Here is a 112094-nt window from a genome sequence, read left to right on the forward strand (position 1 = left end):
AAACGCCCGGTTACATTTCGAACCCGGAAGCTAAGCCTTACAGCGCCGATGGTACTGCAGGGGGGACCCTGTGGGAGAGTAGGACGCCGCCGAACAATCTTTGGAAGGACCCCTGGTCCCAGCGTTCAGCTGGGACCAGGGGTCCTTTCGTTTTTACAATGCTTGCGGTACCGAAGACAGGAGTCACCATGTCCACCAACTCTCCCGACGACCGACCGGAGCGCGACCAGCGGCGACGGGACAGTGGTGACCGCGGTGACCGTGGCGGTTACCGCGGCAACCGCGCTGGTCAGGGTGACCGTGGCGGTTTCCGCCGTGACGACCGCCGTGACGACCGGCGTGACGATCGTCGTGATGGCCGGCGGGATGACAATCGCGGTGGCGGTTACGGTCGTCGGGACGACCGGCGTGACGGTGACCGCGGCCCGCGGCCGGCCTTCCAGCGTGACGATCGTGACCGTGATCGTGGCCCGCGTCGCGACGACCGTGACCGTGACCGCGGCGGCTTCCGCCGTGACGATCGCGGCGACCGGGGCGAGCGCCCGTCCTTCCGCCGTGACGATCGCGGAGATCGAGGCGACCGGGGTGAGCGTCCTTCCTTCCGGCGTGACGACCGGGGCGAGCGGCGTGACAGCGACCGCGGTGGGTTCCGCCGTGATGACAACCGTGGCGGTTTCCGCCGCGACGACCGGCGCGACGACCGGCGCGACGACCGTCGTGATGGCCGGCGGGATGACAATCGCGGTGGCGGTTACGGTCGTCGGGACGACCGGCGTGACGGTGACCGTGGTCCCCGGCCGGCCTTCCAGCGTGACGATCGTGACCGTGATCGTGGCCCGCGTCGCGACGACCGTGACCGTGACCGCGGCGGCTTCCGCCGTGACGATCGCGGCGACCGAGGCGAGCGCCCCTCCTTCCGCCGTGACGATCGCGGCGACCGGGGCGAGCGCCCCTCCTTCCGCCGTGACGACCGGGGCGAGCGTCCTTCCTTCCGGCGTGACGACCGGGGCGAGCGGCGTGACAGCGACCGGGGCGGGTTCCGCCGCGATGACAACCGCGGTGGTGGCTACGGTCGTCGGGACGACCGGCGAGACGGTGACCGTGGTGGTTCCCGCCCCGCGTATCAGCGTGACGACCGCGGTGGACGTGGTGGCCCCCGCCGTGACGACCGCGGTGGGCGCCCCGGGGGCTTCCGCGGGCGGGACGACCGGCAGGGCGGAGGCCGTTTCCGCGATGACCGCGACCGGGACCGCGGCGACCGGGAGCCGATCAAGCGGCTGCCGATCCCCGAGGACGTCACCGGCGAGGAGATCGACAAGGACGTTCGGCAGGAGCTGCAGAGTCTGCCCAAGACGCTCGCTGAGGATGTCGCCAAGAACCTGGTGATGGTCGCCCGGCTCATCGACGAGGACCCCGAGGGCGCGTACGGCTACTCCAAGGTCGCCCTGCGGCTCGCCTCGCGCGTGGCCGCCGTACGGGAGGCGGCCGGGTTCGCCGCGTACGCGAACCAGAAGTACGCCGAGGCGCTCGCCGAGTTCCGGGCCGCGCGGCGGATGACCGGCAGCGCGGAGCTGTGGCCGCTGATGGCGGACTGCGAGCGTGGCCTTGGGCGGCCCGAGAAGGCGCTGGACATGGCCGGGGCGCCCGAGGTGCACAAGCTCGACAAGGCCGGGCAGGTCGAGATGCGGCTGGTCGCGGCCGGCGCCCGGCGTGACCTGGGGCAGCTGGACGCGGCGATCGTGACGCTGCAGAGCCCCGAGCTGGCCTCCAACTCCGTTCAGCCGTGGACCGCGCGGCTGCGTTACGCCTACGCCGACGCGCTGCTCGCCGCCGGTCGTGAGGGTGAGGCGCGGGAGTGGTTCGCCAAGGCCGTCGAGGCCGACCGGGACGGCAGCACGGACGCTTCGGACCGGCTCGCCGAGATGGACGGGGTCGAGTTCGTCGACGCCTTCGACGAGAGCGACGGTACCAATGGTGACGACGTTGACCTCGAAGACGTCGACATCGAGGACAAGGACGACGAGGACGACAAGGACTGACGCAGTCGGTCTGTGACGACGAGGGGCGGGGCCATACGGCTCCGCCCCTCTTTTGTGTCTTCTGTGTCGGCCCGGTCAGAGGTCCAGTGCCCGCAGCACCAGACCCGACGCCGGCTTCGGGCCGAAGGACGTCGACTTGCGGGGCATGGTCACGCCCTGGCGGGCCAGGTCGCGGACGACCTCCTCGCGGACCGGGTGCATCAGGACCGCCGTACCGCCGTCGCGTTCCGCCTTCGCGACCGTGGCGGCCGTGTCGTGGATGTAGGCGATGTGGGCGGGGGAGTCCTCGGGGATGTGCCAGACGTGGTCGAGGAGGGTGGCGTGCAGGACGGTGGCGTCCAGGGTGCGCCAGGCCGCCGGGCGGCCGACCGGGATCGTGCGGGCCAGGAGGGCCGGGTCGGGGCGGTCCAGCAGGTGGAAGGCGCCGTCTCCCGCCAGCAGGAAGGCGTTGCCCGCGCTGGCCGCGTCGGCGAGGGCCTCCAGGGCTTGTGACAGGGGGACGTCGAGACGTCGTACCCGGAACAGGCCTTCCACGGCCTCCAGCGCGTCCGCGACCGGCAGGCCGTGCAGGAGGCGGTGGATGGCGCGGACGCGGAGGGGGTAGCGGGCGGTGTCGACCAGGAGGACGAGGCCGTAGTCCCAGGGACTGGGGGAGGGGTGCTCGGTGCGGAGCCGGCGGTAGGTCGCCCAGCGGTGGTGGCCGTCGGCGATCAGGGCCTGGTGCCCAGCCAGTTCGGTCTGTATGCGGGTCAGGTCGGAGGGGTCGGTGACCGACCAGAGGCGGTGACTGTAGCCGTCCTCCGTGGTGGTGGAGAGCAGGGGTGGGCGACCGGCGACGCGTTCCACGATCTCGCTGGTGGCGGCCGACGAGCCGTTGCCGCGGTAGGTCAGCAGCAGGGGCTCGAGGTTCGCGGAGGTGGCGCGCATCAGGGCCGCACGGTCGGCGACCACATGCGGCATGACGTCCTCATGGGGCAGGACCACACCGTCCGACGGGTCGGAGACGCGCAGGGCGCCGATGATGCCGCGTTGCAGCATGCCGTCGTCGTGGCGCTGTTCGTAGACGTACAGGCCCGGTTCGGGGTCGGTGGTCAGGACGCCCTCGTCGAGCCAGCGGCGCAGGGTGTCCGAGGCCTGTTCGTTGCGGGCGTGCGGGGTCGGGGCCTGCGGGAGGATCAGGCGGACGATGTTGTGCGGGTCGGAATCCTGCAGGTGGTGCAGGCCGTCGGGGCGTACGACGACGTCGTAGGGCGGGGATGTCACGGCGGCCAGGCTGCCGACCCGGTCGGGGTCGTACCGCAGTCCTCGGAACGGGGTGAGTTCCAGGCCTCGGCGCGCCGTTGCTTCCGGGTGACCTGCAGTGTTCATCCCGGCATCGTACGTGTGTCAGTGGCGTGCGGGATGATCGGGGGAAAGCCGTCGAACGAGGAGCGATGCGGAATGAGCCAGAGCGTCAGGACGAGGCCCGAGGGCAGTGGGCAGGCCCTGAGCAAGGCGTACGACACCGCGCTGCTCGACCTCGACGGGGTGGTGTACGCCGGGGGCCACGCCATCGCGCACGCGGTCGAGTCGCTGGCCGCGGCCCGCGAGGGCGGGATGCATCTCGCGTACGTCACCAACAACGCGCTGCGTACCCCGGACACCGTGGCCGGGCACCTGACCGAGCTGGGGATCCCGACGGGCGCCGACGACGTCATCACGTCGGCCCAGGCGGTCGCGCGGCTGATCAGCGAGCAGGTGCCGGAGGGGAGCCGGGTCCTGGTGATCGGCGGTGAGGGGCTGCGGGTCGCGTTGCGGGAGCGGGGGCTTCAGCCCGTGGAGTCGGCGGAGGACGAGCCGGTGGCGGTCGTGCAGGGGTACGGCGGGCCCGAGTTGCCGTGGGGGCGGTTCGCCGAGGCCTGTTACGCCATCGCGCGCGGGGTGCCCTGGTACGCCTCCAACACCGACCTGACGATTCCGAGCGCCCGCGGGATCGCGCCCGGCAACGGCGCGGCCGTGGAGGTCGTGCGGATAGCGACCGGCGCCGAACCCCAGGTCGCGGGCAAACCGTTGCCCCCGATGCACCGCGAGACCATCCTCCGTACCGGCGCCGAGCGGCCGTTGGTGGTCGGGGACCGGCTGGACACGGACATCGAGGGGGCGTTCAACGGCGAGGTCGACTCGCTGCTCGTCCTCACCGGCGTCACGGACGGCGCCCAACTGCTCGCCGCGCCCCCGCAGCACCGGCCGACGTACGTCGACGCCGACCTGCGCGGGCTCCTCACGGGACAGCCGGAGGTCGGCGAGGCGGGAGAGGGCTTCCGGTGCGGCGGCTGGACCGCGACGGCGGGTGCCGAGCGGCTGGAACTGGACGGTGACGGAGAGCCGTTGGACGGGCTGCGGGCGCTCTGTGCCGCCGCCTGGACGGTGGCCGGTGAGGGTGTGTGCGAGCTGGAGACGGGGAAGGCGCTGGCACGGCTGGGGTTCTGAACACCGGGGATCGAGTTTTCAGCGCCGGGTTCCAGTTCTCAGCACCGGGGATCGAGCGCCGATGCGAGGGTAGGCTAACCTAACCTCGTGTTGGTCGACAGTCCTCCCGAACAGTGCGCGGAGACCGCCCCCGCGCCCCCGACCCGCCGGGCGGTACGTGCCTTTGGGCTGCTCGTGTCCGTCGCCGTCCTGGTGCTCGTCGCGCTGGCGAGCATCGCGATCGGTGCGAAGGGGCTCTCCCCGGAACAGGTCTGGCACGGGCTGTTCCAGGACACGGGCACCTACGGCGACGTCGTGGTCGACGAGCGGCTGTCGCGGACGGTCCTCGGGCTGCTCGCCGGCGCCGCGCTCGGCCTCTCCGGCGCGGTGCTCCAGGCGCTCACCCGCAATCCGCTGGCCGATCCGGGGCTGCTCGGCATCAACGCGGGCGCCTCGGCCGCGGTCGTCACGGCGATCACGTACTTCGGGGTCACCAGCCTGAGCGGCTACGTCTGGTTCGCCTTCGTCGGCGCGGCCGCGGTCGGCGCGCTGGTGTGGTTCCTCGGCGGCAGCCGGGGTGCTACCCCGGTGCGGCTCGCCCTCGCCGGTACCGCCATCAGCGCGGCCCTGTACGGCTATCTGCAGGCCGTGATGATCACCGACGACGCCGCGCTCGGCAAGATGCGCTTCTGGACGGTGGGTTCGCTGTCCTCGGCGACCGACTCGACGATCCTCCAGGTGCTGCCGTTCCTCGCGGCCGGCACACTCCTCGCCCTTGGGCTCGCCCGGCCGCTCAACGCCGTGGCCATGGGCGACGACACTGCCAAGGCCCTCGGCGCCAACCTCAACCGCACCCGGGCGCTGTCCATGCTCGCCGCGACCGTGCTGTGCGGCGCGGCGACCGCCGCCTGCGGGCCGATCGCGTTCGTGGGGCTGATGGTCCCGCACGTCGTACGGTCCTTCACCGGTCCCGACCTGCGCTGGATCCTGCCGTACGCCACCATCCTGTCCCCCGTCCTGCTGCTCGGCGCCGACGTGATCGGCCGGATCGTCGCCCGCCCCTCCGAGCTGCAGGTCGGTGTCGTCACCGCGCTCATCGGCGGGCCGGTCTTCATCTTTCTGGTGCGACGGCGGAGGACGGCGCAGCTGTGAAGACCACCCGAGTCCTGCGGACCCCCGGCGGCCTCTCGCTGCGCCTGGACATGCGTGCCGTCACCGTCGTCGTCCTGCTGCTGCTCGCCGCGCTCGCCGCGAGCGTCGTGCTCATCGGCACCGGCGACTTCCCGATCCCGGCCGGCGACGTGGTGAGGACGCTGCTCGGCGACGGCAACGCGGGCCAGGAGTTCATCGCCAGGGAGCTGCGACTGCCCCGGGTCCTGGTCGGTCTGCTGGTCGGTGCCTCCCTCGGGCTCGGCGGGGCGCTGTTCCAGGCCGTCACCCGCAATCCGCTGGGCAGCCCGGACGTCCTCGGCCTCGGGCAGGGGGCGACCGCCGGGGCCCTCACCATGATCGTGCTGTTCTCCGGGAGCGCGGCCCAGGTCACGCTGGGCGCGCTCGTGGGCGGCCTGGTGACCGGGCTGGCCATCTATCTGCTCGCCTGGAAGCGGGGCGTGCATGGGTACCGGCTGGTCCTGGTGGGCATCGGCGTCTCCGCGGTCGTCACGGCGGTCAACGGCTATCTGCTCACCGTCTCCGACCTGGTCGACGCGGCCCGCGCGGTCGTGTGGATGACCGGTTCGCTCAACGGCCGGGACTGGGACCAGGTCTGGCCGCTGCTCGCGCTGTGCGCGGTGCTCGTGCCGCTCGTCCTCGCCAACGCCCGCGGGCTGCGGATGATGGAGATGGGCGACGACGTCTCGAACGCCCTCGGCGTGCGCGTCGAGCGCGTGCGGGCGCTGCTGATGGTGGCGGCCGTCCTGCTCGTCGCCACGGCCACCGCCGCGGCCGGCCCCGTCAGCTTCGTCGCCCTCACCGCCCCGCAGCTCGCCCGCCGGCTGACCCGCTCGCCCGGCCCCAACCTGCTGCCGTCCCTGTGCATGGGCGCCGCCCTCCTGGTCACCGCCGACTGGGCCTCCCAGCGTCTCTTCGGCGCCGACCAGCTGCCCGTGGGCGTGGTCACCGGTGTCCTCGGCGGCGTCTACCTGCTGTGGCTGCTGGTCACCGAGCGCAAGGCGGGCCGGATATGAGCGGCTCGGCGAACCCGTACACCCCAAGGAGCACCGTGAACCGCCTGTCCGCCGAGAACGTCACCCTGGCCTACGACCAGCGGGTCATCGCCGAGCAGCTCTCGGTGGAGATCCCCGACAACTCCTTCACGGTGATCGTCGGCCCGAACGCCTGCGGAAAGTCCACGCTGCTGCGGGCGCTGTCGCGGATGCTCAGGCCCAGTCAGGGCCGGGTGCTCCTCGACGGGCAGGTCATCCAGTCGATGCCGGCGAAGAAGGTCGCCCGCACGCTGGGTCTGCTGCCGCAGTCGTCGATCGCGCCCGACGGGATCACTGTCGCCGACCTGGTCGGCCGCGGCCGCTACCCGCACCAGGGCCTCCTGCGCCAGTGGTCCGCCGAGGACGAGCGGGTCGTCCAGGAGTCCATGGCGCGGACCGGGGTCGCCGAGCTCGCCGAGCGGTACGTGGACGAGCTGTCCGGCGGGCAGCGGCAGCGGGTGTGGATCGCCATGGCGCTCGCCCAGCAGACCCCGCTGCTGCTGCTCGACGAGCCGACGACCTACCTCGACATCCAGCACCAGATCGACGTGCTCGACCTGTGCGCCGAGCTGCACGAGGAGCACGGGCGGACGCTGGTCGCCGTGCTGCACGACCTCAACCACGCCGCCCGCTACGCCACGCATCTGATCGCGCTGCGCGAGGGGACGGTCGTCGCCGAGGGCGCGCCGAAGGACATCGTCACGGCCGAGTTGGTGGAGAAGGTCTTCGGGCTGCGCTGCCAGGTGATCGACGACCCGGAAACGGGCACCCCGCTGGTGGTCCCGGCGGCGCGCACGGCCCGCGCGCGCGTGGTGGCTGCAGAAGCTTCCTGAGGCAGCGGCTACAGGAGCTTCCTGAGCTGGAACAGGTCGCGCAGGCCCGCCTCCAGCTTCACCCGGCCCGAGCCCCACGCCTTGGCGAAGTTCAGCTCGCCGTTGACCAGGGCCACCAGGTCGTCGCCCTTCATGGTGAGTCTGATCTGGGCGCTCTCCGTCGGAGAGCCCTGGATCGTGTCCTGGACGACGATCCGGCCGCCGGTCATCCGGCCGACGAAGGTGATGTCGAGGTCGGTGATCCGGCAGCTCACCGAGCGGTCCAGGGCCGCCGCTGTGCGGACGTCCCCCTCGGCGTGCTGCATGTTGTCCGAGAGCTTCTCGAGTGCGGCGCGGCACTCCTCGATCGTGGCCATCGGGATCGACGGTACCCCAGGGCTTCGGGGTAGCGTCTGGGCATGAGCGACACACTGCCGGAGGGCGACGGCCCGCAGGAACCGCCCGAGCCGGTGGACGAGCCCGCGTACGACCCCGCCGCCCCCGCCCCGCTGAACGTGCCCCGCACCCCGACCGGCAACGCCGAGGTCGACGCCCAGCTGGAGCGGCTCGGTGACGCCGACCACCTCGCCACGGACGGACATCTCGAGGTGTACGAGGATGTACACCGGGGGCTGCGCGACGCGCTGACCGCGCTCGACGCCCGACCGGGACCTCCGGCGCCCTCACCGTCGTACGGCACGAGGGGGCCTTCACCCTCGTATGGCAACAGGAGCTGAACCGAACGTGGCAGGAGTTGCACGTCGCCGTCTGGACGCGGAGTTGGTGCGCCGCAAGCTCGCGCGCTCGCGTGACCACGCCGGGCAGCTGATCGCGGCCGGGCGGGTCACCGTCGGCAAGACCGTCGCGACCAAGCCGGCCACCCAGGTGGAGACCGCCGCGGCGATCGTCGTCGCGGCCGACGACAACGACCCCGACTACGTCTCGCGCGGCGGGCACAAGCTCGCGGGCGCCCTACAGGCGTTCGTGCCGCGGGGGCTCGTCGTCGAGGGGCGGCGGGCGCTGGACGCCGGCGCCTCCACCGGCGGTTTCACGGATGTGCTGCTGCGCTCGGGGGCCGCGCACGTAGTTGCCGTCGACGTCGGCTACGGACAACTCGCGTGGACTCTGCAGAGCGATGAACGCGTCACCGTCAAGGACCGTACGAACGTACGCGAGTTGACGCTCGAAGCGATCGATGGGGAGCCTGTGGATCTTGTCGTGGGGGATCTGTCCTTCATCCCGCTCGGCCTGGTACTGCCCGCCCTGGTGCGGTGTGTGAAGCCGGATGCCGATCTGGTGATGATGGTCAAGCCGCAGTTCGAGGTGGGGAAGGAACGGCTGGGTAGCGGGGGAGTGGTACGGAGTCCGCAGTTGCGGGCGGAGGCGGTACGGGGTGTGGCCCACAAGGCGTGGGAACTCGGACTCGGGGTGAAGGGTGTCACCGCCAGTCCGCTGCCCGGACCCTCCGGGAACGTCGAGTACTTTCTGTGGCTGCGGGCCGGAGCACCCGAACTGGACCCGGCCGATGTCGATCGTGCAGTTGCGGAGGGGCCGCGTTGACACAGAACCGAGCTCGAACGGTTTTCCTGCTCGCCCACACCGGACGGCCGGCGGCCATCCGCAGCGCCGAGCTGGTCGTGAAGGGGCTGCTGCGCGAGGGGATCGGGGTACGCGTCCTGGAGTACGAGGCCGCCGACCTGCCGCTGCCGGAGGAGGTGGAGCTGGTCAAGGAGGCCACCGCCCAGTGCCTCGAGGGGTGCGAGCTGCTGATCGTGCTCGGCGGTGACGGGACGCTGCTGCGGGGTGCGGAGTTCGCTCGCGCGTCCGGGGTGCCGATGCTGGGCGTCAACCTCGGGAGCGTGGGGTTCCTCGCGGAGGCCGAGCGGGATGATCTCGACAAGGTCGTCGACCGGGTGGTGTCGAAGTCGTACGAGGTCGAGGAGCGGATGACCGTCGACGTCGTCGTTCACCGCAACGGGGACATCGTCCACACCGACTGGGCGCTCAACGAGGCGGCCGTGCAGAAGGCCGGGGCCGAGAAGCTGCTCGAGGTCGTCCTCGAGATCGACGGGCGGCCGGTCACGGGGTTCGGCTGCGACGGCATCGTGCTGTCCACGCCCACCGGGTCGACCGCCTACGCGTTCTCGGCGGGCGGGCCCGTGGTGTGGCCCGAGGTCGAGGCGCTGCTGATGGTGCCGATCTCCGCGCACGCGCTGTTCGCGAAGCCGCTGGTGACCTCGCCGAACTCCGTGCTCGCCGTCGAGCTGCTGCCCCACATTCCGCCGGGTGTGCTGTGGTGCGACGGGCGGCGGACGTTCGAGCTGCCACCGGGGGCGCGGGTGGAGGTGCGGCGGGGTGCGGTGCCGGTGCGGCTGGCCCGACTGCATCACGCGTCCTTCACCGACCGGCTGGTGGCGAAGTTCGCGCTGCCGGTCTCCGGATGGCGGGGAGCGCCGCACTGACCCCCCGGGACATCCACTCGCCCGAGTGACAGGGTGCCTCGCGTATCTCCGTCCCTACCTCGTAAGGTCGTAGCCGTGCTGGAAGAGATGCGGATACGGTCGCTCGGCGTCATCGACGACGCGGTCGTCGAGCTGTCGCCCGGGTTCACCGCCGTCACCGGTGAGACGGGTGCGGGCAAGACCATGGTCGTCACCAGTCTCGGGCTGTTGCTCGGCGGCCGGGCGGACGCGGCGTTGGTGCGGATCGGGGCCGAGAAGGCCGTCGTCGAGGGCCGGATCACCGTGCCCGCGGATGCCTCCGCCGTGGTGCGGGCCGAGGAGGCCGGGGCCGAGCTCGACGACGGGGCCCTGTTGATCAGCCGTACCGTTTCCGCCGAGGGGCGGTCGCGGGCGCATGTGGGCGGGCGGAGCGTGCCGGTGGGGCTGCTCGCCGACCTCGCCGACGACCTGGTGGCCGTGCACGGACAGACCGACCAGCAGGGACTGCTGAAGCTGTCCCGGCAGCGGCAGGCGCTCGACCGGTACGCCGGTGAGGCCGTGGCCGGGCCGCTGGCCAAGTACGGCGAGGCCTATCGCCGGCTGCGGGCCGTCTCCGTCGAACTGGAGGAGATCGTCACGCGCGCGCGTGAGCGGGCCCAGGAGGCCGACATGCTGCGCTACGGCCTCGAGGAGATCGCCGGCGTAGAGCCGCGGGCCGGGGAGGACGTCGAGCTGGCCGAGGAGGCGGAGCGGCTCGGGCACGCGGAGGCGCTGTCGTCCGCCGCCACGGCCGCGCATGCCGCCCTCGCCGGGAATCCCGAGGACCCCGAGGGTATCGACGCCGCCACGCTCGTCGCGGGGGCACAGCGGGCACTGGACGCCGTGCGGTCGCACGACCCCGCGCTGTCCGCGCTCGCCGACCGCATCGGGGAGATCGGGATCCTCCTGGGCGACGTGGCCGGGGAGTTGGCGGGCTACGCCGACGACCTGGACGCGGATCCCCTGCGGCTGGCGGCGGTTGAGGAACGGCGGGCCGCGCTCACCGGGTTGACCCGGAAGTACGGCGAGGACGTCAACGCCGTGCTGGCGTGGGCCGAGCGGAGCGCGGCACGGCTGACCGAGCTGGACGGTGACGACGAGCGGATCGACGAGCTCACCGCGGAGCGGGACGCGCTGCGTTCCGAACTGGGCGGGCTGGCACAGGCGTTGACGGACGCGCGGGCGGAGGCCGCCGAGCGGTTCGCCGCGGCCGTGACCGCGGAGCTGGCCTCGCTCGCCATGCCGCACGCGCGCGTGTCGTTCGAGATCCGGCAGACCGAGGACCCCGAGGGCGTGGAGGTCGGCGGGCGCGCGGTCGCCTACGGGCCGTCCGGTGCCGACGAGGTGGAGCTGCTGCTCGCCCCGCATCCGGGGGCGCCGCCGCGGCCCATCGCCAAGGGGGCGTCCGGTGGTGAGCTCTCGCGCGTGATGCTCGCCGTCGAGGTCGTCTTCGCGGGGACGGATCCGGTGCCGACGTACCTCTTCGACGAGGTCGACGCCGGTGTCGGCGGCAAGGCGGCCGTCGAGATCGGGCGGCGACTGGCCAGGCTCGCCAAGACCGCCCAGGTCGTCGTCGTGACCCATCTCCCGCAGGTCGCCGCCTTCGCCGACCGGCAGTTGCTGGTCGAGAAGACCAACGACGGGTCCGTGACCCGTTCCGGCGTGAAGGTGCTGGAGGGCGAGGAGCGGGTCCGGGAGCTGTCCCGGATGCTCGCCGGGCAGGAGAACTCGGAGACGGCCCGGGCCCATGCGGAGGAACTGCTGGCCACGGCTCGCGCGGACGTGTAGGAGCCGGTGGGGGTGAGTCTCATCACGCGGTCCGTGGGCGGCCGTTGGGGCTGGCGGGCGGTCGCTGAGGCCGGTGGTACGCCAGGGGCGGCTGTGCCGTCCGCGCGCACCAACCCTCCACCGGTCCGTCGCGGAACGCCCCCTTCTCACTCGTGTGAGTGACCCGGCCCCGGTCTCCGGGCGTTGCCCGGCGCCTCCGCGGTGCCGGAACACCCGTACGTGCTGGCATCCTTGAGTTGGTACGTGGAGGAAACAGCGCGGTACACCCCCACCGCCCGGTCCTTCTGTACCTTCTTCGTGACCGCCCGACGCCGAACCAGGAGCCCCGGCCACGTGAGCCCCGTCAGCAGCCCTACGCCGCACGGTCAGTCGTCGCTGCGCACCGTGCAGGTGCTGGGCGGCGGCAACGCCGGCAGCAGCGCGCATGTGCGCTCGCTGGCCTCCGGGCTCGTTGCGAGGGGCGTGCGGGTGACGGTGTGCGCCCCCGTCGAGGCCGATCACCTCTACGACTTCACGGGCACCGGCGCCGAACACGTGCACGTACCCCGCAGCAGCGACCCGGGGTCCGTGGCCGTGCTGCGGGAGGCCTGCAGGAACGCCGACCTGGTGCACGCCCATGGACTGCACGCCTCCTTCCGCGCCGCCCTCGCGCTCAGCGGACGCCGCACCCCGCTGGTCGTCACCTGGCACAACCACGCGCGGGCCGAGGGGGCCCGGGCACATCTGCTGCGTCTGCTGGAGCGGCGGGTGGTGAAGGCGGCCACCGTGGTGCTCGGTACGACCTCGGACCTCGTGGACCGCGCCCGCCGGACCGGAGCGCGCGACGCACGGCTCGCGGCCGTGGCGCTGCCCGGCCGCCGCGGCACCGCCGAGCACGACGACCCGGAGCGGCTCGGCTCCAAGATCCGGGCCGAACTCGGCGCCACCGGGCGCCCCTTGCTGATGGCCGTCGGTTCGCTCGACCGGCACCGCGGTTACGAGACCCTCCTGGACGCCACCCGCGCCTGGTGCCGCCTCGACCCCGTGCCGCTCGTCGTCATCGCCGGCGAAGGCCCGCTGCGGGGCATGCTGCAGCGCCGTATCGAGGACGAGGAACTGCCCGTACGGCTCCTCGGGCGGCGCGACGACGCGAGCGAACTGCTCACCGCCGCCGATGTGGCGCTGCTGCCCAGCAGTTGGGAGTCCCGCTCCGTGCTCGCGCAGGAAGCCCTGCATGCGCGTGTGCCGCTCGTCGCGACCCGCGTCGGGGGCGTCCCCGAACTCGTCGGCGACGCCGCGGAACTCGTCCCGTACGGCGACGCGAAGGCCCTCGCCGACGCCGTCACCCGGCTCCTCACCGACCCCGTCCGACGCGAACTCCTGAAGGACAGGGGCACCCGGCAGGCCGCCACCTGGCCGACCGAGGACGAGACGGTCGCCCAGGTACTGAGCGTCTACGACGAGTTGACGCAGCCCCGGCCCCTCATTTAGGGATCTAGGACACGTGCCGGCGCGCTCTGAGCGCCAGGCTCAACGCCAGTACGGTCTGCGGGTCTTCGAGGTCCGTGCCGAGCAACTCGCCGATGCGGGCGAGGCGGTTGTAGAGCGTCTGCCGGTTGAGGTGGAGTTCGCGGGCCGTTTCCGCCTTGCGGCCCGCGTGCGCCAGGTACGTCTCCAGGGTGGGCAGCAGGGGCGGCCGGGAGCGGTCGTCGTGCTCGCGCAGGGGGCCGATCGCGCGGTCGACGAAGGCCGCGAGGTCGGGGTGGCCCCGCAGCCGCCACAGCAGGAGGTCGATGTCGAGGCGGCGGGCGTCGTACCAGGGGCGGTCCGTCAGGCCCTGCGCCGCCGTCGCCGTCTCCGCCGCGTGCCGCAGCCCCGCCGACGCCGCCGCCCAGCCGCCCGCGACGCCCACGACCACGACCGGCGGCTGCGCCCCCGGCCGCTGCATGCCGGCCCGCTCCACCCCGGCCCGCAGCGCCGCCGCCACGCGGTCCGCGACCGCCGGCCGCTCCGACTCCGACCGCAGGCCCAGCAGGACGAGGACACGGCCCTCCACGGGCCGTACGCCCAGCAGCACCGGCACCCCCACCGAGGCCAGTTCCTCGGAGACGGCACGCGCCAGCACCGCCCAGCCGCCCCCGGGCGACAGGGCGTCCCCGAGCCGCATGACGACCGGCAGCAGCGGACTGGTGCCGGGCTTGAAGCCCAGCACGCGCGCCTGCGCGGGCGCGTCCTCGGCGGTGATCCGGCCCTCGGCGAGGTCGGTGAGGAAGTCGCCGCGCCCGCGTGCCGCCAGTTCCTCCTCCTGCCGGGCCTGCATCAGCACCACGGCGAGGATGCCCGCGGCCCGCTCGGCCGCCATCCGGTGGACCGGCCCCAGCGGGGCCCGTACGGGCAGCAGCACCAGCCGTGCCCGCACCGAACCGGTCCCCGGGCCGCCCCCGGGCACGTCCACCAGCACGGAGCCGGACGGCGGAGCGTCCTTGTGCTGGCCGCGCAGCCCCTCCCACACCTGGAGCGGGTCCGCGCCCTGGGGGCCCTCCCCGGCGGCGTACAGGAGCTGGCCGTCGGGTGTCTCCAGGAAGACCGGGTTGCCGCCGAAGCCGGCCAGGATGCCCAGCACCTGGGGCACCCCGCCGCCGCCGAGCAGGGCCTCCGTACAGCGGCGGTGCACCTCCTCGGCCCGCTGGAGCAGCGCGTAGTGGCCGTTGACGATCTCGGTGTGGATCTCCTCGGTGACCGTCACGAAGGGCACCTCGCGGTGCAGCTGGACCAGCGGCAGACCGGCCGCGCGTGCCGTGTCGACGAGGGCCGCGGGCAGCCGGGTGAAGCGCGGGCCCAGCTCGACGACGAGGGCGGCGATACCGCGTTCGGCCAGGGTGCGGACGAACACGCGCTGGTCGGCCGGGCGGGTGCCGAGCCCGTAGCCGGTGGTCAGCAGCAGCTCGCCGCCCTTGAGCAGCGAGGCGATGTTGGGCACCTCGCCCGCATGCACCCAGCGCACGGTGCGCTGCAGCCGGTCCGCGCCCGCGAGCACCTCGGGCAGCCCGCTGCGCAGCCCGGGCAGCTCCAGCGCCCGCTGAACGGTGATGCCGGCGCCCTGGGTGGCGAGTCTGCTGTCCGTGCCGCTGTCCATAGCCGGACGCTACCTGCGCGGATGCCGCCGGGACAGCTCAGGGCGGACGCAAGCCGCCCCCGGGCGGCGCGGGGCCGCTGTGGATATGCCGCTCCGCCGCGCGGGTGCGACCGGCCAGGACGGCACCGCGGAGGGCAATGTCCTCCGCGGCTTCTCCGGCAGCGCCCCGAAGGGGCGCGGGGCTGCGGTGGACTGTGCGGCTCCGCCGTGCGGGCGCGACCGGCCACGACGGTGCCGCGGACGATCCACGGCACAGCGCGGCACTTCCAGCGGAGCGCTCAGCCGCCGTACGCGCCCGACGCCGTCAGGCGCAGGGCCGTGTCGATGAGGGGGACGTGGCTGAAGGCCTGGGGGAAGTTGCCCACCTGGCGCTTGAGACGCGGGTCCCACTCCTCGGCGAGCAGCCCGAGGTCGTTGCGGAGCGAGAGCAGCTTCTCGAAGAGCTTCCTGGCCTCGTCCACGCGGCCGATCATCGCGAGGTCGTCGGCCATCCAGAACGAGCAGGCCAGGAAGGCCCCCTCGTCGCCGGGCAGGCCGTCGACGCCCTCGCTGTCGCCCTCGGTCGGGTAGCGCAGGATGAAGCCGTCCGGCGTCGACAGCTCGCGCTGGATGGCCTCGATGGTGCCGATGACGCGCTTGTCGTCGGGCGGCAGGAAACCCATCTGCGGGATCAGCAGCAGCGAGGCGTCGAGCTCCTTGGAGCCGTACGACTGCGTGAAGGTGTTGCGCTCCTTGTCGTAACCCTTTTCGCACACGTCCCGGTGGATCTCGTCGCGCAGCTCCTTCCAACGCTCCAGCGGGCCGTCCGCGTCGCCGGACTCGATGAGCTTGATGGTGCGGTCTACGGCGACCCAGGCCATGACCTTGGAGTGCACGAAGTGCCGGCGCGGGCCGCGCACCTCCCAGATGCCCTCGTCCGGCTCGTCCCAGTGCTGCTCCAGGTAGCGGATCAGCTTCAGCTGGAGGAGGGAGGCGTAGTCGCTGCGGGCCAGGCCCGTCATGTGGCCGAGGTGCAGGGCCTCCGTGACCTCGCCGTACACGTCGAGCTGGAGCTGGTGGGCGGCGCCGTTGCCGACGCGCACCGGCGCCGAGTTCTCGTAGCCGGGCAGCCAGTCCAGCTCGGCCTCGCCCAGCTCGCGCTCGCCCGCGATGCCGTACATGATCTGCAGGTTCTCGGGGTCGCCGGCGACCGCGCGCAGCAGCCACTCGCGCCAGGCGCGGGCCTCCTCGCGGTAACCGGTGCGCAGCAGCGAGGACAGCGTGATGGCCGCGTCACGCAGCCAGGTGTAGCGGTAGTCCCAGTTGCGGACGCCGCCGATGTCCTCGGGGAGGGAGGTCGTCGGCGCGGCGACGATGCCGCCGGTCGGGGCGTACGTCAGCGCCTTCAGCGTGATCAGCGAGCGGATCACCGCCTCGCGGTAGGGGCCGTGGTACGTACAGTGCTCGACCCACTCCCGCCAGAAGTCCTCCGTGGCCTCCAGGGAGGCCTCCGGCTCCGGCAGCGGCGGGGGCTCCTTGTGCGAGGGCTGCCAGGAGATGGTGAAGGCGATCCGGTCACCGGGGGCGACCGTGAAGTCCGAGTACGTGGTCAGCGACTTGCCGTAGGTCTCGCACTCGGTGTCGTACCAGACCGAGTCGGGGCCGGCGACGGCGACCGTACGGCCGTCGTGCTTGTGCACCCAGGGCACGACACGGCCGTACGAGAAACGCATGCGCAGGGCCGAGCGCATGGGGACGCGGCCCGAGACGCCCTCGACGATCCGGATCAGCTGCGGGGCGCCGTCACGCGGGGGCATGAAATCGGTCACTCGGACCGTGCCGCGCGGGGTGTCCCACTCGGATTCCAGGATCAGCGAGTCGCCGCGGTAGCCGCGCCGGGCCGCCCGCGGGGGCTGGGCGTCGGAGGCGTGGGCGGGGCCCAGCCGCCAGAAACCGTGCTCCTCGGTGCCCAGCAGACCGGCGAAGATGGCATGCGAGTCGAAGCGCGGCAGGCACAGCCAGTCCACCGTGCCGTCCCGGCAGACCAGGGCAGCGGTCTGCATGTCTCCGATGAGTGCGTAGTCTTCGATGCGCCCGGCCACGTGCAACTCCAGTCGAACGGCCACGTCACCCCCAGCAGGGGGCTGTCGCTATTGCGGTCAAGGGGTCGTTGTAATGCGTCGTTGAGCGGTGAAGCAAAGCAGTCGTGCCTGCCGTGTGGCAAAACGACAATTGATGCTCAACGAACTGACGAGCTCTCGTTGTTCCGGTCATCACGTGCGGGGGTGGTGACGTGTATCCGGCCGGGCTCGGCAGCGAGTGTCCGAGCAGGATACGACGCACGTAGATGATCTGTGTGCCGCTCCCGGCAACCGGGATCGGCCGAACGGGTGAGCAACCGTCGGGAAACAGCGGAAGACGTGCACGTCCGTGGCGGTCCGTGTGCGGAGCGTGCCCGGAAGCCGCCGGCTGCCGTCGCTGATACCCTGGTAGCCCGTGGACCGGTGGGCGAGAAAACCCCGGAACCGCAACCCAGACCGCGACCACGGGAGCCCCCTCTTGGCCATGCCGCCGCATGTTTTTCGAAACAGCACAGCCACGACGACCAAGCACATCTTCGTCACCGGGGGTGTCGCCTCCTCCCTGGGCAAGGGCCTGACGGCCTCCAGCCTCGGCATGCTGCTCAAGGCGCGCGGCCTCAGGGTCGTGATGCAGAAGCTCGACCCGTATCTGAACGTGGACCCGGGCACGATGAACCCCTTCCAGCACGGTGAGGTCTTCGTCACGAACGACGGGGCGGAGACCGACCTGGACATCGGACACTACGAGCGCTTCCTCGACCGTGACTTGGACGGCTCCGCCAATGTCACTACGGGACAGGTCTACTCGACGGTGATCGCCAAGGAGCGGCGCGGCGAGTACCTCGGCGACACCGTGCAGGTCATCCCGCACATCACCAACGAGATCAAGCACCGGATCCGCCGGATGGCGACCGACGAGGTCGACGTCGTCATCACGGAGGTCGGCGGCACGGTCGGCGACATCGAGTCGCTGCCGTTCCTGGAGACGGTGCGCCAGGTGCGGCACGAGGTCGGCCGTGACAACGTCTTCGTCGTCCACATCTCCCTCCTGCCCTACATCGGCCCGTCGGGAGAGCTGAAGACGAAGCCGACCCAGCACTCGGTTGCGGCCCTGCGCAACATCGGTATCCAGCCGGACGCCATCGTGCTGCGCTGCGACCGCGAGGTGCCGACCGCGATCAAGCGCAAGATCTCCCTGATGTGCGACGTCGACGAGGCCGCCGTGGTGGCCTGTCCCGACGCCCGCTCGATCTACGACATCCCGAAGACCGTGCACGGCGAGGGCCTGGACGCCTATGTCGTCCGCAAGCTGGACCTGCCCTTCCGCGACGTGGACTGGACGACCTGGGACGACCTGCTCGACCGCGTCCACAACCCCGACCACGAGATCACCCTCGCCCTGGTCGGCAAGTACATCGACCTGCCCGACGCCTACCTTTCGGTCACCGAGGCCCTGCGCGCCGGCGGCTTCGCCAACAAGGCCCGCGTGAAGATCAAGTGGGTCACCTCCGACGACTGCAAGACCCCGGCCGGCGCCAAGGCGCAGCTGGCTGACGTCGACGGCATCTGCATCCCCGGCGGCTTCGGCGACCGCGGTGTGCTCGGCAAGGTCGGCGCGATCAGGTACGCCCGCGAGAACAAGATCCCGCTGCTCGGCCTCTGTCTGGGCCTGCAGTGCATCGTGATCGAGGCCGCGCGCAACCTGGCCGACATCGGCGACGCCAACTCCACCGAGTTCGACCCGGCCACCGCCCACCCGGTCATCTCCACCATGGCCGAGCAGCTGGACATCGTCGCCGGCGAGGGGGACATGGGCGGAACGATGCGCCTGGGTATGTACCCGGCCAAGCTGGCCGAGGGCTCCATCGTGCGCGAGGTGTACGACGGCAAGGAGTACGTCGAGGAGCGGCACCGCCACCGCTACGAGGTCAACAACGCCTACCGCGCGGAGCTGGAGAAGAAGGCGGGCATCCTGTTCTCCGGCACGTCGCCGGACGGCAAGCTCGTGGAGTACGTGGAGTACCCCCGCGAGGTGCACCCTTACCTGGTCGCCACCCAGGCGCACCCCGAACTGCGCTCGCGTCCGACCAGGCCGCACCCGCTGTTCGCGGGCCTGGTGAAGGCCGCCGTCGAGCGGAAGAACTCCGACTGACACAACAGTTGTACGGTGGCCGGGGCGCGCGCATTCAAAAGGTGAGCGCCCCGGCTGCTCTTTTTTTGCACGTGGGGAAGGACAGGGCATGACGATCAAGGACACTCCCGAGGAGTGGGAGATCCGGGCGACGAGGACCCCCTTCGTGGGCAACAAGACCTCCGTCCGCACGGACGACGTGGTCATGCCCGACGGAACGGTCGTCCACCGCGACTACCAGGTCCACCCGGGCTCGGTCGGCGTCCTCGCCCTGGACGACGAGGGACGTGTCCTGGTGATCCGCCAGTACCGCCACCCCGTACGCCAGAAGCTCTGGGAGATCCCGGCCGGCCTGCTCGACGTGCCCGGTGAGAACCCGCTGCACGCGGCCCAGCGCGAGCTGTACGAGGAGGCGCACGTCAAGGCGGAGGACTGGCGGGTGCTGGCCGACGTCTACACCACCCCGGGCGGCTCCGACGAGGCCGTGCGGATCTTCCTGGCCCGGGATCTGTCCGAGGCCGAGGGCGAGCGCTTCGCGGTCGAGCACGAGGAGATCGACCTGGAGTACGACCGTGTGCCGCTCGACGAGCTGGCCCGGGGCGTCCTCGCGGGTGAACTGCACAACAACTGCCTCGTGGTGGGCGTCCTTTCGCTCATCGCGGCGCAGAACGGCGACGGGCTCGACGCGCTGCGTCCGGCCGAGGCGCCGTGGCCCGCGCGTCCGTTCGAGTCCTGAACACTTCCGGGCGTGTCGGTGTGACCATCGGCTGATCCGATCGAGGGACCTGTCCGCCGCGCTCCACCAGGAACGTTGCAGAGCGTGAACTAGGCTCTGACCCATGCCCGGACCGGGGACCCGGCGGGCTTGCGTGCGGTGGGACGGGAGTGTGGCCCGTGACGGATCAGGCGGTGGACACGGAAGGCGGCGCACGGCTGTCGGAAAGTCAGTTCCTGGGCCGTACAAGGGAGTTGAAGGAACTGCGCGCCGACATCGAGCGCGCCGGCCTGGACACCCTGTCCGGGAGGAAACCCCCACGCGCGCGTGTCCTGCTCATCGCCGGAAAGCCCGGCTCCGGACGCACCGCGCTCGCCGAGGAACTCGTACGACAGGTCGCGGACCGTTACGACGACGGAGTGCTGCGCGCCCGGCTGAGCGAGCCCGACGGCACCCCCGTCCCCGTCGAGCGCGCCGCCCGTGAGCTGCTGGCCGCCCTGGACCTGCCCACCCCCGCCGGAGCCGCCGCCGACGACCTGACCGAGGCCCTGCGCACCGCCCTCGCCGACCGGCGGGTCCTGCTGCTGCTCGACGACGCGGCCGACGCTGAGCAGGTCGACGCCCTCCTCCCGGACACCCCCGACTGCCTGGTCGTCGCCGTGTCCGGCGGCCCCCTCACCGGCATCTCCGACGTCCGCCCCTGCACCCTGGGCGGCCTCGACACCAAGTCCGGCCTGGAGCTGCTCACCCGCTACACCGGTTCGGTCCGCATCACCGTCGACCCCCGTGCCGCCGAGGGCCTGGTCGAGGAGTGCCAGGGGCAGCCCGCCGTGCTGACGCTGGCCGGCGGCTGGCTCGCCGCGCGCCCCAAGGCGGCCGTCGCCGACCTGGCCAAGCAGCTGCACAGCGAGGACGGCGAGGGCACCCCGCTCAGCCGGGTCTTCCGGCTCGTCCACGGTTCACTGCCCCCGGCCTCCGCCCGGATACTGCGACTGCTCTCGCTGGCCCCGGCCGGCCTCGTCGACCCGCACACCGCCGCCGCGCTGGCCGGCTGCTCCATCGACAGCGCGCGGGCCGCCCTGGACGACTTCGTCGCCCTCGGCCTGCTGCACACCGTGGACTCGCCGCTGCCCCAGTACGAGGTGCCCGGCTGTCTGCACCCCCTGCTCAGAAGGCTGGCCGCGACCCAGGACCGCCCAGGCGAGCTCCAGCTGGCCCGCGCCCGGATGTTGGAGCGGACGGTGCGCCTGCTGCAGGCCTGCCGGACCATCACCGAGACCGACGACCCCGAGGCCCGCGAGAAGCTCCAGGCGATGCCCCGCTCGCTGCGTTTCCCGAGCCCCCGGGCCGCCGAGGAGTGGCTGCGCATCCGGCGGCCCGCGCTGCTGGCCTCCGCCCGGGCCGCGGTGGCCGACGGGGAGCTGGACACCCTCGCAAGGCGCCTGATGTCCCAGCTGGTCAGGGCGATGGTGGCGCACTTCGGCACCCAGGCCGCCGCGTCCGACCTGTACGGCATCCACGCGCTGGTCCTCGACGTCGCCGAGCGCCGGAAGCTGCCCCGCGAGAAGGCCGCCGCGCTGCTGAACCTGGGCGATCTGGACGGCCAGACCGGCCGTACGGCGCAGGCTCTGGTGCGGTATCGGGCCGCGCTGGACGCCGGACGCGAGGCGAACGACCCGTACGCGACCGGGCGCGCGATGGAATCCGTAGGCGGTGCGCATCTGGAGCTCGAGGACTACGACCGGGCCGCCGACTGGTTCGGCCGGGCCCTGGCCCAGCGGCTGGCCCGGGACGAGCGCGCCGAGGCGGCCCGGCTGTACGGCCGTATCGCCGCCGCCCACAGCTACGCGGGCCGCTACGGCGAGGCGCAGCGCAACTGGCGGGCCGCTGCCGCCGGGTACCGCAAGAACGGCGATGTGGCGGCCCACGCCCGGGCGTTGAGCGAGCTCGCCCGCGTCCAGGAGTACGCGGGGCGGCCCGAGGAGTCGCTGCGCACCTGCCACGAGGCGCTGGAGTGGGCGCGCCGGGCCGAGGACCAGCGGCTGCAGGCCGCGCTGCAGCTGCGGCTCGCCGACACGCTGGAGCACCTCGGCGATCCGGCGGTCGCCGCGCTGCACCGGGGACGGGCCGAGCGCCTCCTCGGTGACGAGCCGGAACGGGCCGATGACACGAAACAAGCCGCTGATGCCTGCGAAATCCGTAGTACATCCGCTGAAGATTGATGTAATGAAAGGCTAGACAGCGGGAACACCTTCATTAAACTGGCTCTGCCGCACCTTCTCCTGCGGTGTCTCCCGGTGTGTTCCGTCATGCCTGGGTACGTGTTGTATTGCCCCACATCCACTGAGCCAAGGACCGTGATCCACGTGAAGGTCGGCATCCCCCGCGAGGTCAAGAACAACGAGTTCCGGGTGGCCATCACCCCCGCCGGGGTGCACGAGCTCGTGCGCCACGGGCACCAGGTCGTCATCGAGCGGGGCGCCGGCCTCGGCTCGTCGATCCCGGACGAGGAGTACACCGCCGAGGGTGCCCAGATCCTGGACACCGCCGACGAGGTCTGGGCCGCCGCCGACCTGCTGCTGAAGGTCAAGGAGCCGATCGCCGAGGAGTACCACCGCCTCCGCAAGGACCAGACGCTCTTCACCTACCTGCACCTGGCCGCCTCCAAGGAGTGCACCGACGCGCTCATCGAGTCCGGCACCACGGCGATCGCCTACGAGACCGTCGAGCTGCCCAGCCGCGCCCTGCCGCTGCTGGCGCCCATGTCCGAGGTCGCGGGCCGGCTGGCCCCGCAGGTCGGCGCCTACCACCTGATGCGCTCGGTCGGCGGCCGCGGTGTGCTGCCCGGCGGCGTCCCCGGCACCCAGCCCGCGCGTGCCGTCGTCATCGGCGGCGGTGTCTCCGGCTGGAACGCCACCCAGATCGCCGTCGGCATGGGCTTCCACGTCACGCTGCTCGACCGCGACATCAACAAGCTCCGTGAGGCCGACAAGGTCTTCGGCACCAAGGTCCGGGCGATCATGTCCAACGCCTTCGAGCTGGAGAAGGCCGTCCTGGACGCCGACCTCGTCATCGGCGCCGTGCTCATCCCGGGCGCCAAGGCCCCGAAGCTGGTCACCAACGAGCTGGTCGCCCGGATGAAGCCCGGAAGTGTCCTTGTCGACATCGCGATCGACCAGGGCGGCTGCTTCGAGGACTCCCGTCCCACCACCCACGCCGAGCCGACCTTCACGGTCCACGACTCGGTCTTCTACTGCGTCGCCAACATGCCCGGCGCGGTGCCCAACACCTCCACCTACGCGCTCACCAACGCCACGCTGCCCTACATCGTCGAACTCGCCGACCACGGCTGGGTGGAGGCGCTGCGCCGCGACCCCGCGCTGGCCAAGGGGCTCAACACCCATGACGGCAAGGTCGTTTACCGCGAGGTGGCTCAGGCGCACGGACTGGAGCACGTGGAGCTGGAGACGCTGCTCGGCTGAGCCCGATCGAGCCGAAAACGTAAGTCACCTTTTCGTAAAGGCGATACGTCAACAAGGCGCGTCAACCGTGCGCACCAGGCCGGACCTTGCCCCACAAGGTCCGGCCGGATGTGTGTATGGTCACTTTGCGCCGCTCGGTCAACTCGCCTCGAACGTAACCCTTCGACCGATTCGCACACCGGCGAAACCTGCCGTGCGACGGCCGTACGCCCTTGACAGCGGGATGTTTCATTGCCGACACATCGGGCCGGGTCCGGCGGATTGTGTTGCTGCGGACGCCCGACACGCCATAGAGTCGCCAACCGTCGGCATGGTGCCACGCTGACCTTGTCTAGAAGTTTCCTGGTCACCAAGGAGGTAAGACGACTTGTGAATGAGTCGACATTTTCTCCCGGGGGTGGTCAACCAGGAATGCCTACGCGGGGCCCCGGTCCCGCGGGGCTCGAGGCTGTCGGCTCCGTCGCTGTCCGAACCTTCGCAGCCCAACAGAGCCAGACCGGCCCCCGCATGGTTCTGTCAGCACCCCAGAGCATGGATGGCCATCACGTGAACGCCATGGCCGGCGACGGAAGTGGCGCGCCCCACAACCACTTCGCCGACTACGACGAACTGCCCGAAGGGCACTTCTACGACCCCGACGCGGAGTACGAGCCGGATCCCGAGTACGCGGCCACGCTCGCGCCCGACGCTGCCCGTCAGCGCCGTGAGCGCATCGGCCCGACCGGGCGCCCGCTGCCGTACTTCCCGATCCCGGGCCCGCTCACCAGTCACGGCCCCGCGACGATCATCGCGATGTGCAACCAGAAGGGCGGCGTCGGCAAGACCACGTCGACCATCAACCTGGGTGCCGCGCTCGCGGAGTACGGCCGGCGTGTGCTGCTCGTGGACTTCGACCCGCAGGGCGCGCTGTCGGTGGGCCTCGGTGTCAACCCGATGGAGCTCGACCTCACCGTCTACAACCTGCTCATGGAGCGGGGCATGGCGGCCGACGAGGTGCTCCTGAAGACGGCGGTCCCCAACATGGACCTGCTGCCCAGCAACATCGACCTGTCGGCGGCGGAGGTCCAGCTGGTCTCCGAGGTCGCGCGCGAGTCCACGCTGCAGCGCGCCCTGAAGCCGCTCATGGCCGACTACGACTACATCGTGATCGACTGTCAGCCCTCGCTGGGTCTGCTCACCGTGAACGCGCTGACGGCCGCGCACAAGGTGATAGTGCCCCTCGAGTGCGAGTTCTTCGCGCTGCGCGGTGTCGCGCTGCTCACCGAGACCATCGAGAAGGTCCAGGAGCGGCTCAACCCGGAGCTGGAGCTCGACGGGATCCTCGCCACGATGTACGACTCGCGCACGGTCCACAGCCGCGAGGTGCTGGCCCGCGTGGTCGAGGCCTTCGACGACCACGTCTACCACACGGTCATCGGCCGCACGGTCCGCTTCCCGGAGACCACGGTCGCGGGCGAGCCGATCACCACCTACGCCTCCAACTCCGTCGGCGCCGCCGCCTACCGCCAGCTCGCCAGGGAGGTGCTCGCCCGGTGTCACGCCGAGTGAGTCTGCCGGGGGCCGACGAACTCTTCCGTACGACAGGGGGAATGGCGCTTCAGCCGTCCACTCCGCGGCGGGGGGCCAACGGCGAAGCCCGTGTGCCCGCGCCCGCCGGGGAGAGCGACCCGGCCGCGGCCGGGCCCGAGGACGCGCCGCAGTCGGTGCCCGCGCAGGGCGGCGACGGCGAGGGCGCGGAGCATGTGGCGGCGGAGCCCGAGCCGTCCGACGAGGGCGAGTCCCGGGACCGGCCGGCCCGCCGTCAGACGGCGCAGGAAGGTTCTGCCCCGGCCGGCGGGGGCGCCCAGCCGCGCAAGCGCGGGCGGGCGGCCAACCGGCGCCCGAGCGGGCGGGAACGGCACGACGAGAAGATCACCGTGTACGTGTCCGCCGAGGAGCTGATGGATCTGGAGCACGCGCGTCTGGTGCTCCGGGGCGAGCACGGGCTGGCCGTCGACCGCGGGCGCATCGTGCGCGAGGCGGTCGCCGTGGTCCTGGCCGACCTGGAGTCCCGCGGGGACGCGAGCATCCTCGTACGCCGACTGCGCGGGCGGTAGACGGTAGCCTGCGGGGGCCATGACCTCGAACGACGTTTCCAGCCCCGGCCCCGGCGCCGGCCGCAGGCGTGCCCTGGGGCGGGGACCGGGCGCGGACGCTCCGCGGGTCGAGCCGACGCCCCCGCCGCCGGAGGACCAGGCGGCGGCGGAGCCGACGACCCCGAAAGCCGCGACCGAGGCCGACGAGGAACGCCCCGAGGAGCGATCCACATCCACGGTGCCGGGGTCCGGGCCGGTCGAGCCGGAGGTACGTGAGCGGGGGGCCGTCAAGGCGGAGGCCGTCGGCGCTGCAGCAGCCGCATGTGGGGCCGTCGATCCCGCGGCAGCCGTATGTGAAGCCGTCCAGCCCGGGGTGGCGGGAGCAGAGGTGCTCGGGCCTCGGGTGGCTGGGGCGGAAGTGCTCGGGCCCGGGGCGGCTGGGGCAGAGGTCGTGGAGGCGGAGGCGGTCGGGCATCTCCTGGGCGACGGAGCCGGGGAGCTCGGGCGGGCGGCCGGCGCTGATGAAGTGCTCGCCGAGCCGGTGGACGAGCCGGCCGAGACAGGGGACGCCCCGCAAGCGGCGGAACCGCTTGCCGAGACCGCAGCCTCTGAACCCATTGCCGACCCGGACAAAGCCGACGACGGTGTCTTCAAGGTTCGGCTCTCCAACTTCGAGGGTCCCTTCGATCTGCTCCTGCAGCTGATCTCCAAGCACAAGCTGGACGTCACCGAGGTCGCGCTGTCCAAGGTGACCGACGAGTTCATGGCGCACATCCGCGCCATGGGGCCGGACTGGGACCTCGATCAGACGACCGAGTTTTTGGTCGTCGCGGCCACGTTGCTCGACCTCAAGGCCGCCCGGCTGCTGCCGTCCGCGGAGGTCGAGGACGAGGCCGATCTCGCTCTCCTCGAAGCACGCGACCTGCTCTTCGCCCGGCTGCTGCAGTACCGCGCGTACAAACAGATCGCCGACATCTTCAGCCGGCGGCTGGAGGACGAGGCCCGCCGCTACCCCCGCACCGTCGGACTGGAGCCGCACCACGCCGAACTGCTGCCCGAGGTCGTCATCAGCATCGGCCCGGAGGGGTTCGCCCGGCTCGCGGTCAAGGCCATGCAGCCGAAGCCCAAGCCGCAGGTGTACGTCGACCACATCCACGCCCCGCTGGTCAGCGTCCAGGAGCAGGCCCGCATCGTGATCGACCGGCTCCGGGAACTCGGCGAGGCCAGCTTCCGCTCCCTCGTCGAGGACACCGACGACACCCTCACCGTCGTAGCCAGGTTCCTGGCGCTTCTGGAGCTGTACCGGGAGAAGGCCGTAGCGCTCGACCAGGAGACCGCCCTCGGGGAGCTGATCGTGCGGTGGACCGGCGGCGAGGGTGAGACCCGGCCGATGGTGACCGACGAGTTCGACCGACCGCCTGAGCCGCCCAAGGAGGACAAGCCGTGAGCGAGGAGACGACCGAGCTGCCGGCCGGCCTGCGCGCCGTCGCCGATCTCGAGCTCAAGCCCGCCCTGGAGGCCGTCCTGATGGTCGTGGACGAGCCCGCCACCGAGGAGCACCTCGCGAAGATCCTGGAGCGCCCGAAGCGCCAGATCGGCGACGCGCTGCGGGCGCTGGCCGACGACTACACCGTCCAGGGCCGCGGCTTCGAGCTGCGCTTCGTCGCGGGAGGCTGGCGCTTCTACAGCCGCGCCGAGTACGCCCCGGCCGTGGAACGCCTGGTCCTGGAGGGCCAGACGGCCCGGCTCACCCAGGCCGCCCTGGAGACGCTCGCGGTCGTCGCCTACCGCCAGCCGGTCAGCCGCAGCCGCGTCTCGGCCGTCCGCGGGGTCAACTGCGACGGGGTCATGCGCACCCTGCTGCAACGGGGTCTGGTCGAGGAGGCGGGCGCGGAACCCGAAACAGGTGCGATCCTGTACAGGACGACGAACTACTTCCTGGAGCGGATGGGCCTGCGCGGTCTGGACGAGCTCCCGGAGCTCGCGCCCTTCCTCCCGGAGGCGGAGGCGATCGAGGCCGAGACCCAGGAGGGCGTTCCCTCGTTCGACCCGGACGCACCCGATGACGGTCCGGGCGCCCACGACGAACACACGACGACGACGGAACTTTGATGCGAAGCAGCGGCAGCGGCAAGAGCGGCGGGCGCGGTAACCACCGCGGAGCCGGCAACAACAGGGACCAGAAGCAGGGTCAGGGCCAGAGCCAGGGCCGCCCCCGCAAGCCCCGCCCCGAGGAGCGCCGCTACGACGTGGGCCCCGGCGCCACCCAGGACGGCCCCAAGTCCGGGCGCGGCGGCGCGGCCCGCGGCGGCGCCAAGGGCGGCCCCAAGCAGGGACAGCAGCGCGGCGGCCGCACGGCTCCCGCCCGCTCCCGTGAGTACGACGCACGGACCGAGGAGCGCAACCGGGACCGGTACGCGGGCAAGAAGGACATCAAGCTGCCCAAGACCTTCCCGGGCGCCGAGCAGGAGGGCGAGCGGCTGCAGAAGGTCCTCGCGCGCGCGGGCTACGGCTCCCGGCGCGCCTGCGAGGAGCTGATCGAGCAGGCCCGGGTCGAGGTCAACGGCGAGATCGTGCTGGAGCAGGGCAAGCGGGTCGACCCGGAGAAGGACGAGGTCAAGGTCGACGGCCTGACGGTCGCCACGCAGTCGTACCAGTTCTTCTCGCTCAACAAGCCCGCCGGTGTCGTCTCGACGATGGAGGACCCGGAGGGGCGCCAGTGCCTCGGGGACTACGTCACCAACCGCGAGACCCGGCTCTTCCACGTGGGGCGGCTCGACACGGAGACCGAGGGCGTCATCCTGCTCACCAACCACGGCGAGCTGGCGCACCGGCTGACCCACCCCAAGTACGGCGTGAAGAAGACCTACCTCGCCGCCATCGTCGGCCCGATCCCGCGCGACCTGGGCAAGAAGCTCAAGGACGGCATCCAGCTCGAGGACGGCTACGCGCGCGCGGACCACTTCCGGGTCGTCGAGCAGACCGGCAAGAACTACCTGGTCGAGGTGACCCTGCACGAGGGGCGCAAGCACATCGTGCGCCGCATGCTCGCGGAGGCCGGTTTCCCGGTCGAGAAGCTGGTGCGCACCTCCTTCGGCCCGATCACCCTGGGCGACCAGAAGTCGGGCTGGCTGCGGCGGCTGTCCAACACCGAGGTCGGCATGCTGATGAAGGAAGTCGACCTCTAGCCGATGCCTTTTCGCCCTCTCGCCGGTCTGTACTGCGTGACCGGCGAGAGGAGTGTGCAGGAATGCCTGCTACGACGACGGACCGCGACGAGTTCGTCCGGCTGACGGACCCGTACCGGCGGGAGCTGCTCGCGCACTGCTACCGGATGCTCGGCTCGGTCGACGAGGCCGAGGACCTGGTGCAGGAGACGTATCTGCGGGCCTGGCGGTCCTACGACGGCTACGAGGGCCGGGCGAGCCTGCGGACCTGGCTGCACCGGATCGCCACCAACACGTGTCTGACGGCCCTGGAGGGCCGTGCGAGGCGTCCGCTGCCCTCCGGGCTCGGAGGACCGTCACAGGCGCCCGAGGAGCCGCTGAGGGGCGCTGCGACGGACGTGCCGTGGCTGCAGCCGCTGCCGGACGCCCTCGTCGACCCGGCGACCGTGGTGGCCGCCCGGGGCAGCCTGCGGCTCGCCCTGGTCGCCGCGCTCCAGCATCTGCCCGCCCGGCAGCGGGCGGTGCTCATCCTGCGGGACGTGCTGGCCTGGCGGGCGCCCGAGGTGGCCGCGCTGCTCGGGACGTCGACCGCGGCCGTCAAGAGCACCCTCCAGCGCGCGCGTGCCCGGCTCGACGAGGTGGCCCCCGAGGAGGACCTCGTCGTCGAACCCGGGGGCGCGGCGGACCGCGAGGTGCTCGACCGCTACATGGCCGCCTTCGAGCACGCCGACCTGGACGCGCTGGTCGACCTCCTGCAGGACGGCGTGGAGCTCGAGATGCCGCCCAACCTGGAGTGGTTCCGCGGCCGCAAGGACGTGCTGCGGTTCCTGCAGGCGCGCGTGCACGAGGAGGGCGGACTGCGGATGCTGCCCACGCGCGCGAACGGGCAGCCGGCCCTCGTCATGTACGCGCGCGGGGTGGACGGCGTGCTGCGCGCGCACTCGGTGCAGGTGCTCACCGTGGTGGACGGGACGGTGGCCCGGGTCACGGCCTTCCTCGACGTGGAGCAGGTCGTCCGCTTCGGGTTCCCGCGGGTGCTGTCGTGAACGCCGGGGAGCTGCTGGAGCGTTCGCTCGCCTACGCGCTGGGGTGCGTCGCCGGCGTGGGGGCCGGGCCGCTGGAGCGGGGGACGCCGTGCGCCGAGTGGGACCTGGGGGAGCTGCTCAGGCATCTCGACGACTCGCTCGACGCCCTGCACGAGGGGCTGACGGGCGGGCGGATCGGGCTGACGCCGGGGACCGCCGACCCGGCCTGCGCGTTCCGCACGCGCGCGTGTGCCGTGCTCGGCGCCTGGGCCGCCGGGCCCGGGGAGCGGGTGGTGGTGGGCGAACTGCCGCTGGACGTGCGGGTGATGGCCGCCGTGGGGGCCGTGGAGATCGCCGTGCACGGATGGGACGTGGCGCAGGCCTGCGGGCGCCGGCGGCCCATACCGGCCGCGCTCGCCGCCGAACTGCTGCTCGTCGCGCGGTGCGTGGTCGCGGCGGAGGACCGGGGCGTGCGGTTCGGCGCGCCGGTCGCCGTGCCGCTGGGCGCGGGGCCCGACAGGCGGCTGCTGGCCTTCCTGGGCCGGCGCGATTCCTTTGCGGGGTGAGGGTGGTCTGCCTTCCGTGAGCGACCTCATGAGCTCATGGAAGGAACCCCCGTCATGACCGACACACTGAGTGTCTCCGTGCACGAACCACCCGTGGCGACCGGCCCGTCCCGTCGCGGCTGGACCGTCCTGCTGGCCGGACTCGGCGCGCTGCTGTGCTCCCTGGACGTCGTGGTCGTCGCGACCGCGCTGCCCGCGCTGCGGGCCGATTTCGGGGCGAGCCTGTCGGACCTGGAGTGGACGATCAACGCCTACAACCTGGTCTTCGCCTGCCTCACCCTGACCGGCGCCGCGCTCGGCGACCGCTTCGGACGCCGGCGGATGTACGTCGTCGGGCTCGCCGTCTTCACCCTCGCCTCCGCCACCGCCGCCCTGTCGAACGGGCCGGATCAGCTCATCGGCGCCCGGATCGTGCAGGGCGCCGGGGCGGCCGTCCTGCTTCCGCTCACCCTGACCCTGATCAGTGAGGCGTTCCCGGCCGAGAAGCGGGGGGTCGCCATCGGGGTGTGGGGCGGGGTGACCGGACTCGGGGTGGCCGCCGGGCCGGTGCTGGGCGGGGCCGTCACCGAGGGGCTGTCCTGGCAGTGGATCTTCTGGCTGAACGTGCCGATCGGCCTGGCGATGCTGCCCTTCGCCGCCACCAAGCTCCGGGAGAGTCACGGCACCCGGCCCCAACTCGACCTGGTGGGGCTGGTGCTGGCGGCCGTCGGGCTGACCGGGCTGGCCTGGGCGCCGGTCCGGGCACCGCAGGCCGGGTGGGGGAGCGCCGAGGTGCTGGGCGCGCTGGCCGCGGGAGTCGTGTTCGTCGCGGCCTTCCTCCTGTGGGAGCGCAAGGGTGCCCGTTACCCGATGCTGCCGCTCGCGCACTTCCGCAACCGCGACTTCGCCACCGCCAACGCGGCCGCCTTCCTGGTCTTCGGCTCGCTCCTGGGCGCCCTCTTCATGATCACGCAGCTCTTCCAGACCGGACTCGGCTACTCCCCGCTCCAGGCGGGCGTGCACATCCTCGTCTGGAACGCCATGCCGCTGCTTGTCGCCCCGGTCGCGGGCGCCCTCGCGGACCGCTTCGGCACCCGGCCCTTCATGCTGATCGGACTGCTGCTGCAGGGAACCGGCCTCGCCCTGCTCGCCTGGCAGGTCGAACCCGGTGTCAGTTACGGACAGTTGGTGCTGCCGCTGATCATCGCCGGCATCGGGATCTCCATGGTCTTCCCGAGCGTCGCCAACGCCGTGACCTCCTCCGTCCCGCTCGGCGAGGCGGGCGTCGCGGCCGGCGTCAACAACGCCCTGCGGGAACTGGGCGGAGTCTTCGGCGTCGCCGTCGCCGCCCTGGTCTTCACCCGGTACGGCGGTTACGACTCCCCGGCGTCCTTCCTGGACGGCTGCGCGCCTGCCCTGTGGGTGTCGGCGGGGGCCGCGGGAGCGGGCGCGCTGGTGGCGGCGTTCGCGCCGTCCCGCACGCGCGCGTGAGCCCAGTCCGTGCCGTCGAGCAGCCCGCGCATGCGCTCGGCGGCACGGACCGCGGCCGCGCCGCAGCAGTTGTTGAACAGCACGTGCAGTCGGCCGACCCGCTCGGCGAGCCCGCGCAAGCGGGGCAGCCACTCGGCGAGTTCGGCCTCCCCGTAGTCGTACCGGAAGCGGTCCTCCTTGCTCCCCGAGCCCCAGGCGGGACTGCGACCGTGGAAGCGGACGACGGACAGGTCCGGTGACGTGACCGGTGTGACGGGCGGGATGGACGAGGGAAGCGTCTGCGTCATGTCGACGGCCACGGCGGCCATGCCGTACCGCGCCAGCAGGGCGCGCGTCGCGTCCGCCCACTCCTCGCGCCACCAGCCGGGATGCCGGAACTCCACGGAGAGGGGCCATCCCGCGGTCCGTTCGGCGCATTCCCTCAGGAACCGCCCGGCCCGCCGTCCGGGCCGGAACCACGGCGGGAACTGGAACAGCACAGCGCCGAGCCGTCCCGCCGCCCGCAGCGGCTCGACGCCCTCGGTGAACCGCGCCCACACCGCGTCGAGCACCTTCGGGTCCCGGGGATCGGCGGGCAGCCCGTCCGGCATCACGGACCCGCGGGTCGGGTGACCGGTCAGCAGCGAGAACGCCTTCACGTCGAAGACGAAGCCCTCGGGCGTGCGGTCCGTCCACAGCTCGGAGTTGCGGGCGCTGGGCAGGGCGTAGTACGCCGAGTCGACCTCGACCACCGGGAACCGGTCCGCGTAGTACCGCAATCGCCCCTCGGCGTCCCGGCTTCCCGCCGGATACCAGCCGCTGCCGACCAGCGCGCGGTCCGTCCACGAACACGTGCCCACCAGGATCTCGCCCATGCGGGGCCGGTTACCCGCGCGGGGGTTGTGGAAGCACGCCTCTGTGGTTTATGGTCGTAATGACTATTAAGATGCTCGTCAAGAGGGTGGTGAACATGGCGTTCGACAGGGCGAGTTACGACAAGTACGCCTACGAGCCCTTCGCCGTCACCGTCGACCTCGCCGTCCTCACCATCCGGGACGGCGCGCTGCAGGTGCTGCTGGTCGAGCGCGGGCAGGAGCCGTACGCCGGCCACTGGGCGCTGCCCGGCGGCTTCGTCGAGCCGGACGAGTCGGCGGAGGCGGCCGCGGGACGTGAACTCGCCGAGGAGACGGGCCTGTCCGACGTCACCGGACTCCATCTGGAGCAGCTGCGCACCTACAGCGAGCCCGACCGGGATCCCCGGATGCGGGTCGTGTCCGTCGCCTTCACCGCGCTGCTGCCCGACGCGCCCGAACCGCACGCCGGGAGCGACGCGGCCCGGGCGAGCTGGCTGCCGTACCACGCGGGCCGGCCGCTCGCCTTCGACCACGACCGGATCCTGGCCGACGCCCATGAACGCGTCGGTGCCAAGCTCGAGTACAGCTGCCTCGCCACCGCCTTCTGCCCGCCCGAGTTCACCCTCGGCGAGCTGCAGCAGGTCTACGAGACGGTCTGGGGCACGCCCCTCGACCGGCCCAACTTCCGCCGCAAGGTGCTCGCCACACCCGGGTTCGTCGAACCGGTGCCGGGCGGCGCCCGACTGACCGGAGGGCGCGGCAAACCCGCCGCCCTCTACCGCGCGGGTCAGGCCACCGCTCTGCACCCGCCCCTCCTCCGACCGTCTCGGGAAGGACGCCCCGCATGACCGCAACCATCGTCGACAAGCGCGCCGCCACCGGCGCGTTGATCGGGCTCGCCCTCGGGGACGCGCTCGGCTTCCCGACCGAGTTCAACGACGTGCCCTCGATCCTCGCCAAGTGCGGACCATGGCGGGAGATGCGGCTGCTCGCGCCGGCGACCGTCTCCGACGACACGCAGATGACGCTTGCCGTCGCGCACGGGATGCGGACGGCGATGGACCGCGGGGTGCTCGCGCCCAAGCGGCTGGAGCGGCCGCTGCGCGAGGAGTTCGTGAACTGGTACCAGTCGCCGGACAACAACCGGGCGCCGGGGAACACCTGTCTGCGGGCGTGCAACCTGCTCAAGGACGAGAACCGGCCGTGGCAGGACGCCAGCCAGATCGGCTCCAAGGGGTGCGGCGCCAACATGCGCGTGGCGCCCGTCGGTCTCGCACCGGGGCTGAGCGACGAACAGCGGGCCGGCGCGGCCCAGTTGCAGGCCGGGCTCACCCACGGCCATCCCACGGCGCTCGCCGCGTCCGACCTGACGGCGAGGGCGGTACGACTGCTCGCGCAGGGCACCGAACCGGCGGCCCTGGTCGGGCTGCTGCGGACGTACGCACGCGACAACCGCAGCCGCTACCACCACACCTGGCTCGGCGACCTGTGGACCCGGGCCGACGACTCCACGGCCGAGGAGTTCATCGCCCGCGGCTGGGACGAGTGCCTGGGGGTACTGGACCGTCTCGACGAGGCCGTGCGCACCGCCGCCCCCGAGACCGACCCGTGCCTGGCCACCGGCGCGGGCTGGATCGTCGAAGAGGCGCTGGCGACCGGCCTGTTGTGCTTCCTTCTCTTCCCCGACGAACCGGTCACCGCCATCCGCCGCGCCGCCTGCACCTCCGGCGACTCGGACTCCATCGCCTGTCTGACGGGCGCGTTCGCGGGCGCGTACCTGGGCGCGGACGCCTGGCCGACCGACTGGGCGGACCGCATCGAGTACCGGGGCGACCTGATGACACTCGGCGCCCTCTGGGACGCTTGACCCGTGACCGACACCCTGCCCCTGGACCTGACCCCGGTGATCGCCGAACAGCCCGACCCGGTCCTCTTCGCGACCGTCTCCGGCGCGCACCTCTACGGCTTCCCGTCCCGTGACTCGGACGTCGACCTGCGGGGTGTGCACCTGCTGCCGACCGCCGACCTCGTCGGGCTGCGTGAGCCGGAGGAGACGCGGTCACGGATGTGGGACCGGGACGGCGTCGAGATGGACCTCGTCACCCACGACGTGCGCAAGTTCGTGCGGCTGATGCTGCGCCGCAACGGCTATGTGCTGGAGCAACTGCTCTCCCCCCTGGTCGTCCACACCACGGACGCGCACCGGGAGCTGACCGCACTCGCGCCCGGTGTGCTCACCGCGCATCACGCCCACCACTACCGCGGATTCGCCACCACCCAGTGGCGGCTCTTCGAGAAGACCGGCGAGCTCAAGCCGCTGCTCTACACCTACCGGGTGCTGCTCACGGGCATTCATCTGATGCGCTCCGGCGAAGTGCAGGCACATCTGCCCACGCTGCTCGGGGAGGTGACCGAGGCGCCGGCGTACCTGCCGGAGCTCATCGCCGCCAAGGTGGAGCGGGAGCACGGGGACGCCGATGTCGACCACGCGCGCGTGGAGGCCGACGTCGAGCGGTTGCACGGGGTGCTCGACCGGGCGCAGGAGGCGTCAGAGCTGCCCGACGCCCCGCGGGTGTACGACGCCCTGCACGACTTCGTCGTACGGGTCCGGCTGGAGGGCTGAGGCGCGGCGGACGCGGAGGAGGAAGTCCTCCACACGGCGCTGGTCCGGGTTTTCGGGCAGGGGGGTGTGCGCAGACGCCTCGTCCGCCTCCGTCGCCAGGCGGTTCATCCACGACTCGACCTCGGGCCAGGCGAGGTCGCCGCGTTTCACGGCGAGCAGGGGCTCGCGCTGGTCGCCCACGTCGATGGTGAGGGTGCCCGTGCGGAGCAGGTCGCGGGAGCTGATCAGCAGGCGCAGCAGGTGCATCGCGTGCTTCCAGCGCGGGGCGCCGTGGACGCGGACGTCCGCCTCCAGCTTCCTGCGCTGGCCGAGCGCGTAGCGGGTGAAGGTCTCGTGGGCCCGGCGGGAGAGGAACGCCTCGCGCAGGGAGAGGAGTTCGCGGCCCACGGGGTCAACGTGCTCCACCAGGGGGGAGTGCAGGCACTCCAGGATGTTGGGGTTCGCGCGCAGGGCGAGTTCGCAGAAGCGTTCCAGTTCCCAGCTGAACTGTTCGTCCGCCGGGCCCTCGACATGCGTCGGCGGCTTCTCGAAACCCCAGAACAGGGGAGTGGGGGCGACATAGACGCCCCGGCGGTCGGTGTCGCTGCCCTCCGTCGCCAGACCGAAGGCGCGCGACCCCATGACGCAGGAGTAGATCGTGTGGTCGCGCACCAGGGCCTCGGGCTGCATGTCCGCGAGCGTACGCGGCGCCTCACGCCAGGTGGATCGAATTTCCCTCCACCTTGATCTGCTCCGGCGGCAGCGGCTTCGGCGCCGGTCCGCCAGCAACCGTACCGTCGGCGATGTGGTACTTGCTGCCGTGGCACGGGCAGTCGATGGTGCCGTCGGCGACCGTGCTCACGGTGCAGCCCTGATGCGTGCAGATCGCCGAGAAGGCCTTGAACTCGCCCTTCGCCGGCTGGGTGACGACGACCTTCTCGTCCTTGAAGATCTTGCCCCCGCCGACCGGGATCTCGGAGGTCTGCGCGAGCTCCTGCCCGGCCGAGGCCTTCACGGACGAGGAGCCCGAACCGCCCCCGCTGTCGCCGTACTTGCTGCAGCCCGCGGCCAGCGGCACCGCACCTGTGGCGAGGAGAACCGTGCGCCGTGTCGAGCGGTGGGTCATGTCGTCACTCCGAACGTACGGAAGAACCAGAGGGCGGACGTCAGCCAGATGAGGGTGAGAACGGTGAAGACCAGCCCGCCGACGAACGGCAGCAGCCAGCCCGGCAGCCGCTCCGAGCGGAGCAGCAGCATCTTGGCACTGAAGGCACCGAAGAAGAAGCAACCCAGGACGGAGTGCCACATGACGCGTGTGCTGTACGTCTGGTAGCCCAGCGCGTACAGACAGTGCACCGCCACCGGGACCGCCACCAGGAACGCGATACGACCCGACCAGCGGTGCAGCGTCGGCGCCCAGCCCGGTCCCCGGAGCTTGCCGTAGACCATGAACGCGGACACCAGTTGGACGAGCGCGAAGAAGAAGGCGGTCGTCGCCAGCCACGACTTCACCGCCCCCGTGCTGCTGAACCCGGCGAGGTTGAAGGCGGTGCCGGCCGGGTGGTGGGCCTTTCCGTAGACGCCGAGGCCGACGGCCACCGCGGCGGCGACCAGGGCCGGGACCAGATACCGGGCCGGGCTCGGCGCCCGATGGGCCGGCCCGGGGGGCGGAAAGCTCTGCGTGGCGGCGTTCGGATCGACGGTCATGGTCGGCTCCCCGGGCAGAAGGATCAAGGAGTTACGGGACGTGCCGTGAGCTGCTCTCCGTCGACCGTCACCGCGCCCGTGGCCGGGTCGATGGCGGGCGCGGTCGTGCGCTTGCCGTCACGGGTGAGCAGACCGACCTGGCGGCCGTTCGGCAGGACGATCCAGCCGCCGACGATCCGGGCGCCGCGCACCTGGCTGTTGGCCCGGTACAGCCCGGACGGCTTCTTGGCCTTGGCCAGGGTGAAGGTGTAGTGGCCGCCACCGAGGTCGGCGGTACCGCTCAGCCGCGCGCCTCCCTTCAGCGTGCCGTTCAACCGCGCGCCGTTCTCGCCGGTCAGCGCCATGCTGCCGTCACCGCGCACATCGCCCTTCAGCCAGGACTCGATGTTGTGGCCGTCGCAGAAGTACGCGATCGCCTTGCCGCCGCGCAGCGAGACGGCGACGGCGGAGGAGTCGTCGTCCGTGCGGCCGGTGTAGACGCCGGTGGCCGCCGCCGTGTGCGTCGGGGTCGGGCTGGGACTCGGCGGTGCGCTGGTCCTCGTGGGCGCGGGAGACGCGGCCGGCGACTCCTCTTTGTACGTCGACGAGGCGCTCTTGGTGCCGGTGGTCGAGTTGAGCGTGAGCATGAACAGACCGAACAGCAGTCCCGCGAGCAAGGTCAGCAGCGGTCCTGGACGCTTCATGAAGGCCTCCCCCGAGGCGAGTTTCCTGTCATGAGAGCGGACCGGCGGCCACGGCGTAAAGAGGCGCACGGGGTGTTCCGCCGCCAAGTATCGGAATAGAGACATTCGGGTGACATTGTCGGAGATCGTCGGGGCCGTCTCAGCGGGCGGGCGCCGACGGCCGCCGCCGCGCGGGCTGACTAGGCTGGACGGTCGTAGAGCCGATACGTGAGCGAGGAGCAGCGCCGTGGCGGTACGAGCGGTCCGGGGAGCCGTCCAACTGGAACGGGACGAGGCCGGACACATGGACGAGCAGGTCGGAGCCCTGCTCACCGCCGTCCTGGAGCGGAACGGCCTGAGTGCCGACGACCTGATCAGCATCTGGTTCACGGCCACGCCCGACCTGCACAGCGACTTCCCGGCGGCCGCCGCCCGCAAGCTCGGCATCGTCGACGTCCCCCTGATCTGCGCGCAGGAACTCGACATCGCGGGCGCCATGCCCCGGGTCGTGCGGATACTCGCGCACATCGAGACCGACCGGTCCCGCGCCGAGATCAACCACGTCTACCTCGGCGCCGCGACCGCCCTGCGCAAGGACATCGCCCAGTGAGAACCGCACTCGTCATCGGCACCGGCCTCATCGGTACGTCCGCGGCCCTCGCCCTGTCCCAGCGGGGCGTCGTCGTCCACCTCACCGACCACGACCCGGAGCAGGCCCGCACCGCGGCCGCCCTGGGCGCCGGCACGGACGAGGTCCCCGAGGGGCCCGTCGACCTCGCGATCGTCGCCGCCCCGCCGGCCCATGTCGCCGCCGTGCTCGCCGACGCCATGCGCCGGGGCCTGGCCCGCGGCTACATCGACGTCGCCAGCGTCAAGGGCGGCCCGCGCCGCGAGCTGGAGGCGCTGGGCCTCGACCTGTCGGCGTACATCGGCACGCACCCCATGTCCGGCCGGGAGAAGTCCGGCCCGCTGGCCGCCACCGGCGACCTCTTCGAGGGCCGCCCCTGGGTCCTGACGCCGACCCGGGACACCGACACCGAGGTGCTGAACCTCGCACTCGAGCTGGTCTCGCACTGCCGTGCCGTGCCGGTGGTGATGGACGCCGACGCCCACGACCGGGCCGTCGCGCTCGTCTCCCACATGCCCCACCTGGTCTCCAGCATGGTCGCCGCGCGCCTGGAGAACGCCGAGGAGGCGGCGGTACGGCTGTGCGGGCAGGGCATCCGGGACGTGACCCGGATCGCCGCCTCCGACCCCCGGATGTGGATCGACATCCTCTCCGCGAACCCCGGGCCGGTCGCCGACCTGCTCTCGGACGTCGCCGCCGACCTGGAGGAGACCGTCGAGGCGCTGCGCTCCCTGCAGTCCTCGGACGACGCCAAGCGGCGTGAGGGCACGGCCGGCATCGAGGACGTGCTGCGGCGCGGCAACGCGGGGCAGGTCCGCGTCCCCGGCAAGCACGGCTCCGCGCCGCGGGTCTACGAGGCCGTGACCGTCCTGATCAGCGACGAGCCGGGCCAGCTGGCCCGTATCTTCGCCGACGCCGGCCGGGCCGGGGTCAACATCGAAGACGTGCGCATCGAGCACGCGACCGGGCAGCAGGCGGGTCTGATCCAGCTGATGGTGGAGCCGCAGGCGGCGCCGGTGCTCAGTGCCGCGCTGCGGGAGCGGGGCTGGTCCATCCGGCAGTGATCCTCCCGATCATCCGCCTGTAAGAGGGGACCCGGGAGGCCGGTAACCTTGTGCGGGGCGCGCTCGCGCCCGTACACCACCACCGCACCGCACCAGGAAGGTGTCCCCTCGTGGAAAACGGCGCCGCCAAGCCCGTGATCGTCGCCATCGACGGTCCGTCCGGCACGGGCAAGTCGAGCACGTCGAAGGCCGTCGCCGCGCAGCTCGGCCTGAGCTACCTGGACACCGGTGCCCAGTACCGGGCGATCACCTGGTGGATGGTGACCAACGGGATCGACCTCGAGGACCCCTCCGCGATCGCCGCCGCGGCCGGCAAGCCCGAGATCGTCTCCGGTACGGACCCGGCGAACCCGACGATCAGCGTCGACGGCACCGATGTGGCCGGGCCGATCCGCACCCAGGAGGTCACCGCCAAGGTCAGCGCGGTCAGCGCGGTGCCCGAGGTGCGCGCCCGGATCACCGAGCTGCAGCGTTCGCTGGCCGCCTCCGCCGAGACCGGCATAGTGGTCGAGGGCCGCGACATCGGTACGACCGTGCTGCCCGACGCCGATCTGAAGATCTTCCTCACCGCCTCCGCGGAGGCCCGCGCGGCCCGTCGCAGCGGTGAGCTGAAGGGCGCCGACGTCAACGCCACCCGCGAGGCGCTGATCAAGCGGGACGCGGCTGACTCCTCCCGCAAGACCTCGCCGCTCGCCAAGGCGGACGACGCGGTCGAGGTGGACACCACCGAGCTCACCCTCGCGCAGGTCATCGAGTGCGTCGTCACCCTCGTCGAGGAGAAGCGGGCCGGGAAGTGACCGCTGCTCCCGTTGCCTCCGAGCGGGGCGCCGACATCGGACGCCGGATCGGCGTCGGCCTGATGTACGGGCTGTGGAAGCCGCGGGTGCTCGGTGCCTGGAAGGTGCCCGCGAGCGGCCCGGCGATCCTCGCCGTGAACCACTCCCACAACATCGACGGCCCCATGGTCATGGGAGTCGCGCCCAGGCCGACGCACTTCCTGATCAAGAAGGAGGCGTTCGTCGGCCCGCTCGACCCGTTCCTGACGGCCATCGGCCAGCTGAAGGTGGACCGCTCGGTCGCCGACCGCGGGGCCATCACGCGCGCGCTCGACGTCCTGGCGGCCGGCGGAGTCCTGGGCATCTTCCCGGAGGGCACCCGCGGCGAGGGCGACTTCGCCTCCCTGCGCGCGGGGCTCGCCTACTTCGCCGTCCGCAGCGGCGCCCCGATCGTCCCGGTCGCCGTCCTGGGAAGTTCCGAGAAGCCCGGACGGTTGATAAAGGGGCTGCCTCCGCTGCGCAGCCGCGTCGACGTCGTCTTCGGCGACCCCTTCGAGGCGGGCGACGGCACCGGACGGCGCACCCGAGCGGCCCTGGACGCGGCGACCGAGCGCATCCAGAAACAGCTCGGCACCCACCTGGAAAACGCAAGGCGCCTGACCGGGCGCTAGGCGACACTGAGTAGTGGATCAAACCGGATGACACCGGGCGGTCCACCGATCACCACGATGAACGAGGTACGGACTTCATGAACGACGACATCCACTCCGAGGGCTCTTTCGAGGAGCACGACCACGGAGAGCTTGGCGATGCCGAGTACGCGGAGTTCATGGAGCTCGCCGTGGAAGAGGGCTTCGACCTCGAGGACGTCGAGGGGGCCATCGAGGCCGCGGGGCACGGGCCGCTGCCGGTGCTGGCGGTCGTCGGGCGGCCGAACGTCGGCAAGTCGACCCTCGTCAACCGCATCATCGGCCGCCGTGAGGCGGTCGTCGAGGACAAGCCCGGTGTCACCCGCGACCGGGTGACCTACGAGGCCGAGTGGGCGGGCCGCCGCTTCAAGGTCGTCGACACCGGCGGCTGGGAGCAGGACGTCCTCGGCATCGACGCCTCCGTGGCCGCCCAGGCCGAGTACGCGATCGAGGCCGCCGACGCGGTGGTGTTCGTCGTCGACGCCAAGGTCGGCGCGACCGACACCGACGAGGCGGTCGTACGACTGCTGCGCAAGGCCGGCAAGCCGGTCGTGCTGGCGGCCAACAAGGTCGACGGCCCGAGCGGCGAGGCGGACGCCGCCTACCTCTGGTCCCTCGGCCTCGGCGAGCCGCACCCGGTCTCCGCGCTGCACGGCCGCGGCACCGGCGACATGCTCGACGCCGTCCTGGAGGCCCTCCCGGACGCACCCGCGCAGACCTTCGGCGGTCCCGGTATCGGCGGCCCCCGCCGGATCGCCCTCATCGGCCGCCCGAACGTCGGCAAGTCCTCCCTGCTGAACAAGGTGGCGGGCGAGGAGCGCGTTGTCGTCAACGAAATCGCGGGCACCACCCGCGACCCGGTCGACGAGCTGATCGAACTCGGCGGTGTCACCTGGAAGTTCGTCGACACGGCCGGTATCCGCAAGCGTGTCCACCTCCAGCAGGGCGCCGACTACTACGCCTCGCTGCGCACCGCGGCCGCCGTCGAGAAGGCCGAGGTGGCGGTCATCCTGATCGACGCCTCCGAGTCCATCTCGGTGCAGGACCAGCGGATCGTCACCATGGCGGTCGAGGCGGGCCGCGCCATGGTCATCGCCTACAACAAGTGGGACACCCTCGACGAGGAGCGCCGCTACTACCTGGAGCGGGAGATCGAGACCGAGTTCGGTCAGGTGGCGTGGGCGCCCCGGGTCAATGTCTCGGCGCGCACCGGGCGGCACATGGAGAAGCTGGTCCCCGCGATCGAGACCGCCCTCGCCGGCTGGGAGACCCGTATCCCCACCGGCCGCCTGAACGCCTTCCTCGGCGAGCTGGTCGCCGCCCACCCGCACCCGATCCGGGGCGGCAAGCAGCCGCGCATCCTCTTCGGCACCCAGGCCGGCACCAAGCCGCCGCGGTTCGTCTTCTTCGCGTCCGGCTTCATCGAGGCGGGCTACCGGCGCTTCATCGAGCGCCGGCTGCGGGAGGAGTTCGGCTTCGAGGGGACGCCGATCCATATCTCCGTGCGGGTGCGCGAGAAGCGCGGCAAGAAGAAGTAGGCGCGAGCGACACGCGAACGACAAGGAGGGCGGCCCCCGTTGGGACCGCCCTCCTTCTCATCTCCGCTCAGCCGCCTCTGCGCGAACCCGGCGGCAGGGCCGCCGGTACGTGCTGCATCGCCGAGGCCTGCGGCCCGATGTGCCCGACCCGCTGCCACTGCGACTGCTGACGCGCGACGGACGCCCCCGCGCTGTAGGCGCCGTAGGAGCTGCTGAACGACCCCGGGCGGTGCCCGCCGTACGACCCCGTGCCGTGCGGGATGTTCCCGAAGGCGGTGAAGCCCAGGTCCTCCTCGCCGCTGCGGTCGCCCGGCAGCGTGCGGAAGGACTTGACGTACTCGGCGTAGAGCGCGTCGTAGATCGGCGTGGCCGATGGGCCGCCCAGGAAGTCCGGGGCCGACCTCGACGAAGGGATCGACTGGAACGACTGGCGGCGCGGAACGTCGTATGCGTGCACGTATGTCCAAACGACCTCGGGTCACTTGGGATGCGGGTGCACGCGACGGCGGCTCTCAGGTGCCGGCGAGGGGCATGGCCGCGGCCACCAGCTTGCCGCCCGCCGCGGCCTTGTCGAGCGCGTCCCGCAGCAGGTCCTCACGCGGCTGGCGGCCGATCGAGCCCACCGGCGCGGCGAACATCAGAACCTGCTGGTGCTTGTTGGCCGCGGCCCGCCAACCCTCCGTCACCTGCAGCGGCTGGTGCGCCTGCCACCACGCCACCGGCTGACCGCCGGCCGCGTTCGGCTGCAGCACCGCGTGCAGCTGCCCGACGGCCAGCAGCACCGACCAGCCGTGCAGCACCGGCGGCACCTCGGTGATCTCCGTCAGCGGCATGAACCCCTGCTCGATGAGCAGCGGCAGGAAGTCGTCCCCGAGACCCGTGGCCCCCGGCCGTACGATCGGTCCCGTCGGCTCGACCACCAGCGCAGGGTGCAACTCCCCGGCGATCAGCACGAGTCCGCTGGTCACTCCCAGCACGGCCTGCTCCGGTACGACCTTGTCCGGGTCGAGGTCCACGGTGTCGCCGGAGATGGACCGCACGGCCCCCTGGAGCTGCTCCTCGGTCACCTGCACGACCTGCGAGGGCAGGCAACTGGCGTGGGCGAAGGCGAGGACGGCGGTCTCGTCGCCGATGAACAGGACGGTGCTGGTGCGCTCCTGCTCGGAGTCGCCCGGGGTGCGGCAGGACGTGCAGTCGTAGCTGCCGGGGGCGTTCTCTCCGGCGAGCAGCCGGTCGGCCTCTTCGTCGCCGATCTCGGCGCGTACCTCGTCGCTGACGTCGAGCATGCGGGGCACGGTGGCTCCCCTCGGGAAGTGTGAACCGGGCGGGTCCCGGACTCATGAAGAAGACAACGGAGGACCTGTGGCGAGAGTCACGCTCCTGGGCGAACGGAATCAATCCATCCAACGCGGATGGTCACGACGGGTTCGGAATCGGTCACTCACGGTCAAGTGCTTGTCAGGTCAAGATAGTTGGTTGCGTGAAGTGAGTCACAGTCAGTTGGTTCAGGTGGTCGAAATATCGGGAAATCAGGGAGCGAATCAGGTCTCCGGAAAATCTCGCTACCTCCGGTAACACCCAACTGACCTGGCACGACGGCCAGTTGGTTGTCGTCCCGCCCCGACGCTCCTTAGATTCCTCGGCCGTGTGCAACGAGCACCGCTCGGGAAACGTCCGTCCACCGCACCCGGCCCGCACCACCGGCCGGCGCGGTCGCGGCGGACGGGGCGGAGCGTGGCGACCGGCCCAAGTGCCGCGAGCGCGCCCCGCCTTGGGGGACCCCGGGTGTTTCGAGAGGGAATTACATGTCCGAGTGTGCCGATACCACCCGCGACAACGTTCGTAAGACGCGTACGACGGCGGTCCTCGCCGGGGCCGCACTGCTCGCCCCCCTCGGACTGCTGGCCGCCACCGGCAACGCGGTCGCGGCGGACGGCGGAGTGTGGGACCGCATCGCCCAGTGCGAGAGCGGCGGAAACTGGCACATCAACACCGGCAACGGCTACTACGGCGGGCTCCAGTTCTCCGCCGGCACCTGGCGCGCGTACGGCGGCTCGGCCTACGCCTCCACCGCCGACAAGGCCTCCAAGCAGGCGCAGATCGCCGTCGCCACCAAGGTCCAGCACGCCCAGGGCTGGGGCGCCTGGCCGGTCTGTTCGGCCCGGGCCGGTGCGTACGGCAGCGCGCCCGCCTCGTCGGGTGCCGGGTCCACGAAGGCGGCCCCCGAGGAGGTCGTCTCCAAGAAGGCGTCGAAGAACGCCTCGAAGAAGGCTGCGAAGCAGCCGTCGAAGGCCCCGGCCCGCTCGACCGAGCACACCAACCGCAGCTCCTCCCGCGGTGACTACACGGTCCGTGCGGGCGACACGCTCAGCGTGATCGCCGCGCGGCACGGGACCACCTGGCAGCGCCTGTACGCCGCCAACAAGGCCGTCATCGGCGGCGATCCGAACCTGATCGTGCCCGGGCAGCAGCTCGAACTCTGAGGCACACCCCCCTCACCGGGTACCGCGGGGCCTCGTCCGTCACAACGGACGAGGCCCTTCGGCGTCCACTCGGTCACGGGGCAGTCCTGTCATCGTCTCGCCTGCTCGTCCGCCTCGCCGCCGAACACGACCGTCCCGCGCCGCAGTTCGTACAACAGGACCGGCGTTCGGTGGCGAAGCCCGGGCGGCAGCCGCTGCTCGGCGACGATCACACACGCGTCCAGACCGGCGAGCAGTTCGTACGTCCGGGCCGCGACCGGCGGTGACATGCCCTGCGCCGGCTCGTCGACCAGGACCACACGCGCGCGTGCCAGCAGCGCCCGGGAGAGGGCGAGCATGCGCTGCTCGCCGCCGGAGAGCGTTCCGGCCCGGTGCTGGAGCAGGGGCTTGAGCTGCGGATAGGCGTCGAGGGCGAAGTCGTACTGCTGGGAGGCGAGTTCGAGGTTCTCGTGGACGGTGAGGGAGCCGAACACGGCCTGGCGCTCCGGGACCAGGCACAGTCCGCGCCGGGCACGCTCGTACGCCGGCAGCCGGGTCACGTCGGTCCCGTCCCAGATCACCCCGCCGGCGGACAGGGGCACGGTTCCGGCCAGGGCGCGCAGGGCGGTCGTACGGCCGGAGCCGTTGCGGCCGAGGAGGACCGTGAGGCCGGGGGAGGGGGCGGCGAGAGTGACGCCGTGCAGGGCCTCCAGGGGGCCGTAGCGCACGCGGGCGTCGCGGAGGGAGATGCCGGTCATGGGACGACCTCGTCCAGTACGTGGTCCGGGGGGCCGGAGGCGACGATGTGACCGGCCGTCATGACGTGCACGACGTCGGCGAGGTCCGCGACCAGGTCGAGATCGTGCTCCACGACGAGGAGGGCGGTGCCGTCGGCCGCGAGGGCCTTCAGCACGCGGGTCATGGCGGCGACCTCGGTGCTGTCCAGGCCGGCCGCGGGTTCGTCCAGCAGCAGGACGCGGGGGTTGCCGGCGAGGGCCCGGGCCAGTTCCACGCGGCGGAGGGTGCCGGTGGGGAGGTCGGCGGCGGGGAGGGATCTCGCCGGGCCGTCCAGACCGAAGAGTCTGAGGGCGCGCTCGACTGCCTCCGGGTCGGTGGGGCGGCCCTGTTCCGCGCCCACGCGGACGTTCTCGGCGACGGTGAGGGAGGGGAAGACGGAGAGCTGCTGGAAGGTGCGGGCGATTCCGAGGCGGGTGCGGGTGTGGGGTGGGAGCCGGGTGATGTCGCGGTCGCCGAGGTGGACCTGGCCGTGGGTGGGGTGGAGGGTGCCGGCCAGGCAGTGGAACAGGGTGCTCTTGCCGGCGCCGTTGGGGCCGACGACGGCGGTGATCCGGCCGGGAGGTATGTCGATGTCGACTCCGTCGAGGGCGGTGAAGCGGCCGTAGCGGGCGTGGAGGGAGCGGGCTTTGAGGGTCGGTGCGGGTGCGGGTGCGCGGCGGTGCACCCGGCCTCCGGCCGGGTTTGTGTTCCTACCCGCACCACCCGTGCGGGATTCGTGGTCGGGTGCGGGTGGCCCTGGTGGGGGTGGAGCGCCGTCGGCGGCTGCCACCCGCGGCCGAGGGGTCACTCCCGCCAGTGCCCGTCGCCGGGTGGCAGGTTGAGCTGCGGGGTGTACTTGCGCCCGCACGCGCGCTCCCGCCGGCGTGAGCTTCGACGTCCGCCGGCCCCGCAGGCGGTTCGCCGCCGTGCGCAGGGCCTCGTAGGGGCCGGCCGGGAAGCGGCCCACCAGTACTGCCAGGACGCCGATCAGGGCCGCCGCCACCCCGCCCCGGGTGCCCGCGTCGAGGCCGACCAGGAGGGCCGCCGCGGCCAGGGCGCCCAGGGTGCTGTCGGCGCCCAGGACCACCACCGCGGCGAACCAGAGGAGGCCGCGCACGGGGTCGTAGGTGCCGGGATCGAAGGCGCGCGCCCCCATGCCCAGCATGCCGCCGCCGAGGGCGGCCAGCGCGGCGCCCGAGACGAAGGCCAGCAGCTTCAGCGAGGGCACCTGCACACCGGTCGCCGACGCCCCCGACTCGTCGTCCCGCATCGCGGCCAGCGCCCGGCCGGTGCGGCCCCTGCGCAGGGCGTGGGTCGCGAGCAACGCCGCCGCCAGCAGCACCAGTTCGAGGACGTAGTACGCGCGGTCGCCGTCGAAGCCCGCCGGGCGGTCCAGGGACAGGCCGGACGTCGCGTAGGGCTGGGCGAAGACGAAGCGGCTCACGCCGACGCCCACGGCGAAGGTCGCCAAGGCGAGGGCGAGGCCCCGGCGACTGATCGCGGGCCAGCCCGTCAGCAGGCCCAGGGGAGCCACCAGGACGACCGCGACCACGAGGGCGGCCAGTTCCGGGAGGCGGGGCAGGCCCGGGAAGCGGCCGGCGGAGAGAAGGGCCGTGAAGAGGGCGCCCAGGCCCGCGTACGCCGCCTGGCCGAGGGAGATCTGGCCGCCGCGGCCCGTGACGACGACCAGGGAGAGCAGGACCACCCCCAGCGCCGGCACCTGGACCGACGTGTGCAGGTCCGAGCCCGCGAAGCCCAGCGGCAGCAGGAACAGCACGACCGCCACGATCCACGCGCCCGGCGGTGTCGGCACGCGCGTGGTGGCCGTGCGGGGCAGGGCGTCACGCGTGCCGACGCGGGGCATCGCCAGGGACGTGACGAGCAGGGCGACGACGAACAGGTTCGCGTCGGCCGCCTGCAGCAGCGGCCCGCCCCAGCCCGACGGATGCAGCCGGGTCAGCTGGCTCTGCGCCACCCCGATGCCGAGCGCCACCGCCACGGCGACCGGCAGACTGCGCATCCGCGCGGCCACCGCCACCGCCACGACCTCCATGACCAGCAGCGGCAGCCCGTACGGGTCCAGCCGGACGTACGGCGCGAGCAGTACGCCCGTCAGACCCGCCGTGAAGGACCCGAAGGCCCAGCCGGCCGCCGCCACCCGGTCCGCGTCGATCCCGCCGAGCACCGCGAGCTGCCGGTCGTCCACCACGGCTCGCAGTTCCCGCCCGAACCGGGTCCAGCGGATCACCGCACCGACACCGGCCGCCAGGACGAGGACCACCGCCAACTGCCCCCAGGGGTCCGCCGACACCAGCTCGGGGGCGTCGTCCCTCGCCCCCTGCCCCCACAGCAGCGCCGCCCCGCCGACCAGCAGCACGAAGACACCGATCGAGGCGACCAGGGTCTGCGCCGGGTCGCTGCCCCGGACCGCCAGCGGGCGGAAGACGAACCGCTCCAGCGTCACGCCGATCGCCGGCGCCAGGACGACGAGGGTCGCCGTCGCCGCGAGCCACAGCGGCCACCCCCACTCGACCACGCACTGACGCAGCACGTACGCGCACACCATCGCGATCGCGCCGTGCGCGAAGTTCAGCACGCCGGTCGCGCGGTACGTCACGATCAGGCCGATCCCGGTGAGCGCGGCCGCGCTGCCCACCGAGAGGCCGGCGAGCGTGAGGTCGTACGTCAGTGACGACATCAGTCGGTTTCTTCGACGGGCTCACAGATGGGGCACGGGCCCAGTTCGCCGCCGGCCAGGAGCTTGGCGTCCACCGGGACCGCCTCCACCTTCCCGGCCACCAGCGGACAGTCCGCCCGGTGCCAGAGCGTGCCCCCGGGGACCATCAGCAGGTCCCCGCTGACCGCGAGGGGCGCACCGGCCGGCTGCCCCGCCTCGTCCGCGTCCGAGGGCTCGGCGGCGACCAGGAGGCCGTACAGCTCCTCCACGCGCATGGCGGCGAGCGCGCCCCGGCCGTGCGTGAGCAGCACCGCCCCCGCGATGATCAGGGCCGCGCCCGGAATCGAGCAGGAGGCCAGATAGGGCAGCTGCCGCTCGGCGTAGCGCTCGCCCGAGACGCCGTACCAGCCGATGACGCACAGCACCGCGCCCGCGGCGAGCGCGGTCCAGCCGGCCCACAGGACGGGGTGCACGTTCCGGAGTCTGGCTGTCCGCATCTCTGGCTCCCACACGTCACGCGTCTGACTGTCTTCCCAGGTCTGCCGATCGCTTGCACTATGCCTTCTGGAAGCTGACCCTGAAAGCACCGGGCGCACCCTGCCCGGAACGACACCCGGTGGTGAGCCAGATGGTTCTCGGGAGCGACCTCAGGCGGGGGAAGGCACGAAGGGGGCGCGGCCCACGGGCGGCGGGACGGGGTACGGCGGCGCTCGCCGCCCTCGTTCTCATCCTCACCCCCGTCCTCGCGGCGTGCAGCGACAAGAGCGGCGGCGGCAGCCAGAGCGCGCCCCCCACTCCGTCCGTGGCGACCCCGGCGACGAGCGCGCCGGCCACCGCGCCCGCCGACCCCGCGGCCGCCAAGCAGGAGATCACCGCCAACTGGCAGAAGTTCTTCGACCCGAAGACGTCGCTGGCCGAGAAGCAGAAGGTGCTGGAGAACGGCGACAGCATGGCGCCGGTGCTGAAGGCCTTCAGCGGTGACAAGCGCGGCGGCCAGGTGCAGGCGCAGGTCCAGACGATCGAGTTCACCTCACCGACCAAGGCGACCGTGACGTACGCGCTGACCCTGCAGGGCGCCACCGCGCTGCCGAAGGCCTCCGGGACCGCGGTCCAGCAGGGCGGCACCTGGAAGGTGTCCGTCAACACCCTGTGCGCGCTGGTCCAGCTGAGCGGCGATGCGTCGGGTTCGCCGGCCGCGGGCTGCTGAGGGCGCGGCTGCCGCCGCGCTGCTGCTCCTGCTGGGCACGGCCTGCGGCAGCCGGCTGCCGGAGAGCGACTTCGAGCACGAGACCCGCACACCCGCGCCCGCGCCGAGCGGCGGCACACCGATCCCGGTCGGCATCATCACCAGTGTCACCAGCCCGGTCGGCGGCGCCGCCTTCACCGGCCCGCGCGACGGCGCCAAGGCCTGGTTCGACCGCCTCAACGCGCACGGCGGCATCGACGGGCACCCCGTCCAGGTGCGCGAGTGCGACGACGGCGGCAGCGGTGTCGGCGACAACACCTGCGTCCACCAGCTGGTCGACGAGGACAAGGTCGTCGCCCTGGTCGCCACCACCGCCCTCGACTACGCGGGCGCCCCCCGCGTCTCCCACGCGCGCGTACCCGACATCGGCGGCCAGCCCATCGGCGCCGCCTACGACACCTGGCCGCACCTGTACGGCATCTACGGCAGCCTCGCGCCCAGGAACGGCACCCCGGGCTGGGGCGGGAAGCTGTACGGCGGCACGGAGGTCTACCGGTACTTCAAACAGCAGCAGGGCGCCCGTACGGCGGCCGTCGTGTCGTACAACCAGGCCTCCTCCGCCGCCTACGCCCGTCTCGTCGAGCAGGGGCTGAAGGCCGAGGGCTACAAGGTCGTCAGCGAGCAGGTCGACTTCGCGCTGCCCAACTTCCGCGCCGCCGCGGCCGATCTGAAGGAGCAGGGCGCAGACCTGGTCTTCGACGCCATCGACACCCACGGCAATGCCCAGCTGTGCAAGGCGATGGACGAGGTCGGCGCCAAGGTCATCGCCAAGGTCACGAACGTCCAGAACTGGACCTCCACCGTCCCGGACGACTACAAGGACTCGCCGCGCTGCCGCAACGCCCTGTGGGCGACCGGGGCCAGCCGCGACTACGACGACTCCGCGAACGCGGCCGTGCGGGAGTTCCGGGACGCGACCAAGGGCCTGAAGACGCACTCCCAGTGGCAACTGGAGGGCTGGGCGGCCGCGATGTGGTTCACGGACGCGGCCAGGTCCTGCGCGCCGACGGGCATCACGCGCGCGTGCGTGGACGGCTTCATGAACCGCAGCGATGGCTACGCCGCCGACGGGCTGCTGCTGCCCGTGTCCTTCGAGCGGCTGGCCGAGCCGCCGAAAACCCGCAGGACGTGTCTGTCGGTGGCGCGCTGGAGGGACGGCCACGGCTGGGTCTCACAAGGGGACATGAACCACACCTGTTTCGATGTGCCGCAACTGCCGTACTCCCCCTGATAGAGACTTTGACCATGCTGGAGACCTCGGCACGACTGCTGCGTCTGCTCTCGCTGCTCCAGGCGCACCGCGAATGGTCGGGCGCCGACCTCGCCGAGCGCCTCGGCGTCACCGCGCGCACCGTGCGCCGGGATGTCGACCGCCTGCGTGAGCTGGGCTACCCCGTCAACGCCAGTCCCGGCACCGGGGGCGGCTACCAGCTGGGCGCGGGCGCGGAACTGCCGCCGCTGCTGCTGGACGACGACGAGGCCGTCGCCGTGGCCGTCGGCCTGCGCACGGCCGCCGGGCAGGGCATCGAGGGCATCGGCGAGACCTCCGTACGGGCCCTCGCCAAGCTGGAGCAGGTGCTGCCGGGCCGGCTGCGCCGCCGGGTCGCCGCCCTGAACGCCTTCACCGTGCCCATGCTGCGCGGCCCCCTGCCCTCCGCGGTCGACCCGGCCGTCCTGACCGAACTGGCCAACCTCTGCCGGGACTCCGAGCGCCTGCGCTTCGAGTACAGCGACCACGGGGGCCAGGCCACCCGCCGTACCGTCGAACCCCACCGACTCGTCTGCAGCGAGCGGCGCTGGTACCTCGTCGCCTGGGATCTGGAGCGCGAGGACTGGCGGACCTTCCGCGTCGACCGCATCACGCCCAGGCCGCCGCACGGCCCGCGCTTCGCCCCGCGCACCCCGCCCGCCGAGGACCTCGCCGCGTACGTCTCGAAGGGCGTCTCCACGCGCGCGTACGCCACCCAGGCCGTCGTCCGTCTGCTCGTGCCCCTGGCGGAGGCCGCCGAGCGGATCTCGCCGAGCGCCGGGACGCTGGAGGCGGACGGGCCGGACGCCTGCGTCCTGCGCACGGGGGCGGCGAGCCTGGAGGTGATGGTGATTCACGTGATGATGACGGGCTTCGAGTTCGAGGTGCTGGAGCCCGCCGAGTTGACCGAGGCGATCAGGACGTCTCGGGACCGGCTGTCGCGCGCGCTTCTCCGAGGGGCTCGTCCTCGGTCGCCGCGTACTCCGGATGGTGCAGGTCGAACGCCGGGGACTCGGAGCGGATCCTCGGCAGGCCGGTGAAGTTGTGCCGGGGCGGCGGGCAGGAGGTCGCCCACTCCAGGGAGCGGCCGTAGCCCCAGGGATCGTCGGTCTCGACCAGCACGCCGTACTTCGAGGTCTTCCAGACGTTGTAGAGGAACGGCAGCGTCGACATGCCGAGCAGGAACGCCCCGATCGTCGACACCGTGTTCAGGGCGGTGAAGCCGTCCGCGGCAAGGTAGTCGGCGTACCGGCGGGGCATGCCCTCCGCGCCCAGCCAGTGCTGCACCAGGAACGTGGTGTGGAAGCCGACGAACAGCGTCCAGAAGTGGATCTTCCCGAGCCGCTCGTCCAGCATCTTCCCGGTGAACTTCGGCCACCAGAAGTAGAGCCCGCCGAAGATCGCGAAGACGACCGTGCCGAACACCACGTAGTGGAAGTGGGCCACGACGAAGTAGGTGTCCGAGACGTGGAAGTCCAGCGGCGGCGACGCCAGCAGCACCCCGGTCAGACCGCCGAACAGGAACGTCACCAGGAAGCCGGCCGCCCACAGCATCGGCGTCTCGAAGGACAGCGAGCCCTTGATCATCGTCCCGGTCCAGTTGAAGAACTTCACGCCCGTGGGGACGGCGATCAGGAAGCTCATGAAGGAGAAGAACGGCAGCAGCACGGCGCCGGTGACGAACATGTGGTGCGCCCACACGACCACCGAGAGCCCGGTGATCGACATCGTCGCGCCGACCAGCGTCAGATAGCCGAAGATCGGCTTGCGGGCGAAGACCGGGATGATTTCCGTGATGATCCCGAAGAACGGCAGCGCGATGATGTAGACCTCGGGATGCCCGAAGAACCAGAACAGGTGCTGCCACAGCAGCGCCCCGCCGTTGGCGGGTTCGAAGACCTGCGCGCCGAAGCGCCGGTCAGCCTCCAGCACCAGCAGCGCCGCCGCGAGCACCGGGAACGCCATCAGGATCAGGATCGACGTGAACAGCGTGTTCCAGGTGAAGATCGGCATCCGGAACATCGTCATGCCGGGCGCGCGCATCCCGATGATCGTCGTGATGAAGTTGACCGCGCCGAGGATCGTCCCGAACCCGGCCAGCGCCAGACCCATGATCCACAGGTCGGGGCCGAGACCGGGAGAGTGCACGGAGTCGTTGAGCGGCGCGTAGGCGAACCAGCCGAAGGCGGCGGCCCCGTCGGGCGTGAGCAGCGAGCCGAGCACGATCAGACCGCCGAAAAGGAACAGCCAGTACGAGAACATGTTCAGCCGGGGGAACGCCACGTCGGGGGCGCCGATCTGCAGCGGCATCAGCTCGTTGGCGAAGCCCGCGAAGGACGGGGTGGCGAACAGCAGCAGCATGATCGTGCCGTGCAGCGTGAACAGCTGGTTGTACTCCTGGTTGCTCAGGATCTGCAGCCCGGGACGGGCGAGTTCGGCCCGCATCAGCAGCGCCATCACCCCGCCGACCAGGAAGAACACGAACGAGGTGATCAGGTAGAGGTGCCCGATCTTCTTGTGGTCGGTGGTGGTCAGCCAGTCGACGACCAGCCGGCCGCGCTGCTTGTGCGGTACGGGTCGCGCCGCCGCCCGCACGGTCTGGGTCCCCATCGTTCGCTCGCCCCTTCGCTCGTCGCGCACCGGGTCCGCTGCAGCCCGCGTGCGCTCGCTCGCGAGCTCACGCCATGATGCGCGCCTCGGCGTGCGCCGCGACAGGGGGGTGCGGGGGTTGTGTGCCGGATCCGTGTATTTCCTATGCGGTGTCAGCTCCCGCGACCGGCGCCCGGAATCGGCCCGGAATCGAATCCGGCGGCGACCGGGGGCCGTTCTCACGGCACTTTCCGCCCGGGTATTGCACAAGCCCGAGCGACACGCGGGAATTACGTTCGATTGACTGCGGAAGGCGTACGGAACCGCCCGTACGGGTGACTCGGCGCCGCCGAAACACGCGTCGTGATCCTGTGACAGAAGTGTGACCGGAGGGGCACGTGGGACCCGTCGTGGCGGTCCGGGGTTCCGTGGGCCGGGGGCAGGGCCTAGCGTGGCGGCATGGCACCGATTCCCACTCCGCAGGCGGAGCCCGAGGACAGTCCGGACGCGTATGTCGGCCTCGACCAGGCAGGCGCCGAGCGGCGTGCGCGGGAGCGCGGCTGGTCCACGGTGCGCTCCCTGCCGCCGGGGGCGATCATCACGATGGAGTACCGCCAGGGCCGGCTGAACTTCGAGGTGAAGGACGGCCTGGTGGTGCGGTCCTGGAAGGGCTGACAAGCACGAAGGCCCCGGTCCCTCGATGAGGGGGCCGGGGCCTTCGTCGTGCGGGGCGTGGGTTGTGCGTACCGGACCCCGCTGTCCTGGAGCCGCTCAGCCGCCCGTGACGGGGCGGGCCGAGGCCGGTGTGCCGCGGGAGACGCGGTCGGGGTGCGGTGGCCGCCGACTGCCCACCGGGGTCACCGGCGTGCGCTCGGAGCGGGCCGTGTGCGGGCCGGGGGCGAGATAGACGGGCGCCCGGGGCGAGCGGGCCGCCGGCTCGTGCGAGGCCTCGTCCTGAGCCGTCGTCCGCGTTGTGAGCAGCACCGGCGAGCCCGCGGGGGCCGGGGTCGGTGCGGGTGCCGTGGCGGCCTTGCGGGCCCGCCAGCGGTCGCGAAGGTCGAACAGTTCGACCTCGGCGCGGGCGATGAGCGGTTCGCACCAGGGCAGGGCGAGCAGGACCAGCAGACCGGCCGCCCAGCCCAGTAGGACGTCGCTCAGCCAGTGCGTACCCAGGTAGACGGTGGCCATCCCGACGCCCAGCGAGGTCACGGCGGAGATCGCCGACAGCCAGCGGCGGGCCCTCGGTGTGGAGGCGAGATAGGCCAGGATTCCCCAGGTCACGACGGCGTTGGCGGTGTGACCGCTGGGAAATATATCGCCGCCCAGACCCATCTCGTTCGAGCCGATCGTGGTCGCGTAGTGCGGTCCCAGGCGGCCCATGCCGAGCTTCGCGGCGCCGACGGAGATGTTCAGCAGCAGCAGCGCGGTGCCCAGTGTCAGCAGCGGACGCAGCGTGTGCTGCCGCCAGGAGCGCCAGCCCAGCCAGGCCGCGACCATCACGGCGGTCGGGCCGCGCTGGCCGAGGACCACGTAGTAGTCGACGAACCAGTGGATGCCGTGCCACTGCTGGTACGGCCGGAAGAACATGACCTGCCAGTCCAGGCGCACGAGCCAGGAGGTGGTCACCACGGCCCACACGATCGCCAGGTAGAACGCCAGGGTGCCGGTCAGCAGCGCCACCCGGTGCCGGCTCATCTTCGGGACATCGAGGTTCGCCGGTCGTTCCGGCTCCCGGTCCAGTCTGGTGAACACCCGGTCCAGACGGGTGAGGTTTCGTTCGGTACGCACCCAATCGACGTTACCGCCAGTGAGGTAAGTTCTCCGTCTCTTCAGCGGGTTTGTGATGACGATGTGATGTGGGATTCCTCTCAGCGAGGGGTTTATTTCCAGGGAATCCGCAATGGCGGGCCGCCGCGTCCTTCATTTCCTTTGATCATTACGCGAATCAGTTTTCTGCGGCTTATGAATTCGTTCACCGAAAGCTGGCCGGGATTTACCTGGGCGCTCACGCGGCGCCAGGGTCGATCACGGCGGACCGGAGCCGTTCAGCCAGAACGCTCCGTACACGGCCGACGCCACCGCGACACCGCCCACCACCAGCGCCGACCTGGACGTACGCGCTCGGGCCAGGGCGACGGCGAGCGGCAGCAGCAGCGGGAAGGCGGGCAGCAGCAGGCGCGGTTTCGAGCCGAAGTAGCTCGAGGCGCACAGCGCGAGCGCGATGACCACGCCCGCGTACACCAGCAGCGGAACCGGCTGGCGCTGTCGTACGCAGACGACGTACAGCCACACCACGAGCCCGACCCCGACGATGATCCCGATGCCCGCGAGGGCCGACGGGAACGACGTGAACTTGTCGGCGACGAAGCGGGCGAAGGCGGCGCCCCCGTCGAAGCCGTTGCGCCAGCCCGCCTGGACGTCGAGATAGCCCAGCGGACCCTTGCCGGTGCGGTGGCCGACCCACAGGACGTAGCCGGCGGCGCCCAGCGGGGCGAGAAGAAGCGCCAGCGCGCACCGTACGGCCCTGGGGGCGCGCGATGGGGTCCCGGCGCCCTCCGATGGCGGGACGCGCTCCACGGGCCCCTCTGCGGCCGATGCAAGGGCGTGAGCGCCCACGGGGGCGCCGTCCGCGTCCGGCGCGCTCCGGTTCCGCACGAAAGAGGTAATGCCGGCCACCCACACCGCCGCCACGACGGCCAGCCCGACCGGCCGGGTCAGCCCCGCCAGCGCGGCCAGCGCGCCCGCCGTCAGCCAGCGGCCGGTCAGCACCGCGTACAGCGCCCAGGCGGCGAGCGCGGTGAACAGCGACTCGCTGTACGCCATCGACTGCACGATCCCCACGGGCAGCACGGCCCACAGCAGCACGGCGCACACCGCGGTCCGGCGGCCGTGCACCAGCTCCGTGACCGCGAAGATCCCCCAGGCCGCCGCGAGCGAGGCGAGCAGGCTGACGGCGAAACCCGCTCCGGCGTACGACAGGGGCGTGAACGAGTGCAGCAGCCGCTCCAGCCAGGGCAGCAGCGGGAAGAAAGCCAGGTTGGAGTGCACGTCCCCGTTCGGCAGCCGCACCTCGTAGCCGTAACCGAGCTCGGCGACCCGCGTGTACCACAGCGAGTCCCAGCGAGCCGTCAGCAGCGTGTACGCGCTCTTGCCGCGCGCCCCGCTCCACACCGCCAGCACGAGCAGGCCCAGCGCGCGCACGGCCGCGTACCCGAGGAGGGCCGGGGCCGCGCGGCGCAGGGCCCGGCCGGCGGGTGGCGCGGGGCGCGTCGCAAGATCCGTCACGGGCTCGATTATCAACGGGGCCGGAACCGGCGGCCCCGGTGCCACGTGCTCCCAGGTGAGGGGGAGTGGCGTACGCCACACGAGTTATGTGCGCGTCTGAGAGGTCCGCCACGTGAACGTGGCGGGAACTCGCGTACGCTGACGAGTCACTCGCCTTCGTTGCGCGGGCCGGGGACAGCCGCTCCTCCCCGGCCGAGATCACGGGGAGTCCCCACCCCGTGATGCCCGCCGAACGCGAGGAAGCATCTGGGAGGTACGTACATGTCCGGGACGACCACGGCCGCAGCGCTGCGCCGTCGGGCGGCCGGGGCCGGTGCCAACCGCTGGGTCGTCCTCGTCGTGCTCTGTGTGAGCCTGCTGCTGGTCGCCGTGGACGCGACCGTGCTGCACGTCGCGGTCCCCGCGGTCACCGAGGACCTCAGGCCTGGCGCGATAGAGCTGCTCTGGATCGTCGACGTCTACCCGCTCGTCTGCGCCTCGCTGCTGATCCTCTTCGGCACGCTGGGCGACCGCGTCGGCCGCAGACGGATCCTGCTCCTCGGCTACGGCCTCTTCGGCATCGCTTCCGCTCTGGCGGCCCTCGCCCAGGACCCGCAGATCCTCATCCTCGCCCGCGCGCTGCTCGGCGTCGGCGGCGCGATGATCATGCCGGCCACGCTGTCGATCCTGCGCCAGGTCTTCCCCGACCGGCGGGAGCGGGCGCTGGCGATCGGCGTGTGGAGCGCGGTCGCCGCGGTCGGCGCGGCGGTCGGACCGCTGCTCGGCGGCTTCCTCCTCGAGCACTTCTGGTGGGGCTCGGTCTTCCTCGTCAACATCCCGCTGATGCTGGTCAGCCTGCCGGTGGGGCGGATGCTGCTGCCGGAGTCGCGGGGCTCGGGCGACGGGCCCTGGGACGTGGTCGGCGCGCTGATGGCCGCCGCCGGGCTCTTCGGTGTCGTGTTCGGGGTGAAGCGGCTCGGCGGCGGCGAGCCGGCGGGCAGCGCGTTCACCCTGGCCCCGCTGGTGGTGGGGGCGGTGCTGCTGGTGTTCTTCGTACGGCGGCAGCGCCGGCGCACGCACCCGCTGGTCGACCTCGGTATGTTCGCCCGTCCGGCGTTCAGCACCTCGGTGGGCTGCATCGTGCTGGCGATGCTCGCGCTGGTGGGCCTGGAGCTGATCGCGGCGCAGTATCTGCAGCTGGTGCTCGATCTGTCGCCGCTCCAGACGGGCCTGCGGCTGCTGCCGCTGACCTTCGCGGCGATGGCCGCGGGACTGGTCGGGGCGCGGATGCTGCGCCGGTTCGGGCCGCGAGCGATGGTGTGCTTCGGGTTCTGTGTGACGGCGGGGGCGGTGCTGCTGCTGACGCTGATGGGCGCCACCGACAACCCGCCCCTGCTGCTGTTCGGCTTCGTTCTGCTGGGCTTCGGGCTGGAGACGACGCTCTTCGGGGCGTACGAGTCGATGCTGAGCGAGGCCCCGCCGGCCCAGGCCGGTGGCGCGGCGGCGGTCGGGGAGACCTCGTACCAGCTGGGCGCGGGGATCGGGATCGCGCTGCTCGGCAGCGTCATGAACGCGGCGTACGCGCCCGGCCTGTCCTCCGTTCCCGGTGTCCCCGCCTCGGCGTCGGCCTCCGCGGCGCACTCGCTGGGCGAGGCCTACGATGTCGCCGGGCGTCTCGGCGGCCCGGTCGGCGTCGCCCTGCGCCGCGCGGCCCGGGACTCCTTCGTGCACGGACTGCATGTGACGCTGCTGGTCAGCGCGGTCCTGTTGCTGCTGGGCGCGGTGATGGCGCTGCGGCTGCCGCGGGTCATGCAGTGCGCGGAGGCGGCGGCACCGGTGGAGCTGCCGGCGCCCCGGGAGGTCGCGCAGTCCCGTGTCTCCGCGTAGGCCGCTCACCCCTCCGCGTGGGCCGCTCACTGGACGTGCGGGACACTGCGTCGTAACGTCGGCCCCAGAGTCGTAACTAGCGCTGCTAGTTTTCGTGTGCCGGAGGGTGTTCTGATGTCCGCGTCCTCGAAGTTGCCCCCGTTCGACCCCGCCGACCCCCTCGGCATCGACGACCTGCTGGAACCCGAGGACCTGGCGGTGCGCGACACCGTGCGGGCCTGGGCTGCGGACCGGGTGCTGCCGCGGGTCGCCGAGTGGTACGAGAAGGGCGAGCTGCCCGGGATCCGGGAACTGGCCAGGGAACTCGGCGGCATCGGAGCCCTCGGCATGTCCCTCGACGGGTACGGGTGCGCCGGGGCCAGTGCCGTGCAGTACGGGCTCGCCTGCCTGGAACTGGAGGCCGCCGACTCCGGGATCCGGTCGCTGGTCTCCGTGCAGGGATCCCTCGCCATGTACGCCGTCCACCGGTTCGGCAGCGAGGAGCAGAAGCAGACCTGGCTGCCGCGGATGGCGAGCGGTGAGGTCATCGGGTGCTTCGGACTCACCGAACCCGATCACGGGTCCGACCCCGCCTCCATGCGGACCTCCGCCAAGCGCGACGGCACCGACTGGGTGCTCAGCGGACGGAAGATGTGGATCACCAACGGCTCCGTCGCCGGGGTGGCCGTGGTGTGGGCGCAGACCGAGGAGGGGATCCGCGGGTTCGTCGTGCCCACCGACAGCGCCGGGTTCTCCGCGCCCGAGATCAAGCACAAGTGGTCACTGCGGGCGAGTGTGACGAGCGAACTCGTGCTCGACGACGTGAGACTGCCCGGCGACGCCGTCCTGCCGGAGGTCGTGGGGCTCAAGGGACCGCTGAGCTGTCTGTCCCACGCCCGGTACGGGATCGTGTGGGGCGCGATGGGTGCGGCCCGGTCGTGTTTCGAGGCCGCGGTGGACTACGCGAAGACGCGGGAGCAGTTCGGACGGCCCATCGGCGGCTTCCAGCTCACCCAGGCCAAGCTCGCCGACATGGCGGTCGAATTGCACAAGGGGATCCTGCTCGCCCATCACCTCGGGCGGCGCATGGACGCCGGCCGCCTGCGTCCCGAGCAGGTCAGCTTCGGCAAGCTCAACAACGTGCGCGAGGCCATCGAGATCTGCCGGACGGCCCGTACGATCCTCGGCGCCAACGGGATCTCCCTCGAATACCCCGTCATGCGGCACGCGACCAACCTCGAGTCGGTGCTGACGTACGAGGGCACCGTCGAGATGCACCAGCTCGTGCTGGGCAAGGCACTCACCGGGCTCGACGCCTTCCGGTGACCCCTGCGCGGGGCAGGGCCGGTGAGCGGCCCTGCCTCAGCTCTGGTTGTAGAAACCGTCCTCACGGCGTGCGGCCGGCTCACCGCTGACGATCTCGGTGTTCGCCGGGGTCAGCAGGAAGACCCGGTTGGCGACCCGCTCGATGGTGCCGCGCAGGCCGAAGGTCAGCCCGGCCGCGAAGTCGACGACACGCTTGGCGTCGGCCGCCTCCATGGCCGTGAGGTTCACGATCACCGGGACGCCCTCACGGAACAGCTCGCCGATGGCGCGCGCGTCCCGGAAGCTGTCCGGGGTCACCGTGCCGATGCGGCGGCCCTTCTCCTCGGCGACGTCCGAGGCCACCTTGACCCGCGGGTCGGTGACCCAGGCATCCCCGGGCTGCTCGGTCCCTTCGGAGTAGTCGTCGTCGTAGTAACGCTCGTCGTCGTTGTCGTCGACGAGGCCGAGCCAGGCACTCGCTTTGCGTACCGATCCCATGGACGCCTCCTCTCACAGCGGTCTTTTTTGCTTTCCGCATCCCTATGGTCATCCATGATGCGGACGTCGCGCCAAGTGGATAGACGCCGCGCGGGGGGTTTGTGACGGTACTGGTGCACAGCGAATACGTCGAGAGCCCGGGTGCCCCAAGGGTCTTGATGTATGCGGCTGCTGACTGTGAGTGAAATATGATTCTTCGTGGCGTACGGGTGATGGACGATGCGTCCGGGTGAACGGACGATCGATACGATGCGGCAGCTCAGCGCCGTGCCAACGGCCCGGGAAGTCACACGCGTCACGGGGGATCACCATGTTCGGAATCGTCAGGCCCTGCACCCATCGGCTCGGTGAGAATCTCAAGTCCCAGTGGATGGCGCACTTGTGCGGACTGTGTCTCGCGCTGCGCGGGGACCACGGACAGTTCGCTCGGGTCGTCACCAACTACGACGGGCTCCTCATATCCGTTCTGACGGAGGCTCAGGCGGAAAAGGCGGGCATCTGGCGGCGTACGGCGGGCCCGTGCCCCTTGCGCGGGATGCGCACCGCCTCCGTCGCCCGGGGCGAGGGCGCGCGGCTCGCGGCCGCCGTCTCCCTGGTGCTCGCCTCGGCCAAGGTGCGCGACCATGTCGCCGACGGCGACGGGTTGCTGGCGCGAAGGCCCGTGGCGCTCGCGGCCCGCCGGGTCGCCGCGAGCTGGGGCGCGGCGGGGGCCCGTACGGGAGCCGACGTCGGCTTCGACACGGCCGTGCTGGTGGACGCCGTGGACCGGCAACTCGGCATCGAGGCGCTCGCCGGACCGGGCACGCCCCTGCTCACGGTCACCGAGCCGACCGAGACCGCGACCGCCGCGGCCTTCGCCCACACGGCCGTTCTCGCAGGCAGGCCCCGCAACGCCGAGCCGCTCGCCGAGGCCGGGCGGCTGTTCGGGCGGCTCGCGCATCTGCTGGACGCCGTGGAGGACAGGGAAGCTGACGCGGCGTCGGGTGCCTGGAACCCGCTCACCGCGACCGGGACCCCGCTCACCGAGGCACGACGGCTCGCGGACGACGCGCTGCACGGGATCCGGCTCGCGCTGCGGGAGGTGGAGTTCGCTGACGGGAAGCTCGCCCACCGGCTGCTCGTGCACGAACTGCGCGCCTCCGTCGACCGCGCCTTCGGTTCGGCGTCCTGCGCACACCGCTCGACGCCCTCGCTCGCGGGACCGTACGCGCCGCCCGGCTCCCCCGGCGGGCCGCCGCCCCAGCCGCCCCGGCGCGACCGGCGCGGACTGCTCGCGGGGTGCGCGGTGTGGGCGGGGCTGGCCTGCACCTGCCAGGTGTGCTGCGGCGAGTACGAGGACCCCTGGAGCCGTGAGCGCAGGGACGGACTGTGCCGCGACGCGAGCTGCTCCGACTGCGCGGACTGCGGGGACTGCTGCAACTGCTGCCAGTGCTGCGGGGAGTGCGACGGATGCGACTGCTGTGACTGCGGCTGCGACTGCGGTTGCTGAACCGGCTACCGACAGTGGCGTATACGGGATGCGCGCGGTCCGGCGGCCACCTGGTGTTTCCCGGAGATCCTGTTTCCGGGACGTAAAACAAAAACATGATCCGGTGACCGTCGCCTCGTGAAAGTCGTTGGGCGGGAGCAGAACAGTTTCTTCCTCCCCCCGACCCGCCCCTCATATAAGGCACTTCCGTGGACGTCACAGCAAGCGTCACATCCCGAGCGACCACCAGCATCCGCACCAGACTGCTGAGGATCCTCATCCTCGCCCTGGCGGTCCTGCTGGCGCTGCTCGGGCTCGCCGCCGGCGAGCAGATCTCCGCCTACCGCAACGCATCCGCCACCGAGGACAACGCACGCCTGGAGATCACCCTCCAGGGCCTCGTCCACGAGCTGCAGAAGGAACGCGGCCTCACCACCGGATACGTCGGCGGCGTCTGGCAGTTCAAGGCCAAGCTGCCCGCCCAGCGCGAGGCCACCGACGCCGCCCGCACCGCGCTGGACAAGGCGCTGAAGGGCCGCAGCGACCGCGCCGCCGACTCCGTGCGCGAGTCGCTCGGACGGCTCGACGGGCTCGCCGGCATCCGCGGTCACGCGGACGACCACACCGGCGTCGTGAAGGACACCTTCGACTACTTCACCACCACCATCACCGTCCTCGACCGGCTCGACCTCGGCCTCGACGAGGTCCACGACGGCCCTCTGCGCGACGCCTACCAGTCGCTGCAGACCCTCGGCAACGCCAAGGAGTTCACCGGCGAGGAGCGCGCCATCGTGCTCGGCTCGGTGCGCGGCGGGAAGTTCCACGGCGAGGACTACAGCCGCTTCATGCAGATCCGGGCCGGCCGGCTCGCCGCCCTCGCCGCCTTCCCGCGCTCGGCCACCGCCGCCCAGGAACGGCGCCTGAACGCGGCCCTGACCACACCGGACGCCGAGCGCATGCTGGCGTACGAGAGCACCGCGGTGCACGGCGGCGGACGGCTCGGCTCCCGCGACATCCCGCCGATGGCCTGGTGGGACGCCACCACCTCCACCATCAACGGACTGCGCCAGGTGCAGGTCTCGCTCGGCGCCGACGTCGAGAACCGCGCCGCCGAGCTGGAGAGCGCCGCCCAGCGCGACCTGTTGCTGTTCGCGCTGCTCGCCCTCGGCACCGTCGCCGCACTCGGCGCCCTGGCCCTCGACTGTGTACGGTCCGTCTCCGCGCCGCTCGTCGAACTCGCCCAGCAAGCCCGGGAGATGGCCGGCGAACGACTGCCGCGCGCCGTCGCCGCCGTCCAGAACACCGCCTCCGGGGAGACCCCCGAACCACCCGCCCCACTGACCCTCCCCGGCAGGACGGGCGCCGAGGTGCGCGAGGTGGCCGAGGCCTTCGACCGCGTCCAGCGCGCCGCCTTCGACCTCGCCACCGAACAGGCCGTGCTGCGCCGCAACGCCACCGACTCCCTGGTCAGCCTGGGCCGCCGCAACCAGAACCTGGTCCGCCGGCAGATCAGCTTCATCAACAAGCTGGAGCACGAGGACGCCGACCCGGCCACCCTGGCCAACCTCTTCGAACTCGACCACCTCGCCACCCGGATGCGCCGCAACGCCGAAAGCCTGCTGGTGCTCGCCGGTGAGTCCAGCCCCCGCCCCTGGGCCACCCCGCTCGCCCTCACCGACGTGCTGCGCGCCGCGCTCTCCGAGGTCGAGGAGTACCGCCGGGTCACCCTGCGGCGGATCGAACCCGCGCACATCACCGGCTCCGTCGTCGCCGAAGTCGCCCATCTGCTCGCCGAGCTGGTCGAGAACGCGCTCAGCTTCTCCCCGCCGGACTCCGACGTCGAGATCGAGGGGCGGCGCACCAGTGCCGGCTACCTGGTCGCGATCGTCGACCACGGATTCGGCATGGACGCCCAGGCGCTCGCGGAGGCCAACGTACGGCCGGCACCGCCAGCTTCATGGCCGAACCCACCCGGTTCCTCGGCCACTTCGTGGTCGGCGCCCTCGCCCGCAAGTGCGGCATCGAGGTACGGCTCGGGGAGGCGCCGGCGGCCGGTGTGGTCGCCCGGGTGCTGATCCCGACCTCACTGCTGACGGAGGCTCCGCCGAAGAAGGCGGCGGACAGGACGGCGGACAAGGCGGTACTGCCCGCACCGCGCAAGGAGACGGAGGTGCCGGCCGCCGAGCCGGTCACCGTGGCGGCGGAAGCGAAGCCGAGCGTGGACGAGAACAGGAACGAGGGCAGGAGCGCCGGCGTGAAGGGCGCCTCCGCCGCCCGTACCCGCAACGGGCTCGTCAAGCGGCCCCAGCGCAGCGCGATCGCGGACGCCGTCAGCGAGACGGACCGGCCGCAGCGGCCGGCGCCCGCCGGGCCGACCCCCGACCGGAGCCCCGAGGAGATCTCCGGGATGCTCTCCACCCTGCGCAGCGCCCACATGCGGGGCGGGATCAGCGTGGAGAAGGAGAAGGAGCAGGACAAGCAGCAGGACAGGCAGCGGTCCGCCGAACAGGGTGAGGGTGACGCCAAGTGACCACCGTGGACGCCCACAACGACTCGCAGACCTTCAACTGGCTGCTCGCCAACTTCGTCCGGAGCACCGACGGGGTACGGGACGCGGTCGCCGTCTCCTCCGACGGGCTGCTGATCGCCGTGTCCGACGGGCTCGGGAGGACGGAGGCCGACCATCTCGCGGCGATCGTGTCGGGGCTGAGCAGCCTGGCGCGCAGCGCGTCCAAGCGGTACGGCTTCGACGGGGTCAAGCTCATCATGATCGAGATGGGGCGCGGATTCCTGCTCGTCTCCGCGATCCGGGACGGCAGCTGTCTCGGGGTGCTCGCCGACAGCAGCGGTGAACTGGGCCTGGTCGGCTATGAGATGGCGGTGCTCGCGGAGCGGGCGGGTGATCTGCTCACGCCCACGCTCATCGCCGATCTGCGGCAGGCGTTGCCGCGGTGAACGGCGAACTCCCCATGGACGTAGAACCGGTTGAGGACGCGACGTTCGTCCGGCCGTTCATCATCACCGGCGGCCGGGCCGAGCCGCTCCGGGCGGACCTCCGGCTGGAGACGCTGGTCGTGGCCGTCGGTGTGCCCGACGAGACGCTGACCTTCGAACGGCGGCACATCGTCGCCGTGTGCGAGCAGCCGACCACGGTCGCGGAGGTGGCGTCGCGGGTGGGTGTGCCGCTCGGTGTCGCCAAGGTGCTCGTGTCCGACCTCGTCGTCGCGGGTCAGCTGACCTGCCGGCAACCCGCGGAGCTGCCGCTCCAGACGCTCGAAAGGATCAGGGACCATGTCCGGGCGCTCTGACAGGACCGTGCCGCTCGCCGTGAAGATCGTGGTGAGCGGGGGACTCGGGGTCGGGAAGACCACGTTCATCGGGTCGATCTCGGAGATCGAGCCGCTGGACACGGAGGCCGCGATCACCCAGGTCTCGGTGGGCGTCGACTCGCTGGACGGGGTCGAGTCGAAGACGACGACCACGGTGGCCCTGGACTTCGGGCGGATCACCCTGGACCCGACGATCGCCCTGTACCTGTTCGGGACGCCCGGGCAGGACCGCTTCTCCTTCCTCTGGGACGACCTGGTGGAGGGTGCCCTCGGGACGGTCGTCCTCGCGGACACCCGGCGCATCGAGGAGTGTTTCCCGGCCGTGGACTACTTCGAGTCGCAGGGGGCGCCGTTCGTGCTGGCCGTGAACCGCTTCGACGGGGCGGAGCGGTTCGAACTGGAGGAAGTGCGCGAGGCACTGGGCCTGGGGGGTGACGTGCCGGTGCTGGAGTGCGACGCACGGGAGCGGTCTTCCGTGCGTGATGTGCTGGGCGCTCTGATGGATCGGGTGATCGGGGTTCGGGCTGCGCCCAGGAGGCGGGCCGCGATGGTGCGTTAGCGGCCGACCGCGAAAAGCACGAGGGGAGGGGTGTGCATGTGAAGGCGAGAGCAAGGAGATGAGCGGCGCCGGGCAGGGCGCGGGCAGAGCGGTCGGCTCAACAGGAAGAGGACCACACGCGACCGAAGTCGATGTGGGAGCGCTTGACCAGCCACTGCTGTGGATGCATGGATTAAGTGGAACAGGCATCCGGTTCTGCGTCAACTGATATGAGACGTGCGGCTCATATGCTGGACGGCCTTGACAGTGACGGGAAACGGCCCCGTACAGTCGACGGACGGTCCTGCTGAGGGGCTCGGCCGTACAGCGCCCTGCTGCGCATCCGTGTGAAGGCACCACCGTGTTCCACCTACGTCGCGGAGCCTTCGCATGTCCTCCGACACCCTTGTCGCATTCCCCGCCGAGTCCGCGCGGCACTCCCTGGTGATCGTGGGGGCCGGGCCGCGGGGGACCGGTCTGATCGAGCGGATCGCCGCCAACGCCTCCGAGCTGTACGGCGGTTCGGGTCTCGACATCCATCTCGTCGACCCGCATCCGCCGGGCGCCGGACGGATATGGCGGGCCGCGCAGTCGCCGCTGCTGTGGATGAACTCGCACGCCGAGGACGTCACCATGTTCACCGACGAGACGGTGGCCATGGAGGGCCCGGTGCGCGAGGGTCCCACGCTGCACGAGTGGGCCGGCATCGACGGCGGCGTCTTCGCGGACCGGCAGCTGCAGGGCTCCTATCTGCGCTGGGTGCACGAACAGGCCGTCGCCGCGCTGCCCCCGGAGGTCACCGTCCACCACCATCCGCGGCGAGCCCTGCGGATCGACGGTCCGCGCGAGGGGCGTCAGCAGGTGTGGCTGGAGGGCCGCTCCAGACCCCTCCCGGCCGATCTGGTGGTGCTGGCCATCGGCCATCTCGACGCGGAACTCGACGAGCAGCAGCGCGAGTTGGCCGACTACGCCCGTGAACACGGGCTGGTGCACCTGCCGCCCGACTTCACCGCCGACAGCGATCTGTCCCCGCTCCGGGCTGGTCAACCGGTCCTGGTCCGCGGGTTCGGGCTGGCCTTCGTCGACCTGATGGTGCTGCTCACCGAGGGGCGGGGCGGGCGGTACGAGGGCGACACCTATGTGCCGTCCGGGCGGGAGCCGGTGCTGTACGTCGGGTCGCGGCGCGGGGTGCCGTACCACTCCAAGATCGGCTACGACTGGAGTGGTGAGCGGCCGCCGCTGCCGCGGTTCTTCGGGCCCCGCGAGGTCGGCGAACTGCTCGCCAAGCCGGGCGGGTTCGACTTCCGGCGGGACGTGTGGCCGCTGGTGGAGAAGGAGTTGGGGTTCGCCCACTACCACCGGCTGTTCACCGTGCACCCGGAGCGGACCGCGATGTCCTGGGCCGACTTCGAGGAGAAGTACGCGGCGGGGAGCGGGGCGGAGATCCAGGCGCTGGTCGCGTCCGCCGTGCCCGATCCCGTGGACCGGTTGGACCTCGCCGCGCTCGACCGGCCCCTGGACGGGGTGCGGTACGGGTCGCTGGACGAGTTCCAGGAGGGGCTGCGCGGATATGTCGAGCGGGATCTGAGCAGACGGCACGATCCGCGGTACGACCCCGACCTGGCGGTCTTCCTGGCGCTGTTGTCCGTCTACGGGCAGCTGATCCGGCTCGGTGACATCGGGCCCTGGTGGCACGGGTTCTTCAGCTATCTGGCCTCCGGTCCGCCCGGGCCCCGGCTGCGGCAGATGCTGGCACTCTCCCGGGCCGGGGTGCTGAAGTTCCTGGGCGCCGACATGACCGTCACCGCGGAGGACGGGGTGTTCCGGGCGGCCAGTGCCACCGTGCCGGGCGCCGTCGTCGAGGCGCGCGCGCTGGTCGAGGCGCGGCTGCCGGAGCCCACCGTCGGGCGGGCGCGGGACCCGTTGTTGCGCGAGCTGCAGGCCGACGGGGCCGCCGAGACGGCGGACGGGCTGCTCCGGGTCGATCCCGGCGACGGACGGATCCTCGACCGGGCCGGGCGACCGCACCCCCGCCGCTTCGCGCTCGGCCCCTACACCGACGGCCGCACCCCGGGCGCCTTCACCCGGCCGCGCACGGGCGGCCCCGCGTTCCGCCAGAACGACGCGACGGCACGGGCGGCACTGCGCTTCCTGACGGAACTGGCCTCCCGGGCAGCGGCGTGACGGCCGGAGCGGGCGTGGTGGCCGGGGCTCGCGTGACGGCCGGAGCGGGCGTGGCCGCTGGAGCGGGCGTGGCGGCTGGAAGCGCGGCGGGTTCGGGGTGGTGTGAAGCGGGGGTGGTCCGTGGTGGTGGGGCGCGGGTCGTGGGCGGTGGTGGAGCGCGGGTGGGCCGTGGTGGTGAGGCCCGGGGCGTGGGCGGTGGTGTGGCGCGGGTTGTTGGCCGTGGTGGTGAGGCCCGGGGCGTGGGCGGTGGTGTGGCGCGGGTTGTTGGCGGTGGTGGTGGAGCTCGGGTCGTGGGCGGTGGTGGAGCGCGGGTGGGCCGTGGTGGTGAGGCCCGGGGCGTGGGCGGTGGTGTGGCGCGGGTCGTCGGCGGTGGTGAGGCTCAGGTCCTCGGCGATGGTGGAGCGCGGGTGGGCCGCAGTGGTGAAGCCTGGGTCATCGGCGGTGAAGCTTGGGTTGTCCGCAGTGGCATGAAGCCCGGATCCTCCGGGTGGTGTGGGCCGGGTGCTCGGCGGTGGTGCGAAGCCGGATCCCTCGCGGTGATTGCGACCCGGGTTGTCCTTGGCGGTGATCACAGCCCGGGGTGTCCGGGCGGTGCGTAGCCCGTGTCGTCCGTGGCGGTGTGCAGTCCGTGTCGTCCGTGGCGGTGTGCGGTCCGGGTCGTACGGCGGTGTGCGGTCCGGGTTGTCCGCGCAGGCGTGCGTTGCGGGTCGGCCGTGGCGGTGTGCGGTCCGGGTCGTTCGTGGCGTGGGCCGGCCGGGTTGTCCCGGTGGTGTGCGGGTCGCGGTGTGGGCGGTCCGGGGCGTTCGCGGAAGCGTGGGGCGTCGTCGTGTGGGGGTCGTACCGAGCGTGCGCGGGTTCTTCCATCCAAGGCTCTTCGAAAGGTTCCTCTACATGACCTCATCGCACGGCCGGGGGCTGTTGCACCTGTCCGCCGCTCTCGATCAGCCGACGGTGTTCGACGCCGGCCCGTACGTCGAGCTGGCGCGGCTCGCCGAGCGGGGCGGGCTGGACTTCGTGACGCTCGGCGACACCTTCGCCCGGCCCGGGCCCGACGCGCTCGCCGTCCTGTCCCGGGTCGCGCCCGCCACCAGCCGCGTCGGCCTGGTCCCCACCGTCACCACCACGCACACCGAGCCCTTCCACGTCCAGGCCGCCGTCGCCACCCTCGACTGGGTCAGCCGGGGCCGGGCCGGCTGGCGGATCGACGTATCGACCACCGAGGGCGAGGCCCGTCTCTTCGGCCGCCGGCACGCCGCTCCCGCCGAGGGGTTGTGGCGCGAGGCCGGCGAAGTGGCCGACGTGGCCGCCAGGTTGTGGGACAGCTGGGAGGACGACGCCGAGATACGGGACGTGAGCACCGGCCGCTTCATCGACCGCGACAAGCTGCACCACGTCGACTTCGAGGGCGCGGGCTTCTCCGTGAAGGGCCCCTCGATCGTGCCGCGTCCCCCGCAGGGCCACCCCGTCCGGGTGGTCGACGCGACCGAAGGGCAGGCCCGGCGCACCGCGGCCCGGTACGCCGACGTGGTCCTCGTGCGCGCCGCCAGCGCCGCTCAGGCCGCCGCCGTACGGGATCAACTGCGTGCCTCGGCCGCCGAGTTCGGGCGGGATCCCGACACCCTGCGCGTTCTCGCGAGCCTGCTCGTCGATCTCGGTGACGGGGAGCACGCGGCCGAGCCGGGGCATGGCGGCGGCGGGCCCCGGCAGACCGCGCAGGGCCCGCTGTACCGGGGCGGCCCGGTGGACCTCGCCGAGCTGATCACCGCCTGGTACACCGACGGTGTCGTGGACGGCTTCCACCTCACACCCGCCGAGCCGCGCCGTGACCTGGAGCGGCTCGTCAACGGCACGGTGGCGCTGCTGCAGCACCGCGGGCTGTTCCGCACCTTCTATCCGGGCAGCACGCTCCGGGAGCACCTGGGCCTGGCCAGGCCCGCCAACCGGTACGCCGTGGCAGGGGGAACGTCATGACCGTGCGGCCTCGAAAAGAGATCCACCTGGCGGCCCACTTCCCCGGCGTCAACAACACCACCGTGTGGGCGGATCCACGGTCGCGGTCGCAGATCGACTTCTCGTCCTTCGAGCACCTCGCCCGCACCGCCGAACGCGGCCTGTTCGACTTCTTCTTCCTCGCCGAGGGACTGAGACTGCGCGAGCACAAGGGCCGCATCCACGACCTGGACGTGGTGGGACGCCCCGAGTCGCTCACCGTGCTGGGCGCCCTCGCGGGGGTGACCGAGCATCTCGGGCTCGCCGCCACCGTCAACGCCACCTTCAACGAGCCCTACGAACTCGCCCGCAGATTCGCCACGTTGGACCACCTCAGCGGCGGCCGGGCCGCCTGGAGCGTGGTGACCTCCTCCGACGCCTTCACCGGCGAGAACTTCCGCCGCGGCGGCTTCCTCGACCGCGCCGACCGGTACACGCGAGCCGCCGAGTTCGTCGAGGTGGCGCGGAAGTTGTGGGACTCCTGGACGCCGGACGGCGTCAGCCGGCCGTTCGCCCACCGCGGGCGGCACTTCGACATCGCGGGTGAGTTCACCGTGCCGCGCTCACCGCAGGGTCATCCGGTGGTCATCCAGGCGGGGGACTCGGGAGAAGGGCGGGAGTTCGCCGCCTCCACCGCCGACGTGATCTTTTCCGGCTGGGGGTCCGGGGGTTGCCCCCCGGGATGGCACAGGCCGCGGCAGGGCTCGCTGGAGGCGGGGCGCGCCTTCTACGCCGATGTGAAGCGCCGCCTCGCCAAGTACGGCCGGGAACCGGAGGACTTGAAGATCATGCCCGGCGTCACCGTCGTCCTCGGCGACACCGCCGCCGAGGCACAGGAGAGGGCCACCGAGATCCGGCGGCAGCAGGTCTCCCCGCAGAACGCGATCCTCGCCCTGGAGCAGATCTGGGGCGTCGACCTGTCGGCGTACGACCCCGACGGGCCGCTCCCCGAGATCGACCCGGTGGCTGACTCGGCGATCACCCAGGGGCGGACTCGGCGCGGCGACACCGTCGTGATCGCCGAGAAGTGGCGTGCCCTGTCCAAGGAGAAGGGACTGTCCATCCGGGAGACCGTGATCGAGGCGGGCGCCCGGCAGTCCTTCATCGGGACCCCGGACGCCGTCGCCGCCGAGCTGGAGGAGTTCGTGCGGCGGGACGCCGCCGACGGTTTCATCCTCGTACCGCATCTCACCCCGGGCGGACTGGACGAGTTCGTGGACCGGGTGGTGCCGCTGCTCCAGGAACGCGGGGTGTTCCGCACGGAGTACCGGGGCTCGACCCTCCGCTCCCATCTCGGCCTGGACCACCCCGGCGCCTGAGTGGTGCGGGGGAGCCCGCAGGACCGACGACGATCCGGACGGTCGACTTCCGGACATCCGCCGGATGCGGACGGCAGACGTCGACGTGGCGCTCGGTGCGGAGAGCGGTGGGTGGTTGTGTTGGTGCGCGAAGAGGCGTGAGAAGTACGGGACTTCGACCCCGATGCCGCAACGCGCCGGGACCCGGGGCAGCGAGGCCGGCGGTCCGCGCCGAACCAGGGCGTGCCTGGCCAAAACGCATGGTTCGTTCACAGGCTGACGGCCGAAAGGCGCCCTTGCGGCTAGCGGTCGTTCGGCCGAATACTCCCCGACAAGCGCTTGTCAGGGGCACGGCTTGTCCGGAACCCGGACGATCATGCCCCGGGCTGCGCCTCACGGGGCCCCGACCCCACGCGGGCCCCCCGACTTCCCCTTGGGAGGAACGAACGTGAGGATCAAGCGCACCACCCCTCGCAGCGGCATTTCGAGACGGACCCGGCTGATCGCCGTCACCACCGGTCTCGTGGCCGCCGCCGCGATCGCGGTCCCCAGCGCGAACGCGTCCGAGTCCCCCACCTTCAGCGCGAGCGCGCTCAAGAGTGCGGACGCCTCGGTGCTCAAGGCCGATGTCCCCGGCACCGCCTGGGCCGTCGACAGCAAGACCAACCGTGTCCTGGTCACCGTCGACAGCACGGTCTCCAAGGCCGAGATCGCCAAGATCAAGCGCGAGGCCGGCGCCAACGCCGGGGCCCTCACCATCAAGCGCTCGGCCGGGCAGTTCAAGCCGCTGATCTCCGGCGGCGACGCCATCTACGGCGGACAGTACCGCTGCTCCCTGGGCTTCAACGTGCACAGCGGGAGCACCTACTACTTCCTGACCGCCGGCCACTGCGGTGAGGTCGCCTCCACCTGGTACTCCAACTCCGGCCACTCCACGGTGCTCGGCACCAACGTGGGCTACAGCTTCCCGGGCAACGACTTCGCGCTGGTGCGCTACACCAACTCCTCCATCTCGCACCCGAGCACGGTCGGCAGCCAGACCATCACCAGCGCGGCCACGCCGAGCGTGGGCACGACCGTGTACCGCCGTGGATCGACCACCGGTACGCACAGCGGGCGGGTCACCGCGCTGAACGCCACCGTCAACTACGGCAGCGGTGACGTCGTCTACGGTCTGATCCAGACCACGGTGTGCGCCGAGGGCGGCGACAGCGGTGGTCCGCTGTACGGCGGCAGTGTGGCGTACGGGCTGACCTCCGGTGGCAGCGGCAACTGCAGCTCCGGCGGTACGACCTTCTTCCAGCCGGTGACCGAGGCGCTGAGCTACTACGGCGTGAGCATCGGCTGACGTCCGGTTGTGAGTGGCCCCCGTACGCAACCGGTGTGCGGGGGCTCCCTCTTGTTCGGGTGGCGGAGTTACCTTCGGAGTACAGGTAGCGCTCAGTCCCCTGGGGGCCGACATGGTCGAGGCGCTGGTGGCGGCGGGAGTGACCCTCGCGTCAGCCGGGGCGGTGTACGTGATGGCGGCGGCGCGGGTCGTCAAGCAGTACGAACGCGGGGTGGTGTTCCGGCTGGGCAGACTGCGCGACGAGGTGCGCGGGCCGGGGTTCACGATGATCGTGCCGTTCGTGGACCGGCTGCAGAAGGTCAACATGCAGGTCGTGACGATGCCGGTGCCCGCGCAGGAGGGGATCACCCGGGACAACGTCACCGTGCGGGTGGACGCCGTCGTGTACTTCAAGGTGACCGGGCCCGCGGAGGCCGTGGTGCGGGTCGAGGACTATCGGTTCGCTGTGGCGCAGATGGCTCAGACCTCGTTGCGGAGCATCATCGGCAAGAGCGAGCTGGATGATCTGCTGTCCAATCGGGAGAAGCTCAATCAGGGACTGGAGTTGATGATCGACAGTCCGGCGGTCGAGTGGGGGGTGACGATCGACCGGGTCGAGATCAAGGACGTCTCGTTGCCCGAGACCATGAAGCGGTCGATGGCTCGGCAGGCCGAGGCGGACCGTGAGCGGCGGGCCCGGGTCATCAACGCGGACGCGGAGTTGCAGGCGTCGAAGAAGCTGGCCGAGGCGGCGCAGCAGATGGCGGACACGCCGGCCGCCTTGCAGTTGCGGCTGCTGCAGACGGTGACCGCGGTGGCGGCCGAGAAGAACTCGACGCTGGTGCTGCCGTTCCCGGTGGAGCTGCTGCGGTTCCTGGAGAAGGCGCAGCAGGGGGTGCCGCCGGTGCCGCCGCAAGTTCCGGCGCGGCCGGTGCAGGAGCAGCTGCCGGCGGCCGGGGCAGGGGAGACCGAGGCGGGGGAGTAGCCGCGGGATGCCTGCGGCGCCTGTGCGGCTTCGGTGGGGGCGTGCGTAGTGCCTACGGTTTGGTTGGGGGTCGGGGCCGGGGCGGGGGGTGTCCGTCCTCGGTCGGGCGGTGCTTTGGGTTATGCGGTGCTGTTTCTTGACGCCCGACACTGCGGGCGGACACCCCCCGCCCCGGCCCCTTCCCGCCGTGGGCGGGTCGGCTTCACGGCACCGTGCGTAGGCCGGCGATGAGGAGCGTGACCATTCGGCGGGCGTCGTAGCGGGGGTCGCTTTCGGCGCCGACGCAGAGGTTTCCGATGGCGCGCATGAGGTGGTAGGCGTCGATGCCCGGGCGGATCTCGCCGGAGGCGTCGGCGGCTTCGACGAGTTGGGCGCACACCGGCAGGAGCCGTTCGAGGAAAAGGGCGTGGAGCGTCTCGAAGCCGGCGCTGTCGCCCTGCATCGCGGCTGCGAGGCCGTGTTTGGTGACGAGGAAGTCGACGAAGAGGTCGACCCACTTCCCCAGGGCGGCATAGGGGGTGGGGCCGGCCGCCAGCAGGGTGGGGCCGGCTTCGGCGCAGGCGTCGATCTGGTGGCGGTAGACGGCGACGACGAGGTCCGCCCGGGTGGGGAAGTGGCGGTAGATGGTGGCCACCCCGACGCCGGCCTTGGCCGCGATGTCGCGCACCGGCGCATCCACGCCCGAGGCCACGAAGACCGCGGCGGCCGCGTCCAGCAGGGCCTGCTGGTTGCGCCGGGCGTCCTTGCGATTCGACCTGGCTGAGCTTCCCGGGCTCCGGCCCTCGTCGTTCACCGCGGCTCTCCTTCGACGGCCGATCTTGCGAAACGGATCGGCGTTCCGTATCTTAGGTGGAACAAGGTTCCGTTTCCTTCATGATGGCAGAGCGGCAGGCCTACGGCCAACCGTTGCCCTCAGCACGCCCGTGCCCGCGGCGACCGCCGCTCGCCGGGTGTCCACCGAACCAAAGTCGCGCACGTACCGAAAGGCACCCTCATGTTTGAATCCAAGACCGCGCCCGCCACAGTGGTGTCCGCGCGGCCGGTCGTTCTGTCCGCCCCGGGCCGCGGTGAGGACCTCCAGGTCCGCGTGTCCGCCCCCGCCACCGGCGGCGATCTGCCCGTCATCGTCTTCTCGCACGGCTTCGGCTGGTCCATGGACGGTTACCTCCCGTTGGCGGACTACTGGGCCGCGCAGGGCTTCGTGGTCGTCCAGCCCACCCACCTCGACTCCAGGACGCTCGGTCTGCCCCCCGAGGACCCCCGTACGCCGCGGATCTGGCGCATCCGCATCGAGGACCTCACGCGCGTGCTGGACGGACTCGATGTCCTCGAAGCCGCCGTGCCGGGCCTCGCCGGGCGCCTCGACCGGGACCGCATCGCCGTGGCCGGCCACTCCTGGGGGGCCCAGACGGCGAGCGCGCTGCTGGGTGCGCGCGTCCTCGGCCCCGACGGCAAGCCCGGCCAGGACATGTCCGACCCCCGGGTGAAGGCGGGTGTGCTGCTCGCGCTGACCGGCCTGGGCGACACCCTGACCCCCTTCGCCGCCGAGCACTTCCCCTTCATGAAGCCGTCCTTCGACACCATGACCACTCCGGCCCTGATCGTCGCCGGGGACAATGACCAGTCCGCGCTCTCCACGCGCGGACCGGACTGGTTCACCGACCCGTACACCTACAGCCCGGGCGACAAGAGCCTGCTCACGCTGTTCGGGGGCGAGCACTCGCTCGGCGGCATCTGCGGGTACACGGTCGTCGAGACGACGGATGAGAATCCCGCGCGCGTCGCCCTGATCCAGCAGCTCAGCTCGGCCTACCTGCGCAGCGCCCTTCACCCCGGGGACACCGGCTGGAAGGCGGCGGCCACCGCGCTGGCGGAGGACCCCGAAGCGCTGGGCACGCTGCAGAGCAAGTGACGCCCCGGCCGCCGGTGTTTTCCCAGGTGAAGGGGGCCCGAACGGTTATCGCACAAGCGTTCTGGTTTTGGTCTATGGTGGAGGTGGGACGGTCGGGAACTGATGTTCGATAACGGGAGGTGCGGGTGCCGGGCTTCACTCATCTGCACACCGCCTCCGGGTTCTCCCTGCGGTACGGCGCTTCGCACCCGGAGCGGCTGGCCGAGCGCGCCTCCGAGCGGGGGATGGACGCCCTGGCTCTCACCGATCGCGACACCCTCGCCGGTGCTGTCCGGTTCGCCAAGGCCTGTGCGGGGGCGGGGGTGCGGCCACTGTTCGGAGTGGAGCTGGCGGTGGGGGGCTCGGAGCCGGAGTCCGTGGGGGGAGGGCGGCGCCGTAACCCTGTGCGCGGTGGTTCCTTTGTCGATGAGTCGATGCCTCGGGTCGTCTATCTGGCGCGTGCGGGAGCTCGTGGCTGGGCGGATCTGTGCCGGCTGGTCACGGCGGCGCACGCGGGGGCGGGGCAGCCCCTGCTGGCCTGGGCGGACAATCACGCCGACGGCGTGACCGTCCTGCTCGGTCCCGCCTCCGACGTCGGGCGGGCCCTTGCCGCCGGGCGGCCGGATCGTGCGGCCCGGCTGCTCGGGCCCTGGCGGGAGGTCTACGGGGACGCCCTGCGCCTCGAGGTCGTCTGGCACGGGCGTGAGGGCACCGGGGCCGGGTCGCTGCGGCTGGCCGCCCGCACCCTGGGCTTCGCCGCCGAGCAGGGGGTCCGGCCGGTGCTCGGCAACGCCGTCCGTTATGCCGACCGTGGGCTCGGGCCGGTCGCCGACGTCCTGGACGCGGCTCGGCGGCTCGTCCCGATCGACCCCAGGAAGGAGCTGGACTCAGGGGAGGCCTGGCTCAAGGGCGCGGATGAGATGTTCCACGGGGCGGAGCGGATCGTCGAAGCGGCGGGGTACCGGCGGGAGACCGCCCACCGGCTGCTGGAGCAGACGCAGTCCGTGGCCGCCGAGTGCCTGGTCGATCCCGAGGACGACCTGGGCATGGGGACGGTCCACTTCCCCGAGGCACACCTCGTCGGCGCGGGACGCCGTACCGCTCAGCGGGCGCTGGCCTCCCGGGCGGCGGCGGGCATGGTGCTGCACGGTTACACGGACCGGCGTGACTACTGGGAGCGGATGCACCATGAGCTGGACATCATCGGTCATCACGGTTTCGCCTCCTATTTCCTGACGGTCGCTCAAGTCGTCGACGACGTGAGGGAGATGGGGGTTCGTGTAGCCGCTCGTGGGTCCGGTGCCGGGTCGTTGGTGAACCATCTGCTGGGTATCGCCAACGCCGATCCGATCGAGCACGGGCTGCTGATGGAGCGCTTCCTGTCCAAGGAGCGGGTCGTGCTGCCCGACATCGACATCGATGTGGAGTCCGCGCGCCGGCTGGAGGTCTACCGGACGATCATCGGCCGGTTCGGCGAGGAGCGGGTCGCCACGGTCGCGATGCCGGAGACCTATCGGGTGCGGCACGCGATCCGGGACGTGGGCGCCGCCCTGTCCATGGACCCGGACGAGATCGACCGGATCGCCAAGTCCTTCCCGCACATCCGGGCGCGCGACGCCCGGGCGGCGCTGGAGGAACTGCCCGAGCTCAAGGCGCTGGCGGGGGAGAAGGAGAAGTACGGGCGGCTCTGGGAGCTGGTCGAGGCTCTTGACGCCCTTCCGCGCGGGGTGGCCATGCATCCGTGCGGGGTGCTGCTGTCGGACGCGTCCCTGCTGAGCCGTACGCCGGTCATGCCCACCAGCGGCGAAGGATTTCCCATGTCACAGTTCGACAAGGACGACGTGGAGGATCTCGGGCTGCTCAAGCTGGACGTGCTGGGCGTGCGGATGCAGTCGGCCATGGCGCACGCGGTCGCCGAGGTGGAGCGGGCGACGGGGGAGCGGATCGACCTGGACGGGTTGGCGGGAGGTGACCCGGCCACGTACCGGCTCATCCGGTCCGCCGAGACGCTGGGGTGCTTCCAGATCGAGTCGCCGGGGCAGCGGGATCTGGTGGGGCGGCTGCAGCCGAGTACTTTTCACGATCTGGTGGTGGACATCTCGCTGTTCAGGCCCGGGCCCGTCGCCGCCGACATGGTGCGGCCGTTCATCGAGGCCCGGCACGGACGGGCGCCCGTCCGGTATCCGCATCCGGATCTGGAGGAACCGCTGCAGGGCACCTACGGGGTGGTCGTCTTTCACGAGCAGATCATCGACATCGTCGCGATCATGGCCGGCTGCGGACGCGGGGAGGCGGACCGGGTGCGGCGCGGGCTGTCCGACCCGGAGTCGCAGGGGCGGATCAAGGTGTGGTTCGCCCAGCACGCGGCGGCCAACGGATATGACGGAGAAACGATTCGGCGGACCTGGGAGATCATCGAGGCCTTCGGGTCGTACGGGTTCTGCAAGGCGCATGCGGTGGCCTTCGCCGTACCGACGTACCAGTCGGCCTGGCTGAAGGCCCATCATCCGGCCGCCTTCTACGCGGGGCTGCTCACGCATGATCCCGGGATGTACCCGAAGCGGTTGCTGCTGGCGGACGCGCGGCGACGGGGGGTGCCGGTGCTGCCGTTGGACGTGAACAAGTCGGCGGTCGCACATCGGATCGAACTGGTGTCTGAATCTGATGGGGTGTGGGGACTGCGGCTGGCGCTCTGCGATGTGTACGGGATCAGTGAGGCCGAGGCCGCGCGGATCGAGGAAGGGCAGCCCTACGACTCGCTGCTGGACTTCTGGGAGCGGGCGCGGCCCAGCCGGCCGCTCGCGGGACGGCTCGCCCAGGTCGGGGCCTTGGACGCGTTCGGCGCCAACCGGCGTGATCTACAGCTGCACTTGACCGAGCTGCAGCGCGGGGCGCGGGGCGCGGGCGGCGGTCAACTGCCCTTGGCCGGCGGGCGGAAGACCGCGCCGGCGGGGCTGCCGGATCTGTCGGAGGCCGAGAAGCTCAGCGCCGAGCTGGGCGTGCTGTCCATGGATGCCTCGCGCAACCTGATGGACGATCACCGGGTCTTCCTGGACGAGCTGGGCGTGGTGTCGGCGCGGCGGCTGCGGGAGGCGCGGCACGGGGAGACCGTGCTGGTCGCGGGGGCCAAGGCGGCGACCCAGACACCGCCGATCCGGTCCGGCAAGCGGGTCATCTTCTCCACGCTGGACGACGGGACGGGCCTGGTCGATCTCGCCTTCTTCGACGACTCCCACGACGCGTGCGCCCACACCGTCTTCCACTCCTGGCTGCTGCTGGTGCGCGGGGTCGTGCAGCGGCGTGGGCCGCGCAGTCTGAGCGTGGTGGGTTCCGCCGCCTGGAACCTCGCCGAACTGGTCGAACTGCGCGCCGAGGGCGGGCTGGACGAGGTGGCGAAGCGGCTGGCGGAGCCGGTGGTGGAAGGGACGGGCGGCGATCCGGCGCGGGGCCGGCGCATCCAGCTGCCCACCGGATACGAACTCAACCCGTGGGCCGATCTGCGCCCGGCGGGTCAGGAGCCTTCGCAGGTACGGAAGTTGTGGCACCAGAGTCCGGGGAGTGCGGGATGACCATCGTGTGCGTACGTTTCCAGCTGCCGCCTCAGGCCGAGACGGCCCTGCCCGGGCTGCTCGGGCTGCTGGAGGAGTTCACCCCGGTCGTGGAGGCGCTGCCGCCGGATGCGGCGCTGGCCGATCTGCGGGGCGCCGAGCGGTACTTCGGGCGTGGGGCGGTCGAACTGGCGTCGGTGATCCGGGTGCGCGCCCTCGCGCTGTACGGGGTCGACTGTGTGATCGGCGCCGGGCCGGGGCCGATGCTGGCCCGGGTGGCGCTGGGGGCCGCCCGGCCCGGGGTGACCTGCGAGGTTCCCGGTGATCCGGAGGGCATCGCGGAGTTCCTCGCGGACCTGCCGGTGGGCGCGCTTCCCGGCGTGGGGACGGCGACCGCCCGCACCCTGTCCGAGTACGGCCTCGACACCCTGGGGCGGGTCGCCGCCGCGCCGCTGTCCACGCTCCAGCGGCTGGTCGGCGCGAGGACGGGCCGAGAACTGCACGAGAAGGCGAACGGCGTCGACCGCGGCCGGGTCGTCCCGAACGGCGTCTCGCGCTCCCTCGCCACCGAACGTCCCTTCGATCGCGACGAGTTGGACCCGGACCGGCACCGCCGCGCCCTTCTGTCGGCTGCCGAGGAACTGGGCGCCCGCCTCCGCGCCCTGGAGAAGGTCTGCCGCACCCTCACCCTCACGGTCCGCTACGCCGACCGCTCCTCGACGACCCGTACCCGCACCCTGAAGGAACCCACCGCGCACTCCGCCGCCCTGACCAGGACGGCGTACGGCATGTACGAGGCCCTCGGCCTGCAACGCGCCCGGGTCCGCGCCCTCGTTCTGCGCGCCGAGTCCCTCACCCCCGCCGACCAGGCCTCCTACCAGCTCACCTTCGACCCGGTCGACGAGAAGGTCCGCCGCGTCGAGCAGACCGCGGACCGGATCAGGGCGAAGTTCGGCCCGGGGGCGGTGGTCCCGGGGGTGCTGGTGGCGTGAGCGTCAGTTCGCCCACGGCGGGGTGAGCCGGGTGCCGTCGGCCAGTTCCGCCTCCAGGCCGATGGACGTGGTGACCCAGGAGATGGCTGTCTGATCGGTCGGGTTCTCGACGCCCAGGGTCGCGCCGGGGTTGACGATGACGGTGTCGCCCGCGGTGACGCGGTCGGTGCGGCCGTCGAGGGTGATCAGGAGTTCGCCGACGAGGAGATGGAAGATCTCCTCGCGGGTGACGGTGTGGACGGGGGCCTTGGTGCCCGGCGGGATCTCGCCGCGCCAGGCGCAGAGCTCCTTGCTTCCGGTGAGGGGGGTGGCGTACGAGACGAAGCGGGCGCCGTGGATCTCATGGGTGACGGCTTCGGATGTGCGGATGACGGGCATGGGTGCCTCTCCGGTCGGGTGCCGATCAAGTGGTCAAGCTCCTTGACTATTTGCTCACCTCCATGGTCAAGCTGCTTGACCATCTCGTCAAGGGTGTTTCAATGCCTGCGTGCAGAACTCCGAGGCCATGGCCCTGTCCGCAACCCTGCTCGCCGTCGCCGGTGAGCTGACGCGGCGCATCAACGAGGGCGTCGTCGCCCGGGGCTTCGAAGGGGTCAGGCCCGCTCACGGGTTCGCCTTCGCTCGGCTCGCCCCGGACGGCGCGACGGCGACCGAGCTCGCCGCCCATCTCGGGGTGACGAAACAGGCCGCCAGTCAGCTCGTCGACGAGATCGTGCGCAAGGGGTTCGCCGAGCGGCGGCCGCACCCCGGGGACGCCCGGGCGCGGCTGGTCGTGCTGACCGAGCGGGGGTGGGCGTGCACCCGGGCCGCGGAGGAGGCGGCCGCCGAGGTGGTGCGGGGGTGGGCGGGTGTACTCGGGGAGAGTGAAGTGCGGGTGTTGTGGGAGCAGTTGTGGCGGATCGCACCCTATGGTCCTGTCAGGCCCGCCTGGTGACGGTTCCTCAGCCGCTACTGCCGAGTCAGTTACCACTGGAAGTTTTTACTGACGCGTAACTTCACACTTGCACTACTCGCTCGTAACTTGACGAGTGAACAGCATCCTTCGTGATCCGGATCACAGGGCGTAAGGCCATCGCAACTCCCTTGAGCCGCAAGGAGATCACACGATGCTGCCCTGGAACCGAGTGCTCAGACCCCTGGCCGCGGTGCTGCTGACCGCCGCGGTCGCCCTCGTCCCCGCCACCGCCGCCCATGCCTCCACGGCCCCGAGCAGCGGTTGGAACGACTACTCCTGCAAGCCCTCCGCCTCCCACCCCCGCCCCGTCGTCCTGGTGCACGGAACCCTCGGCAACTCGGTCGACAACTGGCTGGGCCTCGCCCCCTACCTGGAAAGCCGCGGCTACTGCGTCTTCTCCCTCGACTACGGCCAGCTCTCCGGCGTCCCCGTCTTCTACGGCCTCGGCCCCATCGACAAGTCGGCCGAGCAGCTCTCCGCCTTCGTCGACAAGGTGCTCGCCGCCACCGGAGCCGCCAAGGCCGACATCGTCGGCCACTCGCAGGGCGGCATGATGCCCCGCTACTACCTGAGGTTCCTCGGCGGAGCCGCCAAGGTGAACGCCCTGGTAGGCATCGCACCCGACAACCACGGAACCGATCTGGACGGCCTCACCAACCTGTTGCCGTACTTCCCGGGAGCGTCCGACCTGCTGTCCTCGTCCGTTCCGGGCCTCGCCGACCAGATCGTCGGGTCCGCCTTCCTCACCAAGCTCAACGCCGGCGGCGACACCGTCCCCGGCGTCCACTACACCGTCATCGCCAGCAAGTACGACGAGGTCGTCACGCCGTACACGAGTCAGTTCCTGAGCGGTTCCGACGTGCACAACGTCCTCATCCAGAACCTGTGCTCGCTCGACCTCTCCGAGCATGTCCTGATGGGTCTCAGTGACCGGCTCGCCTTCCACGAGGTGGCCAACGCGCTCGACCCGGCGCACGCCACCACGACCACCTGCGCGTCGGTGCTGAGCTGACGCACGAACGGGGCCTGTCCGACCTGAGCCGCCGGACAGGCCCCGCCCCCCGTGGGGTCTACCGACGGCCTGAGGTCGTCGCACGCCGGCGGACCGAGGCGAACAGTGCCGCCGACCCCAGCGCGAGCGCCGCCGCACCGCCCATCGCGAGGTACGGGGTGCTGCCACCGCCTCCCGTCTCGGCGAGGTTCCCCACCGCACCGGCCGCCTTCGGCGTGTTGACGGCGGCCGGCTCGGCCGACGTGGCGGCGTTCTGGTCGCCGTGACCGTGGTGCTCGACCGTCGACTTGTCGGCACCGGCCGCGATCTGCCGGTCGGAGGGTGCGGAGGCGGTCGGAGCCGGTGTCGAGCCGGTGGCCGTGACGCCGCCACCGAAGGTGACGTCCGAGCAGGAGTAGAAGGCCTCCGGGCTGTCCGAGCGCTGCCAGATCGCATACAGCAGTTGCCGGCCCGAGCGCTGGGGGAGGGTGCCGGAGAACGTGTAGAAACCGTTCGCGGCGACCGGGTCGGTGGCCTTCGCCACCGGGGCGGACAACTCCAGGTCCTTCCAGGCCAGCGGCTTCGTCGGGTCGTAGCCCGGCTTGGTGACGTACACGGTGAACGTGCCCTTGTGCGGCGCGGTCACGCGGTACTTGAAGGTGTACGACCCGCCGCGCACGCCCGTCGCCGGCCAGTCCGCGCGGGGCAGGTCGAGGCCCTTGAACTCCTCGTTGCCCGCGCTGCACAGCTTGCCGTCCGGGATCAGCGCCTGGTGCCGGCCGTTCGCGTCGCCGATGCGGATGCCGTTCCAGTCGTAGAGCGCCTGGGTGCCGCCGACCGCGACCGCTGCCCTGCACGCGTCCGACTTGGGGCTCTCCGGGTTCTCCGCGTAGCACTGCGCGACCCGGCTGACCGGGTCGCCCATCGTCCCGTGCGCCGACGCCGGGGCGGCGGCGAGGGTGGTCAGGGCGAGCGGGGTCGCGCCGAGGGCGGCGATCGTGACGGCCTTGCGGAGGCGTGCGGGCATGCGGAATCTCCTCGGAACGGTGCTGGGCGAATCCCGTGGGGTGTGATCAGAAAACTAGCCCCGAGAAACCGTGAAATCGCCTGCTGGGGACGGGCGAGGGAGATCCTTATGCTCGCGTTAAGGGAGTGCTGAGACTGGGATCAGGTAGGGAGCGTGCCGGCATGGCAGACGACGGGATCCGGGCGGCCGGGGCCGCCGACGTGGCGGCCGTGAAGGCCGTGACCGACGCCGCGTACCACCCCTACATCGAACGGATCGGGGTGGTGCCGGTGCCCATGGAGGCGGACCACGCGGCGAACGTGGCCGCGGGGAAGGTGTTCGTGACGGGCGATCCCGTCATCGGGCTCGTCGTGCTGGAGGAACGCGACGACCATCTGTTCCTCGACAGCATCGCCGTCCACCCCGACGCACACGGCACGGGCGTGGGGCGACGGCTGCTGGGCTTCGTCGAGGCACGCGCGCGTGCGCTCGGTCTGCCCGAAGTCAGGCTCTACACCAACGCGATGATGTGGGAGAACCAGAAGATCTATCCGAAGTTCGGCTACGAGGTCGTGGAGCGGCGGGTGGACGGCCCCTACGACCGTGTCCACTACCGCAAGCGGCTCGACTGAGTACCCTCACCCGTCGGGCCACCACGTTCGTGCGATGTCCTTCCGCACCTCCGGGCGCCCGGCGGGACGCTCGTCGGCTTCCTCGTGGACCCTGCGCGAGTCCGACTTCTTCAGGGGCTTCTGCACAGTGGTCCGGCGCATGGCTGCCTCCTTCAGTGCCTACCGAGTTCCGTGTTCTCACGGAGGTAGACCCTTTTCGGGAGAGTGACTCATCGGTGCGGGTCTGTCAGTGGCGGCTGTCACGATTCGACTGTCAGTGGCGGGTGTCACTCTGGGGGCATGACGAACGACAGTGAAGCTCTGACCGGGGCGGACGCGGGTTCCGACATCGACTGGGACGCCGAGGCCGCCTCCTTCGACGACGAGCCGGACCACGGACTGCGCGATCCGGAGGTACGGCGGGCCTGGGCGGGCCGGCTGGGCGACTGGCTGCCGGGACGGTCCTCGGACGTCCTCGACCTCGGCTGCGGCACGGGCAGTCTGTCGCTCCTCGCGGCCGAACAGGGACACCGCGTCACGGGCGTGGACGCCTCGCCGGCCATGGTCGAGCGGGCGCGGGCCAAGCTGGCCGGGCGTGACGCGGTGTTCCTGGTCGGCGACGCGGCGGCACCGCCGGTGGGGGAGCAGCGCTTCGACGTCGTGCTCGTACGGCATGTGCTGTGGGCCCTGCCCGATCCCGGCCGCGCGCTGCGGCACTGGAGGGGGCTGCTGCGGCCGGGAGGGCGGCTCGTGCTGATCGAGGGCGTGTGGGGGACCGTCACGCCGGCCGGCATACCGGCCGGCACGCTCGCCGGGCTCGTCGAGCCGTTGGCCGAGGAGGTGCGGGTGGAGCCGCTGTCGCAGGACGCGGTGCTGTGGGGAAGGCCGGTCGAGGACGAGCGGTACGCGGTGGTGGCGCTGGTGTGAGGCGGCGGCGCCTCAGGCCAGCAGCGCGTCGAAGCCGCCCTCGCGGGCCAGCCGCTCCAGGGTGTCCAGGGCCGCGACCGCCGCTGCCGCCGCCTCCGGGTCCCGCTCCGCCAGTCCACTGGCCGCGAACTCGTCCTCGTCCAGACGGCGTACGTCCCTGCCGTCGGCCGAGCGCCACAGGTCCAGGTCGAGGTCCTCGACGATCAGTTCCGAGCCGAAGAGCACCGCGGGGCGGGTGACGTCGCAGTACCAGCCCTTCAGCCCGCCCTCGGCGTCACGGACCTCCTTCACCGCGTACCAGCGGTCCCGCCAGTAGTACTCGGTGAAGACGTCGCCCTTCTCGAAGCGCACGAACCCGAAGTCACGGACCCCCTCGCCCGCCCAGAGGGCGCGTACGGCGATCCGGTCGCCGTCGTCCTCGACGAGGTCGGCCTCGTAACCGATCTTCGTGCGGCCCGCTTTGACGAGGACGACGTTCAACCGCCGGACCGACTCAGCCGAGTTCGCGGACATAGCGCACCTCCGACGCGGAGATCTCGTACCCCAGCCACTTGTTGATCGCGAGCATCGGGCCGTTGCCGGCGTCGTTGCCCGTGTGGGCCTCGGTGAAGCCGGCGGCGCGGGCGCGGTGCAGGGAGTGGTTCTTGGCGAGCTTGGCCAGACCCCGGCCGCGGAAGGCGCGGGCGGTGCCGGTCATGGCGGTGAAGTAACGGGTGCCGTCCGTGTAGGCCACGGTGAAGGCGGCGGGGCGACCGTCGACGACCGCCACCGTGGTCAGGCCGAGGTCGAGGCACGGGTGCTTCCAGCTCTCCTCGATCCAGAGCTCGTAGTCCGTGAACTCGGCGTCCACGTCGCTCGGTTCGTCCGCCGTGGTCTCAGCGTCCAGCTCGAACAGCGGGCGCGGGTCGTCCGCGAAGTCGGCGGCGGTGCGCAGCTCGGTGCCGGGCGGGGGGTCCTGCAGGGGCGGCAGCGCGACCTTCGCCAGGTCCAGCCGGAGGAAGCCGGCCGAGCGGCTGGCGCGGTAGCCGTGGTGCTCGGCGAAGGCGCGGTTGGCCGGCTCGTCGAGGACCCACGCGAACAGCTTCGTCGCACCGTGCGCGATCAGGTGCTCCTCGGACGCCTGGACCAGCAGACGGCCGGCGCCGCGGTGGAACCGGTCCGGGTGCACGTAGATGTTGAGGAACCCCTGGCCCGGCTGCGGGCTGTCGTGGGCGAGGCCGATCTGGGCCGTGCCGATCATCTCGCCGTCCTCCTCCGCCACCAGCGCCCGGGCCTGCGCGTCCGGGTGGGTGTGCAGGAGGCGGTGACGGATGGCGTCGGCGGTCCACATGACGTAGGGAAGGCCGAGATGGCGGATGAGGGCGAAGTCCTCGAGGTCTTTCCGGTCGTCGGGGCGCAGGTCGCGCACGGTTACTGTCATGAAGGCGCACGCTACGGGGGAGTCGAGCCCGGGTGCCTCCCATTTTCGGGCGGGTACGGGACAATCGGGCCGTGACCTTGAAGATCCACATCGACGACAGTGCCGCGCCGTACGAGCAGGTGCGGGCGCAGATTTCCGAGCAGGCGCGGACGGGGGTGCTGCCGGTGGGGTACCGGCTGCCGACCGTGCGGGGGCTCGCCGAGTCGCTGGGGCTGGCGGCGAACACGGTGGCCAAGGCGTACCGGGCGCTGGAGAGCGACGGGGTGATCGAGACGCGGGGGCGGAACGGGACGTACGTGGCGGCGGCGGGCTCAGCGGCGGAACGGGAGCTCGCGGCGGCGGCCCAGGCGTACGTCGAGCGGGCGCGGCGGTTGGGGCTGGCGGAGGCCGATGCGCTGGCCGCGGTGCGGGACGCGTTGCGGGCCGGGTACGGCGCGGGCTGATCGGAGTTCGGACAGCGGCGGCACATCAAGCGGGCGACAGCGACGGGGTGCGGGTGACCGGGCAGCCCGCTGTTCGGGCCGCCTTCGCGAACGTCGTCGCGTCGTGTACCGCCGCCCCCGTCGGGTCGTTGTTGAAGTAGGCGTAGACGTCCTCGGTCGTCCCCCAGGTGCTCATGATCCGGGTCACCCATGTCTCCAGGGCCCGGCGGCCGTAGTGCGGCCACGGTTGGGCGCGGCCCTGGTGGAAGCGGACGTAGCCCCAGTCCGTGGTGCGCCACAGCGGGGTGACCGGACGGGAGAGGACGTCAGCCCAGCACAGGGCCGCGCCCCGGGTCTCAAGGACCTTGCGTACCTCCGGCGTCCACCAGGACTCGTGCCGCGGCTCGACCGCGACCCGGGTGCCCGGGGGGAAGCACCCGAGGCAGGTGTCCAGCAGGCCCGGGTCGACCTTCAGGGTGGGCGGGAGCTGGAGAAGGACCGGGCCCAGCCGGTCCCCGAGTCCCGCCGCGTGGGTCATCAGGCGGTCGACCGGCTCCTCGGGCTCCCGTAGCCGCTTGATGTGGGTGAGGTACCGGCTCGCCTTCACCGCGACCACGAAGTCAGCCGGCACCCGCTCCCGCCACGCCTCGAAGGTCTCCCGCGTCGGCAGACGGTAGAACGCGTTGTTGATCTCCACCGTCGCGAAGTGCGCCGTGTACTCCTCGAGCCACAGCCGCGTGGGGCACCCGGCGGGGTAGAGCACACCCCGCCAGTCCTTGTACTGCCACCCCGACGTCCCGACGAACAGGGTCATACCGTCCATGAAAGCACTACAGGTACAGCCCCGCGTCCGCCCCGTCCCGGGGATCCGGCACCGAGGTCGGTGAGGTGCCCCGGCGCAGCGCGTACAGCTCGGCCAGGGTCGCGCCCTCGCGGCCGACGCCCTCCTCGGTGCCCAGCCAGCCGACCGCCTCGCGGTGCGTCAGCCTGCCCACCTCGATGCGGGCCAGACAGCGGCCGGGGCGGACCACGGCCGGGTGCAGGCGCTCCAGGTCCTCGTTGGTCGTGACGCCCACCAGGACGTTACGGCCCTGCCCCAGCAGTCCGTCGGTGAGGTTCAGCAGCCGGGACAGCGCCTGGCCCGCCGTGTGCTTGGCCTCGCCGCGGATCAGTTCGTCGCAGTCCTCCAGCAGGAGCAGCCGCCAGCGGCCCTTGCCCGTCGAGTCGTCCTCGCCGATCGCGATGTCCATCAGATAGCCGACGTCGCTGAACAGGCGCTCGGGGTCCAGGACGCAGTCGACCTGGCACCAGTCCCGCCAGGAGCGGGCGAGGGTGCGCAGCGCCGAGGTCTTGCCCGTGCCCGGCGGGCCGTGGAGCAGCAGCAACCGGCCCGCGATGTCCTCCGGCGTCGTCTTCATCAGGCGGTCCATCGCCTCCGCCACCGGCGCCGTGTAGTTCTCCCGCACCTCGTCCCAGGTGCCCGCGGAGATCTGCCGGGTGGTGCGGTGCGGGCCGCGCCTCGGGGAGACGTACCAGAAGCCCATCGTCACGTTCTCCGGCTGGGGTTCGGGCTCGTCCGCCGCGCCGTCCGTGGCCTGGTCGAGGATCTTCTTCGCGAGTTCCGCGCTGGTCGCCGTGACCGTGACGTCCGCGCCCCGGTTCCAGCGGGAGATCAGCACCGTCCAGCCCTCGCCCTCGGCCAGGGTCGCGCTGCGGTCGTCGTCGCGGGCCACGCGCAGCACCCGCGCGGCGGGCGGCAGCAGAGTCGCCCCGGAGCGCACCCGGTCGATGTTCGCCGCGTGCGAGTACGGCTGCTCGCCCGTCGCGAAGCGGCCGAGGAACAGCGCGTCGACGACGTCGGACGGAGAGTCGCTGTCGTCGACGTTGAGCCGGATCGGCAACGCGTCGTGTGGGTTCGCAGACATGGCGTCCATGATCCGGCACCGGCGCACTCCGCGCACGGGATTTCCCCCACGGGAAATGTAGCGAAGCTGTGCATTCACTACATCTGCCCTATCTGGCGCCGACACCGTTACTGTTGGCCTCGATGGGACGTCATGGGTGGACTTCGGGGGCTCGGCGGTGGCGGCTCACCGCACTGCTCGGTGTGGGCGTCGCCGCACTCGCGCTGGTCGTGACCCTGCTCAACACGCTTCCGGACAGCGGCGGCACCAAGGGCACCTCCAAGAACGGCGCCACGGTGCACGGCACCCCGGTGACCCCGCCGGACCAGGACAAGCCCGAGGTCGGCTGGGGCTTCACCCACACCCAGTACAGCTCCGACGAGGGCAGCTCCACCGCGACCGACCGGGTCGAGAAGCTGATCCAGGACGCCCGGGGCATGCCGCAGGACCAGGCGCTCATGGGCTGGGGCGCGGACAACCCCGAGCCGGTGAAGGGCCGTTACGACTTCGACGCGATGGACCGCCGGATCGACTTCATCCGCAAGTCGGGCGGCACCCCGGTCGTCACCCTGTGCTGCGCCCCGGACTGGATGAAGGGCGGCAAGGCCGGTGTCGACAACACCAACTGGAGCCAGTCCGCGCTGGAGACCGCCCCGCAGCCGCAGCACTACGCCGACTTCGCCGCGCTCGCCGCGACCGTGGCCCAGCGCTATCCGGACGTACGGCACTTCGTCGTCTGGAACGAGTTCAAGGGCTTCTGGAACAACTCCAAGGGCCGCTGGGACTACGAGGGGTACACCCGGCTCTACAACCTCGTCTACCGGGCGCTCAAGAAGGTCGACAAGGACATCATGGTCGGCGGGCCGTATCTGGTGATGGACAGTGTCGATCCGCGCGCCGACGAGGCCTCCGCGACCTTCAAGGGACCCTGGGGCGCCATGGACCAGCGGGTCCTGGACGCCTTCGACTACTGGAACGAGCACAAGGCGGGCGCCGACTTCGTCGTCGTCGACGGCTCCAGCTACACCAACGACGACGAGATGAAGCCGGACGAGTTCGGGGCCACCGACAAGCTCACCGCAGTGGGCCGTTGGGTGCGGCAGCAGACGCACGACCTGCCGCTGTGGTGGGCCGAGTACTACGTCGAACCCGCCGACGGCAACGACGACCGCAAGGGCTGGTCCGAGACCCGCCGGGTCGCCGTCCAGGCCGCCGGGATGATCGCGATGGTCAAGGGCGGTGCCTCCTCCGGCTTCTACTGGAACCCGGAGGACGAGAAGGCCGACACCTGCGCGGGCTGTCTGTGGACGCCGACGGACGACTCGCGCGGCGGGCGGAAGCTGCCCATGTTCGACCTGGTCTCCCGGTTCAACCAGGCGTTCCGGCCCGGCACGAGGTACGAGACCGTGTCCGTCGCGGCGGACGACGTGCCCAACGTCCGGGTCCTGGCGAGCGACAGGACCGTCCTGGTGGTCAACACCCTCGACCGGTCGATCAGCGCGCAGATCGACGGCAAGCGGTTCGAGATGCAGGCGTACGAGGTGAAGTGGCTTGAGCGGTAGGCCGCTTCACCCCGTACGCGGACCTCACTTCAGGCTCAGGAACCGTTGCACCAGCGAGGCCAGCAGCACCGCCAGCAGCGGCAGCGAGAACCAGAAGCTGCTCTGCAGCAGGCGCAGTTGGCGCACGCTGGGCCGCATCGCGACCCGGACGACCTCGCGTGCCGTCAGCATCAGGATCAGCGCGAGGGCGGCGAGGGCGCCGACGACCGACCACGGCGTCCAGGTGATCTGCGGACCGATCGGACCCGGGTCGGGCTTGGGCACCTTGCCCTCGGGCTGCTTCCTCAGGGCGTAGATCGTCGCGTCCGCGTTGTCGTACACCTTCTTCAACTCGGGCCGCCGGTCCAGGTTCTGGATCAGCCGGGGTTCCCAGGTGGCCGAGTAGCCGACGTCCATCTGGAGGTAGGTCACCTGACCCGCGTTGATCATCAGGTACGAGTTCGGCCCCGCGTCCTTGAGCGCCTTGACCAGGCTGGAGACCAGGACGGGGTCGGCCGGCGCGAGCGTCGGCACGTAGTCGACCCGCTCCATGTCCTTCGCGCCCCACGGCATCGCCGGGGTCACGTCGTTGACGGTATCGTTGCTGAGCCACAGCAGGCGGACCGTCGGCTTGTCGTGCGCGTAGACGTAGTCCATGGCGGCGACCTCGCCGGGCCGGACGCGTTCGAAGGGCTCGTTGCCCCAGCGGGCCACCAGGAAGCCGCCCATCAGCAGCAGCCCGGCCAGCAGCGCCGCCAGCGGGGCCAGGCTCACCCGGTCCTTGTCCCGCTCCTCGGCGGTGACGCCGGTGCGCGGGAACAGGGCGAGACCGGCCAGCAGGGCCGCGCCGGGCAGGGCGAACATGAACACGCGCAGCGCCATCTCGCCGCCGTAGGACTGCATGCCGAAGCCGAGGAACGGGACGAAGGTGAGCACCAGCAGCGACCGTTCGCGGTACTTGTGGTCGCGCCGGCGCCACCAGCCCCAGCAGGCGAACAGCATCACACCGCCGGCCAGCAGCACGCGTGCGTACAGGACGAGCTTGTGGGTCGAACTGCCGCCCTGGATACGGCCGGAGACGGAGGTGGAGACATTGCTGCCGACGCCGCCGACCCCGCCGAACAGCTCGTCGAAGTGGCCGGACCAGTACGGCTCGGCCATGAAGCCGATCCACACCGCGACCACGACGGCGAACAGGATGGGCAGGCCGCGCAGTTCGGAGCGGCCGACCAGGACGAGCGCCGCGAGCACGCCCAGCATCACGAACGGGGTGAGCTGGTGGGCGGGGACGCTCGCCAGGAACAGGCCGATCAACACGGCCAGCAGGACGGCCTTCTGACGCCGGTCCGCCGGTTCGACCTCCGCCTCGCCGGGACGCCGTCTGGTCCAGATCACGCGCGGTTCGCGGAACCAGACCAGCAGGATCGCCACGAACGCCAGGTAGAGCAGGTAGGTGAAGCCCTGCGGGGAGAAGTAGTCCTGGCCGACCCAGCCGCTGAGGACGAAGATCCAGATGCCGGTCCACTTGGCGCGCCAGCTCGCCCGCAGCGAGCGGACGAGGAGGAACATCGGCGCCAGATAAAGGAGTTGGATGGTCAGTGGCCACCAGCGGATCAGGTCGGTGAGGTCGGTGACCCCGCAGGCCCTGGTCACGAACGCGGCGACCGCGAAGAAGCCCGGCCAGCTCCAGCGCGCGTCCAGGTCGGGCACGGCCGAGCCGGTCCGGTCGATGTAGTCGAGGAAGCCCAGGTGCTGCCAGGCCGTCGGGAACCGCGGCTCGGTCTCGATCACCGCGGGCAGCGCGTGCAGTGACACCACGGTCGCCAGCAGGGTGATGAGCAGCAGTGCCTTGTGCTCGCGGCCCAGCCACAGCAGCGAGCCGAACACCGCGATCAGCAGCGCGGCTCCGACCAGCGTCGGCAGCGGCAGCACCGAGATCAGCCCGAGCCCGCCCATGCGGTCCAGGTCGCTCTCGCCGAGCCGTAGCGCGGGCACCCAGTACAGCAGCAGGGCGGCGACCAGCAGACAGCCCAGGACCAGCCCGAGCCGCGTGGGCCGCAGCCGCTGACGCCAGGACAGGGCGGGCGGCTCGGGCTCGCGCACCTCTTCCCGTACGGGCGTCTCCGCCGGCGCGGCCGACGGCTCCCGTACGGCCTTTTCGGCGAGCTCTGCCTCGAAGGGCGCGTCGACCTCCAGCTCGGCCGGCCCCAGCGAGGCCTCCGAACCGGGCTCCCGCTCCTCCACCGGCAGCCCGACCTGCGGCTGCTTCGCCCAGGTCGGCCGGTGGTCCGGGCGTACGGCGGGCGTGCCGGTGGGCGGGGTGCCCGGTCCCGGGCGGACGTCCGGGCGCCGTTCCTGGTGGTCGAAGTCGACGTGGATGCCGAGCGCGAGGGTGTCGGTGTCCAGCGCCCAGGCCGGTCCGCGCCGGCGCGGCTTCTCGCTCGCTGATACCTCGCGCGCACCCAGATCGGCGAGGTCCCCGTCGGGCGCCGCGTCCGCGGGCAGTTCGGCGGGGGCGGCCCGCACCGTGCGGTACAGCTTGGGCGCGGCGATGGCGACGATCACGGCGAGCGAGGAGATCTCGGCGACACCGGCGCCGGTCAGCCCCATCCGGGGGAGCAGCAGCAGGGTCAGTCCGAGCACCAGCACACACAACAGGCCCTGCAGCCAGGCCAGTCCGGCGGTGCGGCTCTGGGCGCGCAGCACCGCGAAGTACGTCTCCATCACGACCCGGAGCAGCGCGCCGACGGCGAACCAGCGCAGCAGCGGGGTCGCCGCGTCCGCATAGCCCGAGCCGAAGACGCCGAGGATGTACGGCGCCCCGAGGAACAGCAGCCCGCAGATCGGCACCATGATCCGGGCCATCCGCCGGAGCGCGGCCCGGGTGTTGGCGGCGAGCCGGGCCGGGTCGTGCGAGCCCTCGACGGTCAGCGAGGCACCCATGTTGATGGCGAGCAGGTTGATCGTGCCGCCGATCGTGGTGGTGATGTAGAAGTACGCGTTGTCCTCGGAGCTGACCTGCGAGGCGATGATGACCGGCACGAGGTAGACCACGGCGAGCGAGAACAGCGAGCCCGTGTAGTCGCCGGCGAGGAACGTGCCGATCTCCTTGACCGTCGGCGGCTTCGCGTGGTCCTCGGTCGCCCTGATGTGCCGGGGCACCAGTCTGCGGAAGACCAGGATGCCGAGTGGCACCACGGAGGTGGCGATCGCCAGGACCCAGGACAGGAAGACACCGGTCGTCGGCATCGAGGCGGCGAGCCCGATCAGCAGCGCCAGCTTCACCGCGGAGAACACGGTGTTGCCGACAGGCACCCAGGGCGCGCTGCGCAGCCCGGTCAGCACCCCGTCCTGCAGCGTGAGCAGGTTCCAGGCGGCGACCGCCATGATGAAGCCGAGGCCCTTGACCGCTCCGTGCAGGAAGGCGTACGACGGCCCCCAGGTGTCCAGCGTCAGCAGGAACACGCCCGCCGCGAACGACACCACGACGCAACTCGCCGCGTACGTACGGAAGATGAAGCGCCCGGTGCTGCGTCCGGCGACCGGGATGAAGCGGGCCAGGGCGCCGGTCAGGGTCACCGCGGTCAGGCCCGCCAGCAGCTTCATCGCGGCGATCGCGGCCGAGCCCTGGCCCACCGCCGTGTCGGAGTAGTAGCGGGCGGCGACCAGCCAGTACCCGAGGCCCAGCACCGCGGAGATACCGGTGTTGAGCATCAGGGCGTAGGCGTTGCGGAACAGCGGGCTGCCGCCCCGGGACCGGCCGAGCCCGGGCAGCCGGAGACGGCGCCCCTGCTGCTCGGGCGCCTCGGTCGGGGGCTGGGCCTCGGTTGTCGTGGTCGTCGTGTCAGACACGGGAACGGATGGCCTTCCGGCGGACCTGACGTGCTCTGCGGACCAGGGCGTACCCCTTGGTGAGGGCACGGTCCCCGGCGAAGGTGCGGGCGATCGAACGGCCTTCGAGAAGGCGTCCGAACTCCTCGATCCCGGTGCTGCGGCGCACGGTGACCCGCCGCAGCGCGTACGGGCCCTGACGGCGGCGCGCGAGGGTGTTGCCGACGGCGAGCGCCTGGGCGTACCCGCTCTCCCGGACGGCCTCGCGCACCCGGCGGCTGGAGTAGCCGTACGGGTAGGCGAAGGAGGCGGGGGCGGTGCCCAGTTCGTCGGCGACGATCTCCCGGCACCGGCTCAGCTCGTACCGCAGCCTGTCGTCGTCGAGCTGGTCGAGCTGCGGATGGGTGTGGCTGTGGCCGCCGATCTCGACGTCCGCCGCGGCCAGTTCGCGCACCTGGTCCCAGTCGAGCATGGTGTCGAGGCCGCCCCCGGTGTCGTACGCGCCCTTGATCCAGCCCGTGGAGACGAACAGGGTCGAGGCGAAGCCGTGCTTGGCGAGCACGGGCAGGGCGTGCCGGTGCACGCCCTCGTAGCCGTCGTCGAAGGTGATCAGGACGGGACGCGGCGGCAGCGGCCCCCCCGTGCGCCAACCGGCCGCCAGATCGGCGGTGTCGACGGGGGTGAACCCGAGGTCGCCGATCATCGCCATCTGCTCGGAGAACGCCTCGGGCGCGACCGACAGGGCACGCGTGGCGTCGTTCGGCGCGGTCGCCACCGAGTGGTACATCAGGATCGGCACCGGTGCTTCAGTCATCGGATCCCCCCTCGATCTCGACCACCGAGAACGTGGCCCCGCCGCGGCGGGCCCGTACGCTCCCCACGACGTATCCGCCGGCCGCCGTCAGGACCCCGGCGACAATGGCCCCGGCCCGCCCCGCTCCGCCCGGCCGGGCCAGTACGGCGTCCCGCAGCCCGCGTACCACCCCGGCCGGCAGCACCCGGGTGGTGTACCGGCGTTCGGACTCGAGCCCCTTGTCCGCGCCCACACTGCGTGCCACCAGTGCCTTGGACAGCCCCTCGGCGTAGGCGCGGGTGCGGAAGTACCCGAAGTGCTCGCGCGCCGCGGGCACCCGGTGGTGGATCACCGCCCGGTCGTCGATGAGCAGGACGGCGTCGGGCCTGGCCCGGCTGAGCCGGATGCACAGCTCCGTCTCCTCGCAGCCCAGTGGCCGCTTGTCGCCGTCGCGTCCGATGCCGGTCGCGAAACCGCCCGCCGCGTCGAACGCCGTACGACGGAACGAGGCGTTGCCGCCGAGGACGTTGCGCACCCGCACCCGGCCCGGCGGCAGCCCCCGGTAGGTGCAGCCCACCACCCAGTCGAACTCCTCCGGGAACCAGGCCGGACGGCGCCCCGACGCCCAGACGGGCATCGTGCGTCCGCCGACGGCCATCACCCGGGGATCGGTGTAGGCCTCGGTGAAGCGGAGCAGCCAGTCGCGCTCGGCGACGGCGTCGTCGTCGAGGAAGGCGAGCACCTCGCCGCGGGAGGCCGCGATGCCGGTGTTGCGGCCGGCGGACAGGCCACGGGGGCCCGCGTTGGGGAGCACCCGTACGTCTGCGGTCTCCTTGTACTCCTTGGTGAGTCGTTCCAGCAGGGTCGGATTGTGGTCGACGACCAGCAGGGTCTCCAGAGCGGGCCGCGACTGCGCGCGCACCGAGGCGACCGCGGCGAGGATGTCCTCCCAGCGGTCCTCGGTGTAGACGCAGATCACGACGGAGACGTCGAGATCGCTCAAGACACCTCTCCCCGCACCGAGTCGAGCATCGGCGAGTGGTGTTCCTGCCGGCGCAGCTCACGCCGGTTGGAGCGCTCCTTGAGGATGACCTTCAGCACCCGGAACCCGTCCCGCACGGCGCGCAGATTGCTGGCGCCGTGGATGCGCAGGTACTCGTAGCTGGGGATCTCCTGCACCTTCAACCCGGCCTTGACCACCCGGATGTTGATGAGCGTCTCGATCTCGAAGCCGGTGCAGTCGAGGGAGATCTTGTCCAGGCAGTGCCGCCAGAACGCGTTGTAGCCGTAGCAGAGGTCGGTGTAGCGGGCGCCGAACTTGCGGTTGACGATCGTGCACAGCGCCCAGTTGCCGAGCTTGCGGATGAAGGTCATGTCGTCGGTGCCGCCGCCGTTGGCGAAGCGTGAGCCCTTGGCGAAGTCGGCGCCGGAGACCAGGGCGGAGACGTACGAGACGATCTCACCGCCGTCGGCCGAGCCGTCCGCGTCGACCATGACGATGATGTCGCCGGTGCAGGCCTCGAACCCGGTGATCAGGGCGTCCCCCTTGCCCTTGCCCCGCTGCTCGACGACCTTGACCTTCGGCCACAGTTCACGGGCCACTTCGACGGTGTCGTCCGTGGAGTTGCCGTCCACCAGGACCACTTCGTGTATCCAGTCCGGCAGCGTCTTGAAGACGTAGGGGAGATTCTCCGCCTCGTTCATGGCGGGAATCACCACGCTCACCGGTGGTGCGATGGCCAGATGCGAGGAGATCGGCCGGTATTGGGCGGCGGCTGACGGGCCTTCGCCCGTGGTGGCCGGCCGCAGTACGGAACTCATGAGTCTGGTCCCTCTCGTCCGGTGGACCGCCCGCCCCTGGGCGGCCCGGTTTTGTGTCCGGTTCGAAAGGGGGGTTCACGCCTGGGCATGACGAAAAGGAACTCCGTGCACGCCGAAGCGAGCTGGCAGAACTGGCCGTCTGCCGTGACGACGGCAGCCGACCGCGCGGCACGACTCGGTCACAAGTGCGGTCACCGAGCACGGCACCCCCCTACCGCGCCCCGCCCCCGGTAGCCATCGCGGTCCTGAGCCCTCCCCTGGAGCCGCTGAGTGATGGTCCGATGCGGGTGAGATGTACGACGGTATTGACGATTGAGCATGTATGGCAAGGCCTGAAACCAGGCCTCACCTTTTTGTTGGTTTGACCGTTACACAACTTAGAAGCAGAAGTGCGCAACTGATCACGGTCACGGCAATGATCCCGCCGTGTACGGACCAGCGGTGGACGGCCAACATGCCCTGAGCCACGAGCATGTTCAGGACGACCGCGCCCGCGATGGCGGCGAGTGTGCGGCCGAAGGGTTCCAGCCCGCGCAGCGCGGCCGCGATGGCGGTCGCCGGCGCCGCGAGCAGGAAGAACAGGGTGAGCGGACCGCGCAGCGCGGAGCCGGAGTCGACCAGCGCGAGCAGCGCGCCGAACACCCCCACGGCCGTCGCGGCCCCCGCGAGCAGAGGTGCCAGGTCCCTCCCCGGACCGGGCCCCGCCCGCTCTGTGCCGCTGACGTCCGACGGTCTCTTGATACGGATGGTCTGCATTGGCGACTTTGCCCCCCAGCGCGCCGGATGCCGGACTTCAATGTCGCGCAGGCGAACAGGGGGCGTCAAGGCGCGAACAAGGCACACACCTGTTCCCTGCGCTTCCCGTCCGGTCCCCAATGCACCGAAAAGCTTGACATGGACACTTCCCCTCAACACGCGTAGTTGGTACGACGGTTATGGCAGAGATCCTGCTAAAGGGAGGTTCCATGAGACGTTCCCGATTTGCCGTCTTCGTGAGCTCGATCCTCCTCGCCGCCGGCACGGCCCTCACCGGGGCCACGGCGGCGCAGGCGTCCCCGCAGGCCGCCGCCACGGGCTATGTGGCCCTCGGCGACTCCTACTCCTCGGGAGTCGGCGCGGGCAGCTACATCGGCTCCAGCGGCGACTGCGACCGCAGCACCAAGGCGTACCCCTACCTCTGGGCCGCGGCCCATTCACCCTCGACGTTCGACTTCACCGCTTGTTCCGGCGCCCGTACGGGTGATGTTCTGGCGAACCAACTCGGGCCGCTCAGCAGCGCCACCGGCCTGGTCTCCATCACCATCGGAGGCAACGACGCCGGCTTCTCCGACGTCATGACCACCTGCGTCCTGCAGTCCGACAGCTCCTGCCTCTCCCGGATCAACACCGCGAAGGCGTACGTCGACTCCACGCTGCCGGGCCAGCTCGACAAGGTCTACTCGGCGATCAGCGCCAAAGCCCCGAACGCCCGTGTGGTCGTTCTCGGCTACCCCCGCTTCTACCGGCTCGGCACGACCTGCGTCGGCCTCTCCGACAGCAAGCGGAAGGCGATCAACGACGCGGCGGACTACCTGGACACCGCCATCAACAAGGCGGCGGCGAACCACGGCTTCGCCTTCGGCGATGTCCGCACCACCTTCACCGGCCACGAGATCTGCTCCGGCAGCTCCTGGCTGCACAGCCTCAACCTGCTGAGCATCGGCGAGTCGTACCACCCGACCGCCGCCGGCCAGTCGGGCGGCTATCTGCCCGTGCTGACCGGAGCGGTCTGACCCTCACGAGGTCGGTGAGGCGGACGTACTGGGGGAGGCCCCGCCCGTCGGGGTCTCCGCCACACAGTTCAGTGAAAACGGAACCGAGTTGGACGTCGCGCTCACCGGATCGCGCACCTCCACGCTGATCACGTCCTGGAAGGTCCCCTCGCTGTCACGCGTGGTGATGAACTGCCGGTCCTGCCGGGACTTGCCCCCGCCCGCCGGGAACGACAGCGTCTTCCACCCCCCGGACAGCGAGTCGTTCTTCGTCACCCAGCGGTAGGTCACCGTCGCCGGAAGACGCCCGACCGTGAACGTGGCGGTGAAGGTGGGGGCCTGAGACTTCGATGGCGGGCAGGTTCCGGAGTAGTCGTTGTTGGCCCCCGCCAGCGTGACGCTCACGGACTGGGGAGCCGTCGTACGACCACTGCTCTTGCTCGGGGGCGGACTCGACGCGCCGCCTCCCCGCGAGGTGTCCCCGGCGGTCGGCGAAGTCCCGCTCTCGGTGCGGGTCTTGCCCGCGTTGTTCCCGTCCCCGTTGCCCTTGTCGCGGTTGAGCAGCGCGTACGTCAGCCCGGCGATGGCCAGCGCCAGCACGACCACGCCGGTCACCAGGACGACACCGGCCCGGCGACCGCGCTCCGGCGGGGCCGAGGCCGCCGTGGTCCCGGAAGAGGGCGTCGGCCGGGTCCGCGCCGTCGGGTAAGGCATCGGCGGGGTCGGCGAGGGGGACTCCGGGAAGGCCGCGACGGTCGGGGCGTACGACGACCCCTGCGCCCAGTCCGCGCCGGGCGTGCCCCCGGCCGCGATCAGCCGGAGATCCTGCTCGGCCCGCTCGGCCGACATCCGCTGCGCCGGGTCCTTGCGCAGCAGCCCCTCGATCACCGGTGTCAGCGGTCCGGCCCGGTGCGGCGGCGGAAGCTCCTCGTCGACGATCGCGCGCAGGGTGCTCAGCGGAGTGTTCTGCCGGAAGGGGGAGTTGCCCTCGACGGCCGCGTACAGCAGCACGCCGAGCGACCACAGATCGGACTCCGGCCCCGGCGTACGGCCCAGCGCACGCTCCGGCGCCAGGAACTCGGGCGAGCCGATCACCTCGCCGGTCATGGTCAGCGCCGAGCTGCCCTCGACCTGCGCGATGCCGAAGTCGGTGAGGACCACCCGGTCGTCGTTGGACAGCAGCACGTTGGCCGGCTTGACGTCCCGGTGCAGCACCCCGGCGGCGTGCGCGGCCCGCAGCGCGGCCAGCACCTCGGCACCGATGTGCGCCGTCCGCCGCGGGTCCAAAGGGCCCTCCGCGTCGAGCAGTTCCGCCAGCGAGATGCCGCGGACCAGCTCCATGACGATCCAGGGCCGGCCGTCCTGCGTGGCCACGTCGTACACGGTGACGACATTGCGGTTGGCGACCCGGGCCGCCGCCCACGCCTCGCGCTCCAGTCGGGCGTACAGCCGCTCCACGTCCGCGGTCGGAAGACCGGCGGGAGCGCGCACCTCCTTGACCGCGACCTCGCGGTGCAGCACCTCGTCGCGGGCCCGCCACACCGTCCCCATGCCGCCCTCACCGAGGGGGGACAGGAGGCGGTAGCGGCCCGCGATCACACGTTCCCTGCCGGGTTCTCCGGACACCGACGCCCCCCACGGCATCTGACCTGATTCATTCACAAAGTAGCTCATCCGAGTGCGGATGCCGCCCCCTTGAGGACCAGCCCCGCCCCCAGGGCCACGACGACCAGGGCGGATCCCAGCGGTGCGGTCCTGCGCAGCAGGGCCGCCATGGGGTGCGTGGTCCAGCGGGGGCGCCTGTCCAGCACCCGATTCATTCCCGTACCCAGCTTCACCACGGCGAACCCGGCCGCGGTGAGGGTGAGGGCGAGCCCGATGCCGTAGGCGACCACGAGCAGCAGCCCGAACCAGGCCTGCCCGAGCGCCGCCGCGCCGACCAGCACGACGACGGCGGAGGGGCTGGGCACCATGCCGCCGGCGAAGCCCAGGAGGATCGTGCCGCGCAGGGTGGGGGCGGTGGAGTGCGTGTGGGTGAAGCCGCCGTGCGTGTGCTCGACCGTGGCGTCGTCGTGGGTGTGGCCGTGGTGGCTGTGGTCGTGGTGATGGTGGTGGTCGTGCCGGTGCTCGTGTTCGTGCTCGTGCGTGTGGTCCTGCTCGTGGTGATGGTGGTGGGGGTGTTCCGTCGTCGTTGTCGCGCCGTGGGCGCCCACCAACTCCAACTCCGGTGCGGGAGCCGTTTCGTGGTGGTCGTGGTGGTCGTGGTGGTCGTGGTGATCGTGATGAAGGTGCTGGGTGTGATGCGCGGGCGCGCGGTTGCGCCAGGCCCGGCGTACGAGGTTCGCGCCCGCCAGCAGGACCAGGACGCCGCTCGCCAGGCCCAGCCAGGCGATCACCGAGGGGGTCGCCGCGGAGCCGGCCGTGACCAGGACGCCCAGGGCCACGACGCCGAGGGTGTGGGTGACCGTCACCGAGGCGGCCAGTGGGAGGACGTCCCTGAGGCGGGCCCGGCCGCCGCGCGCCGCCGCCGTGGCCGCCATCAGCGTCTTGCCGTGGCCGGGGGCGAGGGCGTGCATCGCGCCCAGGACGATCGCGATGAGCAGGGCGAGCGCCGCGAAGCCGACGGTGAGGTGGTTGCGGGCGACCAGGTTGTTCAGGTCCTGCGTCCAGCGGTCGGCGCCGCGGGGGAGTATGGAGGCGCCGGGGGCCTGCGTCTTCTCCGGGGCCAGCGCGGGGCCACCGGGCCGCACGCGCAGGGTCGCGGACGAGGTGTCGGCGGGGGAGGAGAGCAACGCCTTGGGGTAGCTGGTGAGTTCATGGGAGACGGACGTCTTCGGTACGTCCGTCGCGGTGAGCGTCATCCGGTCGCCGCGCGCGGTGATCTCGCGCCAGCCGGGTCCCGTGGTCAACCCGGCACTGTGGAAGCCGACCCGGACGGTCTCGGCCTTGGGCAGTGGTGTCGTCAGCCGGCACTCCACGCGGAGGGTGTGCAGACCGGCCTGGCCCGGGCGCAGACGTGCCGTGCTGCTGGCGACGGTCAGCGCGGCAGTACGGTCGTCCACGGTGACTTTGCTGCCCTCGGCCGCCTTCGCGCACCGCTCCTTCGCCCACTCGGTCATGCCGAGCCGCTCGAGGTCCGGCTTGGCCTGGGTCGCCGGGATCTCGGCGAGGTCCTCGACGTGGTCCACGCGCAGGGTGCCGGGTGCGGCCACCAGGCCGTCGTACCGGTTGACGGTGAAGTTGCCGAGGGGATGCGCGCTCGCGCTGGTGGAAGGAGCCAGCGCGAGCGCGCAGGCCGCCGTGAGGACGGCGGCTGTGGAGGCGAGCAGACGACGACAGCTCACTTTGCCGCCTCCAGGTCCTTGAGCGCCTTACGGGCCTCACGGGCGCCCAGCGGCGAGAAGCCGGGGTTCAGCTTCAGCGCGGCCTGCAGGGAGGCGAGGGCGTCGTTCGTGTGGCCGGTGGCGCGTTCGATCATGCCGCGGTGGTAGATGAACGAGGCGTTGCGGTATCCGGTGGCCGTGGCCTGCCTGGCGTAGGGCAGGGCCTCGGCGTCCTTGCCGTTGACGTGCAGGGCCCAGGCGAGGGCGTCGGCGGTGTGCACGGTGTGGCGGCGGGCCCATTCGGCGCGGGCGGCGCGCAGGGCGGCGGCCCTGTCGCCGTGGTCGGCTGCGGCGAGGGCGGTGTCGAGGTCGGCGTTGACGCCGTTCGCGCGGGCGAGGGCGATCCAGGCGTCGACCAGGGCGTACTGGTCGCGGGCCTTGGTCTCGTCGCCCTTTGCCGCCCGGTCCTGGTACATCTCGCCGAGTTCGACGAGGGGTTGGGGCAGCGGATAGCGGGCGACGACCTGTTCCATGCCCTTGATCGCGGCCGCCTTGTCGCCGGTCGCCCACTGGGCGCGGGCGCGCCCCTCGAGCGCCGGGAGGTAGTTCTCGTCGGCGGCGAGGGCGCGGGCGTAGTCGGTGAGGGCCGTGCGGTAGTCGCCCTGGTTCCAGGCGAGCAGGCCCAGTTGGGCGGCGACGTAGGAGATGTCGCCGGGGGTGGTGGAGGAGGCCAGGGCCTGTTCCAGGACCCGTCGTGCCGTCTTCACGTCGCCGCGCAGTTCGTGGACGTACGCGTAGCGGGTGAAGACGGGGACGCCCGGGCGGCGGGCGTCGGCGGTGTCGGCGGCCTTCGAGGCGTCGGCGTAGCGGCCGAGTTCGACGAGGGCGTCGATGCGGGAGGAGAGGGCGTTCTGGCTGTAGGGGTTCTCCTTCAGGATCCGGTCCGCGTAGGCCAGGGCGTCCTTGAAGTCGTGGCGGGCCGCCGCGAGGGCCGCCTGTCCGGTGATGGCCTGCTCGTTGCCGGGCCGCACCTGGAGGGAGCGCTTCAGTGCCTTCTCGGCCTGCGGGTAGCGCGAGGGGTCGCCCTTGGTGCGGGCCTGCTCGACGTAGGCGAGGCCGAGGGAGGCCCAGCTGCCGTAGTCCCTTGGCTGGGCGCGGAGTTGGGCCTGCAGGGCGGCGATGCTCGCGTCGATGCTGCCGCTGGAGAGCAGTGCCGGGGAGATGGCGCTGGGGGCCGCCGCGACCGGGGTGCTCGCGGTCTTGTCCCGGATGGCCCCGTAGGCGATCGAACCGGCGGTGAGCGCGACGGCCAACAGCACGGCGGTCCCGCCGAGTTGAACGACCCGCAACCGCCGCCCGGCAGCCGACACCCGCCGCACGGCGGCGACGCGCTCATCAGCGCCTACGACCTCCCCGTCCACGGAGGACTCGGCACCGCTGCCAACGACCGGGAAAGCCGCGCCCCTCTCGGCGCCCGACGCCTCGGCCCCGCTAGCCACCGGGAGGGGGAGCGCGGCTTTCTTCGCAGCCGGTGGCTCCGCATCGGTGCCCTTCGGCGTGTGCGGCTCCGTGTCCGCATCGCGGCCCGGTGTCGTGGCGACCGTCGTGGCGACCGCCTCCGCGTTCCTGTTCGTTTCCGTGCGTGAGGAGTGCGCGTCGGTCTGCGGGGTCGAGGGGCTCTTGGCGTCCCGTTGTTCCTCGACCGCCGGCGCGACGGCGGCGGATTCGGGGGGAGTGGTCGGCGCGGGGCCGTCCTCCCGCTCCGGCTCGGTGTCGTTCGTGCGCGGGGCCATGCCCTCTCCTCAATCGGCTTGCGGTGTACAGAAGTTGTGGGCGGCGCGGCCCGCACCGTGGGGGACGTGGTGTGCGGGCCACGCCAGTCTGTGGAGGGCCGAGGACCGGGCGGGGCCGCTCCGAAGAACCGCCCGGTCCTCCGTCGAAGGGGTCGGGGCCCGCCCCGCCAGGCGCCCCCGGGGGCGCCATGACGTGCGGCTCGCCGACCTCCGCGCGGGACCGGTCTAGTACACCCGGCTCCGCATCCGGCGCCACCACATCAGCCCGGCGCCGATCAGGGCGATGCCGGCCGCGCCGCCGCCCGCGGAGGCGGCGATCAGGGTGGTGTTGTCCATGCCGCCCGCGCTCGCCGGCTGCAGCGCGTCACCGAGCTGGTTCTTGACGTCGTTGCCGCCGCTGACACCCTTCGCGGTGGCACCGCGCGAGCCGGAGGTCGGGTTGGCCAGGTACGGGAAGGAGTGGCCGAAGCCCTTGTCGTTCTTGTCGACCGCGTCGCCCAGGTCGTTCTTGGAACCGACCAGCTCGCCCTCCATCACCTGCAGCGCCTCGTCGATCACGTCGTCTGTGAGCCGACGCCCGTTCGGGAAGCCCGCGTTGTCACCGTCGAGCACACCGAGCCGCTTCGGGTAGGCGGTGGGCTTGATGGAGGTGTTGAGGCGCAGCTCCTCCGCCGGCTTCACGTACGGCGGCTGGTTGAGGCCCTTGACGCCCTTGAGGAACACGTCGACGAGGTCGTTGCGCGGCTCCGACGGCGCCTTGATCTTGTAGATCGCCTCGATGAGCTTCGGCAGCTCCGGGTTGGTCACGTTCTTCAGGAACTGCGCGTCGTACGCGGGCGAGGACGCGTTGAACCGGTCCTTGTCCTTGATCGGGTTGACGACCTCGTTGACCAGCGGGTTGCCCAGGCGTGAGACCTGCTCGTAGTAGCCCTGGGCGTTCCTGCGCTGCACGGTCGACCAGATGCCGACGACCGGCTGCTTCTTCGACTCCGTGATCACGTCGGTCGGAACCTGCAGGGCGATGGAGTTGACGTTGTAGCCCTTGAGGGTGTCCCGTCCGACCTCGGAGAGGTTCCCGCCGTACAGCAGGTCGAAGACGCGCAGGTCCGCGAAGAACGGGTCGTCCGCCTGTCCGGCGAAGGTCTGCGCGCCGTTGGGCAGCTTGTAGATCGCCTGCTCGCGCAGCTTGTTGTAGTCCGGCATCGACGCCTTGCCCACGTCCGACGGCGCCACCGGGACGTCGTCGGCCAGCTTCGACCGGTACACGGCCTTGCCGTGCCTCAGCTTCACCAGCTCGATGTCGTACGTCTGCGTGATGTTGAGGTCGGGGTCGGCCAGGTTGCTGACCACGCCCGTGTTGTACAGGAACGACTTCTTGTTCTTCGTCTGCGTCTTGAACGTGTAGCGCAGCAGCAGATCGTCCTGCGCGTCCCCGTTGTTGTCGATGTGGAGGTCGTACTGGGCGTCGTCGGCGAACTGGTAGAAGTTCGGGCCGCCCGCCGGCTCCTCGAAGGGGATGAAGTTGGCGATGAGCGTCGTCGTGTCCGGCTTGTCCGGGCTGACGAACGCGTACAGGTCCGTGTTGTCGTACTGCGGCTGCCCCGAGATCAGCGGGGCCTCCCGGTGGCTGGAGGCGGATGCCGCCCCCGGTTCCAGCGTTGCCACGCCGGCGGCCGCGAGTCCTCCCGCGGCCAGTGCGCCAGCTATGAGGGTCGCGATGCTCCTGCGTCCCGCGCCGCTCCTGGAGTCAGTTGTCATGCCGTCCGTCCTCAGTCCCAACTTGCCTGACGAACGCTGATTCGGAGCGGTCGGCAGGGTGGATTGGTCGAATCCCAAACGTTCTTACGCGGAACTTGAGATCTTGTTTCAGCGAGCGCGCACCCGCTTTTTCGGTCCGCTGATCCGTAACCCCATCCGGAGGTGCGTTCGTTGCGAATGCCTGGTGTGACAGGACGGGGCCCGTGCGGCCGGGAAGAGAGGGACCGAGTGGAGGCGGACGAGCTTCTGGTACTCGTGGCCGGCGGCGACCAGAAGGCTTTCGAAGCGCTGTACGGACTCGTGTCCGGGCCGGTGTTCGGGCTGGTGCGCCGTGTCGTACGCGATCCCGCGCAGTCGGAGGAGGTGGCGCAGGAGGTGCTGCTCGAACTCTGGCGCTCCGCCGCCCGGTTCGACCCCGGCCGGGGCAGCGCGCTGTCCTGGATCCTCACCCTTGCCCACCGTCGCGCCGTCGACCGGGTGCGCAGCGCCCGCGCGGCCGGCGAACGCGAGCAGCGCGAGGCCCGCCGGGCCCACAGCACCGCGTTCGACCAGGTGACCGAGGAGGTCGAGGCGGGCCTGGAGCGCGAGTTGGTGCGCCGCTGCCTGGACCGCCTCACCGCGCTGCAGCGCCAGTCCGTCACGCTCGCCTACTACGACGGCTACACGTACCGTGAAGTGGCCGAGCGGCTTTCGCTGCCGCTGGGCACCGTCAAGACCCGAATGCGCGATGGACTCACCCAGCTGCGCAAGTGCCTGGGAGGTGTCGCATGAGTCTCCTCGACCGGATGCTGGGCCGCGAGGATCTGCACTCGCTCGCCGCCCCCTACGCGCTCGACGCCTTGGAGCCCGCCGAGCGGGTGCGCTTCGAGCGGCACCTGAAGTCGTGCCCCTCCTGTGCCGCCGAGGTGCGGGCGCTGTCCGAGGACGCGGTCCGCCTCGCCTGGTCCACGGCCGCCCAGCCGCCGCCCGCGATGCGCGACCGGGTGCTGGCCGCCGTACGCGCCACTCCGCAGGACCAGGGGCCGCTGCGGGAGCACACCCCCCAGCTGCCGCCGCACGTCTGGGGCACGCAGCCGCCGCCGGCACGCTCCCGTGCGCCCCGCGAGCGCCGCCCCCTGTTCGCGCCGCTCGCCACGGCGACGGCCGCCGCGGCCCTCGTGGTCGCCTCGCTCTTCGCCGTCCAGGCCAACCGGACGCAGGACCGGCTGGACGCGGAGCGGGCGCAGTCACGTGAGATCGCCCACGTTCTCGCAGCTCCGGACGCCCGCGCGAGTGCCGGCAGGGACGCCCAGGGGCGAAGTCTCGCGGTGGTCGCCTCCGCGTCCGAGGGACAGGCGATCGTCACGCTGAGCGGATACGGCGTCCCGCCCGGCGGACGGGTGCACCAGCTGTGGCTCATGCGCCCCGGCGCGCAACCACGCTCCCTGGGACTCTTCTCGACCGGCGACACGCCCTTGGTCGCGACCGGTCTCAACAAGTCTGCTACATCACTCGCAGTGACCGTCGAGCCCGACGGGGGTTCCCCGCAGCCCACCAGCCAGCCGATTGTCCAACTCGCCCTGAAATCGGTTGGATTCGGAGAGTGACCACCGAGGCGTCGTCAACACCCTTACGGGGAAGGTGAATCCTGTGACCGCGATACACGAGTGCCCGGTTGGGGCGATAGGGTTACCCTGCCCGGGCCGGGTGGACTCGTACGGGTGGGGAGTGACATGGAACAGATAACAGTGCGCAGCAGGGCCAGGGTCCCTGCGATCACCTACGGAAGCAGCGCGAGCAGTTCGCGGCTGGACCGTCATCTCTCGGTGCTGGCGGGTCCCGCCGTGCCGCAGCAGAAGACGGCCGAGGCGACCTCGCTGATGCTCGAGCTGACCGCTCGTGACACCACGCAGACCCGCAGCGACCGGGGTGCGCGGGTCCGCCGCGTCTCGCTGTTCGCGCCGCTGCGCCGGCTCACGCGTTCGCTGTTCGGCGGTCGCTGAGAAACACCGGCGTCCGCCTGGCAAGGGGCCGCGCTCGGGTCGCCGCGCCGTCCGGCACAGCGCTGCGATCTCGTCGTCCGTCATCCCCACGGCATGCAGCGAGCGCCCGGGCTCACACCCGGGCGCGGCCACGTCCCCGATCCGTCACCTCCGGTACGACCCACCCGCTCCGTACCCCGGTCCGACTCCGCCCACGTCGACGGCCGTGGAGGTCAGCGCTCTCCGCGCGCGTACCTCCGCACGGCCAGCGGCAGGAACACGGCGATCAGCGCCGCGCACCACAGCAGTGACCCGGCGATCGGATGCGCCACCGGCCAGGCGGCACCCGACGGCACCGGCGCGTTCCCGAACAGGTCGCGCAGGGCCGTCGTGACCGCGCTGATCGGATTCCACTCGGCGAGGACGCGCAGCCAGCCCGGCAGACCGTCGGTCGGGATGTAGGCGTTGGACAGCAGCGGCAGGACGAAGGTCGAGGCGCCGAGCTGCCCGGCCGCGTCCTCGCTGCGGGTGAGCAGCCCCAGCCAGATCCCCAGGGACGTGCAGGCGAACCGGAAGAGCAGCAGCAGCCCCACCGCGCCCAGGGTCGCGGCCGGTGACCCCTCGATCCGCCAGCCCACCGCGAGCCCGACCAGCAGCAGCGGCACCGTCCCGATCGCCGTGACCACGAGATCGGCCACCGCCTGCCCGAGCGGCACGGCCGCCCGGCTCACCGGCATCGTGCGGAACCGGTCCATCACCCCCCGGTGCGAGTCGGCCGCCGCCTGGAACATCCCCGTCATGATCCCGCCCGCCGCCGTCGCCACCAGCAGCCCGGGGACCAGGAAGGACCGGTACTCGCGCCCGGGCATCGCGAGGGCGCTGCCGAAGACATAGCCGAAGAACAGCAGCATGTTGATCGGCATGACCTGGGTGAGGACGGCGAGGCCCGGGCTGTTGCGGACCCGCCGCAGCTGCCGGCCGACCATCGCCAGGCCGTCGTACGTCAACGCGCTCATGCCGCAAGCTCCTTGTGGTCGGGGGAGTCGTCCGGGCTCTCGTCCGTGAGCCGGAGGAAGACGTCGTCGAGGGTCGGCGGGCGCAGGCTGGCGTCGATCAACGGCACGCCCGCCGCGTCCAGTTCGCGCACCAGGCGCGGGAGGGTGAGGGTCGGGTCGGTGGTGACGGCGCCCACCGCGTTGCGCTCCCGGTCGAACGCCGGCTCGGCGCCGGTGAGCCGGTCCAGGACGGCCGCCGCCCCGGTGAGCGCGTCCTCGTGGCCGACGACGGCTTCCGCGTACGAGCCGATGAGGGCCTTGAGCTGGGCGGGCGACCCGGTGTGCGCGACCCGGCCGCGGGCCACCAGGGCGATGTCGTCGGCGAGTTGGTCCGCCTCCTCCAGGTACTGCGTGGTCAGCAGCACGGTCGTGCCGTCCCGCTTGAGCTCGCGCACGGCGTCCCGGATCCGGTTGCGGCTGGCCGGGTCGAGCCCGGTGGTGGGCTCGTCGAGGAACAGGACGGCGGGCCGGCGGATCAGGCTCGCGGCGAGGTCGAGCCGGCGGCGCATCCCGCCGGAGTAGGTGGCGGCGGTCCGGCCCGCGGCCTCGGTGAGCCCGAAGCGTTCCAGCAGCTCGTCGGCCCGCGCGGCCGCGTCCCGCACCCGGTGCAGCCGGGCGAACAGCCGCAGGTTCTGCCGGCCGGTGAGGTCGCCGTCGACCGACGCGTACTGCCCGGTGACGCCGATGTGCCGGCGTACGGCCGCGGGCTCCCGGACGAGGTCGTGCCCCGCCACCCGGGCCGACCCCGCGTCCGGCCGCAGCAGGGTCGTCAGCAGCCGTACGGCCGTCGTCTTGCCCGCCCCGTTCGGTCCGAGAATCCCGCAGACCGTGCCCTCGGCGACCGCGAGATCCAGCCCCCGCACGGCGCGCACCTCGCCGAAGCGCTTCTCCAGACCTTCACTAAGTACAGCGTACGTAGAAGTCATGTCCCGACCATAGCGCACTACGTACGGTGTACGTAACTACGATGGTGGCCGAGGTGATGATCGATGGCGGGCCGAGCGGCGGTACCCGAAGTGATCTGGGCCCGGCCCGAGCGCACGGGGCGGGGGCCGAGACCGGCGTACACCCGTGCCGACATCGCGGCGGCGGCGGTGAAACTCGCCGACGCGGGCGGGCTGGACGCGGTGTCGATGCGGCATGTCGCGGCCGAGCTGGGCTGCGGGACCATGTCGCTCTACAACTACGTCCCCCGCAAGGAGGACCTGTACGAGCTGATGGTGGACGCGGTCAGCGGAGAGCACGAGCCGTGGGAGCCGAGCGGGGACTGGCGGGCCGACATGACGCGGGTCGCGCACCAGACGCGGACGCTCATGCACCGCCATCCCTGGCTCCCGCGGCTGATGTCACCGGTGTACGGCTTCAGCCCGAACGCCCTGCGGTACCTCGAGCACTGCCTGGCCTGCCTGGATCCGCTCGAGGACATGACGTACGGCATGAAGATGCAGTTGATCGGGCTGCTCAACGGCGTGGTGACGATGTACGTCTCCAGCGAGCTCGCCACGGCCGAGCGCACGAGGAACCTGCCCTGGTCCGAGGAGCAGGAGAACGCGGTACGGATCGCCTATCTGGGGAGTCAGATCGCCGGCGGTGCGTACCCCAGGATGGCGGCGGCGTTCATGGAGGACCCGGGGCCGATCGACCTGGACGCCGTCTTCGACCTGGCGCTGCAGAGGGTCCTCGACGCCTTCGACCCCGCCAGAGGCTAGATCAGCGCGAACTGGCCCTCCGGGCCCTCCTCGTGGTGGTCAAGCACCGAGGCGGGCCGGCGGGCGGCCTCCGGCACCGGCAGCACGCCCGCCGTTGCCAGCTCGCCCGCCGTGATCGTGGCCGGTACCGTCAACTCCCGCTGCTGCGGCCGTAGTTCGGCCAGCAGCGCCAGAACCGTGATCAGCTCCAGCAGTTCCGACGTCCACGCCTGCGGCCAGGTCGCCGGGCGGATCGCCGACAGGGTGCCCGGCTCGGGCTCCGCCGTCCGCGCGCCGAACCACTGCTCCAGCACCCGGACTCCGGCCGCCTCGAAGTCCCAGGCCTCCGGCGGCACGGGGGAGATGCGGCCCTCGTCCAGCAGCAGGGTCTCCTCGTCGCGGTCGTAGTCGAGGGTGAGGGGACGGGAGGGGAGCGGGGCGCGGACGTAGGGGCGGCGGCCGCCGGGGAGTCGGGGCCGCTCCCCGTCCCGCCGCATCAGCCACAGCAGACGGTGGCCCAACTCCACGCCCCGGGACCAGAGTTCGGGATCCTCCGGGAGGGGCACGGTGAGGTCCTGGCGGACCATGGCCATGATCCAGGCCAGAACGTCCGGCGCCCGCACCGCCGTTCCGAGCCGGGTGCCCAGATGCTCCGTCAGGCCCGGCGCCAGGTTGGGTTCGGCACCGCCCGGGCGACGGTAGAGCGGGCGGATGCGACCGGGGCGGAGCAGGGGGAGGTGGGAGGTGGCGAGCAGATGCGGACCGTCGGTCTCCGACGGGGTCTCCACGACGAAGATCTGCTGTTCGTCCGCCACCCGCCACAGTTCCGGTCGGGCGGTGTCGATCAGGCGGTGGTCGGGGATCAGCCACTGCTCGTCGAAGGGCGCGTGCAGGACCCGTACCGGCTCGGGGCAGGGACCGGAGGCGCGGATCAGCTTCTCCGTGCCGCTCGACTGCCCCGGGAGCTGCCCCACCGCCGTGTGCGGTGTGCGGGAGCGCGTCGGCTCGAACAGGGCCTCCCGGTCCGGACCGTCCGCCTTCAGCAGGGCGTCCCAGCGGGCCTTCAGGGATGCCGCATCGGGGCCCGTCGGCCACCCCCGGCCGAGCCGCGGCGGTGCGACGGACCACGGCATGAGGTCCGCCAGCGGCGGAGCGTCGTCGTGCGTCACGCTGGGCATCGTACGACCTTCGGCCGACAGGTACGGGGGGGCCGGCGAGCTCACGTGGCGTCCAGAGTCACCGTGAAGGAGAAGCGGTCCCCGCGGTAGTGGATGACCGCCACGTCCAGGACCCGTCCCGCAGTGTCGTAGGTCACCCCCGTGTAGTGCAGGATCGGGCTGAGCAGCGGGACTTGGAGCAGCCGCGCCGTCTCCGGGTCGGCCAGGCGGGCCTCCACGGTGTCCGTGATGCGGCTGATGTCCGCGCCCACGACATCCCGCAGCACCTTGGTCATGGGCCGGCGCACCAGGTCCGAGGGGTCGATCCGCGAGGCCATGTCCGGACGCACGTAGTTGCGGGCGTGGTTGGTCGGCTCGCCGGTCTTCTCGTCGCCGCGCAGCCGGTGGTACGTGGCCACCTCGTCGATCTCCGGGAAGAACTCGGCGAGTTCGGGCGGCACGGAGGCGCTGCCGTGGTCCAGCAGCTCGGTCGTCATGCCGGACTGCTGGGCGACGATCGCGTCCACCGAGCCGAGCAGCCGCACCGGAGCGGCGCGGCGGGCGCCGGGCTCGATGAAGGTGCCGCGGCGCCGGTGCCGGGTGATCAGGCCCTCGTCCTCCAGCTCCTTCAGCGCCTGCCGCATGGTCAGCACGCTGACCCCGTAGTGCCCCGCCAACTGCTCCTCGGTGGGCAGCCGCAGGGGGTCCTGGGGCGAGCGGCCGAGTATCGAGGCGCGCAGGGACTGCGAGACCTGGTACCAGAGCGGCAGCTTGCGGTTCAGGACGATCGAGTCCGGGGCGAAGGAGGTCACGGGCTATCCGTACCGGTCGTGGGCGATCAGTGCAACGGCCGGAAGTGGCGCTGGAGGCCCCGCCACACGTCGTCGTAGTGGGGCTGCAGATGGTCCGCCTGGGCCGCGTGCGCGGTGAGCAGGACGGGCCAGCGCGTCTCGAACATGAACGCCAGTCCGTCGTCGATCTTCTGCGGCCTCAGCTCCGCCGCGCTCGCCCGGTCGAACGTCTCCCGGTCCGGGCCGTGCGCCGACATCATGTTGTGCAGCGAGCCGCCGCCCGGCACGAAGCCCTCGGCCTTCGCGTCGTAGGCGCCCTCGACGAGTCCCATGTACTCGCTCATCACGTTCCGGTGGAAGTACGGCGGCCGGAAGGTGTCCTCGCCCACCAGCCAACGCGGCGCGAAGACCACGAAGTCGACGCCGGCCAGTCCGGGTGTGTCCGAGGGGGACGTCAGCACCGTGAAGATCGACGGGTCGGGATGGTCGTAGGAGATGCTGCCGATGACGTTGAAGCGGCGCAGGTCGTAGACGTACGGGACGTGGTTGCCGTGCCAGGCGACCACGTCGAGCGGGGAGTGGTCGTAGGTGGCGGTCCAGAGGTTGCCGCAGAACTTGTTGACCACCTCCACCGGGCCCTCGACGTCCTCGTAGGCGGCGACGGGCGCGCGGAAGTCGCGGGCGTTGGCGAGACCGTTGGCGCCGATCGGGCCGAGGTCGGGGAGGCGGAAGGGAGCGCCGTAGTTCTCGCACACATATCCGCGGGCTGAAGCGTCCAGCAGCTCCACCCGGAAGCGCACCCCACGGGGGATCAGCGCCATATGGCCCGGCTCCGCGTGCAGCAGCCCGAACTCCGTGCGCAGCAGCAGCCCGCCGCGCTCCGGGACGATCAGCAGCTCGCCGTCGGCGTCGCTGAAGACGCGGTCCATGGAGGCGGTGGCGTGGTAGAGGTGCACGGCCATGCCGGTGCGCTGGGTGACGTCGCCGTTGCCGCCGAGGGTCCACAGGCCGGCCAGGAAGTCGGTGCCCTCCACGGG

At 71.6% G+C, this 112094-nt stretch carries 101 protein-coding genes, 1 rRNA gene and 1 pseudogene (1 of these 103 running past the window's edge); 63 read left to right on the top strand and 40 right to left on the bottom strand.

Annotated elements, in window-relative coordinates; genetic code table 11:
* Together rrf and ABZZ74_RS27560 are read left to right on the top strand one after the other, a co-directional pair.
* Window positions 1–95 (top strand): 5S ribosomal RNA (gene rrf, locus ABZZ74_RS27555); the annotation flags it as partial.
* A 1182-nt stretch (window positions 96–1277) separates the two neighbouring features.
* Window positions 1278–2039: a hypothetical protein gene (locus ABZZ74_RS27560; RefSeq protein WP_356769535.1), complete on the top strand. Its 762-nt coding sequence runs from the start codon at window positions 1278–1280 to the stop codon at window positions 2037–2039.
* Between the two features lie 75 nt (window positions 2040–2114).
* Here the strand turns inward: ABZZ74_RS27560 and ABZZ74_RS27565 are convergent, their stop codons facing one another.
* The gene (locus ABZZ74_RS27565) at window positions 2115–3407 is read right to left on the bottom strand and encodes a DUF1015 domain-containing protein (protein WP_356769317.1); all 1293 of its coding nucleotides are present in this window, start codon (window positions 3405–3407) and stop codon (window positions 2115–2117) included.
* Between the two features lie 72 nt (window positions 3408–3479).
* On the opposite strand from ABZZ74_RS27565, the gene ABZZ74_RS27570 reads away from it, so the two are divergent.
* From ABZZ74_RS27570 to ABZZ74_RS27585, 4 genes are all read left to right on the top strand, one after another.
* Entirely contained in the window at window positions 3480–4508 is a 1029-nt protein-coding gene (locus tag ABZZ74_RS27570; RefSeq protein ID WP_356769319.1) for an HAD hydrolase-like protein, read from the top strand.
* Between the two features lie 87 nt (window positions 4509–4595).
* Window positions 4596–5639: an iron chelate uptake ABC transporter family permease subunit gene (locus ABZZ74_RS27575; protein WP_356769321.1), complete on the top strand. Its 1044-nt coding sequence runs from the start codon at window positions 4596–4598 to the stop codon at window positions 5637–5639.
* Window positions 5636–6673 (top strand): iron chelate uptake ABC transporter family permease subunit, encoded by a 1038-nt coding sequence (locus ABZZ74_RS27580; RefSeq protein ID WP_356769323.1) that lies wholly within the window; start codon window positions 5636–5638, stop codon window positions 6671–6673. The genes ABZZ74_RS27575 and ABZZ74_RS27580 overlap by 4 nt, the downstream gene beginning before the upstream one ends.
* Complete coding sequence (locus tag ABZZ74_RS27585) at window positions 6670–7524, top strand: ABC transporter ATP-binding protein (RefSeq protein WP_356769325.1); 855 nt, start codon at window positions 6670–6672, stop codon at window positions 7522–7524. Before ABZZ74_RS27580 ends, ABZZ74_RS27585 begins: the two co-directional genes overlap by 4 nt.
* An 8-nt stretch (window positions 7525–7532) precedes the next feature.
* Here the strand turns inward: ABZZ74_RS27585 and ABZZ74_RS27590 are convergent, their stop codons facing one another.
* Window positions 7533–7880, bottom strand: coding sequence for an SCP2 sterol-binding domain-containing protein (locus ABZZ74_RS27590; protein WP_356769327.1), 348 nt, complete (start codon window positions 7878–7880; stop codon window positions 7533–7535).
* A 42-nt stretch (window positions 7881–7922) separates the two neighbouring features.
* Here ABZZ74_RS27590 and ABZZ74_RS27595 point away from each other — a divergent pair, with 42 nt between their 5' ends.
* The 5 genes from ABZZ74_RS27595 to ABZZ74_RS27615 all read left to right on the top strand — a co-directional run bounded on the left by ABZZ74_RS27595 (window position 7923) and on the right by ABZZ74_RS27615 (window position 13241).
* Entirely contained in the window at window positions 7923–8240 is a 318-nt protein-coding gene (locus tag ABZZ74_RS27595) for a hypothetical protein (RefSeq protein ID WP_356769329.1), read from the top strand.
* A 7-nt stretch (window positions 8241–8247) separates the two neighbouring features.
* Window positions 8248–9063 (top strand): TlyA family RNA methyltransferase, encoded by an 816-nt coding sequence (locus ABZZ74_RS27600; RefSeq protein WP_356769331.1) that lies wholly within the window; start codon window positions 8248–8250, stop codon window positions 9061–9063.
* Entirely contained in the window at window positions 9060–9965 is a 906-nt protein-coding gene (locus ABZZ74_RS27605; protein WP_133047303.1) for an NAD kinase, read from the top strand. The genes ABZZ74_RS27600 and ABZZ74_RS27605 overlap by 4 nt, the downstream gene beginning before the upstream one ends.
* Window positions 9966–10052: 87 nt before the next feature.
* Entirely contained in the window at window positions 10053–11771 is a 1719-nt protein-coding gene (gene recN / locus ABZZ74_RS27610) for a DNA repair protein RecN (RefSeq protein ID WP_356769537.1), read from the top strand.
* A gap of 333 nt (window positions 11772–12104) precedes the next feature.
* Window positions 12105–13241, top strand: coding sequence for a glycosyltransferase family 4 protein (locus ABZZ74_RS27615; RefSeq protein WP_356769333.1), 1137 nt, complete (start codon window positions 12105–12107; stop codon window positions 13239–13241).
* 4 nt (window positions 13242–13245) lie between these two features.
* Here the strand turns inward: ABZZ74_RS27615 and ABZZ74_RS27620 are convergent, their stop codons facing one another.
* Both ABZZ74_RS27620 and ABZZ74_RS27625 read right to left on the bottom strand, forming a co-directional pair.
* Entirely contained in the window at window positions 13246–14886 is a 1641-nt protein-coding gene (locus tag ABZZ74_RS27620) for a PucR family transcriptional regulator (RefSeq protein WP_356769335.1), read from the bottom strand.
* Window positions 14887–15164: 278 nt separating this feature from the next.
* Window positions 15165–16967 (bottom strand): glycoside hydrolase family 15 protein, encoded by a 1803-nt coding sequence (locus ABZZ74_RS27625; protein ID WP_356769539.1) that lies wholly within the window; start codon window positions 16965–16967, stop codon window positions 15165–15167.
* Between the two features lie 463 nt (window positions 16968–17430).
* On the opposite strand from ABZZ74_RS27625, the gene ABZZ74_RS27630 reads away from it, so the two are divergent.
* From ABZZ74_RS27630 to ABZZ74_RS27685, 12 genes are all read left to right on the top strand, one after another.
* Complete coding sequence (locus ABZZ74_RS27630; RefSeq protein ID WP_356769337.1) at window positions 17431–19098, top strand: CTP synthase; 1668 nt, start codon at window positions 17431–17433, stop codon at window positions 19096–19098.
* Between the two features lie 88 nt (window positions 19099–19186).
* Window positions 19187–19813, top strand: coding sequence for an NUDIX hydrolase (locus ABZZ74_RS27635; protein WP_356769339.1), 627 nt, complete (start codon window positions 19187–19189; stop codon window positions 19811–19813).
* Window positions 19814–19971: 158 nt separating this feature from the next.
* Complete coding sequence (locus ABZZ74_RS27640; RefSeq protein WP_356769341.1) at window positions 19972–22014, top strand: tetratricopeptide repeat protein; 2043 nt, start codon at window positions 19972–19974, stop codon at window positions 22012–22014.
* Between the two features lie 144 nt (window positions 22015–22158).
* Window positions 22159–23274, top strand: coding sequence for an alanine dehydrogenase (ald, locus tag ABZZ74_RS27645; RefSeq protein ID WP_208782187.1), 1116 nt, complete (start codon window positions 22159–22161; stop codon window positions 23272–23274).
* Window positions 23275–23685: 411 nt separating this feature from the next.
* Window positions 23686–24822, top strand: coding sequence for a ParA family protein (locus ABZZ74_RS27650; RefSeq protein WP_356769343.1), 1137 nt, complete (start codon window positions 23686–23688; stop codon window positions 24820–24822).
* Window positions 24807–25370 carry a hypothetical protein gene (locus tag ABZZ74_RS27655; protein WP_356769345.1) on the top strand — a complete coding sequence of 188 codons (564 nt, stop codon included), beginning with the start codon at window positions 24807–24809 and terminating at the stop codon, window positions 25368–25370. Before ABZZ74_RS27650 ends, ABZZ74_RS27655 begins: the two co-directional genes overlap by 16 nt.
* A gap of 352 nt (window positions 25371–25722) precedes the next feature.
* Window positions 25723–26796, top strand: coding sequence for a segregation/condensation protein A (locus tag ABZZ74_RS27660; protein ID WP_356769541.1), 1074 nt, complete (start codon window positions 25723–25725; stop codon window positions 26794–26796).
* Entirely contained in the window at window positions 26793–27461 is a 669-nt protein-coding gene (scpB, locus tag ABZZ74_RS27665) for an SMC-Scp complex subunit ScpB (protein ID WP_356769347.1), read from the top strand. The genes ABZZ74_RS27660 and scpB overlap by 4 nt, the downstream gene beginning before the upstream one ends.
* The gene (locus ABZZ74_RS27670; protein WP_356769348.1) at window positions 27461–28537 is read left to right on the top strand and encodes a pseudouridine synthase; all 1077 of its coding nucleotides are present in this window, start codon (window positions 27461–27463) and stop codon (window positions 28535–28537) included. The genes scpB and ABZZ74_RS27670 overlap by 1 nt, the downstream gene beginning before the upstream one ends.
* A gap of 62 nt (window positions 28538–28599) precedes the next feature.
* Window positions 28600–29562: a sigma-70 family RNA polymerase sigma factor gene (locus tag ABZZ74_RS27675; protein ID WP_356769350.1), complete on the top strand. Its 963-nt coding sequence runs from the start codon at window positions 28600–28602 to the stop codon at window positions 29560–29562.
* Window positions 29559–30107: a TIGR03086 family metal-binding protein gene (locus tag ABZZ74_RS27680; RefSeq protein ID WP_356769352.1), complete on the top strand. Its 549-nt coding sequence runs from the start codon at window positions 29559–29561 to the stop codon at window positions 30105–30107. The genes ABZZ74_RS27675 and ABZZ74_RS27680 overlap by 4 nt, the downstream gene beginning before the upstream one ends.
* A 54-nt stretch (window positions 30108–30161) precedes the next feature.
* Window positions 30162–31577, top strand: coding sequence for an MFS transporter (locus ABZZ74_RS27685; RefSeq protein ID WP_356769354.1), 1416 nt, complete (start codon window positions 30162–30164; stop codon window positions 31575–31577).
* On the opposite strand, the gene ABZZ74_RS27690 is transcribed toward ABZZ74_RS27685, so the two are convergent.
* Window positions 31460–32431 (bottom strand): DUF72 domain-containing protein, encoded by a 972-nt coding sequence (locus ABZZ74_RS27690; RefSeq protein ID WP_356769356.1) that lies wholly within the window; start codon window positions 32429–32431, stop codon window positions 31460–31462. The two genes, ABZZ74_RS27685 and ABZZ74_RS27690, sit on opposite strands and share 118 nt — an antisense overlap.
* Before the next feature lie 95 nt (window positions 32432–32526).
* Here ABZZ74_RS27690 and ABZZ74_RS27695 point away from each other — a divergent pair, with 95 nt between their 5' ends.
* From ABZZ74_RS27695 to ABZZ74_RS27705, 3 genes are read left to right on the top strand one after another with little or no spacing between them, the layout of a single operon-like run.
* The gene (locus tag ABZZ74_RS27695; protein ID WP_356769358.1) at window positions 32527–33258 is read left to right on the top strand and encodes an NUDIX domain-containing protein; all 732 of its coding nucleotides are present in this window, start codon (window positions 32527–32529) and stop codon (window positions 33256–33258) included.
* Window positions 33255–34277 (top strand): ADP-ribosylglycohydrolase family protein, encoded by a 1023-nt coding sequence (locus tag ABZZ74_RS27700; RefSeq protein ID WP_356769360.1) that lies wholly within the window; start codon window positions 33255–33257, stop codon window positions 34275–34277. The genes ABZZ74_RS27695 and ABZZ74_RS27700 overlap by 4 nt, the downstream gene beginning before the upstream one ends.
* A gap of 3 nt (window positions 34278–34280) precedes the next feature.
* Window positions 34281–35033: a nucleotidyltransferase domain-containing protein gene (locus ABZZ74_RS27705; protein ID WP_356769362.1), complete on the top strand. Its 753-nt coding sequence runs from the start codon at window positions 34281–34283 to the stop codon at window positions 35031–35033.
* On the opposite strand, the gene ABZZ74_RS27710 is transcribed toward ABZZ74_RS27705, so the two are convergent.
* From ABZZ74_RS27710 to ABZZ74_RS27725, 4 genes are read right to left on the bottom strand one after another with little or no spacing between them, the layout of a single operon-like run.
* Window positions 34959–35702 carry a nucleotidyltransferase domain-containing protein gene (locus ABZZ74_RS27710; protein WP_356769364.1) on the bottom strand — a complete coding sequence of 248 codons (744 nt, stop codon included), beginning with the start codon at window positions 35700–35702 and terminating at the stop codon, window positions 34959–34961. The two genes, ABZZ74_RS27705 and ABZZ74_RS27710, sit on opposite strands and share 75 nt — an antisense overlap.
* 22 nt (window positions 35703–35724) lie before the next feature.
* On the bottom strand, window positions 35725–36138 hold the full coding sequence (locus ABZZ74_RS27715; RefSeq protein ID WP_356769366.1) for a Rieske (2Fe-2S) protein: 414 nt from the start codon (window positions 36136–36138) through the stop codon (window positions 35725–35727).
* Window positions 36135–36719, bottom strand: a complete 585-nt coding sequence (locus ABZZ74_RS27720; RefSeq protein WP_356769368.1) for a DUF6529 family protein — start codon at window positions 36717–36719, stop codon at window positions 36135–36137. The genes ABZZ74_RS27715 and ABZZ74_RS27720 overlap by 4 nt, the downstream gene beginning before the upstream one ends.
* A 23-nt stretch (window positions 36720–36742) precedes the next feature.
* Window positions 36743–37402 (bottom strand): hypothetical protein, encoded by a 660-nt coding sequence (locus tag ABZZ74_RS27725; RefSeq protein ID WP_356769370.1) that lies wholly within the window; start codon window positions 37400–37402, stop codon window positions 36743–36745.
* 226 nt (window positions 37403–37628) lie between these two features.
* Between ABZZ74_RS27725 and aroH the strand changes: the two genes are divergently transcribed.
* The 5 genes from aroH (at window position 37629) to der (ending at window position 42076) form a co-directional block, all read left to right on the top strand.
* On the top strand, window positions 37629–37991 hold the full coding sequence (gene aroH, locus ABZZ74_RS27730; RefSeq protein WP_356769372.1) for a chorismate mutase: 363 nt from the start codon (window positions 37629–37631) through the stop codon (window positions 37989–37991).
* Window positions 37988–39073: a prephenate dehydrogenase gene (locus ABZZ74_RS27735; protein WP_356769374.1), complete on the top strand. Its 1086-nt coding sequence runs from the start codon at window positions 37988–37990 to the stop codon at window positions 39071–39073. The genes aroH and ABZZ74_RS27735 overlap by 4 nt, the downstream gene beginning before the upstream one ends.
* 110 nt (window positions 39074–39183) lie before the next feature.
* Window positions 39184–39870 (top strand): (d)CMP kinase, encoded by a 687-nt coding sequence (gene cmk / locus ABZZ74_RS27740; protein WP_356769376.1) that lies wholly within the window; start codon window positions 39184–39186, stop codon window positions 39868–39870.
* Window positions 39867–40520, top strand: coding sequence for a lysophospholipid acyltransferase family protein (locus tag ABZZ74_RS27745; protein ID WP_356769378.1), 654 nt, complete (start codon window positions 39867–39869; stop codon window positions 40518–40520). Before cmk ends, ABZZ74_RS27745 begins: the two co-directional genes overlap by 4 nt.
* 77 nt (window positions 40521–40597) lie before the next feature.
* A complete protein-coding gene (gene der / locus ABZZ74_RS27750; RefSeq protein WP_356769380.1) occupies window positions 40598–42076 on the top strand; it encodes a ribosome biogenesis GTPase Der in 1479 nt (492 codons plus the stop codon).
* Window positions 42077–42143: 67 nt separating this feature from the next.
* Here der and ABZZ74_RS27755 read toward each other — a convergent pair whose 3' ends face one another.
* Window positions 42144–42533, bottom strand: coding sequence for a hypothetical protein (locus ABZZ74_RS27755; RefSeq protein WP_356769382.1), 390 nt, complete (start codon window positions 42531–42533; stop codon window positions 42144–42146).
* A gap of 55 nt (window positions 42534–42588) precedes the next feature.
* Entirely contained in the window at window positions 42589–43371 is a 783-nt protein-coding gene (locus tag ABZZ74_RS27760) for a hypothetical protein (RefSeq protein ID WP_356769384.1), read from the bottom strand.
* A 510-nt stretch (window positions 43372–43881) separates the two neighbouring features.
* Here ABZZ74_RS27760 and ABZZ74_RS27765 point away from each other — a divergent pair.
* The gene (locus ABZZ74_RS27765; protein ID WP_356769386.1) at window positions 43882–44559 is read left to right on the top strand and encodes a transglycosylase family protein; all 678 of its coding nucleotides are present in this window, start codon (window positions 43882–43884) and stop codon (window positions 44557–44559) included.
* Between the two features lie 89 nt (window positions 44560–44648).
* Here ABZZ74_RS27765 and ABZZ74_RS27770 read toward each other — a convergent pair whose 3' ends face one another.
* From ABZZ74_RS27770 to ABZZ74_RS27780, 3 genes are read right to left on the bottom strand one after another with little or no spacing between them, the layout of a single operon-like run.
* Window positions 44649–45296 (bottom strand): ATP-binding cassette domain-containing protein, encoded by a 648-nt coding sequence (locus ABZZ74_RS27770; RefSeq protein WP_356769388.1) that lies wholly within the window; start codon window positions 45294–45296, stop codon window positions 44649–44651.
* Entirely contained in the window at window positions 45293–48013 is a 2721-nt protein-coding gene (locus ABZZ74_RS27775) for an ATP-binding cassette domain-containing protein (protein ID WP_356769390.1), read from the bottom strand. Before ABZZ74_RS27775 ends, ABZZ74_RS27770 begins: the two co-directional genes overlap by 4 nt.
* Window positions 48013–48489 carry a hypothetical protein gene (locus ABZZ74_RS27780; protein ID WP_356769392.1) on the bottom strand — a complete coding sequence of 159 codons (477 nt, stop codon included), beginning with the start codon at window positions 48487–48489 and terminating at the stop codon, window positions 48013–48015. The genes ABZZ74_RS27775 and ABZZ74_RS27780 overlap by 1 nt, the downstream gene beginning before the upstream one ends.
* Window positions 48490–48620: 131 nt before the next feature.
* Here ABZZ74_RS27780 and ABZZ74_RS27785 point away from each other — a divergent pair, with 131 nt between their 5' ends.
* From ABZZ74_RS27785 to ABZZ74_RS27795, 3 genes are read left to right on the top strand one after another with little or no spacing between them, the layout of a single operon-like run.
* Window positions 48621–49199, top strand: coding sequence for a hypothetical protein (locus ABZZ74_RS27785; protein WP_356769394.1), 579 nt, complete (start codon window positions 48621–48623; stop codon window positions 49197–49199).
* A complete protein-coding gene (locus ABZZ74_RS27790) occupies window positions 49168–50469 on the top strand; it encodes an ABC transporter substrate-binding protein (RefSeq protein WP_356769396.1) in 1302 nt (433 codons plus the stop codon). The genes ABZZ74_RS27785 and ABZZ74_RS27790 overlap by 32 nt, the downstream gene beginning before the upstream one ends.
* Window positions 50470–50483: 14 nt before the next feature.
* Window positions 50484–51527, top strand: a complete 1044-nt coding sequence (locus ABZZ74_RS27795) for a YafY family protein (RefSeq protein ID WP_356769398.1) — start codon at window positions 50484–50486, stop codon at window positions 51525–51527.
* Here ABZZ74_RS27795 and ctaD read toward each other — a convergent pair.
* Window positions 51445–53097: pseudogene (ctaD, locus tag ABZZ74_RS27800) on the bottom strand (cytochrome c oxidase subunit I); the annotation flags it as partial. The gene ABZZ74_RS27795 and the pseudogene ctaD sit on opposite strands and share 83 nt — an antisense overlap.
* Window positions 53098–53535: 438 nt before the next feature.
* On the opposite strand from ctaD, the gene ABZZ74_RS27805 reads away from it, so the two are divergent.
* Complete coding sequence (locus ABZZ74_RS27805) at window positions 53536–53751, top strand: I78 family peptidase inhibitor (RefSeq protein WP_133047267.1); 216 nt, start codon at window positions 53536–53538, stop codon at window positions 53749–53751.
* Between the two features lie 96 nt (window positions 53752–53847).
* Here ABZZ74_RS27805 and ABZZ74_RS27810 read toward each other — a convergent pair whose 3' ends face one another.
* Window positions 53848–54864 carry a phosphatase PAP2 family protein gene (locus tag ABZZ74_RS27810; protein ID WP_356769400.1) on the bottom strand — a complete coding sequence of 339 codons (1017 nt, stop codon included), beginning with the start codon at window positions 54862–54864 and terminating at the stop codon, window positions 53848–53850.
* 237 nt (window positions 54865–55101) lie between these two features.
* A complete protein-coding gene (locus ABZZ74_RS27815; RefSeq protein ID WP_356769402.1) occupies window positions 55102–56361 on the bottom strand; it encodes a mannosyltransferase family protein in 1260 nt (419 codons plus the stop codon).
* 261 nt (window positions 56362–56622) lie between these two features.
* Between ABZZ74_RS27815 and ABZZ74_RS27820 the strand changes: the two genes are divergently transcribed.
* Window positions 56623–58227, top strand: coding sequence for an MFS transporter (locus tag ABZZ74_RS27820; protein WP_356769404.1), 1605 nt, complete (start codon window positions 56623–56625; stop codon window positions 58225–58227).
* 114 nt (window positions 58228–58341) lie between these two features.
* Window positions 58342–59532 carry an acyl-CoA dehydrogenase family protein gene (locus ABZZ74_RS27825; RefSeq protein WP_356769406.1) on the top strand — a complete coding sequence of 397 codons (1191 nt, stop codon included), beginning with the start codon at window positions 58342–58344 and terminating at the stop codon, window positions 59530–59532.
* 36 nt (window positions 59533–59568) lie between these two features.
* On the opposite strand, the gene ABZZ74_RS27830 is transcribed toward ABZZ74_RS27825, so the two are convergent.
* Window positions 59569–60009 carry a cell division protein SepF gene (locus ABZZ74_RS27830; RefSeq protein WP_133047262.1) on the bottom strand — a complete coding sequence of 147 codons (441 nt, stop codon included), beginning with the start codon at window positions 60007–60009 and terminating at the stop codon, window positions 59569–59571.
* A 310-nt stretch (window positions 60010–60319) separates the two neighbouring features.
* Between ABZZ74_RS27830 and ABZZ74_RS27835 the strand changes: the two genes are divergently transcribed.
* The 11 genes from ABZZ74_RS27835 (at window position 60320) to ABZZ74_RS27885 (ending at window position 73127) form a co-directional block, all read left to right on the top strand.
* A complete protein-coding gene (locus ABZZ74_RS27835) occupies window positions 60320–61498 on the top strand; it encodes a DUF5685 family protein (RefSeq protein WP_356769408.1) in 1179 nt (392 codons plus the stop codon).
* Between the two features lie 188 nt (window positions 61499–61686).
* Window positions 61687–63552: a nitrate- and nitrite sensing domain-containing protein gene (locus ABZZ74_RS27840; protein WP_356769410.1), complete on the top strand. Its 1866-nt coding sequence runs from the start codon at window positions 61687–61689 to the stop codon at window positions 63550–63552.
* Window positions 63435–64007: a hypothetical protein gene (locus ABZZ74_RS27845; protein ID WP_356769412.1), complete on the top strand. Its 573-nt coding sequence runs from the start codon at window positions 63435–63437 to the stop codon at window positions 64005–64007. The genes ABZZ74_RS27840 and ABZZ74_RS27845 overlap by 118 nt, the downstream gene beginning before the upstream one ends.
* Window positions 64004–64432 (top strand): roadblock/LC7 domain-containing protein, encoded by a 429-nt coding sequence (locus ABZZ74_RS27850; protein WP_208785709.1) that lies wholly within the window; start codon window positions 64004–64006, stop codon window positions 64430–64432. Before ABZZ74_RS27845 ends, ABZZ74_RS27850 begins: the two co-directional genes overlap by 4 nt.
* Window positions 64433–64446: 14 nt before the next feature.
* Window positions 64447–64785 (top strand): DUF742 domain-containing protein, encoded by a 339-nt coding sequence (locus ABZZ74_RS27855; RefSeq protein ID WP_244374598.1) that lies wholly within the window; start codon window positions 64447–64449, stop codon window positions 64783–64785.
* Window positions 64769–65365 carry an ATP/GTP-binding protein gene (locus ABZZ74_RS27860; protein ID WP_356769414.1) on the top strand — a complete coding sequence of 199 codons (597 nt, stop codon included), beginning with the start codon at window positions 64769–64771 and terminating at the stop codon, window positions 65363–65365. The genes ABZZ74_RS27855 and ABZZ74_RS27860 overlap by 17 nt, the downstream gene beginning before the upstream one ends.
* Before the next feature lie 369 nt (window positions 65366–65734).
* Window positions 65735–67528 carry an FAD/NAD(P)-binding protein gene (locus ABZZ74_RS27865; RefSeq protein WP_356769416.1) on the top strand — a complete coding sequence of 598 codons (1794 nt, stop codon included), beginning with the start codon at window positions 65735–65737 and terminating at the stop codon, window positions 67526–67528.
* 891 nt (window positions 67529–68419) lie between these two features.
* Window positions 68420–69499, top strand: a complete 1080-nt coding sequence (locus ABZZ74_RS27870) for an LLM class flavin-dependent oxidoreductase (protein ID WP_356769418.1) — start codon at window positions 68420–68422, stop codon at window positions 69497–69499.
* The gene (locus tag ABZZ74_RS27875; RefSeq protein WP_356769420.1) at window positions 69496–70836 is read left to right on the top strand and encodes an NtaA/DmoA family FMN-dependent monooxygenase; all 1341 of its coding nucleotides are present in this window, start codon (window positions 69496–69498) and stop codon (window positions 70834–70836) included. The genes ABZZ74_RS27870 and ABZZ74_RS27875 overlap by 4 nt, the downstream gene beginning before the upstream one ends.
* A 427-nt stretch (window positions 70837–71263) precedes the next feature.
* Window positions 71264–72163 (top strand): S1 family peptidase, encoded by a 900-nt coding sequence (locus ABZZ74_RS27880; protein ID WP_356769422.1) that lies wholly within the window; start codon window positions 71264–71266, stop codon window positions 72161–72163.
* 112 nt (window positions 72164–72275) lie between these two features.
* On the top strand, window positions 72276–73127 hold the full coding sequence (locus tag ABZZ74_RS27885; RefSeq protein WP_356769424.1) for a slipin family protein: 852 nt from the start codon (window positions 72276–72278) through the stop codon (window positions 73125–73127).
* A gap of 202 nt (window positions 73128–73329) precedes the next feature.
* Here ABZZ74_RS27885 and ABZZ74_RS27890 read toward each other — a convergent pair whose 3' ends face one another.
* Window positions 73330–73920: a TetR/AcrR family transcriptional regulator gene (locus tag ABZZ74_RS27890; protein WP_356769426.1), complete on the bottom strand. Its 591-nt coding sequence runs from the start codon at window positions 73918–73920 to the stop codon at window positions 73330–73332.
* 201 nt (window positions 73921–74121) lie between these two features.
* Here ABZZ74_RS27890 and ABZZ74_RS27895 point away from each other — a divergent pair, with 201 nt between their 5' ends.
* The 3 genes from ABZZ74_RS27895 (at window position 74122) to ABZZ74_RS27905 (ending at window position 79558) form a co-directional block, all read left to right on the top strand.
* Window positions 74122–75039, top strand: coding sequence for an alpha/beta fold hydrolase (locus ABZZ74_RS27895; RefSeq protein WP_356769428.1), 918 nt, complete (start codon window positions 74122–74124; stop codon window positions 75037–75039).
* 125 nt (window positions 75040–75164) lie between these two features.
* Complete coding sequence (locus ABZZ74_RS27900; RefSeq protein ID WP_356769430.1) at window positions 75165–78587, top strand: DNA polymerase III subunit alpha; 3423 nt, start codon at window positions 75165–75167, stop codon at window positions 78585–78587.
* Window positions 78584–79558: a hypothetical protein gene (locus ABZZ74_RS27905; RefSeq protein ID WP_356769432.1), complete on the top strand. Its 975-nt coding sequence runs from the start codon at window positions 78584–78586 to the stop codon at window positions 79556–79558. The genes ABZZ74_RS27900 and ABZZ74_RS27905 overlap by 4 nt, the downstream gene beginning before the upstream one ends.
* Before the next feature lie 3 nt (window positions 79559–79561).
* On the opposite strand, the gene ABZZ74_RS27910 is transcribed toward ABZZ74_RS27905, so the two are convergent.
* Entirely contained in the window at window positions 79562–79936 is a 375-nt protein-coding gene (locus ABZZ74_RS27910) for a cupin domain-containing protein (RefSeq protein ID WP_208785432.1), read from the bottom strand.
* Between the two features lie 109 nt (window positions 79937–80045).
* On the opposite strand from ABZZ74_RS27910, the gene ABZZ74_RS27915 reads away from it, so the two are divergent.
* Together ABZZ74_RS27915 and ABZZ74_RS27920 are read left to right on the top strand one after the other, a co-directional pair.
* Window positions 80046–80492, top strand: coding sequence for a MarR family winged helix-turn-helix transcriptional regulator (locus ABZZ74_RS27915; protein ID WP_356769435.1), 447 nt, complete (start codon window positions 80046–80048; stop codon window positions 80490–80492).
* A gap of 172 nt (window positions 80493–80664) precedes the next feature.
* Entirely contained in the window at window positions 80665–81525 is an 861-nt protein-coding gene (locus ABZZ74_RS27920) for an alpha/beta fold hydrolase (RefSeq protein WP_356769437.1), read from the top strand.
* A 58-nt stretch (window positions 81526–81583) separates the two neighbouring features.
* On the opposite strand, the gene ABZZ74_RS27925 is transcribed toward ABZZ74_RS27920, so the two are convergent.
* Window positions 81584–82531, bottom strand: coding sequence for a lytic polysaccharide monooxygenase (locus tag ABZZ74_RS27925; protein WP_356769439.1), 948 nt, complete (start codon window positions 82529–82531; stop codon window positions 81584–81586).
* Window positions 82532–82692: 161 nt separating this feature from the next.
* Between ABZZ74_RS27925 and ABZZ74_RS27930 the strand changes: the two genes are divergently transcribed.
* The gene (locus ABZZ74_RS27930; protein WP_356769441.1) at window positions 82693–83142 is read left to right on the top strand and encodes a GNAT family N-acetyltransferase; all 450 of its coding nucleotides are present in this window, start codon (window positions 82693–82695) and stop codon (window positions 83140–83142) included.
* A gap of 6 nt (window positions 83143–83148) precedes the next feature.
* On the opposite strand, the gene ABZZ74_RS27935 is transcribed toward ABZZ74_RS27930, so the two are convergent.
* A complete protein-coding gene (locus ABZZ74_RS27935; RefSeq protein ID WP_280117550.1) occupies window positions 83149–83283 on the bottom strand; it encodes a hypothetical protein in 135 nt (44 codons plus the stop codon).
* 138 nt (window positions 83284–83421) lie between these two features.
* Between ABZZ74_RS27935 and ABZZ74_RS27940 the strand changes: the two genes are divergently transcribed.
* A complete protein-coding gene (locus ABZZ74_RS27940) occupies window positions 83422–84048 on the top strand; it encodes a class I SAM-dependent methyltransferase (protein ID WP_356769443.1) in 627 nt (208 codons plus the stop codon).
* A gap of 12 nt (window positions 84049–84060) precedes the next feature.
* On the opposite strand, the gene ABZZ74_RS27945 is transcribed toward ABZZ74_RS27940, so the two are convergent.
* A complete protein-coding gene (locus ABZZ74_RS27945) occupies window positions 84061–84561 on the bottom strand; it encodes a DUF402 domain-containing protein (RefSeq protein WP_356769445.1) in 501 nt (166 codons plus the stop codon).
* The gene (locus tag ABZZ74_RS27950) at window positions 84542–85468 is read right to left on the bottom strand and encodes a GNAT family N-acetyltransferase (protein ID WP_356769447.1); all 927 of its coding nucleotides are present in this window, start codon (window positions 85466–85468) and stop codon (window positions 84542–84544) included. The genes ABZZ74_RS27945 and ABZZ74_RS27950 overlap by 20 nt, the downstream gene beginning before the upstream one ends.
* 71 nt (window positions 85469–85539) lie before the next feature.
* Between ABZZ74_RS27950 and ABZZ74_RS27955 the strand changes: the two genes are divergently transcribed.
* Entirely contained in the window at window positions 85540–85911 is a 372-nt protein-coding gene (locus tag ABZZ74_RS27955; protein WP_356769449.1) for a GntR family transcriptional regulator, read from the top strand.
* 25 nt (window positions 85912–85936) lie between these two features.
* On the opposite strand, the gene ABZZ74_RS27960 is transcribed toward ABZZ74_RS27955, so the two are convergent.
* Together ABZZ74_RS27960 and ABZZ74_RS27965 are read right to left on the bottom strand one after the other, a co-directional pair.
* Window positions 85937–86704, bottom strand: a complete 768-nt coding sequence (locus ABZZ74_RS27960; RefSeq protein WP_356769451.1) for a DUF72 domain-containing protein — start codon at window positions 86702–86704, stop codon at window positions 85937–85939.
* A 16-nt stretch (window positions 86705–86720) separates the two neighbouring features.
* Window positions 86721–87815 carry a DUF5925 domain-containing protein gene (locus ABZZ74_RS27965; protein WP_356769453.1) on the bottom strand — a complete coding sequence of 365 codons (1095 nt, stop codon included), beginning with the start codon at window positions 87813–87815 and terminating at the stop codon, window positions 86721–86723.
* Between the two features lie 122 nt (window positions 87816–87937).
* Between ABZZ74_RS27965 and ABZZ74_RS27970 the strand changes: the two genes are divergently transcribed.
* Window positions 87938–89356 (top strand): xylan 1,4-beta-xylosidase, encoded by a 1419-nt coding sequence (locus tag ABZZ74_RS27970; protein WP_356769455.1) that lies wholly within the window; start codon window positions 87938–87940, stop codon window positions 89354–89356.
* 24 nt (window positions 89357–89380) lie between these two features.
* On the opposite strand, the gene ABZZ74_RS27975 is transcribed toward ABZZ74_RS27970, so the two are convergent.
* The 5 genes from ABZZ74_RS27975 to ABZZ74_RS27995 form a co-directional block, all read right to left on the bottom strand.
* Window positions 89381–93187, bottom strand: a complete 3807-nt coding sequence (locus ABZZ74_RS27975; RefSeq protein ID WP_356769457.1) for a lipopolysaccharide biosynthesis protein — start codon at window positions 93185–93187, stop codon at window positions 89381–89383.
* Window positions 93180–93980, bottom strand: coding sequence for a polysaccharide deacetylase family protein (locus ABZZ74_RS27980; protein WP_356769459.1), 801 nt, complete (start codon window positions 93978–93980; stop codon window positions 93180–93182). Before ABZZ74_RS27980 ends, ABZZ74_RS27975 begins: the two co-directional genes overlap by 8 nt.
* Window positions 93973–94962 carry a glycosyltransferase family 2 protein gene (locus ABZZ74_RS27985; protein ID WP_356769461.1) on the bottom strand — a complete coding sequence of 330 codons (990 nt, stop codon included), beginning with the start codon at window positions 94960–94962 and terminating at the stop codon, window positions 93973–93975. The genes ABZZ74_RS27980 and ABZZ74_RS27985 overlap by 8 nt, the downstream gene beginning before the upstream one ends.
* Window positions 94959–95780, bottom strand: a complete 822-nt coding sequence (locus tag ABZZ74_RS27990; RefSeq protein WP_356769463.1) for a glycosyltransferase family 2 protein — start codon at window positions 95778–95780, stop codon at window positions 94959–94961. Before ABZZ74_RS27990 ends, ABZZ74_RS27985 begins: the two co-directional genes overlap by 4 nt.
* A 345-nt stretch (window positions 95781–96125) precedes the next feature.
* The gene (locus ABZZ74_RS27995) at window positions 96126–96422 is read right to left on the bottom strand and encodes a hypothetical protein (protein WP_356769465.1); all 297 of its coding nucleotides are present in this window, start codon (window positions 96420–96422) and stop codon (window positions 96126–96128) included.
* A 323-nt stretch (window positions 96423–96745) separates the two neighbouring features.
* Here ABZZ74_RS27995 and ABZZ74_RS28000 point away from each other — a divergent pair, with 323 nt between their 5' ends.
* Window positions 96746–97552 (top strand): SGNH/GDSL hydrolase family protein, encoded by an 807-nt coding sequence (locus ABZZ74_RS28000; protein ID WP_356769467.1) that lies wholly within the window; start codon window positions 96746–96748, stop codon window positions 97550–97552.
* A 3-nt stretch (window positions 97553–97555) separates the two neighbouring features.
* Here ABZZ74_RS28000 and ABZZ74_RS28005 read toward each other — a convergent pair whose 3' ends face one another.
* The 4 genes from ABZZ74_RS28005 to ABZZ74_RS28020 form a co-directional block, all read right to left on the bottom strand.
* A complete protein-coding gene (locus ABZZ74_RS28005; RefSeq protein WP_356769469.1) occupies window positions 97556–99157 on the bottom strand; it encodes a serine/threonine-protein kinase in 1602 nt (533 codons plus the stop codon).
* 44 nt (window positions 99158–99201) lie between these two features.
* Window positions 99202–100875: a sulfite exporter TauE/SafE family protein gene (locus tag ABZZ74_RS28010; RefSeq protein WP_356769471.1), complete on the bottom strand. Its 1674-nt coding sequence runs from the start codon at window positions 100873–100875 to the stop codon at window positions 99202–99204.
* Window positions 100872–102647, bottom strand: a complete 1776-nt coding sequence (locus ABZZ74_RS28015) for a tetratricopeptide repeat protein (RefSeq protein WP_356769473.1) — start codon at window positions 102645–102647, stop codon at window positions 100872–100874. The genes ABZZ74_RS28010 and ABZZ74_RS28015 overlap by 4 nt, the downstream gene beginning before the upstream one ends.
* A gap of 225 nt (window positions 102648–102872) precedes the next feature.
* Entirely contained in the window at window positions 102873–104405 is a 1533-nt protein-coding gene (locus ABZZ74_RS28020) for a DUF4331 domain-containing protein (protein WP_356769475.1), read from the bottom strand.
* Between the two features lie 177 nt (window positions 104406–104582).
* Here ABZZ74_RS28020 and ABZZ74_RS28025 point away from each other — a divergent pair, with 177 nt between their 5' ends.
* The 3 genes from ABZZ74_RS28025 to ABZZ74_RS28035 all read left to right on the top strand — a co-directional run bounded on the left by ABZZ74_RS28025 (window position 104583) and on the right by ABZZ74_RS28035 (window position 106387).
* Entirely contained in the window at window positions 104583–105176 is a 594-nt protein-coding gene (locus tag ABZZ74_RS28025) for a sigma-70 family RNA polymerase sigma factor (protein WP_244373272.1), read from the top strand.
* Window positions 105173–105991: an anti-sigma factor gene (locus tag ABZZ74_RS28030; RefSeq protein ID WP_356769477.1), complete on the top strand. Its 819-nt coding sequence runs from the start codon at window positions 105173–105175 to the stop codon at window positions 105989–105991. The genes ABZZ74_RS28025 and ABZZ74_RS28030 overlap by 4 nt, the downstream gene beginning before the upstream one ends.
* A 126-nt stretch (window positions 105992–106117) precedes the next feature.
* Entirely contained in the window at window positions 106118–106387 is a 270-nt protein-coding gene (locus ABZZ74_RS28035; protein WP_208780505.1) for a hypothetical protein, read from the top strand.
* A 212-nt stretch (window positions 106388–106599) separates the two neighbouring features.
* Here ABZZ74_RS28035 and ABZZ74_RS28040 read toward each other — a convergent pair whose 3' ends face one another.
* Both ABZZ74_RS28040 and ABZZ74_RS28045 read right to left on the bottom strand, forming a co-directional pair.
* Window positions 106600–107382, bottom strand: a complete 783-nt coding sequence (locus tag ABZZ74_RS28040) for an ABC transporter permease (protein ID WP_356769479.1) — start codon at window positions 107380–107382, stop codon at window positions 106600–106602.
* Window positions 107379–108347 carry an ATP-binding cassette domain-containing protein gene (locus ABZZ74_RS28045; RefSeq protein ID WP_356769481.1) on the bottom strand — a complete coding sequence of 323 codons (969 nt, stop codon included), beginning with the start codon at window positions 108345–108347 and terminating at the stop codon, window positions 107379–107381. The genes ABZZ74_RS28040 and ABZZ74_RS28045 overlap by 4 nt, the downstream gene beginning before the upstream one ends.
* 63 nt (window positions 108348–108410) lie before the next feature.
* Between ABZZ74_RS28045 and ABZZ74_RS28050 the strand changes: the two genes are divergently transcribed.
* Window positions 108411–109130, top strand: coding sequence for a TetR/AcrR family transcriptional regulator (locus tag ABZZ74_RS28050; protein ID WP_356769483.1), 720 nt, complete (start codon window positions 108411–108413; stop codon window positions 109128–109130).
* Here ABZZ74_RS28050 and ABZZ74_RS28055 read toward each other — a convergent pair.
* The 3 genes in view from ABZZ74_RS28055 to hmgA are tightly spaced (at most 41 nt apart) and all read right to left on the bottom strand, a layout consistent with a single transcriptional unit that may run on beyond the window.
* Window positions 109127–110287, bottom strand: coding sequence for a type ISP restriction/modification enzyme (locus tag ABZZ74_RS28055; protein WP_356769485.1), 1161 nt, complete (start codon window positions 110285–110287; stop codon window positions 109127–109129). The genes ABZZ74_RS28050 and ABZZ74_RS28055 overlap by 4 nt on opposite strands.
* A gap of 41 nt (window positions 110288–110328) precedes the next feature.
* Window positions 110329–111078, bottom strand: a complete 750-nt coding sequence (locus tag ABZZ74_RS28060) for a GntR family transcriptional regulator (RefSeq protein ID WP_356769487.1) — start codon at window positions 111076–111078, stop codon at window positions 110329–110331.
* Window positions 111079–111104: 26 nt separating this feature from the next.
* On the bottom strand, window positions 111105–112094 hold the 3' portion of the coding sequence (gene hmgA, locus ABZZ74_RS28065; protein WP_356769489.1) for a homogentisate 1,2-dioxygenase. It continues 327 nt past the right edge of the window; only the last 990 of its 1317 coding nucleotides appear in the window; the start codon falls outside the window, past its right edge; the stop codon is at window positions 111105–111107.

The organism is Streptomyces sp. NPDC006476 (assembly GCF_040612015.1).
GTDB classification, from domain to species: Bacteria; Actinomycetota; Actinomycetes; order Streptomycetales; family Streptomycetaceae; genus Streptomyces; species Streptomyces griseorubiginosus_B.

What these genes read in the sequence shown, in the direction of transcription:
- ABZZ74_RS27565 (WP_356769317.1), bottom strand. Translation starts at nt 3,407, where the DNA reads ATGAACACTGCAGGTCACCCGGAAGCAACGGCGCGCCGAGGCCTGGAA.
- ABZZ74_RS27570 (WP_356769319.1), top strand. Translation starts at nt 3,480, where the DNA reads ATGAGCCAGAGCGTCAGGACGAGGCCCGAGGGCAGTGGGCAGGCCCTG.
- ABZZ74_RS27585 (WP_356769325.1), top strand. Translation starts at nt 6,670, where the DNA reads ATGAGCGGCTCGGCGAACCCGTACACCCCAAGGAGCACCGTGAACCGC.
- ABZZ74_RS27590 (WP_356769327.1), bottom strand. Translation starts at nt 7,880, where the DNA reads ATGGCCACGATCGAGGAGTGCCGCGCCGCACTCGAGAAGCTCTCGGAC.
- ABZZ74_RS27595 (WP_356769329.1), top strand. Translation starts at nt 7,923, where the DNA reads ATGAGCGACACACTGCCGGAGGGCGACGGCCCGCAGGAACCGCCCGAG.
- recN (WP_356769537.1), top strand. Translation starts at nt 10,053, where the DNA reads ATGCGGATACGGTCGCTCGGCGTCATCGACGACGCGGTCGTCGAGCTG.
- ABZZ74_RS27620 (WP_356769335.1), bottom strand. Translation starts at nt 14,886, where the DNA reads ATGGACAGCGGCACGGACAGCAGACTCGCCACCCAGGGCGCCGGCATC.
- ABZZ74_RS27630 (WP_356769337.1), top strand. Translation starts at nt 17,431, where the DNA reads ATGCCGCCGCATGTTTTTCGAAACAGCACAGCCACGACGACCAAGCAC.
- ABZZ74_RS27635 (WP_356769339.1), top strand. Translation starts at nt 19,187, where the DNA reads ATGACGATCAAGGACACTCCCGAGGAGTGGGAGATCCGGGCGACGAGG.
- ABZZ74_RS27650 (WP_356769343.1), top strand. Translation starts at nt 23,686, where the DNA reads ATGCCTACGCGGGGCCCCGGTCCCGCGGGGCTCGAGGCTGTCGGCTCC.
- ABZZ74_RS27670 (WP_356769348.1), top strand. Translation starts at nt 27,461, where the DNA reads ATGCGAAGCAGCGGCAGCGGCAAGAGCGGCGGGCGCGGTAACCACCGC.
- ABZZ74_RS27675 (WP_356769350.1), top strand. Translation starts at nt 28,600, where the DNA reads ATGCCTGCTACGACGACGGACCGCGACGAGTTCGTCCGGCTGACGGAC.
- ABZZ74_RS27685 (WP_356769354.1), top strand. Translation starts at nt 30,162, where the DNA reads ATGACCGACACACTGAGTGTCTCCGTGCACGAACCACCCGTGGCGACC.
- ABZZ74_RS27690 (WP_356769356.1), bottom strand. Translation starts at nt 32,431, where the DNA reads ATGGGCGAGATCCTGGTGGGCACGTGTTCGTGGACGGACCGCGCGCTG.
- ABZZ74_RS27695 (WP_356769358.1), top strand. Translation starts at nt 32,527, where the DNA reads ATGGCGTTCGACAGGGCGAGTTACGACAAGTACGCCTACGAGCCCTTC.
- ABZZ74_RS27700 (WP_356769360.1), top strand. Translation starts at nt 33,255, where the DNA reads ATGACCGCAACCATCGTCGACAAGCGCGCCGCCACCGGCGCGTTGATC.
- ABZZ74_RS27710 (WP_356769364.1), bottom strand. Translation starts at nt 35,702, where the DNA reads ATGCAGCCCGAGGCCCTGGTGCGCGACCACACGATCTACTCCTGCGTC.
- ABZZ74_RS27715 (WP_356769366.1), bottom strand. Translation starts at nt 36,138, where the DNA reads ATGACCCACCGCTCGACACGGCGCACGGTTCTCCTCGCCACAGGTGCG.
- ABZZ74_RS27720 (WP_356769368.1), bottom strand. Translation starts at nt 36,719, where the DNA reads ATGACCGTCGATCCGAACGCCGCCACGCAGAGCTTTCCGCCCCCCGGG.
- ABZZ74_RS27725 (WP_356769370.1), bottom strand. Translation starts at nt 37,402, where the DNA reads ATGAAGCGTCCAGGACCGCTGCTGACCTTGCTCGCGGGACTGCTGTTC.
- der (WP_356769380.1), top strand. Translation starts at nt 40,598, where the DNA reads ATGAACGACGACATCCACTCCGAGGGCTCTTTCGAGGAGCACGACCAC.
- ABZZ74_RS27765 (WP_356769386.1), top strand. Translation starts at nt 43,882, where the DNA reads ATGTCCGAGTGTGCCGATACCACCCGCGACAACGTTCGTAAGACGCGT.
- ABZZ74_RS27770 (WP_356769388.1), bottom strand. Translation starts at nt 45,296, where the DNA reads ATGACCGGCATCTCCCTCCGCGACGCCCGCGTGCGCTACGGCCCCCTG.
- ABZZ74_RS27775 (WP_356769390.1), bottom strand. Translation starts at nt 48,013, where the DNA reads ATGTCGTCACTGACGTACGACCTCACGCTCGCCGGCCTCTCGGTGGGC.
- ABZZ74_RS27780 (WP_356769392.1), bottom strand. Translation starts at nt 48,489, where the DNA reads ATGCGGACAGCCAGACTCCGGAACGTGCACCCCGTCCTGTGGGCCGGC.
- ABZZ74_RS27785 (WP_356769394.1), top strand. Translation starts at nt 48,621, where the DNA reads ATGGTTCTCGGGAGCGACCTCAGGCGGGGGAAGGCACGAAGGGGGCGC.
- ABZZ74_RS27790 (WP_356769396.1), top strand. Translation starts at nt 49,168, where the DNA reads ATGCGTCGGGTTCGCCGGCCGCGGGCTGCTGAGGGCGCGGCTGCCGCC.
- ABZZ74_RS27795 (WP_356769398.1), top strand. Translation starts at nt 50,484, where the DNA reads ATGCTGGAGACCTCGGCACGACTGCTGCGTCTGCTCTCGCTGCTCCAG.
- ABZZ74_RS27805 (WP_133047267.1), top strand. Translation starts at nt 53,536, where the DNA reads ATGGCACCGATTCCCACTCCGCAGGCGGAGCCCGAGGACAGTCCGGAC.
- ABZZ74_RS27820 (WP_356769404.1), top strand. Translation starts at nt 56,623, where the DNA reads ATGTCCGGGACGACCACGGCCGCAGCGCTGCGCCGTCGGGCGGCCGGG.
- ABZZ74_RS27825 (WP_356769406.1), top strand. Translation starts at nt 58,342, where the DNA reads ATGTCCGCGTCCTCGAAGTTGCCCCCGTTCGACCCCGCCGACCCCCTC.
- ABZZ74_RS27830 (WP_133047262.1), bottom strand. Translation starts at nt 60,009, where the DNA reads ATGGGATCGGTACGCAAAGCGAGTGCCTGGCTCGGCCTCGTCGACGAC.
- ABZZ74_RS27835 (WP_356769408.1), top strand. Translation starts at nt 60,320, where the DNA reads ATGTTCGGAATCGTCAGGCCCTGCACCCATCGGCTCGGTGAGAATCTC.
- ABZZ74_RS27845 (WP_356769412.1), top strand. Translation starts at nt 63,435, where the DNA reads ATGGCCGAACCCACCCGGTTCCTCGGCCACTTCGTGGTCGGCGCCCTC.
- ABZZ74_RS27855 (WP_244374598.1), top strand. Translation starts at nt 64,447, where the DNA reads ATGGACGTAGAACCGGTTGAGGACGCGACGTTCGTCCGGCCGTTCATC.
- ABZZ74_RS27860 (WP_356769414.1), top strand. Translation starts at nt 64,769, where the DNA reads ATGTCCGGGCGCTCTGACAGGACCGTGCCGCTCGCCGTGAAGATCGTG.
- ABZZ74_RS27865 (WP_356769416.1), top strand. Translation starts at nt 65,735, where the DNA reads ATGTCCTCCGACACCCTTGTCGCATTCCCCGCCGAGTCCGCGCGGCAC.
- ABZZ74_RS27870 (WP_356769418.1), top strand. Translation starts at nt 68,420, where the DNA reads ATGACCTCATCGCACGGCCGGGGGCTGTTGCACCTGTCCGCCGCTCTC.
- ABZZ74_RS27875 (WP_356769420.1), top strand. Translation starts at nt 69,496, where the DNA reads ATGACCGTGCGGCCTCGAAAAGAGATCCACCTGGCGGCCCACTTCCCC.
- ABZZ74_RS27885 (WP_356769424.1), top strand. Translation starts at nt 72,276, where the DNA reads ATGGTCGAGGCGCTGGTGGCGGCGGGAGTGACCCTCGCGTCAGCCGGG.
- ABZZ74_RS27895 (WP_356769428.1), top strand. Translation starts at nt 74,122, where the DNA reads ATGTTTGAATCCAAGACCGCGCCCGCCACAGTGGTGTCCGCGCGGCCG.
- ABZZ74_RS27905 (WP_356769432.1), top strand. Translation starts at nt 78,584, where the DNA reads ATGACCATCGTGTGCGTACGTTTCCAGCTGCCGCCTCAGGCCGAGACG.
- ABZZ74_RS27910 (WP_208785432.1), bottom strand. Translation starts at nt 79,936, where the DNA reads ATGCCCGTCATCCGCACATCCGAAGCCGTCACCCATGAGATCCACGGC.
- ABZZ74_RS27920 (WP_356769437.1), top strand. Translation starts at nt 80,665, where the DNA reads ATGCTGCCCTGGAACCGAGTGCTCAGACCCCTGGCCGCGGTGCTGCTG.
- ABZZ74_RS27925 (WP_356769439.1), bottom strand. Translation starts at nt 82,531, where the DNA reads ATGCCCGCACGCCTCCGCAAGGCCGTCACGATCGCCGCCCTCGGCGCG.
- ABZZ74_RS27930 (WP_356769441.1), top strand. Translation starts at nt 82,693, where the DNA reads ATGGCAGACGACGGGATCCGGGCGGCCGGGGCCGCCGACGTGGCGGCC.
- ABZZ74_RS27935 (WP_280117550.1), bottom strand. Translation starts at nt 83,283, where the DNA reads ATGCGCCGGACCACTGTGCAGAAGCCCCTGAAGAAGTCGGACTCGCGC.
- ABZZ74_RS27940 (WP_356769443.1), top strand. Translation starts at nt 83,422, where the DNA reads ATGACGAACGACAGTGAAGCTCTGACCGGGGCGGACGCGGGTTCCGAC.
- ABZZ74_RS27945 (WP_356769445.1), bottom strand. Translation starts at nt 84,561, where the DNA reads ATGTCCGCGAACTCGGCTGAGTCGGTCCGGCGGTTGAACGTCGTCCTC.
- ABZZ74_RS27950 (WP_356769447.1), bottom strand. Translation starts at nt 85,468, where the DNA reads ATGACAGTAACCGTGCGCGACCTGCGCCCCGACGACCGGAAAGACCTC.
- ABZZ74_RS27960 (WP_356769451.1), bottom strand. Translation starts at nt 86,704, where the DNA reads ATGACCCTGTTCGTCGGGACGTCGGGGTGGCAGTACAAGGACTGGCGG.
- ABZZ74_RS27965 (WP_356769453.1), bottom strand. Translation starts at nt 87,815, where the DNA reads ATGTCTGCGAACCCACACGACGCGTTGCCGATCCGGCTCAACGTCGAC.
- ABZZ74_RS27970 (WP_356769455.1), top strand. Translation starts at nt 87,938, where the DNA reads ATGGGACGTCATGGGTGGACTTCGGGGGCTCGGCGGTGGCGGCTCACC.
- ABZZ74_RS27980 (WP_356769459.1), bottom strand. Translation starts at nt 93,980, where the DNA reads ATGACTGAAGCACCGGTGCCGATCCTGATGTACCACTCGGTGGCGACC.
- ABZZ74_RS27990 (WP_356769463.1), bottom strand. Translation starts at nt 95,780, where the DNA reads ATGAGTTCCGTACTGCGGCCGGCCACCACGGGCGAAGGCCCGTCAGCC.
- ABZZ74_RS28000 (WP_356769467.1), top strand. Translation starts at nt 96,746, where the DNA reads ATGAGACGTTCCCGATTTGCCGTCTTCGTGAGCTCGATCCTCCTCGCC.
- ABZZ74_RS28015 (WP_356769473.1), bottom strand. Translation starts at nt 102,647, where the DNA reads ATGGCCCCGCGCACGAACGACACCGAGCCGGAGCGGGAGGACGGCCCC.
- ABZZ74_RS28020 (WP_356769475.1), bottom strand. Translation starts at nt 104,405, where the DNA reads ATGACAACTGACTCCAGGAGCGGCGCGGGACGCAGGAGCATCGCGACC.
- ABZZ74_RS28025 (WP_244373272.1), top strand. Translation starts at nt 104,583, where the DNA reads ATGCCTGGTGTGACAGGACGGGGCCCGTGCGGCCGGGAAGAGAGGGAC.
- ABZZ74_RS28030 (WP_356769477.1), top strand. Translation starts at nt 105,173, where the DNA reads ATGAGTCTCCTCGACCGGATGCTGGGCCGCGAGGATCTGCACTCGCTC.
- ABZZ74_RS28035 (WP_208780505.1), top strand. Translation starts at nt 106,118, where the DNA reads ATGGAACAGATAACAGTGCGCAGCAGGGCCAGGGTCCCTGCGATCACC.
- ABZZ74_RS28040 (WP_356769479.1), bottom strand. Translation starts at nt 107,382, where the DNA reads ATGAGCGCGTTGACGTACGACGGCCTGGCGATGGTCGGCCGGCAGCTG.
- ABZZ74_RS28045 (WP_356769481.1), bottom strand. Translation starts at nt 108,347, where the DNA reads ATGACTTCTACGTACGCTGTACTTAGTGAAGGTCTGGAGAAGCGCTTC.
- ABZZ74_RS28050 (WP_356769483.1), top strand. Translation starts at nt 108,411, where the DNA reads ATGGCGGGCCGAGCGGCGGTACCCGAAGTGATCTGGGCCCGGCCCGAG.
- ABZZ74_RS28055 (WP_356769485.1), bottom strand. Translation starts at nt 110,287, where the DNA reads ATGCCCAGCGTGACGCACGACGACGCTCCGCCGCTGGCGGACCTCATG.